Origin of the sequence: Aquabacterium sp. A7-Y (genome assembly GCF_026153205.1) — a bacterium.
Classification (GTDB): domain Bacteria; phylum Pseudomonadota; class Gammaproteobacteria; order Burkholderiales; family Burkholderiaceae_C; genus Caldimonas.
The window spans coordinates 1-109900 of sequence record NZ_JAPFBW010000009.1 but is presented as its reverse complement, the minus strand read 5'-3'; the positions used below and the strand labels follow the sequence as shown (position 1 = coordinate 109900).

Below are 109900 nucleotides of genomic sequence, written 5' to 3'. Positions count from 1 at the left end.
ACAGGTCACGCAGCCCTTGTGAATACATCACCTGGTCGGGGGGCAGCGCCGGCAGCACCCGGGCCAGGTTGTCCAAGCTCAGTGCAGGGTGCCCGAGCAGCTGGTGCTGGAAACTGAAGGGCCGGCGGTCCAGCAAGCCGGCGTCGATCGCGCCGCTGAAGCAATTGAACATCTTGTTGTCTCCATCGTCGTGATCGTCGTCGCAGCGGGCAGGGCGGGCCTGCGGGCACTGCTGCCGCGGCATTCTCGATGCGAAAGTAACGGTTTCACACACACCGCTTCCCCCTGGCTTGAGGGGAGTGTGGTAGCGGCCGTGAGGCAGTTCACGGAAACCGCCGGTCGGCGACGGTTTCTGCAGCCGTCTGCCGCGAGGAGCGGCGAGCGCATTCGCGCCACTTCGGCTACAACCGCAGGCATGCAGACCTTGGTGGCGGCCCGCGCGGCCGTGATGCTGTCGACGGGGACGCGGCGCTGGCGCCGTGTGGCGGGGCCGGCTGCCTGGGCCGTGATCCTCTGCCTGCTACTGCTTTCCGGGTGCGCAGGGCTGCCGCCGCGCGGCGACCCGCCGGCGACCCGGGCGCTGGCCGAGGTGGGGGACACGAGGGTGGGTCGGGTGGTGGCGGCGAGTTCGCCGCATCCGCGGCTGTCGGGCTTCCGGCTGCTGGTCGCCGGCGAGGACGCGCTGGGGGCCCTGATCGATCTGGCCGACCATGCCGACAAGACGCTGGACCTGCAGTACTACCTGATCCACAACGACCCCTCGACGCGGGCCATCCTGCAGCGCGTGCAGGCGGCGGCCGACCGCGGCGTGCGCGTGCGTTTCCTGCTCGACGACGTGCACACCGCCGGCGAGGACCACAACCTGCTGGAGTTCTCGCGCCACCCCAACATCGAGGTGCGGCTGTTCAACCCCTTCCCGTCGGGGCGGCTCTCGATGGTCACCCGCATCGCCGGCGCGTTGACGGACATCGGGCGCATCAACCACCGCATGCACAGCAAGATGTTCGTCGCCGACAACACACTGGCCGTGACAGGCGGGCGCAACCTCGGCGACCCGTATTTCGTGCGCAGTCCCACCAGCAACTTCCTCGACCTCGACGTGGTGGCCGCCGGCCCGGTGGTGCGCCAGCTCTCGGCGGCCTTCGACGCTTTCTGGAACAGCGCACTGGCCTATCCCGTGGAAACGCTGGCCGACGCCAAGGCGCCGGCCCCCCCGGACTCGCCGCCGCTGATGGGCGGCGCCGACGCCGTCTCGCCGCGCCGCAACAGCCTGCTGGCGGACGAGTTGCGCCAGGGGCGGCTGAAGCTGGCCTGGGTGCCGGCCACGGTGCTGGCCGACCAGCCGGCCAAGATCGTCAGCGAGGGCAACCCGGAGCTGGAGGAGACCATCGCCGACGACGTCGTCGCGCTGATGGCTGGCGCGCAGCGGGAGGTGCTGGTGATCTCGCCCTACTACGTGCCCGGCCCGCGTGGGCTGGCCCTGACACGGGCGCTGCGCGAGCGCGGCGTGCGGGTGCGGGTGCTGACCAACTCGCTGGCGGCGACCGATGCCCCCGTGGTGCACATCGGCTATGCGCGCTACCGCAAGCCCTTGCTGGAGGCGGGCGTCGAGCTGCACGAGCTGCAGCCCAAGTTGAAGCTGGCGCGCACCCGGCTGGGCCCCTTCGGGTCCTCGCGGGCCAGCCTGCATGTCAAAGCCATGGTGATCGACCGGCGCACCGTGCTGGTCGGTTCGATGAACATGGACCCGCGCTCGGCGCGCCTGAACAGCGAGATAGGCATGGTGCTGCGCGCGCCGGCGCTGGCCGAGCAGCTGGTGCGGCTCTACGAGGACGTGACCTTGCACAGCAGTTACCGGCTGGGCCTCACGCCCGAGCAGGCGCTGCAATGGACCAAGGACGCGCCGGAGGACCGGGAGGTGCACTTCGGCGAGCCCGAGGCGAGCGCCTGGCTGCGGCTGACGCTGCTGCTGCTGACTCCCTTCGCGCCGGAGGAGTTGCTGTAGGGCACGGTGGTCCGGGGGCGGCCGCGCGCCCGCAGCTCAGTAGCGCTGCTTCGGCAGACCCGCCGGCAGCGGAGGCAGCGGCTGGCCCTGCAACCACGCCTGTGCGACGGCTTCGCTGTCGCGGTGTTGCGAGGCCTGCCACACCACCTCGGGCGCGACCACGCGGGTGCCCGGCGGCGATCCGGGCAGGCCGCGCGCGAGCCGCACCACGAAGTCGGCCACCCGCGCCCCGCGCACCGGCTGGTCCTGGCGTGGCAGCATCAGGTGCAACTGGCGCAGCATCCAGTGGGCCAGGCCCTGCAGCCCGCTGCTGCCGCGCGGCGGCGCACCGGCCTGCGCCGAACGCACGAACACCGCGTGCTCGAAGCCCAGCGCCGCGACGGCCTGCTCGTCGAGCGAGGCCAGGCCTTGCCGCAAGGCCTGGGGCAGCAGGGCCGGGGCATGCGGCAGCACCACGATCAGGTGCCGCACACCGGCCGCGTGCAGCGCCTGCGCCAGGGGCAGCAGCTGTTGCGGTTCGGGACGCAGGAAGGCGGCGTCGCGGCCGTTGGCATGGCGCTCGCGGTCGAAGACGATGAAGGCCGTATCGGCGAGCGGGCCGGAGGGGCCGGCCCGCAGCCGCTCCAGCGGCAGCGACTCGAAGCCGCGCAGAGCGGGCGCGACCGGCGCCACGGTGAGCGCCACCACGCGGGCAAAAGCGCCGCCGCCCAGCGCTTGCTCCAGCACGCTGGAGCCGAGGCTGCCGGCGGCACCGGCAATCAGCGCGGTGCGCCGCAACGCCGTGGCGGACGGGGCGGGACCTTGGCCGGCGCTCAGCGCCTGGTGCAGCAGGGACATGCGTCCAGTATGCCGGGGCCCGGCGCACCGGCCATGACCTGGGACGTCATGGACCGACGCCGCGGCCGCAGCGACGATGCTCCTGCGGCAAGAACGCCGTGACACAGGAGCCCTCCATGAGCAGCATCGACCTTCTTCCCCTCGCCGTCTGCCTGCTGATCGGCATGGCCGCGCTCGGCTCGTGCATCGGCGTCGCGATGTCGGCGATGAAGCTGCTGGAATCCTCGGCGCGCCAGCCCGAGCTGATGGATCAGCTGCAGACCAAGTTTTTCCTCGCAGCCGGCTTGACCGACGGCGCCTTCATCATCGCCACCGGGATCGGCATGTGGTTCGCGGTGGGCAATCCCTTCAAGGGGTGATGACCCGACGCGGCTCGCCCGGCCGCCGTAGCGTGTGCACGGCGCCGCGCCGGGTCAAGCGTCGCGGCCCAGCGCTATCTGCTCGCGCAACCAGGCCTGCAACTGCGGGTCGACGATCTCGTAGACGCCGCGCGAGGGCTTGGCCAGGGTGTCGGAGGGCAGGCTCGCCAGCGCCTTGCGGATGCCGGCGTCGCTGACGCGGGTGCCCAGCCGCTCGGCCACCGCGTCCACGGTTGCCATCGAGGTCAGCCGGGTGGCGCCGCCGGCGATGAGCTGGAGCAGGACCTGCTGCAGCGGGGTGAGCCGCTCGAAGCGCTCGCGTACCGCTTCCACCGGGTAACGCCGGGCCAGGAAGGCCGGCACCTGGCCGACGATGTCCCGCGTGGGGTGCATCACCAACTCGGCCACGTAGGCGACAAAGTCGGCCGGGCGGTGGCCCAGCAGGGCGAAGGCTTCGCCGAGCACGGCCGGGTCGAGCGGCTCGCGCAGCTGGCGGTTGACCGGTTCGACGACAAAGTCGACGAACTCGCGACCCATCACCTGGAAATCCTCGTGGTCAGCCAGTCCGAAGCTGGCCCGGTGATGCTCGCCGAACAGGCGCAGCAGGCCTTCGCGCGAGGAGCCGGTGATCAGCAGCAGGATGTCGGGGCGGTAGGTGTTGAAAAGCGCCCGAATCGCTTTCATGGCTCGCTCGCCGTCCTTCTTGCGCACCAGCTCCTGGGCCTCGTCCAGCATCAGGAGCAGCCGGGTGCCCGGTTCCAGCCGTTTCATCGCCGCCATGCAGTGCTGCATCTGCACGCCGGCATCGGCGCTGCGGGCGGACGGGGGCGGCGGCGCCAGTCCGAGACCGAAACCCGCGGCCGAGACGCGGGTGACGGCGGTGCGGCCGGGACGGCTGTTCATGTCGAGGAGCCGGTCTTCCAGTCGCCCGAGCAGGACCAGCAGCGGATCTTCGGACGCCATGAAGTCGACATAGATCGGTGTCAGCCCATGGCGGCGCGCGAGTTCGGCCAGGTCGTAGCTGAGCAAGGTGGTCTTGCCAATCTGGCGTGGCCCGAAGATGGACAACGCACGGTCCGGCAGACTCAGCAGCCGGTCCAGGTAGCGCTGGGCGAGAGCAGTGCGGGGAAAGTGGCGGTTGTCCATCGGGCGCTTCGCTGCCGGGAATCGAACTGAATCGTACCATCTTGGTTCGATTCGAACTGGAGTGGTTCGAAGTGGTGCGAAAGCGCCCTCCGGGATCTTGTCGTGGCCTTGCCTACTTGTTGAGGTCTCCGAGGCAGAGGTACTTCATCTCGACATAGTCCTCCATGCCGTGCCGCGAGCCTTCGCGGCCCAGGCCGGACTGCTTGACGCCGCCGAAGGGCACCTCGGCCACCGCGATGAGCCCGGTGTTGACGCCCACCATGCCGTATTCGAGCGCTTCGCCGACGCGGAAGATGCGGCCCACGTCGCGGCTGTAGAAATAGCTGGCGAGGCCGTACTCGGTCGCATTGGCGAGCTCGATCGCCTCCTGCTCGGTCTTGAAGCGGAACACCGGCGCCACCGGGCCGAAGGTCTCCTCGCGGGCGCACAGCATGTCCGAGGTGACGTCGGCCAGCACGGTCGGCTGGAAGAAGCGGCCCTGGAGGCGCTGCCCGCCGGTCAGCACCCGCGCGCCCTTGCCGACCGCGTCGGCCACGTGCTGCTCGACCTTGGCGACGGCCTTGTCGTCGATCAGCGGCCCCTGGGCGATGCCGTTCTCGAAGCCGTTGCCGACCTTGAGGGCGGCCGCCTTGGCCGCCAGCTTCTCGACAAAGGTGTCGTAGATGCCGTCCTGGGCATAGATGCGGTTGGCGCACACGCAGGTCTGGCCGGCGTTGCGGTACTTGCTCTGCATCGCGCCCTCGACCGCGCTGTCGAGGTCGGCGTCGTCGAAGACGATGAAGGGCGCGTTGCCGCCCAGCTCCAGCGAGAGTTTCTTGATGGTGGGCGCGCATTGCCGCATCAGGATGCGGCCGACCTCGGTGGAGCCGGTGAAGGACAGGTGGCGCACCGTGTCGCTCTCGCACAGCACCTTGCCGATCTCGATCGACGCGTCGGCGTCCGCGGTGAGCACGTTCAGCACTCCGGGCGGCATGCCGGCGCGCAGGGCCAGCTCGGCCGTCGCCAGCGCCGACAGCGGGGTCTGCTCGGCCGGCTTGATCACCACCGGGCAGCCGGCCGCCAGCGCCGGCGCCACCTTGCGCGTGATCATCGCGATGGGGAAGTTCCAGGGCGTGATGGCGGCGCAGACGCCAATGGGCTGCTTGAAAACCAGGTAGCGCTTGTTCGGGTCGGTGGTAGGGATGGTTTCGCCATAGACGCGCTTGGCCTCCTCGGCGAACCACTCGACGAAGCTGGCGGCATAGACCACCTCGCCGCGCGCCTCCGCATACGGCTTGCCCTGTTCGGCGGTCATGATGCGGGCCAGGTCGTCGGCGTGCTGCTGCAGCAGCTGGAACCATTTCATCAGCACCGCCGCGCGCGCCTTGGCGGTGGTGGCCCGCCAGGCACCCCAGGCCGCGTCGGCCGCCGCGACCGCTTGCCGGGCCTCGGCGGGGCCGAGCTTGGCGACCTCGGCGAGCTTCTGGCCGGTGGCCGGGTCGTGCACCTCGAAACGGGTCCCGCCCCCGATCCATGCGCCGTCGATCAGCGCGTCGGTCTTGAGCAGGCTGGGGTCCTTGAGGGCGGCGAGGGGGGAGGCTTTCATGTCCATGGTGTGCGGTTCGTGCATGGAGGGGCTGGGCGCGCGGCGCGTCCTTGGAGGGGTTCGGAGGATCATATGACGGAGGCGTGTGCGCTGCAGACTTGCGCCCCAGTCGACGGGGATGCCGGGAGGGCTTCGGCAGGCCTCGTTTGCTAGGATGGCTTCGACGGAGGTCACGGAGGTGCGACGGATGGCCGATCTGCTGGTTTGCGGGCTGGATGACGCGCTGGTCGAATCGCTCAGGAAGCGTGCTGCTGCCAGTGGGCGGAGCGTGGAGGCCGAGCACCGGTCCATCCTGTCGGCAGCACTGGCGCATCCCGCCAGGCGTAGTTTCATCGAGCTCCTTCTCGCGATGCCGGACGTGGGACGCGACGAGGATTTCGAGAGAGGGGCCCATGGGGCGTGACGAAGCTTGCAGGGGGGCAGGCTTCTGCCGCCCGCGGCTACAGCCTGCGCAGCAGCCCCCCTGCCTATAATCGAAAGCTTCGCCAGATCAAGCATTTATGCGCCATGCAGCGCCGACGGGAGTCCCGACGGCACTGCCGGCGCCAGCCAGAAAGACCCCGGATGAAAGCCGCCGAGATCCGCTCCAAGTTCCTGAAGTTCTTCGAATCGAAGGGCCACCAGATCGTGGCCTCGAGCCCGGTGGTGCCCGGCGACGACCCGACCTTGCTGTTCACCAATGCCGGGATGAACCAGTTCAAGGACGTTTTCCTCGGCTTCGACAAGCGGCCCTACACGCGTGCGACCACCGCGCAGAAGTGCATCCGCGCCGGCGGCAAGCACAACGACCTCGAGAACGTCGGCTACACCGCGCGGCACCACACCTTCTTCGAGATGCTGGGCAACTTCAGCTTCGGCGACTACTTCAAGAAGGATGCGATCCACTACGCCTGGGAACTGCTGACCCAGCACTTCAACCTGCCGCCCGAGAAGCTGTGGGTGACGGTCTATGCCGAGGACGACGAGGCCTACGACATCTGGCACCGGCAAGTGGGCGTGCCCGCCGAGCGCATCGTGCGCATCGGCGACAACAAGGGCGGCCGCTACCAGTCCGACAACTTCTGGATGATGGGCGACACCGGCCCCTGCGGTCCCTGCACCGAGATCTTCTACGACCACGGCCCCGAGATCGCGGGCGGCCCCCCGGGCTCTCCCGAGGAGGACGGTGACCGCTACATCGAGATCTGGAACAACGTGTTCATGCAGTTCAACCGCGACGAAGCGGGCGTGATGCACAAGCTGCCCAAACCCAGCGTCGACACCGGCATGGGCCTGGAGCGGGTCACCGCGGTGCTGCAGGGCGTGCATGCGAACTACGAGATCGACCTGTTCGTGAACCTGCTGGCGGCGGCGAAGCAGGCGGTCGACGCCGCCGGCGCGGCCGGCTACGAGGCCGACAGCCCCTCGCTGAAGGTCATCGCCGACCACATCCGCGCCTGCGCCTTCACGGTGACCGACGGCGTCATCCCCGGCAACGAGGGCCGCGGCTATGTGCTGCGCCGCATCACGCGCCGCGCCATCCGCCACGGCTACAAGCTGGGCGCACGCACCCCCTTCTTCCACAAGCTGGTGCCGGCCCTGGTCAAGGAGATGGGCGAGGCCTACCCCGAGCTGCGCCAGAACGAGGCCCGCGTGACCGAGGTGCTGAAGCAGGAAGAAGAGCGCTTTTTCCAGACGATTGCCAACGGCATGGAGATCCTGGAATCGGCGCTGGCGTCGCTCGCGAAGGACGGCAAGACCGAGCTGGACGGCGAGACCGCCTTCAAGCTGCACGACACCTACGGCTTCCCGCTCGACCTGACCGCCGACGTCTGCCGCGAGCGCGGTGTGACGGTGGACGGCGCGGGCTTCGATGCAGCGATGAAACGCCAGCGCGAAAAGGCCCAGGCAGCCGGCAAGTTCAAGGCCGCGCAAGGCCTGCAGTACAGCGGCACGGCGACCACCTTCCACGGCTACGAGGCCCTGCTGCACGAGACCGCGACGGTCACGGCCGTTTATGTCGACGGCACCCCGGTTGACTCGGCCGCGGCCGGCGACGATGCCGTGGTCGTGCTCGATCACACCCCGTTTTACGCCGAGTCGGGCGGCCAGGTCGGCGACCGTGGTGAACTGCGCAGCAACACCAGCCGCTTTATCGTCGAGGACACGCTGAAGATCCAGGCCGATGTCTACGGCCACCACGGCCGTGTGGTCGAGGGCGGCGTCAAGGTGGGCGACGTGCTCAACGCCCGCGTCGATGCCGAGCAGCGCGCCCGCACGGTGCGCAACCACAGCGCCACCCACCTGATGCACAAGGCGCTGCGCGAAGTGCTGGGCAGCCACGTGCAGCAGAAGGGCTCCCTGGTCAATGCCGAGCGCACCCGCTTCGACTTCGCGCACAACGCGCCGATGACCGACGAGCAGATCCGCAAGGTCGAAGCCCTGGTCAACGCCGAGATCCTCGCCAACCATTCCACCGAGGCACGCGTGATGCCCATCGACGAGGCCCAGAAGCTGGGCGCGATGATGTTGTTCGGCGAGAAGTACGGCGAGCAGGTGCGCGTGCTGGACATCGGCAGCAGCCGCGAGCTGTGCGGCGGCACCCACGTCGCGCGCACCGGTGACATCGGCCTGTTCAAGATCGTCGCCGAGAGCGGTGTCGCGGCCGGCGTGCGCCGCGTCGAGGCGGTCACCGGGGACAACGCGCTGGCCTACCTGCAGTCGCTCGAGTCCACCGTCAACCAGGCCGCCGGCGCGCTGAAGTCGGCGCCCACCGAAGTGACCCAGCGCATCTCGCTGGTGCTGGAGCAGCTGCGCAGCCTCGAGAAGGAAGTGGCCGCGCTCAAGGGCAAGCTGGCGTCCTCGCAAGGCGACGAGCTGCTGAGCAAGGCGGTCGAGGTCAAGGGCCTCAAGGTGCTGGCCGCGACGCTGGAAGGCGCCGACGCCCGTGCCCTGCGCGAGACCATGGACAAGCTGAAGGACAAGCTCAAGAGCGCCGCCATCGTGCTGGCCGCCGTCGACGGCGGCAAGGTGCAGCTGGCGGCCGGCGTGACGAGCGACAGCACGGCCAAGGTCAAGGCCGGCGAGCTGGTCAACTTCGTGGCCCAGCAGGTGGGCGGCAAGGGCGGCGGCAAGCCCGACCTGGCGATGGCCGGGGGTACGGACCCGTCGGCCCTGGGGGCCGCGCTGGCCTCGGTGCAGGCTTGGGTGGCGGAACGGCTCTGAGCCGCCGCGTCGTGTAATGACCGCAAACGCCCGCAGCGGCCATGCCGTGGCGGGCGTTGTTCCATCGGTGCGCCCCAGGCGGCCGGGACATCCGAAAGGAGAGGGAGCATGGCTTTGACATCGAACATCGGGGCACCGCAGAGGCCTTCCGGCCCGCGCGGCGGGTGGCGCTCGGTCTGGCCGGCGGCGCTGGTGGCCGGCGTGCTGGCGGGCATCCCGGGTTGGGCGGGGGCCCAGGCCGAAACCTCGCCGGTGGCGCCCGCCCGGGTGGAGGGCGTACCGCTCGAACCCGGCGTCGTGACGCTGGTTCCGGGCGGCGCCACGCAGCTGCTGGCGGCCGAAAAAGTCGCGCGCACCTTCGTCGACGGCTGTGTCCTGACCGAGGGCGAGATGACCGGCGCCACCGACTGGGCGCTGTCGGCCGGCTTCGAGCCGCGCGACGCGATGGCGCCCGAGGCCCACACGCTGCTGGACGGTCGTTCCGGCTCGGTTTTCGCGATGCCCGAGGCCGGCTACAAGCTCTACCTGGTGGCGCTGACCGACGGCAGCTGCACGGTCTGGGCCGAAGGCGTGGCGGGCCCGGCGACACACCAGGAATTCCAGCGTGCGATGGGCGAGCTCAGCAGCAAGGGCGCCAAGGTCCAGAAGGGCGTGGAGCGCAACATCGACCGCGGCGGCGCCTGGCGCCGCCAGTTGCAGCTGCGCTACCGGCGCGCCGGCGGCAGCCAGGACCTCGGCCTCAATGCCGTCACCACGCTCGACGAGCATCCCGGCGTGCAGGCCTTCCACCTGGCGCGCGTGCCGGCGGCGCCGGCCTCGGAGCCCGACGGCATGGCGCCGCGCTGACATCGTTCACGAAGGCGGGCAGATGGTAGGACGCCGCGCACTTCGGGGGGCCATGCCGTTCGGCAGCGTCGAGGAACCCGTGCCGCCTTGCCCGCTGTGCGGGCGGGAGATCGTGCCGGGCCCGAGCGCCGACGAGCACCACCTGGTGCCCAAGAGCGAAGGCGGGCGCGACAAGACCCTGGTGCACCGCATCTGCCATCGCAAGATCCACGCGACCTTCTCGGAGAAGGAGCTGGCGCGCGACTACGCCAATTGGGAGGCGCTGCGCGAGCACCCCGAGATCGCCAGCTTCGTGAGGTGGGTGCGCAAGAAGCCGCCGGAGTTTTACGACGGCAGCGTGCGCCCGCGCCGACGGCGTTGACCGCGCCCGGCGCTGCTTGCACCTTTCTACGACGGTTAACGGATTTTCACGCCATTCCTGTCGACAGTGAGCGACTACTTCACCGATTCAAAGGAGAGGTGGCTTGCTACAAATCAACGACAAGGGGCAGTTGCAGGACCCGCGGGTCAGGCCGGCGATCAGCCCCGCGATCGAGCGCGGACGCCTGGAGCGCGTCCAGGGCATAGTCGTGCACCAGACCGGCGGCCCTACCGCCGAGGCAACGTTGCGGGCCTACCGGAGGGGCGGCAACGGGGCGCATTTCCTGATCGAGAAGGACGGCACGCTCTACCAGACCGCCTCGGTGCACAAGCGCACCCAGCACGTCGGCAAACTGAGGGCGCGCTGTCTGGCGGAGAACCGCTGTGCGCCCGGCGAAGCCGAGGCGCTGCGCGAGATGACGCCGACCGAGCGCAATCGGCACGAAATGCGCAAGCCGGTGCCCGAGCGTTATCCGTCCAACGGCGACAGCGTGGGCATCGAGCTGGTGGGGCAGGCCTTGCCGCTCGACGAGCCCGATCCCGACAGGCGCACCTACGAGCGCGTGACCGAGGCGCAGAACGCGACCTTGAAGTGGCTGGTGCAGGGGCTGCTCTTGCACTTCGGGGTCCCGCGCAGCGAGGTGTTCCGCCATCCGGTGGTGTCCCAGAAAAACGTCACCGAGGCCGAGACGGCGCAATGGTGAAGGTCCGGCTGCTGCCGGCCGTCGTGCTGATCGCCACGACGCTGGCTGGTGCTGCGGGCGCGGGCGAGCCGCACCCGCAGCACCGGCTGCCGCCGGTCGCCGAGGTGGAGGTGCTGCACAACGGCGCCCGCAGCGAAGCGATCAGCAGCGACTTGAAGCCCGCGGCCTGCGCCGACTTCGCGCTGGCTCCGGATGACGTGCGCGCGTACTTCCGGCAGGCGCGGCGGACCACTGAGCGCCAGTTCACCCACGACCTGGAGATGTCGCCCTGCCATGCGCACGGCAGGCTCGTGCTCGCAGACGGGCAGCGCGGGGACTGGTTCATCGACCGCGAACGCCGAGGCCGCCTGGGCCTGGGCGACGGGCGCACGCTGTTTTTCCACTGCCCGGCCTGCCGCGCGCCCGCCTTCGATCCGCCCTGAGGCGGCAGGGCAGGAGAAGACCGGGTGGCGCGCTCAGGTATGCGGGGCAGCCTGGCGACGCCCGGCGGCCTCTGGCGCTGCGCGGGATAATCCCGCTCCCATGCTCTTGTTGTCCTTATTGCCACGGCCCTGGCGTCTCGGCCGCTGCTGGTGCGCCGCGCTGGTGCTGCTGGGCCTGGCCGGCACAGCGACCGCGCAGGCCCTGGTGCGGCCCTGGCCCGACGACCGCGTGACGCCGGCGCTGACCTTGCGCGACCTCGATGGCAAGCCGCGCACCCTGGCTGAACTGCGCGGCAAGGTCGTGGTGATCAACTTCTGGGCCAGCTGGTGCGAGCCCTGCGTCGCCGAGCTGCCCAGCCTGCTGCGCCTGGCCGAACGTCATGCGGGCGACGGTCTGGTGGTGCTGGCGCCGAACTACCAGGAGGGCGAGGCCAAGGTGCGCGCCTTTTTCGACACCCTGTTCGGCGAGCTGCCCGAGAGCCTGCCGGTGCTGCTGGACCGCGACGGCGCGGCGGCGCGCGCCTGGACCCGGCGGGTGTTCCCGAGCACGGTGCTGGTCGACCGCAGCGGCCAGGCCCGCTGGAGCGTGATCGGCGAACTCGACTGGAGCGGCGGCCAGGCGCAGGCGCTGCTGGGTCCGCTGCTGCAGGCGCGCCGGCCCTGAGGGCCGGGCCGCAACGATAATCACACCCCTCACCGTCTCCCAATTGCTGTCCGAGTACCGCACGATGAATGCCTTTTCTCGCCGCACCCTGCTGAAGGCCGCCGGCCTCGGTGCTGCCGCCACCGCCTTTGCCCGGGTGGCGCAGGCGCACGCTCCCGAGCGACGTTTCGAGCCGGCGCCCGGCCGCTGGCGCAGCTTCGAGGTCACCACCCGGGTCGAGCTGCTGGCGCCGAAAGGCGCCACCCGCGTGTGGCTGCCGGTGCCGTCGATCGACTCCGACTACCAGCGCTCGGTGGGCAACGATTGGAGCGGCAATGCGCGCAGCGTGCAGCTGGTGTCCGACCGCAAGTACGGCGCGCGCCTGTTGCATGCCGAGTTCGATGCCGCCACCGCGACGCCGGTGCTGCAGCTGACCAGCCGAGTCCAGACGCGTGACCGCCGTACCGACTGGGAGCGCGCCGGCCGCGTCGTCGAAGACCGCGCCGTGCTGCGCGCCTGGACCGAGGCCACCGACCTGATGCCCACCGACGGCATCGTCTTGCGCACCGCGAGCGAGATCACCCAGGGCGCACGCGGCGACCTCGACAAGGTGCGCCGCATCTTCGACTGGGTGGTGCACACCACCTACCGCGAGCCGACGGTGCGCGGCTGCGGCGTCGGCGACATCGAATCCATGCTGGAGACCGGCAACTTCGGCGGCAAGTGCGGAGACATCAATGCGCTGTTCGTCGGCCTGTGCCGCGCGGTCGGCGTGCCGGCGCGCGATGTCTACGGCCTGAGGCTGGCGCCATCGGCGTTCGGCTACCGGGAGCTGAGTGGCAACCCCGCGAGCCTCAAAGGCGCGCAGCATTGTCGTGCCGAGGTTTTCCTGAAGCAGTACGGCTGGGTCGCGATGGACCCGGCCGACGTCGGCAAGGTGATGCGCCTGGAGACCGGCGAGTGGATCAAGGACACCTCGCATCCCGTGGTGGCGCCGGTCAACCGTGCCCTGTTCGGCGGCTGGGAAGGCAACTGGCTGGGCTACAACATGGCGCATGACGTGCGCCTGCCGGGCTCCGAAGGGCCGGCCTTGGGCTTCCTGATGTACCCGCAGGCCGAAAACGCGGACGGGCGCTACGACCCGCTGGATCCGGACCGCTTCAAGTACACCATCACCGCCCGTGAAATCTGAAAGGCCGAGGCCATGAGTGCTCCCCTGGAACTGGATGGCAAGCGGGTGCTGCTGGGCCTGACGGGCGGCATCGCCTGCTACAAGAGCGCCGAGTTGGTCCGGCTGCTGACCAAGGCCGGCGCCGAGGTCCAGGTGGTGATGAGCGAGGCGGCGCAGGAGTTCATCACTGCGGTGACGATGCAGGCGCTGTCGGGGCGCCCCGTGGTGACCAGCGCCTGGGATGACCGCGAGCCGAACAACATGGCTCATATCAACCTGACCCGCGGCACCGATGCCATCGTGATCGCCCCGGCGAGCGCCGACTGCATCGCCCGGCTGGCGCAGGGGCGGGCCGATGACCTGTTGAGCCTGCTGTGCCTGGCGCGGCCCTGGACCGCTGGCGAGGCGCGTTGCCCACTGCTGGTGGCCCCCGCGATGAACCGCGAGATGTGGGCGCACCCGGCGACACAGCGCAACGTCGCGCAGATCGTCGCCGACGGCGCGGTGCTGTTGGGCCCCGGGCACGGCGACCAGGCCTGCGGCGAAATCGGCGACGGCCGCATGCTGGAGCCGGCCGAGCTGCTGGACGACCTGATTGCGTTTTTCCAGCCCAAGCTGCTGCTGGGACGCACGGTGCTGGTCACCGCGGGGCCGACCTTCGAAGCGATCGACCCGGTGCGCGGCATCACCAACCTGTCGAGCGGCAAGATGGGCTTCGCGATCGCGCGCGCGGCCCGTGAGGCCGGCGCCGAGGTGACCCTGGTGGCGGGGCCGGTGGATCTGCCGACGCCACGCGGCGTGCGGCGCATCGACGTGCGCAGCGCGCGCCAGATGCACGACGCGGTGCTGCCGCTGGCGAGCGGACACGACGTTTTTGTCGCCACCGCCGCGGTGGCCGACTGGCGCCCGGCCACGCTGGCCGAGCACAAGATCAAGAAGGACGGCAAGAAGCTGGCGCCGACCTTCGAGCTGACCGAGAACCCCGACATCCTGGCCGCCGTTGCGGCCCTGCCACTGCGGCCCTACTGCGTTGGCTTCGCGGCCGAAAGCGAACAGCTGCTCGTGCATGCGCGGGCCAAGCTGGAGCGCAAGGGCATCCCGCTGATCGTCGGCAACCTGGGCCCAGCCACCTTCGGCCGCGACGACAATGCGCTGCTGCTGGTGGATGCCCAGACCCACCGTGAACTCCCCGAGGGCGGCGGCACCGCCGACAAGCTGAGCCTCGCACGCCTGCTGGTGCGTGAAATCGCGCTGCGCATCGTTCCCCACTCCGTATGACCATCATCGATCTGAAAGTGCTCGACGCCCGCGTGGCCGGGCAATTGCCCGCCTACGCCACCAGCGGCAGTGCCGGGCTGGACCTGCGCGCCTGCCTCGACCAGGCCCTGGTGCTGGAGCCCGGCCAGACCCGGCTGATCCCCACCGGGCTGGCCCTCCACATCGCCGACCCGGGGCTGGCTGCGCTGGTGCTGCCGCGCTCGGGCCTCGGGCACAAGCACGGCATCGTGCTGGGTAACCTGGTGGGACTGATCGACTCGGACTACCAGGGGCAGCTGATGGTGAGCTGCTGGAACCGCGGCGATACGCCCTTCACGATCGAACCGCTGGAGCGCATCGCCCAGCTCGTGATCGTGCCGGTGGTGCAGGCCCGCTTCAAGGTGGTGGAGGAGTTCGCCTCCTCGCAGCGTGGCGAGGGCGGCTTCGGATCGACGGGGAAGGGCTGAGGCCCGCTCCCCTCAGTGGAGCTGCGAGCCGGCCGGCGCGGGGTTCATCACCGTGAAGGCCGGCTGGCCGACCGAGCCCTGCTCGATCTCTTCACCGCTGGCGGCACGCACGTCGGTGACCTTCAGGCTCAGGCGCAGCGCGATGCCGGCGAGCGGGTGGTTGCCGTCCAGCACCACGTGGGTCTCGTAGATCTCGGTGATGGTGTAGATCACGTTGTTCGGCATGCCCTGGGTGGTGGCGCCCTCGGGCAGGCCGTCGAACTGCATGCCGGGCTCGATGTGCTCGGGGAAGATGCCGCGTTCCTCGAAGAACACCAGCTCGGGGTTGTAGTCGCCGAAGGCGTGTTCGGGCTCGAGCTGGAGCTGGGTTTCGAAGCCGGCCTGCTGGCCGTCTATGACTTCTTCGACCTTGGCCAGCAGGTCGTCGCCGCCGTAGAAAAACTCGACCGGCTCGGCCAGCTCGTCGATCAGATGGCCCAGGGTGTCTTGGAGGCGCCAGGTGAGGCTGACCACGCAGGGAGAGGAAATCAACATCAGGCAATCATCGCACAATGCCCGCCATGGAAATCACCCAAAAGCTCTCTCTGCTCGGGGGTCTGAGCCCCGAGCAGTTCATGCGCCGCCACTGGCACAAGAAGCCCCTGCTGATCCGCCAGGCCCTGCCCGCACCCCAAGGCCTGCCCTCGCGCGCCGAGCTGTTCGAGCTGGCCGCGCGCGAGGAGGTCGAGTCGCGCCTCATCATGCGCGAGGACCAGTCCTGGAGCCTCAAGCGCGGCCCGCTGCCGCGGCGCGCACTGCCGGCGCTGTCGCGCCCGAACTGGACCGTGCTCGTGCAGGGCGTGGACCTGCACCTCGATGCCGCGCACGACTTGCTGCAGCAGTTCCGCTTCGTTCCCGACGCACGGCTGGACGACTTGATGATCTCCTGGGCCTCGGACGGTGGCGGGGTGGGGCCGCATTTCGATTCCTATGACGTGTTCCTGCTGCAATTGCAGGGGCGCCGGCGCTGGCGCATTGGCCGGCTGCAGGACCCGCAGCTGCAAGCGGACATGCCGCTGAAGATCCTGAGCAACTTCGTGCCCGAGGAGGAATGGGTGCTGGAGCCCGGCGACATGCTCTACCTGCCACCACGCTGGGCCCACGACGGAGTCGCTGAAGGCGAGTGCGTGACGGCCTCGATCGGCTTCCGGGCGCCGGCGCGCCACGAGCTGGCGCGCGAGGTGCTCGTGCGGATGCTCGAGGCGGCCGAGAGCGACGCGGAGCCGATGCTTTATCGCGACCCGCAGCAGGCTGCGACGGCCACACCCGGAGCCTTGCCGGAGGGGCTGGGGGACTATGCCCGTGCCGCCGTCGCGGCGCTCCTCGAAGACGAGGCCTCGCTGCAATGCGCACTGGGCGAGTACCTCACGGAGCCCAAGCCGCAGGTGTGGTTCGACGTCGGTGAAGCGGCGGACCTGTCCGCCGGCGTGCGCCTGGACCGGCGCTCGCGCATGATGTACGACGAGCAGCATGTGTTTTTCAACGGCGAGTCCTATCGGGCCGGCGGCCGCGACGCTCGGCTGATGCGGACCCTGGCCGATCGGCGCCGCCTCGATGGACGCGAGGTCGCGCAGCTGAGCGCCGATGCCCGCGAGTTGCTGGAGCGCTGGGCCGACGACGGCTGGCTGCACCCGCTGTAGACCAGGAGGTGAGGAGAGCGTGATGACGACCGATGCCCGCAACGATCACTTCGACTCGCGCAGCGGCTTCCGCGAGGCCCTGCTCGACGCCTTCGCGCAGGCGGCCCAGCAAGGCTGGAGCGAAATCTGGCTGTGCGACCTCGACTTCGCCGACTGGCCGCTGGGCGAAAGGACGGTGGTGGAGACCCTGACGCAGTGGGCCTATGCGCACCGTCGGCTGCGCGTGTTGGCCTGCCACTACGACGACGTGGTGCGACGCCACGCCCGCTGGGTCGCCTGGCGGCGCGACTGGGCGCACATCGTCGAGTGCCGCGCCATCGAGCATCTGTCGCCGGAAACCGTGCCGCGAGCATGGCTTGCACCCCGCCACCGTGGGCTGCGCGTGCTGGACCCTGTACGCTTGCGCGGTGTGGTGGAGAAAACCTCCGCGGATTTGATCCGCCTGCACGAAAACCTCGACGAAGTGTGGCAACGAAGCGTCTCTGCCTTCCCTTCTACCACCTTGGGGCTATGAATGGTGGTTTACCCTAGGCTATAATTTTTGGTTAGGCGTGGAAAAGCATCACAGATGCTGAAATCGACGCCTGCGTTGGGACTCAGCAATCGAGGAGGGGTTCCGACAATTACCGGTGATTGGTCGAAACTTTTTGAGGAATAAGGAATGAAAAAGTCGCTTCTGTTGGCTTCTGTGATTGCTGCTCTGGCCCTGGCTGCTTGCGGCAAGAAGGAAGAGCCGGCTCCCGTCGCGGAAACCACCGCTCCGGCTCCCGCGCCGGCTGACGCTGCTTCTGAAGCCCCCGCCGCAACTGCTCCCGCTCCCGCCGACGCTGCTTCCCCGGCTGCTGACGCCGCTTCTCCGGCTGCTGCCGCTGACGCTGCTTCCGCTGCCGCTTCGCAGTGAGCCAGGCACAGATGTGACGAAAAAGCCGCCTTCGGGCGGCTTTTTCGTTTCTGGCGGTAAGGTCTGTTGTCGGGCTGTCTCGGTTCGCTTCAGCCGGGCCGTGGTTTGCTGCGGCCTGGTTCCGCACCCGCCTATTCAGGCGTCGAGCCAGTGGAAGCCGGTATCGGGCTTCGCCACGACGATGTCCTCGCTGCTGCAGCCCAGCGCATCGGCAAAAGCCAGTGCCGCATGCTGCGGTGTGTTGTTCTGCTGGCTCAAATGAGCCGCTACAACGTGCTTGAGTGCGAGATGCGCACTGAACCGCAGAATCTCCGCAGCGGCGTCATTGGCCAGGTGCCCGTGCCGCCCTGCGATGCGGGCTTTCAGGAACGCCGGGTAGCGTGATCGCTGCAGCATCTCGGGGTCGTGGTTGGCTTCCAGCAGCAAGGCGCTGCAAGCCTGCAACTGCGTCAGCAGGTGCGACGTGGAGCTGCCGGCGTCGGTGAGGATGCCGAGCTTGGCATGCCCATCGCTGCAGGTCAGCTGCAGCGGCTCGAGGGCGTCGTGGGGCACGGCATAGGGCGTGATGCAGAGGTCGCCGAGGTCGATCGCGACGCCGTCGCGCGCCCGGTGCAGCAGCGGCCCGAGCTCCGGTTCGCCCATCGCCTTCCAGGTGCCGGCACTGGTCCAGACCGGGATGGCGCGGCGCTTGGCCAGGGCGAGCGCGCAGCCGACGTGGTCGCTGTGCTCGTGCGTGATGAAAACGGCGTCGAGATCGTCGCTGCCCAGACCGACACGCGCCAAGCGACGCTCGAGCTCGCGCAGCGAAAAACCGCAATCGACCAGCACGCGGGTCTGCGTGATGCCCCCGCTTGCCTCGATCAGCGTGGCATTGCCGGTGCTGCCGCTGCCCAGGCTGCAGAAGCGGATCATGGGCAGGCGCGGGTGATGGGGAGGGGGCCGGCCGGTGGCTGAATTACTTCAGGTCCTCGGCGAGCAGCTTGACGATGCGCTGTGCGGCGTCGCTGGTTTCCGGTCCGCCCTGGGCATTGAGCACCGAGACCAGCGAGCGCTGCTCCCCTTCGCCCTTGACCATCACGCGGTAGCGCGTCGGGTTGGCGTCCTTGCCCGAATCGCTGCCGAACCAGCGGCTCAGCAAGCCCGGTTCGCGGCGGTCCTTGTCCGCGTTGGGCGCGACAAAACGGACGAAGTAGAGGCCTTGCGCGCGATCGCGGTCTTCCACCGTGAAGCCGCTGCGGTCCAGCGACAGTCCGACGCGACGCCAGGCGCGGTCGAATCCTTCGTCGAGCTGCACGGCGGGGGCGCTGCCCGCGTTGACGACCTGGGCACGCGGCGGCGTGGCCGGCGTGTTGGCCACCACCTGCTGGGCCTGTTCGGGCTTCACGCCCAGCTTGACCATCAGCTTGCCGAGCATCTGCGCTTCCAGCTCCGGGTCCGCGGCGCGGGGCTGCCACTTGGTCTGGTCCTGCTGCTGGGTGGTGTAGGTCTCCACCATGCCGCGATGGCTGATGTAGATCTCGCTGCCGCCGCTCGGCGTGCGCTCGACGCGGGTGCGGAAGCGGTCCAGCTCCCCGGTCGAGTACAGCCCGTCGAGCACCCGGCCCACGGTGCGGCGGATGATGTCCATCGGCAGCTTCGCCCGGTTCTCGGCCCAGTCGGTCTCCAGCACGCCCGTCTGCGGCGAGTCGGTGCTGAGGTTGAAGCCGGCTTCCTGCCAGAACTGCTTGAGCTGCGGCCAGAGCTGTTCCGGCGTCTGGTTGACCACCAGCCAGCGCTGGCTGCCGGCGCGCTCCATGCGCAGGTCGCCGAGGCTGGTCGGTGCGACCGGGGTGGCGGCGGCAGCCGTGCCCGTCCCCGCAGGCGTCGCGGCCTGGTAGGCGGCGGCGCTCACGCTGCTGCCGGTGGGTACCTGGTAGCGCGGGTCGGCCGAGAGCTGCGTGAGGTCGGGCGGGACCTCGAGCCGGGCCGACTTCGATCCGCTCGAGCGGTAGTCGACCTTGTCGCCTTCCAGCATGGAGCCAATCGAGGAGCAGCCGGCCAGGGCGCTCAGGGCGAGGGCGGCGGCGACAGCCACACGGAGGGGGCGGGCGGTGGAATCGGCGGGCCGGTTCGAGGGCGCATTCACAGAAGACATCTCCGGTTCGGGGTGCTTGGCAGGGCGGGAGCAGGCGCACGGCACCGGCGGCCCGCGCCGCTGCCGAGGCGGCGCAAGGGGGGGCATCCGGGCCGCGGCCTCAGATGAGATCCGCCTCCCGCAGGGCTTGTTCCAGCACGGCATGGTGACCGGCCGACAGGGGCACGAGCGGCAGGCGCAGCGTGCCACCGATCCGCCCCATGCGGGCCAGCGCCCACTTGACGGGAATCGGGTTGGATTCGACGAACAGCAGCTTGTGCAGTGACAGCAGCTTGAGGTGGATCGCAGCGGCCCGGCGCGCGTCGCCGGCGAGCGCGGCCTTGCACAGCTCGTGCATCGCCCGTGGTGCGACGTTGGCGGTCACACTCACGTTGCCGTGGCCACCCAGCAGCATCAGCGCGATGGCGGTCGGATCGTCGCCCGAGTAGATCGAGAAGCCCTTGGGGGCCTGCTTGATCAGCCAGGCGGCGCGGTCGATGTTGCCAGTCGCTTCCTTGATGCCGACGATGCCCGGCACTTCGGCGAGGCGCAGCACGGTCTCGTGCTGCATGTCGCCAACGGTGCGGCCGGGCACGTTGTAGAGCACCACCGGGATGTCCACCGCTTCCGCGATGCTGCGGAAGTGCTGGTACATGCCTTCCTGCGTCGGCTTGTTGTAGTAGGGCACGACCTGCAGGGTGCAGTCGGCGCCGACCTGCTTCGCATACTTGGACAGCTCCACCGCCTCGCGGGTGGAGTTGGCGCCGGCGCCGGCCATGATGGGCACCCGGCCTTTGGCATGCTCGACCGCGATGCGGATCACCTCGGCCTGTTCCTCGACGGTCACGGTCGGCGATTCGCCGGTGGTGCCGACGACGCCGATGCAGTCGGTGCCTTCGGCGATGTGCCAGTCGATCAGTGTGCGCAGCGTGTCGAAGTCCACGCTGCCGTCTTCGTGCATCGGCGTCACGAGCGCGACGATGCTGCCAACAATCGGGGTCATGGGGAGTTCCTCAGAATCCGGCGATTTTACCCACTGGGGAAGGGGGGCTGTCGGGCACTCAGCCGGGCAAGGCGTGGCGGGGTGCAATTTCACCCCCGGCTTCGCGGATCGCAGCCAGGCGCTGCAGGTAGCGCGGCGGATGGTCGAGGAAGCCGTCTTCGTAACCCAGCACCCGCAGGCCGCCCTGCGCCGCGACCTCGATCAGTTCGCCGGGGCGCAGCAGGAAGTCGGGATTGGATGGCTTGCCGACGCTCTCGTTGCCGCGTGCAAACGTCTCGTAGATCAGCACGCCGCCCGGCGCCAGACTGTCCAGGAGCCGTGGTACCAGGGGGCGCCACAGGTAGTTGGTCACCACCACGGCAGCGAAGCGCCGCCCGGCCAGCGGCCACGGGCCGGCCTCGATATCGGCGACGAGGGTCTCGGCCAGGTCCCGCAGCGCTGCGAGGGCGGCGCCGTCCCGGTCCACGCCGGTGACGCGGCAACCGCGCGCCGCGAACCAGCGCACATGCCGCCCGCTGCCGCAGGCGACGTCGAGCACCGTCGTGCCAGGCGCGACCAGGTGGGACCAGCGCTGCACCCACGGCGAAGCAGGCGCGGCGGCAAGGCCGGGCCCTGGCGCGGGATGGCCGGAGCCGGCGGCGTCTGCGCTCACGGCTGCGGCCCTTCCTTGTTCAGCGCGGCGAGCGCGAGACGGTCCACGACACCGGGCAGCAGCAGCTTCAGCCAGCGGCCGAGCTTGCCCTTGGTGCTCATCACGATGTCGCGCCGGCGGCGCTCGGCGCCTTCGAGGATCAGGCGGGCGCAGGTCTCCACGCTCATCGCGCCGGTTTCGTCGAGCCCGCTGCGGCCGGCCGGCTGCCCGGCGGCATTGAAGCCGCGGTAGCGAATGTCGGTGGCCACCACACCGGGATAGGCCAGCGTCACCGAGACGCCGGTGCCGGCCAGCTCGACACGCAGGGCCTCGAAAAACCCGGTCTGCGCGAACTTGGTGCTGCAGTAGGCGGTGCGGCCCGGCACGCCGACCAGTCCGGCCAGGCTGCTCACTGCCACGATGCGCCCCTGGCTGGCCACCAGGTGCGGCAGCGCGGCATGCGTGCACCAGACGCTGCCCCAGTGGTTGATGCGCATCAGCTGCTCATACCAGCCGAGGTCGGCGACGTCGCGCAGTAGCGCATGCGCGGACATGCCGGCGTTGTTGATCAGCATGTCGATGCGGCCACAGGCCGCGGCCGCCATCGCAATCAGCGCCCGGCAGTCGGCTTCCACGCTGACGTCGGTGCGTTGCACCAGCACCCCGGGGCGCCGAGCTGCCGGCAGGACTGGGCGACGTTTTCGAGCTTGTCGAGGCTGCGCGCAGCCAACACCAAGGTGACGCCGCCGCTGTGGTGCTCGGCCAACTGGCGCGCGAGTTCGGCGCCGATCCCGTCGGAGGCGCCGGTGATCACGACGGTTTTCATCAGAAGCAACCCCGCAGCGGGTAGGTGGTCCGGGCCCGCATGGCGGGCTGTCGGTCCCAGGCGAACACGAGCAGCAACTGGCTCAGCGGGACGGCCGGGACGAGCAGGCGCAGCGAGCAAGCGGGGCGGCGGTGGGTGAACATCCCGCCATCATGCCGCCTGGGGGGCGACACGCGCAACCGCGCGCGCTCTTACCACCAGGGCACGAGGGCGGCGGGTATGCGCAGCGCCACCGTGGTCGTGCCCGAAGGCAAGCCGGTGCAACTACTGGCCTTCTTTGCGTCGAACGTAGGACGTCTGCCTGGCATCCTCAGGGTAGTAGTACTCGATCAGGCCCTTCCGCCAAACCCCCAGCCACAGCATGTTGAGCGTCATCGCGTCGTGGTCATTGGGCGCGAAAGGCCGGGTATAGGTGGTCACCACGCCGCGATACGGACGCTGCAGGTTCTCCAGCGCCTGTTTGAGAGCATCTCCAGACACATCGCCCTTGGTTTGGAACAGGGCCCATAGCATCAGGTGCACGGCGTCATAGGTCTGCGCGGCCGCCATCAGCGAGCCGATGCGTTTTTCCCGGGAAAGCCTGAAGTAGCGTGCCAGGAAGGAGGCGCGCCGCTCGTTGAAGGTATCGTGCACGATGGTTTGGACCATCATCGTGCCCTCCAGCGCGGCCGGGCCTGCAATCTCGAGCACGTTCCGGCCCGATAGCGGCCAAGGCGCAAAAAGCGGTGCCTTCATGCCTACCGACCGCCGGTCCTTGACGGCCGCTGCCTGCAGTGGTCCGGCGGTATACACGACGACCGCATCCGCGCCCGCATCGCGCGCCGCGCGCATCTCGTCAGTGAGCGAGACCGCGCTCATCGGGAATCGTGCGACATAGGCCGGCTTCAGACCGCGCTGAGCCAGTTCGGCACTCAGGTCCTGCAGCCCACCTTCCCCATAGCCGGTCGTGTCGGCAAAGATCGCCAACTTTGACAGCTTGCGCCGGTCCACGATTTCCGCAACCAGAAACTTCGCATTGAGTAGATCGTGCGGCGCGAGACGAAAGATATAGCTCTGCTCAGGCGGGTAATGGCGAGTGACCCTGGTTCCCTGGGAGCAGGGAATCATCAGCAGGTGTTTGTTGTTCTGGAAGACATCGATGGCCTTCATCACGACGCCGGTGTTGCAAAAGCCGATTGTGAACGCCACCTTTTCCTTGAGCACCAGATCTTCTGCGCCTGCCCGGCCCACCTCGGGCGTGCTTTGGTCGTCGCGAACCACCAGTTCGAACGGACGCCCCATGAATCCGCCTACCGCATTGATCTCCTTGACAGCCAGCTCCGCTCCGAAACGGAGACTGTTACCGAAGTCGCTGGTGCCGCCCGAAAAGGGTCCGATCAGGCCGATGCGCAGAGGCTGCGCGCTCGCCTCGAAAACCAGGCAGCACAAGACGGTGCCGATCCAGTTCAAGGCTTTCATTCTGCAGGTCATTGTTTTCTCTCCCTGTTTGCCCGCTGGCCTGTTGGCCTCGTCGCGATTGGCATGCACCAGCGCTGCTCTGCTTTTGCCGCGGCGTCGTGTGACTTCGGTCCCTCTGGGGTTGACACAACTTGCACCGTGCAGAGAAACGACATCTGGGGCACGTTTTTCTCGGTCGCGGTCAACCAGAGGTCGGGAGGCGCTCACGCGAGCGGGCACAACTGCCTCGAGCACCCTCCCAATCTGGGGGGGGCGGGCGTTCCGCACGGCGGCTTTGTGCCTCCCTTTGCAGTGATGTTGTCAGCGTGCGCATCCTATGCGCAGCGCGGTAGAAATACACCTAGGGCCTGTTAACACTACGGGGGCTGAAACAAGGCCGTGTCCACCCCGAAGCGACCGATCTTGGCACTGCTCGAAATCGGCCGACAACTGATCGATCGCACTGTTCAAGCGAGAGCTTTCATCGCGCAACCGCAGCGCCTCCTCCACCATCTGGGTGGGCACTGACGCGGCATGCTGGCTTCGCATGCTCTCTCGCCTCACGTGGCTGTTGGAGGCGATGGCCGTCACATAAGGCCGCGTGTGCTGCTCCAGCCGCACACGCGGGCTGCGGTCATTGCTGTAGACCCCGTCGCCTGCCACTCACGTGAAGGGTAGGCCCGCCTCGATGGCGCGCCAGCTCAAGCTCGAACAGCGTTGGCTTGAAGGGTGCTGCGGCTAACCTCGCTGGCTCCGGATATCGTCGAGGCAGTACTTGAAGGAATGCAGCTGCGGCACACCGTCCTCCATCTACTGCGGGAAGGCCGCATATCTGCCCTCCGGTTCGAGGCGACAGTGGGAGTTTCCGAGGTTCACGCCCGCATCTCGGACACGGTGGTGCTGTGTAAGCTGGTCCGCATCAAGGCACTATGCGCGACACCGTGCTCAACACGCGGGTCAGGTGAGCCGTTTCCAAGGGTTTGGTCCAGAACTCATCGAAGCCCGCCTCGAGACAGCGGGTTCGGTCCCGAGGGCCACCTCCCCCAGTCAGGCAAACGGAGAATGGAGGCGACGCCTCTCTTTGCGCCTTCAATCGCCTCAGGACCTCACACCCGTCGAAGCCTGGTAGATCGAGATCGACGATGACAAGGTGGGGATTCGACGAGAGGCCGACCTGCACTGCTCCAGGCCCGTCGTAGGCCACGGCAGCCTTGCAGCCCAACAAGCCCAGCAAACAGCACAACGACTCGGCTGCGTCGACGTTATCGTCGACAACCAGCACGACGAGTTGGTCGGGCGGGACTTCTTCATCTCGCACTGGAAGCATTGACGACTCCCCTGTTGTTCGGGTCGTGGAAAGCCCGGTTGCCACACGAACGGTGATAGATGAGCGGGCCGCTCAAGGGCGGGATCGCCCTTCCTGCATGCACTCCTCGTAGCCGCACACACCACCATTCCCTGCAGGCCCGCCGCGCTGGCGCTGCTGTCGTGGATCGATCTTGGGGCCGGACCAAGCCCGAGCGCGTGCCAGGACGTCGGGATCGTTCTGGTCACGACCCGCTCCCCGACGCCAGTCGGCCCCAAACCTGAGTGAAGATCGATCCAGAGGAGACGACTGCAGCGCCGACCACCCTGCTCCTGAAGCAGAAGTCGTGGAAGTTGCAATTGCGATCCACGTTCTCATGGGTTGTGCGACGTCCCGATGAGAAGCCATATGGATTGAGCGCGTGGAGGTACAGCACGGCGACCCCGGCTTCGTCGGCTCCGAAGCGCGCCGCGTCCATCACCTGCGTCTCGCCGGCGCGTCCTCGCTGGGGATGGATTTGGCTCTGCGCCTCCAGTCCCGCCGATTTGACTGCGCTGAGAAACTTCTCGCGTACCTCCACATGGCTTTGCGAGAGCACGACGTTGCCGCTCTCAGTTCCGGGTTCACTGATCATCGTGGACCTTTCGCGATTCAGCCGTGAATCACAACCACCATGCCGGGCCGACAGGGGCCGAGGCAGTTGCAGGGTCGAGGCGTGCGGACAGCCTGGGACTGGGGTGGTGTCCCGCAGAGCCGTGGCAGAAGTTCTGCCGAGAAACGGCCGCATGCGTTGTTGCAGTGCTCATCGGGCGACCCCGCCCGATTCCGCGCCGCGCCTAGCCTGCGACTGTTTTCGCCAGAACTTCGCAGCGCGTTCTCTTCGGCACCCAGTGGTGCCGCGTCTGTGCAGGACACCACACGAGCTGCCTCGAAGCAGTTACTTCAGAACGGCCTTAGGCTAACGCATGTTAGCCGCACGCGTCAATCCGGCGCGCCAAGAAGGGAGCGGGCGAGTAGGACGTAGTGGCCGATCAGCACATCTCTTGCCTTGGGGCCGCTCTCGCGGTACCAGCGATGGATGTCCGTGAGCATCGCAAGCAGGCTGTAGGTGGTGACCTTGATGTCCGGGGTGTGGAAGACGCCTGCATGGCGCCCTGCCGCGACGATCGCTTCGACACGCGCCTGATAGGCGTCGCGGAGTTTCACGAAGGCGCGCTGGTTGGCGTGCTCGAGGCTTCGGTACTCGTTGAAGCAGACAAAGGTTTTGTCCCGATGTTCAATGTGGAAGGCGACGTGGAACTGCACGAAGGCATCGAGACGGGCCAGCGGATCAGGATCCACGCCAGACAGGGCGAGATCCAGACCCTCGCCCATGGCATGGCACATCTCGAGCAGGATGCTGGTGAGCAGCGCTTGCTTGGAGTCGAAGTGTTTGTAGAGTGACGGCGCTCTGATGCCGACCGCCCCGGCCAAGTCGCGCATCGTCATCGCTGCGTAGCCGCGCTCTCGCATCAACTTCACGCCATGGAGGCGAATGACATCGGACGTGGAAGGGGGCGGTAGTGTTTCGGGCACGGGACGAATGATGGCGCTGTGGTTGACTGACACGTTAGCACGATGAGGTGTTGTGTCTGTTCTTCGGACAGCGAGGCCCAGTTCGTGTCCTGCAAGCCGCAAACAACGGGAAGTGGGCAGGGCTGCGGTTTGTATCGTCTTGCAACTATGGCGAATGGCAAGAAATCCTGCTGGACGCGGCCGGGTTGGCAGGTGGGGCGGAAATTTTTCACGCCGGCAGGCGCCTAGAATGCGCCGCCATGGCTACCAAACCCAGCAGTTCGAAACCCGACGGCTCGTATGGCGAGGCGTCCATCCGTGTCCTCAAGGGCCTCGAGCCCGTCAAGCAGCGCCCGGGCATGTACACCCGGACCGACAACCCGCTGCACATCGTCCAGGAAGTCATCGACAACGCGGCCGACGAGGCACTCGCTGGTCACGGCAAGCTGATTGCCGTGACCGTGCACACCGACGGCTCGGTGAGCGTGCACGACGAGGGCCGCGGCATTCCCTTCGGCCTGCACCCGGAAGAGAAGGTGCCGGTGGTCGAGATCGTGTTCACCCGGCTGCACGCCGGCGGCAAGTTCGACAAGGGCTCGGGCGGCGCCTACAGCTTTTCGGGCGGCCTGCACGGCGTGGGCGTCAGCGTGACCAATGCGCTGGCCAAGCGCCTGGAGGTCTCGGTGTGGCGCGACGGCCAGGCGGCCAGCCTGACCTTCAGCGGCGGCGACGTGATCGAGCCGCTGAAAAAGCGCAAGGCCGACAGCGGCGACCGCAAGAGCGGCACCAGCGTGCGCGTCTGGCCCGACGCCAAGTACTTCGAGAGCGCCGAGCTGCCCAAGGGTGAACTGGTTCACCTGCTGCGCAGCAAGGCGGTGCTGATGCCGGGCGTCACCGTGACGCTGACCTACGAGAAGTCCGGCGAGACCCAGACCTGGCTCTACAAGGGCGGCCTGCGCGACTACCTGATGCAGACGCTCAACGCCGACCCGGTGATCCCGCTCTTTGAGGGCGAGCACTACGCCGGCTCGGGCGAGACCGAAAACTTCGCCGAAGGCGAGGGCGCCGTCTGGTGCGTCGCCTTCACCGAAGACGGCACGCCGATGCGCGAGAGTTATGTCAATCTGATCCCGACGGTGGCCGGCGGCACGCACGAGGCAGGGCTCAAGGACGGCATGTTCAATGCCGTCAAGGGTTTCATCGAGCTGCACTCGCTGCTGCCCAAGGGGGTCAAGCTGATGCCCGACGATGTGTTCTCGCGTGCCAGCTTCGTGCTCTCGGCCAAGGTGCTGGACCCGCAGTTCCAGGGCCAGACCAAGGAGCGCCTGAACAGCCGCGACGCGCTGCGCCTGGTGTCCACCTATGTCAAGCCGGCGATGGAGCTGTGGCTCAACCAGCACGTCGACTACGGCAAGAAGCTCGCCGAGCTGGTGATCCGGCAGGCCCAGGCACGCCAGCGCGCCGGCCAGAAGGTCGAGAAGAAAAAGGGCTCGGGCGTGGCCGTGCTGCCCGGCAAGCTGACCGACTGCGAAAGCCGCGACCTGTCGCTCAACGAGGTGTTTCTGGTGGAGGGCGATTCCGCCGGCGGCAGCGCCAAGATGGGCCGCAACAAGGAGACCCAGGCCATCCTGCCGCTGCGCGGCAAGGTGCTCAATGCCTGGGAGGTCGAGCGCGACCGCCTGTTCGCCAACAACGAGATCCACGACATCTCGGTGGCCATCGGGGTTGATCCGCACGGGCCCAACGACACACCGGACATGAGCGGGCTGCGCTACGGCAAGATCTGCATCCTCAGCGATGCGGACGTCGACGGCTCGCACATCCAGGTGCTGCTGCTGACCCTGTTCTTCCGCCACTTTCCCAAGCTGATCGAGCACGGCCACCTCTACATCGCCAAGCCGCCGCTATTCCGCGTCGATGCGCCGGCGCGCGGCAAGAAGCCGGCGGCCAAGATCTACGCGCTCGACGAAGGCGAGCTGAGCGCGACGCTGGACAAGCTGCGCAAGGAAGGCTGCCGCGAGAACACCTGGCGCATCGGCCGCTTCAAAGGGCTGGGCGAGATGAACGCGGAGCAATTGTGGGAGACGACGCTGAACCCCGACACCCGCCGCCTGCTGCAGGTGGCTTACGGAACGCTGGACTTCTCCAGCACCCAGAGCTCGATCAACAAGCTGATGGGCAAGGGCGAGGCCCAGTCGCGCCGCGAGCTGATGGAGCTGCACGGAGACGCCGTGGAAGTGGACGTCTGAGGTGCTGGGCAACGCGCGCATCCGGCTGCGGCCGACCCTGATCGACGATCTGGACTACGTGATCTCGGTCGAGACCGACCCGGTCAACCTGCCCAGCATCACGCCTTGGGACCGCACCCAACACGAGGCCGCGGTGCGCTTCCCCGACTTCCGCCACTTCCTCGTGGAGGCGGGCGACCGCGGGCAGCCGGTGGGCTTCGTGATCCTGTCGGGCTGCCGCAACCGGCACAAGTCCATCGAGCTCAAGCGCATGGTGATCCAGACCAAGGGCCAGGGGTTGGGCCGGGCCTGCCTGCGGCTGCTGAAGCAGGTCGCTTTCGAGGACCTCGGCGCGCACCGCTTCTGGCTCGACGTCAAGAGCCACAACACGCGCGCCAAGGCGCTCTACGACAGCGAAGGGTATGTCGAGGAGGGGCGGCTGCGCGAATGCGTGCGCGGCCCCGACGGCTACGAGTCGCTGGTGGTGATGTCCATGCTCCATCCCGAATACGTCGCCCGCCGCGAAGCGGGCCTGGAAGCCGCGGCCTGAGCCCGGCGTGAAGACGAGTGAACGATGACCCAAGAGACGATCGATCTTTTCAGCGGCACCACCGGCGGCGGCTCGGGCGACGAGCTCACCCTGGCTCATTACGCCGAGCGGGCCTACCTCGAATACGCGCTGTCGGTGGTCAAGGGCCGCGCCCTGCCGGACGTGACCGACGGCCAGAAGCCGGTGCAGCGGCGCATCCTCTACGCGATGGCCCGCATGGGGCTGGCCTTCACGGGCACGAGCGGCGCCAAACCCGTCAAATGTGCCAAGGTGGTTGGCGACGTGCTCGGCTCCTACCATCCCCACGGGGACCAGGCGGCCTACGACGCGCTGGTGCGCATGGCTCAGGATTTCGCGCAACGTTATCCACTGGTCGACGGGCAGGGCAATTTCGGCTCGCGCGATGGCGACGGCGCGGCGGCCATGCGCTACACCGAGTCGCGGCTGGCGCCGATCGCCCGGCTGCTGCTCGACGAGCTCGACGAAGGCACGGTGGACTTCGGGCCCAACTACGACGGCACGACCGTCGAGCCGCGCCAGCTGCCGGCGCGCTTGCCCTTCGTGCTGCTCAACGGCGCAAGCGGCATTGCCGTGGGTCTCGCCACGGAGGTGCCCTCGCACAATCTGCGTGAGGTGGCTGCCGCGACCGTCGCGCTGATCAGGAACGAGAAGCTGTCCGACGATGAGCTTTACGCGCTGCTGCCCGGCCCGGACTACCCCGGCGGCGGCCAGATCATCAGCTCGGCCGCGGACATCCGCGACGCTTATGTCAGCGGCCGTGGCAGCCTGAAGGTGCGCGCGCGCTGGAAGATCGAGGACCTGGCGCGCGGCCAGTGGCAGCTGGTGGTCACCGAGCTGCCGCACGGCACCAGCAGCCAGAAGGTGCTGGAGGAGATCGAGGAGCTGACCAATCCCAAGGTCAAGGCCGGCAAGAAGGCCCTCACCGCCGAGCAGCAGCAGCTCAAGGTGACGCTGCTGAGTGTCCTTGATGTGGTACGCGACGAGTCCAGCAAGGACGCGCCGGTGCGGCTGGTGTTCGAGCCCAAGACCAGCCGCATCGAGCAGCAGGACCTGATCCGCACCCTGCTCGCTCACACCAGCCTGGAGACTTCGGCGTCGGTCAACCTGACCATGATCGGCGGCGATGGCCGGCCCACGCAGAAGTCGATGCGCCAGGTGCTGGGTGAATGGATTGCCTTCCGCCTCGCCACCGTGCAGCGGCGCACGCGCCACCGCCTGGACAAGGTGCTGGAGCGTATCCATGTGCTGGAAGGCCGGCAACTGGTGCTGCTGAACATCGACGAAGTGATCCGCATCATCCGGCACTCGGACGAGCCCAAGGCCGCGCTGATCGAGCACTTCAAACTCAGCGAGCGGCAGGCCGAGGACATCCTCGAACTGCGTCTGCGCCAGTTGGCCCGGCTGGAGGCCATCAAGATCGAGCAGGAGCTCAAGGAACTGCGCACCGAGCAGGGCAAGCTGGAGGACATCCTCAACAGCCCCGCCTCGCTGCGGCGCACCGTCATCAAGGAGATCGAGGCCGATGCGAAGAGCTTCGGCGACGAGCGCCGCACCCTGATCCAGGAAGAAAAGCGCGCCGTTGCCGAGGTCAAGGTGGTCGACGAGCCGGTCACCGTCGTGGTGAGCCAGAAGGGCTGGGTGCGGGCGCGCCAAGGGCACGGGCACGACGCCGGAAGCTTTGCCTTCAAGGCCGGCGACGGGCTCTATGGCACCTTCGAATGCCGCACGGTGGACACCTTGCTCGTGTTCGGCAGCAACGGGCGCATCTACACGGTGCCGGTGAGCGGTCTGCCCGGCGCCCGCGGCGACGGGCAGCCGGTCACGACCATGATCGAGCTGGAATCGGGCACTCAGCTCGCGCACTATTACGCCGGCCCTGCCGACACCACGCTGCTGCTCGCCAGCACGGCCGGCTACGGGCTGCTCGCCAAGCTGGGCGACATGATGTCGCGCCAGAAGGGCGGCAAGAGCTTCCTCGACCTGGACCCGGGCGCGGTGCTGCTGCCGCCGGCGCCGGCCGACGCGGCGACGCGCGCCGCCTGCCTGTCGCTGACCGGCCGCCTGCTGGTGTTCGGGCTGGACGAGCTCAAGCTGCAGCCCAAGGGCGGACGCGGGCTGACCTTGATGGACGTGGACAGCAAGGACCCGCTCGTCTCGGTGGCGGCCTTCTCCAGCAGCCTGCGGGTGCTGGGTACCGGCCGCGGCGGCAAGGCCAAGGACGAGACGCTCAAGGGCGCGGCCTTGACGAGCTATGTCGGCAAGCGTGCTCGCAAGGGCAAGGCGGCCGACCTCGGGATGAAGCCGCAGCGGGTGCTGGCCGACGGTTGAGCCTGGGCGCTCCCGGCGAAGCCGGGAGCGCGGTTCACCTCGCCTTGCCCAGCCGCTTTACATTCGCATTGACGGTGCTGCTGTAGGGTAGCATCGCCCGGTTGGCCGTGCGGACCCAGTGCTGCGTGTTGCGCGCGCTGGGCCGCCACAGCTTGTCAGGCGCCTGCATCAGGTGGGGCCACATCGCCAGCCAGGTGCTCCACCAGGCCTGGCTGGCCGCCAGCGTCTTCTCCCAGACCATGCGCTGCGATTCGAGCACCGTGGCCGCCGGCCAGGGCCAGGGGGCGTTCATCATCGTCAGGCGCTTCGTGATCACCTGGGGCGCGCCCCAGGCGATGTCCATCGAGCGGGTCCAGAAGGTGTACCAGGGAGCCATGAAAAACCTCCGCTGCCGTTGCGGCAGTTCGGGCGAGCTTAGTCGCCCGGGCAGGGCGCTGCCAGCAGCGCCCTGCCTGCGGTAGGGCCGTTGTTCCCGGGGAGCGGGCAGCAGCCCGCGGCCCCCGAGGCTCAGCGCCCCGCGGCGTTCGGATGCCAGACCAGCAGGCGGCGCTCGATCACCGAGACCGCCGCATCCAGCGCGAGCGCGAACACGGTCAGCAGCACGATGCCGGCGAACACGGTGTTGATGTCGAACACGCCCTCGGCCTGGTGGATCAGATAGCCGACCCCGCTGGACGAGCCCAGGTACTCGCCCACCACCGCGCCCACGAAAGCCATCCCGATCGAGGTGTGCAGGCTGGAGAACACCCAGCTCGTCGCCGCCGGCAGGTAGACGTGTCTGAGCATCGCCGCCTTCGGCACGCCCAGCATGCGCACGTTGGCCAGCACGGTGGTGCTGACCTCGCGGGTGCCCTGGTAGACGTTGAAGAACACGATGAAAAACACCAGTGTCGTGCCGAAAAACACCTTGGACCAGATCCCCAGCCCGAACCAGACCGCGAAGATCGGTGCCAGGATGACGCGCGGCATCGCGTTGAGGGCCTTCAGGAAGGGATCGGCCACCGCCGACGCCAGCGGGTTGAGCGCCAGCCACAGGCCCACCGCCAGGCCGGCGCCGGTGCCGATCACGAAGGCCAGCATCGTCTCCACCAAGGTGATGCCGAGGTGGGGCAGGATCTCGCCGCTGGCGATCCAGGCCCACAGGGTTTGCAGCACCCGCAGTGGCTGCCCGAAGAAAAAGGCGGCCTGCGTGTCCGAGGTGAAAAAGAAGGGCGGCAGCAGTCCCGGTTCCGTCATCACGAACCACAGCAGCAGCAGGATCAGCGTGAGGCCGAGCCGCAGCCCGAGGGTGAGGAGAGCACGCGAGGGGGGGGTCATGCCGCCCTCCGCGTCTGTTCATAACCCTTGAGCACTTCCGACTTCATCGCGTCCCAGATCTCGGCATGCAGGCGCTGAAACTCCGGCCGCAGGCGGATCTCGTTGACGTCACGCGGGCGGGCCAGCGGGATGTCGAACTCGGCGATCGGCCGCGTGCCGGGGCCGGCCGACAGCACCACCACCCGGTCCGACATCGCGATCGCCTCCTCCAGGTCGTGGGTGACGAAAAGCACCGAGCAGCGCTCGCCGGCCCAGATGTCCAGCAGCTCGTTTTCCATCAGCTGGCGGGTCTGCACGTCGAGCGCCGAGAAGGGCTCGTCCATCAGGATGATGCGCGGGCTGAGGGCCAGCATCTGCGCCAGCGCGACGCGCTTGCGCATGCCGCCGGAGAGCTGGTGCGGGTAGCGGTCCTCGAAACCCTGCAGCCCCACGCGCGCCAGCCAGCTGCGGCTGATCTGCGCGGCCCGGCGTGGCTCCTCCTTGCGACACACCAGGCCCAGCATGACGTTCTCCAGCGCTGTCTTCCACGGCAGCAGCGACTCGCCCTGGAACATGTAGCCGGCCTTGGCGTTGGTGCCATGCAGCGGCTCGCCGAAGACGCCAACGCGGCCGCTGGTCGGGGTCAGCAGGCCGGCCGCGACGTTCAGCAAGGTGGATTTGCCGCAGCCGGTGGGTCCGACGATGGAGACGAACTCGCCGTCGCGCACGTCCAGCGAGGCGCGGTCCACCGCGCAGTAGGTCGTGCCGTCGCGGTGGTTGGACGGGAACTCGCAGCTCACATCCTCCATGTGCAGTGCCAGCGCATGGGGGGTGGGCAGGAAGGTGACGGGGCTGGGGCTCGGGCTCGGCAAGCTGCTCATGGCGCGCTCCTGGCAGTGCGGGTGTCGACGAAACGGTTGCTGTAGGTCTTGCCGAGGTCGACGCGCGCGGCGGCCACCAGGGGATCGAACTGCTGCAGCACCTTGAGGACGTTGGCGGCCACCTCGGGTGTCATCGCCATGTTGGGCGCGAAGCTGGGCAGGTTCTGGCGCAGCGCGGCAATGTAGTCGTCCTTGTTGGTGTAGTAGGTCGACGGCACGGTGTCGGCGATCGCCTCCGGCGTCGCTTGCTGCATCCAGACGACGGCGCGCCTCACCGCCTTGACCAGGCGCTCCACCGACTCGGCGTGCTGCTCGATGTACTCCGGCTTGCCGAACAGCGCGGCGGCGGCATAGGGGCTGCCGTAGGCGGCTTGCATGCCGGCGTCGGTGCGGCCGTCGACGATCACCTTGATGGCCTGCTCGCGCTGCAGCAGCGTCATCACCGGATCCAGGTTGGCGATCGCGTCGACCTGCTTCGACCGGATCGCGGCGACCGCAGCGGCGCCCGATCCGACCCCGACGATGGACACCGACTTGGGATCGACCCCGTTGCGTGTCATCCAGCTGTTGAGGAACATATGGGTGCCCGAGCCCGGTGCCGTCACGCCGATGCGTGCGCCGGCCAGGTCCTTGGGGCTGCGGTAAGTGGCGGCGCGCTCGGGGCTCAGCGCCAGCACCACGCCGGCATGGCGGCCGAGCACCATGGCCGACTGGATGGGCTGGCCCTTGGCCGCCATCGCCACGACATGTTCGAAGGAACCGGCGGCCATGTCGGCGCTGCCGCCGACCAGGGCCTGCAAGGCCTTGGAGCCGCCGTTGAAGTCGGTGACCTCGACGTTCAGGCCTTCGTCCTTGAAGAAGCCCTTGCGCTCGGCGATCGTGAGCGGCAGGTAGTAGATCGTGGCCTTGCCGCCGACGGCCAGCTTCAGCGTCGGCGGGTCGGCTGCATGCGCTGACAGGCAGGCGAACAGGGCCGCGAGGCAGCCCAGCACGCGCGCTAGCAGCCCGGTGGTCGCGAGGCGGTGGGTCATGGTGCTTACTCCTGAGGTTGATGGACGGGGACGGGTGGGGCGGAAGGGGTCGGACGGGCCCGCAAGGTTTCGAGCACCGCGACGGCGCCCAGCAGCCCGGCGACGATGAAACCGAAGCCGGCCTCCAGCGAGACTTGCTCGACCAGCGGTCCGGCCACCAGCAGCAGCCCGGCGCAGAGGTAGCCGAACAAGCGCTCCATGGCGGCGAAGACCGCGACGCGTTGCGGCGGCGGCACGCTGCTGAGGTCGAGCCGGGCCATCACGACCGGCCGGATCGCGCCGGCGGACACGCCCAGCAGCGCGATGCCGATCAGGCCGCTGGCGAAATACGAGAGGCCCAGGCCGTCGAGCCGGACCGACAGCGCGAAACACAGCAGCGAGGCCAGCAGGCCCGCCAGCAGCACCGAATAGGCGGTGCGCGCCTGCTCGGCATCGATCTTGTTGAGCCCCGACAGCGCGACGCCGAAGCCGCCCAGCGTGAACAGCCCGAGCACCGCGCCGAAGAGATAGGGGTCGACCTGCTGCAAGGTGAAGTACAGCGGGATCAAGCCGAGGAAGGGCGCCATCGCAAAGGCCCGCGTGACGGCGTAGAAGCGCACCCAGTAGAGCTGGTCGGCGTCCAGCCGCAGCGGCGCGGGAGCGGTCGGCGCGCTGCTGGCCGTCGCAGGCGGCGGCGCGTCGGAGATCGTCAGCACCAGCACGATGGACGCGAGCGAGGCGGCAATGCCGGCATACAGCGGGTAATGCGCCTCGTGGTCGAACAGCACGCTGCCCAGCGAACCGGCCACCAGGGTGGCGACGAACATCGCACTCTGCGTGCGCGCCTGCAGCGCCGCGAAGGCCTTGGGATCGGCGCTGTTCGAGAGGCTGCGCAGCAGCGCGTTATCGGCGCTCAAGGAGATCGCGAAGCCGGCGCCACCGACCACCTGGGACAGCAGCAGCAGCTCGAAGGACACGGCGCCGGGCAGGGTGCCGACGATCAGCCCGGCCAGCCCGACGGACTTCAGCAGCTCCCCGGCGGCCACCACGCGCGAGCCTCGAAAGCGCCGGCTCAGGCGCGGCGCGAGGTCCGAGGTGAAGGTGGAGGCGGCGCTGTAGCTGGCCACCAGCACCATCACGACCGGGAAGCGCAGCTGCAGCGACCAGAACAGGAGGAACAGGATGGGCAGGTGGAAATAGAGGCGCGAGACCACCCGGTAGGCCACGAAAAGCAGGACGTCGCGCCCCATCTACAGCTCCTCAGGCGATCACCAGGTCGCCCTGGCGCACCACGTCCAGCCCCTGGGCACCCAGGCGCACGATGGTGCTGGAGCGGGTGGTCTGCGGCTCGGCGGGCGCGGGCGGGGCGATCGCGTCGACCTGGCTGCCGAACAGCTCGACCGCCTGCTGTGGCGTGATCAGGCCCTCGACCTGCACCCCCGAGAGGTTGGCCGAGGTCAGCGCCAGCGGGTGGCCGCAGGCCTTCAGCACCGCCTGCAGCGAGGCGTTGGCGTTGCAGACGATGGAGATGCTGTCGCGGTCGAAGTAGCGGTGTTTGGGCGCCCGGGGGGAGGCCGGCACGATCAGGTTGAGCGGCCCGGGCCAAAAGCTGCGCGCCAGTTTCTGGAAGCGCTCCAGCTCGTGGCCCGACAGAGAGGTGTAGGGGATCGCATCGTCGGGCCCGGCGACGAACAGGGTCAGCGGCTTCTCGGGCGGGCGCTTCTTGATCTCGTAGAGCCGTGCGCAGGCCTTTTCGTCCCAGGGGTCGCAGGCCAGCGCGTAGTTGGTGTCGGTGGGCAGCAGCGCGACGCCGCCGCGCGCGATGGCCTCGGCCACCGCCATGAATTCGGTTGCTTGCATGAATCTCTCGCGTTCGGAATGACGGGGGGAGCCGGCCCTCCCAGAGGGGCGCCGGCTCGCAAGGCGCTTCACGGCCCGTTCAGGCGGCCTTCTTCTCCAGCAGGGCTTCCGGTGCGTCCTGCACCAGGCCCGGGCAATGGGAAGGGAACCAGTCGGCGAACTTCTCCATGTGTGCCTGGCTGCGGAAGCTGTAGGTCTTGAGCAGCCAGCGCTTCTTGGCCTGCTCGGCATCCGCCACCTCGACCAGCTCGCGGTTGTGCAGGCCGGCCTGGTTGGCCACGCACAGCAGGTCGCCGATGTCGAGCACGATGCGGTGCTTGCGCGCCTTGACGATCGCGTCCTTGAGCGCGATCAGCGCGTCACGCGCCTCGGGCGGTGCGTCGCGGTGCGGCTTGGTGCGGGTGTCGTAATAGCGGAAGCACTGCGTCTCCTCGAGGATGAGGTGCGGCTCCGAATCGACTTGGGCCGCATTGGAGTCGCGCGAGTACTCGTCGTAGGGGGTCTGGTAGTAGGGCTGGCGCAGCAGGGCCTGCTCGCGCTCGCTCAGATGGTCAAGCAGCCACTGGCCGTCGATGAAGCCGGTGTAGATGCGGTTGCCGGCATAACAACGCATGCCCAGCAGAGCCAGATAGTCGGCGCGCACCGGGTGGGCGGTGCGGTCGTTGTGGAAGTAGAGTTCGCCGTCGGTCTTCTGCGTCTGCGTCCCGGAATATCGCGTGTGGGCGTAGACGTCGTGAAAGAAGTCACCGTTGTTTCGCGTATCATAGGCCAGCAACGGCGTTCCGGTCAGTTGTCCGAACAACTCCAGAATGCCTTCGCCGACATAGGTCGTCTTGGTGCGGTACTTGTCCTGGACCGGGTCGTTCTGGTCGAAGACCGGAACCATCGGGTCGATGGGGCAGTTGCGGATCAGGTGGGCGTGGCTCTTGCGCTGTTCGCGTTCTTCGCGAATCCGGTCGCAGGTCCTGAGCAATCGCTCCGGGACTTCCTTGTCTTCGATCAGCGCACTGATGGCGCGTTTGAAATGCGGGTAGTCGCGGTAGGGGTTGGCATTGAGCGCCCATAGTCGTTCGCGCAGCCCGTTGCGCTCGTCAGCGTTGAGGGCAAGGATCGGTTCCATGTTCACTGGCTCCTGTTGTTCTGTACACGAGGGGGCGATGCAAATCCTCCGGCCGCTGCTACGGCTGGATCTCACCCCCGCTTGAGTTTCAGACGCGCAGGCGAGAGAGGCCGACCCGCTGCTACGGGTTCGGTGTTCAAAGGCCTCGCGGGCGCGTCGCTTTTCTTGCTGCCGTCTGGGGAAAACCTCCTGTCGGTGAGTGGTGGATGGGGATGGTTCGGTCGCTTGTCCGGCCTCGCCTCAGCCGGCCCGGTGCACGGACACGCTGGAGCCCGCGCCGCAGAAGTCCTTGACCGGCAAGGCCGTGGTCCAGTTGACGCGGATGCGTGCCGTCGCGACACGCACCGGCAACTGGCGCCGCATCACTTCCGGGGGCGGGTCGACCACGTACTGCCCCACCGACACCCGGCCGGTGCCGGCCCGCACGGTTTCGACCACACCCGACCATTGCGCGCCGGACTGGAGCGAACGCACCCGCACCGCTTGGCCCGGGCGCAGCTGCTCCACTTCGGACTCCTTCAGAAAGGCCTCCACCCAGGGGGCCCTGCAATCGATCAGGCGCAGCACCGCGCCGTTGTGGTCCACGCTGTCTCCCGTGTTGGATTCGACCCCCCAGACGGCCCCGTGTACCGGCGAGGCGAGCCGGGCCTCGCGCTGCTGCTGCAGCTCGGCCTCGATCACTCCGGCCTCCGTGCGGTTGGCCGCCAGTTCGGACTGGGCCTGCTGCAGGCGGGCGCGCAGGTCGACCAGTTCCTGGCCCAGTTCTCGGGCGCGCGTCTGCACGTAAGGCAGGCTGCGCGGACCGTCGAGCTGCAGGCCGCTTTGCGCGGCCCTCAGGGCCGCTTCGGCACGCAGCAGGCGGGCCCGCTCGACCGCCGTCGCAGCTGCCGCCACGCGCTGTTCGCGCAGCATCTTTTCGTAGCCTTCCTGGCTGATGAACCCAGCCTGCAGCAGCGCGACCGCACGCGTGGCGCCCTGCTGCGCCTGCTCCTGCTCGGCGCTGGCGCGGGCGATCTCCGAGCTGCTGACGGTCAGTTCGGCGCGGGCGCCGGCCAGCTCGACCGACTTTTGCAGCTGCACGTCAACGCGCAGCTGCTGCAGCTCGGTCTGCCGGCTCTGAATGCGTGCCTCGAGCGCTGCCTGCTCGGTCTCCAGCGTGCGGGCCCGCGTCTGCAGGTCGGCCAGCAGGGTCCTGAGGCCCGAGACGCGCGCGTTTTCGGTGTCGGCCAGCACCACACCGAGGGTGTCGCCGGGGCGCACCGCCGTGCCGACCTGCAGCCGTGGTGCGAGTTGCGTGCGTCCGGGAATGGGCGAGCGCAGCACGACGATGGGCGCGTTGATGAAGGCCTGCGAGGTGATCTCGCGGCTGCCCCAGCCGAACACATAGGCCGCGGGAACCAGTGCGAAGACCGCCACCGCGGCAGCCTTGCCCCAGAGGCCGGTCTTGCGGAAAGCTTCTTGCAGGCGGGTGGTTTTCATACGAAAGGCCATGCAGGTCGGAGACGGCGTAGCGATGCGGCGGCCCGGCTCAGCGCCCGTAGAGGGCGATCACCTGGGCGCTGGCCAGGGAACGGCTGTGGACCAGGTAGCGCACGATGGCGTTGGGCGTCTCGGCGTCCACGCCCAGCCGTTCGGTGTCGAGCGCGTGCAGCGTGAACTGGTAGCGGTGCGGCTGCGCGCCCACCGGCGGGCAGGGGCCGCCGTAACCGTGGTGGCCGAAGTCGTTGCGGGCCTGCAGGCCACCGCTCTCCAGCGTCGCGACCGAGGGCGAGCCTGCGGCGACCGGCAGCCCGTCCAGCGTCGGCGGCAGGTCGAAGGCCACCCAGTGCCAGAAGCCGCTGCCGGTCGGTGCGTCGGGATCGAACAGGGTCAGCGCCAGGCTGCGGGTGCCCTCGGGCAGGCCCTGCCACTGCAGCTGCGGTGAGGTGTTGCCGCCCCTGCCGTCGAAGCGGTCGTATTCGTGTTGCAGCGAGAGCCACTGCGAAGGCCGTAGCTCCGGTAGCGCAAGTTCGAGGCTGCTCATGGTTCCTCCTCAGGCCGCCGCGCGGGCGGGGATCTTGCCGTGGGCCCGTCCGTAGGCGAACAGGCCGCCCGCCTCGACGATGTGCGCCAGCTCGCCGATCGGCTCGGTCGCGACCTGGATGTCCCGCGACGCGCAGAGGATGCGGCGTTCCTCGACGTCGATCTCGACCAGGTCGCCGGTGCGGATGCGGTCGCTCAGGCGCACCTTGGAGCTGACCGGCAGCAGCTGGCCTGTCGAGACGCAGTTGCGGAAGAAGATGCGGGCATAGCTCTGCGCGACGACCGCCTGGACGCCCGCCGCACCGAGCGCGATGACGGCATGCTCGCGTGAGGAGCCGCAGCCGAAGTTCTCGCCTGCGACCACGATCTGGTAAGGCGAGGTGCCGGTGGCCGGGTCGACGAAGGCCGGCAGGCCCTCGGGCAGACCGCACATCGCGAGCCGGCCAAGCTCGCGGAAGCCTTCCTCGGTGGACGGATTGATTTTCAGGTACTCGGCCGTCAGGATCTGGTCGGTGTCGATGTGGTCGCCGAGGACATAAGCCCGGCCGGCGATGATCTTTCTGTTGCTGCTCATGGGGCTGTGCTCCTGCTGGTTGGCACCGTTCAGAAATAGTCCCGCGCGCTGACCACCGAGCCCTTGAGGGCACTGGCGGCGACGGTGTAGGGCGAGGCCAGGTAGATCTGCGCGCTCTTGTGGCCCATGCGGCCGACGAAGTTGCGGTTGGTGGTCGAGATGACACGCTGCGGCTGGTCGACCCGGCCGAAGGTGTCCACCGGGCCGCCGCAGCACGCGGCGCAGCCGGGCGAGGTCGAGACCGCGACGCCCGCATCCTGGAAGATCTCGAACACCGAGGGCCCGTCGATGCGGGTGCGGATCATGCCGTCCAGCACCTCGCGGGTGGCTGGGACCGCGAAGGTGGGGATGCGCACCTTGTTGCCGCGCAGCACGCGTGCAGCGGCCACGAAGTCCTCCAGCTTGCCGCCGGTGCAGGAGCCGATGTAGGCGCGGTCGAGCACGGTGTCGAGCAGGCTGCCGGCGTCGGCGATGTTGTCCGGCGAGTGGGGCTTGGCGACCACCGAGTCCATGCGGCTGACGTCGATCGTGAGGTGGCGCGAGTACTCGGCGCCGGTGTCAGGCCGCAGCACCTCGAAGGGCAGGTCGCTGCGGGCGTGCACATACTCCAGGGTCGCCTGATTGGGCACCATGATGCCGTTCTTGCCGCCGCACTCGACCACCATGTTGCAGATGGTCATGCGCTCCTCGACCGACAGGGCATCGATCACCTCGCCGCCGAACTCCAGTGCCTGGTAGGTCGCGCCGTCGAGGCCGAGCTGGCCGATCACGGCGAGGATCAGGTCCTTGGCGAGCAGGTGGCGCGGCATCTCGCCGACCAGGTCCACGCGGATCGTCGCGGGCACCTTCAGCGGCACCTGGCCGGCGCCCAGGGCGAAGGCCGCGTCGGTGTTGCCCACGCCGATGGCGAAGGTGCCGAAGGCGCCCGAGGTGACGGTGTGCGAGTCGGTGCCGAGCAGCACCTCGCCGGGCCGGTTGTGGCCGCCCTCGGCCAGGGCGACGTGGCACACGCCCTTGTAGGCGGGCGAGCCGACGTCGTAGAAGTAGCGGATCTGCTGCTCGGCGGCGAACTTGCGCATGGTGCGCACGTTGGCGTTGGCGAGCGGGTCGGCCGAGAAGACGAAGTGGTCCGGGATCATGATGAAACGCTCGCGGTCGAAGACCCGGGCCTCCTCGCCGAACTCGCGCTTGAAGATGCCGATGACCCCCGGCGAGCACGGATCGTGGGACATCAGGATGTCGACTTTCGCCCACACCACATCGCCGGTTTCGACGGCGGTCGAGCCGCTGGCCTTGGCCAGGATTTTCTGCGTCAGGGTCTGTTTCATCGTCTTTTCTTGATAAAGGCGTGTCCACATAAAGCGAATACGCCCGGGTCACGGAGAAAAGGCGTCACAAGGCGCACCGAATCGATATCGGTGCATCCGTTTTTCAAGTAATCGCCCGGTTCCTCCCGGTTCACGTGCGCAAGGCACTCCGATGGTGCGAAGCGAGGCAGACTGAAAGCTTCACTAGTGAAGTAAACTTGTATCTGCTTCAGCGAGTGCTGTAGATCTTGCTGGAATTCACTGTAAGGGGAGAGGTCGATCATGATCAACTCAGGCGAGCGAAACGCACTGTTTCCCGGCGGAGACAATAGAGAGACGAATCCCGCGCGCATGGCTCTGCTGATGGTGATATTCGCCCGTGTCGCCGAATACGGAAGTTTCACGCGCGCCGCCGAGCGGCTGAGCCTGTCCAAGGCGGCAGTCAGCAAGGAGATTCAGTTCCTCGAGGCGAATCTCGGGGTGAAGCTGCTGTTCAGAACCACGCGCAGCGTGCGCCTAACAGAAGCCGGCCAAGCGTTTTATGAATCTTGCGTCAAACTGTTAGAAATAACGGCTGCGGGCACGAATGCGGCAGCCGCGTTTCAATTAACGCCCCGCGGTCTGCTGCGGGTCGTGGCGCCGGTGACTTTCGGTTCGCTCTATGTCTATCCGGTGGTCGACGCGATCATGCGGGACCATCCGGAATTGAAAGTGGACCTGCACCTGAACGAACAGGCAGGTGATCTCAAATATGACGCCGCCGACGTCCACATCGCCATCCTTGACGCGCCGCCCGAGGAATACGTCGCACGCAGCATCGCGAAGATGCATTGGGTGCTGTGCGCCACACCGGCCTACCTGGGCCGGCAGGGCTGGCCGATGACGCCGGCCGACCTGGAGCAGCACGAATGCCTGATATTCCGGGGCCAGGGCACCACCGTGCGGGTGCCGATCAGCCGCGCCGGCGAAGCCGGCGAACTGCTGTTGCGGGGCAAGCTGCGCACCAACAACAGCATGGCGATCCTGCGGGGCACCGAGGACTCGCTGGGGGTGGGTTTGCTGCCGTCCTATGTGGCCGAGGCGGCTGTCGCCGAAGGCCGGCTGGTGCAGTTGCTGCCGCAGTGGACGATACGCGAGAAGGAGGTTTTCGCGCTGCACGCCTCGGGCCGCTCGCTGCAGCCCAAGGTGCGGCTGTTCATGGAGCGGCTGATGAGCGCGACCGCCCACATGCGGGCGGGATGAGGCGCGCAGGCCAGGGCAAGGCTGAGGCGCCGCAGCGCCTCAGCCGCGCGGCTTGCGCAGCACCATCAGGGTGGCCAGCAGCAGCAGCGCATAGAGCCCCAGGCTCCAGTACTCGTAGGGCAGGCCCAGCAGGCTCACGGCCGCGTCGGCGCAGGAGGCCTTGATGCGGAACACGAAAGGCAGGGCCTGCTCCAGGTGCAGCGCGCCGATGATCTTGTCGGCCAGCGTCAGGTTGCACGAGAAGGACTGCGCTGCCACCGTGTGCTGGTAGACCGCCGCGGCGATGCCGCAGCCCGCCGCCAGCACCGCGAGGCCGGCGAGCAGCCGGCGTACTCCCGGCGCCCGGATCGCCCAGGCCAGCCCGGCGAGCAAGGCGATGACCAGGAAGATCAGGCGCTGCAGGATGCACCAGGGGCAGGGCGACATGCCGAAGGCGTATTGCGACACGAGGGCCGCGCCGACGGCGGCCAGGCTGGCGAGGCAGCTCAAGCCCAGCAGGGCGGAGGAAGACGTCAGACGCAAGGCGGGCTCCGGGGCGTCGTTGAAGAAGACCTTGGTTATTCGACTTCCGCGATAAGTTCAATCTCGACGCAGGCACCCAGCGGGATCTGGGCCACGCCGAAGGCGCTGCGTGCGTGGGCCCCCCGATCGCCGAAGACCTCGCCGATCAAGTCGGAGGCGCCGTTGGTCACCAGGTGCTGCTCGATGTAGTCCGGCGTGCTGTTGACCAGGCTCATCAGCTTGACGATGCGCTTGACCTTGTTGAGGTCGCCCACCGCGGCGTGCAGGGTGCCCAGCAGGTCGATGGCGACGGCGCGTGCCGCGGCCTTGCCCTGCTCGGTGGCCATGTCCTTGCCGAGCTGGCCGACCCAGGGCTTGCCGTCCTTCTTCGCGATGTGCCCGGAGAGGAACACCAGCGAGCCGGTGCGCAGGTAGGGCACGTAGGCGGCGGCCGGCACCGCCACCGGTGGCAGTTCGATCTGAAGGGTCTTGAGGCGGTCATAGACGGACATGGGGTCGTGCTCCTGGTTGGCAGAGCGGCAATCCTACACTTGCGGCACACGAGGGGAGGGGTGGGGTGCGCGCGCAAGCGGGGTCCACGCTGTTTGTCTGGCTGCTGCCGCTGGCCGGGCTGCTCGGTGCCGTGCTGCAACTGCAGCAGCGCGCCCTGTGGCCGCTCGCGGTTTATGCGGGCCTGGCGGCGGGCGCACTGGCCGCTGCCGCCGCCGGCCGGCGCAGCGTCGCGCTGGCCGCGACCGCCGCCATCGTGGTTGGCTTCGGCCTCACCGGTGCCCACGCGGTGCTGCGCCTGGCGGATCGGCTGCCGCCACAGCTCGAAGGGCAGGACCTGAGCGTGACCGGCCTGATCGCCGGCCTGCCGCAGCGCCTTTCCGCCGGCCAGCGCTTTCGCTTCGAGGTGGAGCAGGCCGAACTGGCCGCTCGCCCGGTCGCGCTGCCCCGCACGCTGCTGCTGTCCTGGTATGCAAGCCGCTTCGCCGACGGCACCCGCGAGCCGGTGCCGTCCGAGGCGCAGCCCCCGCTCAAGGCCGGTCAGCGCTGGCGCCTGACGGTGCGGCTCAAGCAGCCGCACGGCAGCTTCAATCCCGAGGGTTTCGACCACGAGCTGTGGCTGTTCGAGCAGGGTGTCGGTGCGACCGGCCATGTGCGCGAGGCGCGGCCCGCGCCCGAGCTGCTCGATGCGGCGGCAGCGCTGCCGCTGCAGCGGGCCCGGCAGCGGGTGCGCGACCGCATCGAGGCCGAGGTCGACGAGCCGCGTGCAGCGGGCGTGCTCGCAGCCCTGGTGGTGGGCGACCAGGCGGCCATCGCGCGCGAGGACTGGCAGGTCTTCCGCAGCACCGGCGTGGCCCACCTGATGGCGATCAGCGGCCTGCACGTGACGATGTTCGCCTGGCTCGCCTCGGCCGCGGTGCAGCGCGCCTGGCGCTGGGGCGGGCAGCTGATGCTGTGGCTGCCGGCGCCCCACGCGGCACGCTGGAGCGGTCTGCTGCTGGCGGCGGCGTATGCCTTGTTCTCGGGCTGGGGCGTGCCGGCGCAGCGCACGGTCTGGATGCTCGCCGTGGTGCAGCTGGTGGCCGCCTCGGGGCGGCGCTGGCCCTGGCCGCTGGTGCTGCTGTGGGCGGCCGCGGTGGTCGCGTTGTTCGATCCCTGGGCCTTGCTGCAGCCAGGCTTCTGGTTGTCCTTCTCGGCGGTCGCCTTGCTGATGGCGTCCGAGCGGCGCGGCATGCCCGGCCGGGCCTGGGCGCCGGGGCGCTGGTCGGTGCGGCGCCTGGCGCGCGGGCTGTGGTCCCTGGCTTCCGGGGGACTGCGCACGCAGGTCCTGGCGACCCTTGGGCTGGCGCCGCTGAGCCTCTTGTTTTTCCAGCAGCTGTCGGTGGTCGGCCTGCTGGCCAATCTGGTGGCGATCCCGGTCCTGACCCTGGTGGTGACCCCGCTCGCGATGCTGGCCGTGCTGTGCGCGCCGCTCTGGGGCGCGGCCGCCTGGTCGCTGCACCGCTTGTTCGGCTTCCTGGAGGCGCTGGCGGGCTGGCCGCAGGCGGTGTGGGCGGTGGCGGCGGCGCCCGCCTGGGCCGCGGTGGCAGGGCTGGTCGGCGCCTTGGTGCTGGTGCTGCCGCTGCCGCAGCGGCTCAGGCTGCTGGGCCTGCCGCTGCTGCTGCCGCTGCTGATGCCCGGCATTCCCCGGCCCGCGCCCGGCAGCTTCGACCTCATCGTGCCGGACGTGGGGCAGGGCGGCGCGGTGATCGTGCGCACCGCCCACCGCACCCTGCTGTACGACGCGGGTCCGCACTATGGCGGCGAGGCCGACGCCGGCGAACGGGTGTTGCTGCCGCTGCTGCAGGCGCTCGGCGAGCGGGCGCCTGATCGGCTGGTGCTCTCGCACCGCGACAACGATCATGCCGGCGGCCTGCCGGCCCTGCTCCGGGCCTACCCGGGCATGGAGCTGTGGAGCTCGCTCGAGCCGGATCACCCGATGCGCGAGCAGGCGGCGCGTCATGTCGATTGCCAGGCCGGGCAGCACTGGGAGTGGGACGGCGTGCGCTTTGAGATGCTGCACCCGCAGCCCGGCGATCGGGCGCCGCCGCTGCAGCCCAACCAGGTGTCCTGCGTGCTGAAGATCAGCGGCGCCGGGTACAGCGCCTTGCTGACCGGTGACATCGAGCGCGGCCAGGAGACCTTGCTGGTGGCCTGGCAGCGCGAGGCCCTGCGGGCCGATCTGCTGCTGGCGCCCCACCATGGCAGCAAGACGTCCAGCACGGCCGCCTTTCTCGACGCCGTGCAGCCCCGCACGGCGGTGTTCCAGGCCGGCTACCGCAATCGTTTCGGCCACCCGGCTGCGGCGGTGCTGGCGCGCTACCAGGTGCGCGGCATCGAGCGCATCACCAGCGCCCAGTGCGGCGCCTACCGCTGGGCCGAGGGCCGCGGCCAGTGCGAGCGTGACCGCCGGCGCCGTTACTGGCACCATCGGGGCAGCAGTGGCGATGTGGAATGAAGCAGGGCGCGGGCCGGCCCGCTGCCCTTGTCGGCCCCCGGGTGCAAGGCCTGCTTCTTGCATGACGGCCGTCCGGAGAGTGAAACGATGAGACCCAGCTTCAACGAGATGCATGCCGGCGACGGTGCCGTGCGCGACCATTACCGCACCTATGACCGCTGGCTGGCGCGCCAGAGCGACGACACCATGCGGTCGCGGCGCGAGGAAGCCGAGATGATCTTCCGCCGCGTCGGCATCACCTTCGCGGTCTACGGTGCCAAGGACGAGGACGGCTCCGGCACCGAACGGCTGATCCCCTTCGACCTGATTCCCCGCATCATCCCGGCCCAGGAATGGCGCGAGATGGAGCGCGGCCTGACCCAGCGCGTGACGGCACTGAACCGCTTCATCCACGACATCTACCACGACCAGGAGATCATCAAGGCCGGGCTGATCCCGCCCGACCAGGTGTTCGGCAATGCGCAGTTCCGCCCCGAGATGCTGGGCGTGGACGTGCCCTGCAAGGTCTACGCGCACATTGCCGGCATCGACATCGTGCGCGCCGGCAACACCGACGGCAGTGGCACGTATTACGTGCTGGAGGACAACCTGCGCGTGCCCAGCGGCGTCAGCTACATGCTGGAGAACCGCAAGATGACGATGCGGCTGTTCCCCGAGCTGTTCAGCGAGCACCGCATCGCCCCGGTCGACCACTACCCCGACCTGCTGCTCGACAGCCTGAGGGCGGTCGCGCCGGCCGGCGTCAACGAGCCCACGGTGGTGGTCTTGACGCCCGGCATGTACAACTCGGCCTATTTCGAACACGCCTTTCTGGCGCAGCAGATGGGGGTCGAGCTGGTCGAGGGCCAGGACCTGTTCGTCAAGGACAACTTCATCTACATGCGCACCACGCAGGGACCGAAGCGGGTGGACGTGATCTACCGCCGGGTCGACGACGACTTCCTCGACCCGCTGGCCTTCCGGCCCGACTCCTCGCTCGGCTGCGCGGGGCTGCTGAGTGTCTACCGGGCCGGCAACGTGACCCTGTCCAACGCGATCGGCACCGGCATTGCGGACGACAAGTCCATCTATCCCTATGTGCCGAAGATGATCGAGTTCTACCTCGGCGAGCAGCCGGTGCTCAACAACGTGCCCACCTACCTCTGTCGGGAGCCGCAGGACCTCGCCTATGTGCTGGACCACCTGAGCGAGCTGGTGGTCAAGGAGGTGCACGGCGCGGGCGGCTACGGCATGCTGGTCGGCCCGGCCGCCACGCGCCAGGAGATCGAGGACTTCCGCGCCCGGCTGGTGGCCGATCCGTCGCGCTACATTGCCCAGCCGACCCTCGCGCTCTCCAGTTGCCCCACGTATGTGGAAAGCGGCATCGCGCCGCGCCACATCGACCTGCGCCCCTTCGTGCTGAGCAGCCAGAGCGTGCAGATGGTGCCCGGCGGGCTGACCCGGGTGGCGCTCAAGGAAGGCTCGCTGGTCGTCAACAGCAGCCAGGGCGGCGGGACCAAGGACACCTGGGTGCTAGAGGCTTGAAGAGATGCTGTCGAGGACTGCCGACCACTTGTTCTGGATGGCGCGCTACATGGAGCGCGCCGAAAACACCGCGCGCATGCTGGACGTCAACTACCAGACCAGCCTGCTGCCGCAATCCGCCGGCGTGGCCGAGCTGGGCTGGAAGGGCCTGCTGAGCATCTCGGAGCTGAGCCTGGACTTCGCGCGCCGCTACGACACCGTCTCGGCCCGCAATGTGATGGACTACATGGTGCGCGACGGCAGCAACCCGTCGAGCATCGCCGCCTGCCTGCGCGCCGCGCGCGAGAACGCGCGGGCCGTGCGCGGCACGCTGACCACCGAGGTCTGGGAGACCCAGAACCAGACCTGGCTGGAGTTCAATCGTCTGCTCGGCACAGGCCGGCTGCAGCGCGACCCGGCTCAGTTTTTCGAGTGGGTCAAGTTCCGCTCGCACCTCTCGCGCGGTGTCACCCTGGGCACGATGCTGCAGGACGAGGCCTTCCACTTCCTGCGCATCGGCACCTTCCTGGAACGTGCCGACAACACCGCCCGGCTGCTGGACGTGAAGTTCCATGCCGTGCAGAGCGAGTTTTTCGGTGCCGCCAGCCAGAAGGACCTCGAGTACGACTTCTATCACTGGTCGGCCATCCTGCGCTCGGTCTCGGGCTTCGAGGTCTACCGCAAGGTCTACCGCAACGTGATCCGTCCCGAGAAGGTGGCCGAGCTGCTGATCCTGCGGCCCGACATGCCGCGCTCGCTCGCCGCCTGCCTCAACGAGGTGGTGCTGAACCTGCGTGATGTCGCCAACGAGCAGTCGCACGAGACCTTGCGCCGCGCCGGGCGGCTGCGGGCCGACCTGCAGTACGGCAGCATCGAGGAGATCCTGGCGACCGGTCTGCACGCCTTCCTGACCCAGTTCCTCGATCGCGTGAACGATCTGGGCGCCGGCATCAGCCGCGACTTCCTGGTCCCGGTGAGCGGCTGAAGGCGAGGGCTTTGCGACGATGCGCCTGCAGATCCAGCACGCCACCCACTACGAATACGCCACGGAGATCCAGCATGGCGTGCAGGCCTACTGCCTGACCCCGGCCTCCTCGCCGCACCAGACGGTGGTGCACTGGCAGGTGCATGCGCCGGCGCCCGTGTTCGCCTCGGTGGACGGCTACGGCAACCACACCCACACCTGCAGCTTGCCGCCGCGACTGCGCAAGGGCACGGTGCGGGCGCAGGGCGTGGTCGAGACGTTTGCCTGCGCCGAGCTGGCCGATCTGCCGGGCCAGCCCTCACCCTGGCTCTACCTGCGCCCGACCCCGCTGGCCGAGCCGCACCGGCGGGTCGCCGCCTTTGCAGCACCCCACCTCGACGCCGGCCTCGCGCCCGACAACCTGATCGCGCTGGCGCGTGCGGTGTGCGAGCAGGTGAGCTACCGGCCGGGCCACACCGACGTGCAGACCACCGCCCTGGAAGCCTTCGACTGGGGCAAGGGCGTCTGCCAGGACCAGGCGCATGTTTTTATCGCCGCTTGCCGCGCCCACCGCGTGCCGGCCCGTTATGTCAGCGGCTACTTCCACGCCCCGGATGCGCCCGAACTCGCCAGCCATGCCTGGGTTGACGTCTGCGTGGACATTGAGGCGCGCCGCTGGCTGAGCGTGGACGTGACACACGCCTGCCTGATGGACGAGCGCCACGTGCGCCTGGCGGCGGGGCCGGACTACGCCGCCTGCCCGCCCGTCAAGGGCATACGCCATGGCGGCGGCGAGGAGACCATGCAGGTGCATATCGACATCCAGCGGCTGTGAGCGCCGCAGCGCTCCCGCTCAGGCCTTCAGCGCGCCCTGAGCGCCGGTAACCGCGAGCCGGTACAGTGCCGCGACCAGGTCGGAGGGCGTGACGATGCCCTGCAGGCGGCCCTCGTCGTCGACCACCGGCAGGGGGTGCAAGCCGCCCTCGGTCATGGCTTCCACCACCTCGGGCAGCGGCGCTTCCGGCCCGACCGTCAGCGGCGATGTGCGCATCAGCCGCCGCACGGTGACCGGGCCGCCGTCGACGCCCTCGGCGGTGCCGACACGGCGCAGGAAACGTCGCCAGTTGGCGCCGGCGCTGTCCTGCTCGCGCCAGTCGACGCCGGTGAAAAAGTCGCCCCCGGACAACAGGCCGACCACCCGGCGTTCGGCGTCGACGACCGGCAGGGCGCGCACCTGGTGGTGCCGCAGCAGCGCCCAGGCCTGGGCCGGCGATGTGTCCGGTCCGATGGCGACCACATCGCGCGACATCAGCTCGGCACAGGTCGGCACCCCGGGGTGCCGCAGCAAGGCCTGCTGTTCGACACCGGCGATCAGTGCCTGCAGATCGTCCTCGGCAATGTCGACCAGTTCGGGGCGCCGGCGCAGTGCCTCGCGCACGTCCTCCTCGCGGATGCCGACGCGCTCGCTCGGCGTGGGGTCCGCCGTGTGGTGGGGCGACTCCGCGGCAGGCGTGCGCGCGGGGTGCGGGTAGCGGTGTCCGGTGAGCCGGTGGTAGAGCAGGGCCGCCAGCACCAGCAGCAGCGAGCTCAGCCCCACTGGCCACCACACGAAAGCATAACCCTGCGCCTTGATGGCCGGCGCCCCGACCACCGACAGCAGGGCCACGGCGCCGCCGGGCGGGTGCAGGCAGCGCGCCAGGAACATCAGACCGATGGCGCAGCCGACCGCCAGGGGCGCCGCGAACAGCGGGTCGCCGACCCAGCGGGCGCAGCTCACACCGACCAGCGCTGACATCGTGTTGCCGCCGAACACGGACCAGGGCTGGGCCAGCGGACTCGAAGGCACCGCGAACAAAAGCACCGCCGAGGCGCCCAGAGGGGCGATCAGCAGCGGGAGTTGTGCCGATGGGTCGACCGTGGCGCGTGCGATCAGGCCGGTCAGCAGCAGACCGAGCAAGGCGCCAAAGCAGGCGCGCAGGCGTTCCACCGGGCTGGCGTGGAAGGGAGGAGGCAGAAGGGCATGGAGAGACTGGAGCCAGTGCAAGGTCAACGTCCCGTCTTGGGGCAAAAAGCACCAATTATTCGCATTGCACCAGCGTGAGGCGCTGTCTCTGTGCATATTGGTGCCTAATGCGGGCCCTCCCGCCGCGGTTTGACGGGCAAGGCCCACGCCCCGGGGGGACCGGAAGCTGGCGAAAGACCGGCGTTTTCGCCCGTGGCCGGGCTGCCTTCAGGGCAGGGCCGGGGCCAGGCTGCGTGCCTGTTGCAGCGCCGCGACCGAGCGGCCCAGCTCGATGACGGCCATTGCGTAGTAACTCGACCAGTTGTAGCGCGTGATGGCGTAGAAGTTGGCGGTGCCGGCGACGAAGCTGGGCGCGGCTTCGCCGTTCTGCAGCTCGACCAGCGCCAGCTTGCCGGTGTAGGCGCGGCCCTCGGGCGAGAGGCCCGCGCCCTGGGCGGCGAACTGCTCGGCCGTGAAGCTGGGCAGGATGTCGGGCGCGAGCAGCACGGCGCGGTCACGCAGGTCGACCGGCGCGGCCACCTCGAAGTGGGTGGGCTGGCCGCGCTGCCAGCCGAACTCCGACAGATAGTGGGCCACGCTGCCGATCACGTCGGGCGCGCTGGCGTGCAGGTCGATACGTCCGTCGCCGTCGAAGTCCACGGCGTAGCGGTTCCAGCTGCTGGGCATGAACTGGGGCATGCCCATGGCGCCGGCATAGGAGCCACGCGGCGCGACCGGGTCCAGCCCCTCGCTGCGGCACAACACCAGGAACTGCTCCAGCTCCTCTCGGAAAAAGGCGCTGCGGTCGCGGCGGCCGGCGGGGAAGTCGAAGCTCAGGGTCGCCAGTGCGTCCAGCACCCGGAAGTTGCCCATGTGCTGACCGTAGATGGTCTCGACGCCGACGATGCCGACCACGACATCGGCCGGCACGCCGTACATCTCCTCCGCTTGTCGCAGCCAGCGCTCGTTGGCTTGCCAGAAGGCGAGGCCCGCGCGGATGCGCCGCGGCTCGACGAAACGCGAGCGGTAGGCGGTCCAGTTTTTCGCGCTGCCGGCCGCCGACGGCATGATGAAACGCGCCACCGCAGGGATGTAGCGCGACCGCGACAAGGTGTCGCGCACCCAGCCGGCGTCGAGCCCTCGGCGCTGCGCCATCTCGTCGGCCAGCGTCATCACGTCGGCCCGGCCGCCGTAGGTCACGACGTCGGGTGCCTCGGCGGCGGCCGGTGCCGGCGGGGGGGTGGTGTTTTGAGCCGGTGCGGGCCGGGCGGCCAGTGCCAGCGCAGTGGCGAGCAGGGCAGCCGGCAGGCCGGGGCGCGCGCGGCGCAGGAAGGGCAGCAAGGTCGGTTCAGGCATGGTCCAGTCGTGCAAGGGCACGCTTCAGATCGCGCGCCAGGGAGCGCGAGAGTGTAGAGCCGGAAGCCGCAGCGCCGCCCGATGCCCGGCCATAGCGCTCGGCCTCCATGCCGAGCAGCAGCTCGGCCACCGCCCGGGCCGGCTCACCCCAGCGCTGCAGCGCCAGTCCTGCCAGCTCGCGCGGCGGGACATGGCCGGCCGAGGGCAGGCCGGCGGCGGCGAGTTGCTGCTGCACGCGGTGGTAGGCGCGCAGCCAGGGGTCCTGCCGACTGCGCTCCCAGCGTGTCCAGCCGGCGCCAAGCACCGAGGCCAGGACCAGCAGCCCGAGCAGCAGCTTGGCCAGGTCGCTCCAGTCGGGCGACTCGAAGCCGGCACGCCTGAGCAGGTCCAGCTGCTCGCTGCGCGAATAGTTGAGCACCCGCTGGTTCCAGGCGTTGTTGAGGGCATCCAGGCGGTGCTGCAGGCCACGCCAGAAGGTTGAATCCTCGGTGCCCAGCACACTGGCGACAAAACCGGGCGGCGCGCGCAGACGGGTCGAACGCTGTACCCGTTCCGGGGCCACCGCCGCGGTCGGGTCGGCGCGTATCCAGCCCGCGCCCTCCTGCCAGTACTCGACCCAGGCATGGGCCTGGCTGTTGGTGACAAGAAAGTAGCCGTCCACCGGGTTGAGCTCGCCACCCTGGTAGCCGGTGACGATACGTGCCGGCACGTCGAGGGCCCGCATCACCACCGTGAAGGCGGCCGCGAAATGCTCGCAGAAGCCCTGCCGGCGGTCGAGCCAGAACTCGTCGACCGCGTGGCGGCCTTGTTCGTCGCCGTAGGCGCCCGGTGCCAGGGTGTAGACGTAGTTCTCGCGCCGCACATGCTGCAGCACCGCGTCGGCCAAGCGGCGGGCGTCTGCCTGGGCGAGGCCCGGCTCGCGGCGCAGCGCGGCGGCCCAGGCCAGGGTGCGGGGGTTGTAGCCGGGTGGCAGCCGCAGGTAGTCGTGCAGCCCCTGCACCGCGCGCTGCGGGCCGTGCCGGAAGGCCGGATAGGCGGTCGCGCGGAAACGCTCGCGCTCCACGAGCGGGCGGCCCAGGGACCATTCCAGACTCGCCGCCATGCGCGGGCGGGGGCCCGGGTCCGGCTCCACCTCGGCGGTGGCTTCGAGCGCGGGCAGCACCGGGACGCGGGTGGGCTCCACGGTCATTTCGTAGCCTATGCCCGGGCCTTGCACCTGCAGCTCCGCGCTGATCTGCTGCGACGGGCTCCGGTAGACGTCCCTGAGCGGCCGCCACTCCAGCCCGTCGAAGGCCGCCAGCACCGGGCCCCGGAAGTAGAGCTGCTCGGCAGGCGGCACCGGTCCGTCGAAGCGGATCCGCAGCGCCACGCTGTCGTCGAGCGCCAGTTCGGCCAGGGCGCCCATGCGCATCTGCTGGGACAGGCCAGTGCCTGCGCTGTCGGCGTCCTGGGGCAGCTTCCACAAGGGCCCGAAGCGGGGAAACAACACGAACAGCGCCACCATCACCGGCGCGCCGAACAGGCACATGCGGGCCGACAGGCGGCCGGCGCTCGCCAGGCTTGGCTGGCCGACCGGCATGTGGGCCAGCACCAGGGCGCTCAGGAGACCCCAGACCGCGACCACCATGGCCAACGCGATCAGGATGGACTGCGAGTACAGGAAGTGCGTCAGCACCAGGAAAAAGCCGAGGAAAAACACCACGAAGGCGTCGCGCCGCGCGCGCAGCTCGAGGGTCTTGAGCACCATCAGCACGACCACCATCGTGACGCCGGCCTCCTTGCCCAGCAGGGTGCGGTAGCTCATCAGCGTCGCGCCCACCGAGACGGCCAGCAAGGCGCCGACCACCCAGCGGCCGGGCAGGGCCCGGGCGCCGAGGGCCAGCCAGCCCCGCCACAGCAGCACCGCGGCCGCCAGCATCGAGCACCACCCCGGCAGGCGCGGCAGGTGAGGCGCGATGACCCAGCCGATGACAGCCAGCAGGAACAGGGTGTCGCGCGTCTCGCGCGGCAGGTGCCTGAGATTGGACCAGCGCTCGTGCAGCGCTGCCCGGGGGGCGGCGGGGGCGGTGCGTGGGGCGGGCATGGGTCTTTCGGGGCGTGTCGGGGGCAGTGGTGGGCGGGTAACGGGGCAGGGCGGCAGGCAGGTTTCGGCGGCCCCGGCGCTCAGGCGTACAAGGCCAGCTGTTCGAGGCAGCGGCGCCGGTGCGCCTCGCCATGGTCGGGCGCGATGTCGTGACCGGGCAGGCGCAGTCCGTAGGCCATGCCCAGCCGGTCGGCGCTCAGCACCCAGGCCGTCAGGCGCGACAGGCGCCGTTCCAGGTCGGCGCCGCCGGTGAGCTGGTAGTCGATCCAGAGTTCCTGGCGGGCTGCGGCCGAGGTGTCGCGGCTGACCATCTCGTCGCTCTTGGCGACCTTCTTCCAGACCACCAGCTTCAAGGGATCGCCGCGCCGGTAGGCCCGCACACCCTCGGTCTCGCCGCCCTGGCTGTGCCGTGCGTTGACCGGTCCGCCCGGCATGGGCTGAGCGCCGGGCAGCGGGGGCGCCTGCATCTCGGGGGCGGGGTAGACGAGCAGTTCGGCGGCCGGCCGCCAGATGGCCCAGACGCGGAAGATGCCGAGCGGAAAGCGCGTTTCGGCCGTCAGCGACGGGACCCGGTGGCGACCGCGCCGCTGGGGCTGGAAGGCCACATGGGCCAGCGCCTGTGACTCGGGCGGTACGTCGGTCCAGCTCCATCCGGATGCGGCGCTGCGGCGGTCCTCGCGCAGCACCCGCAGGCCGATGCCGTAACGCGGGCGGCGCGCGGCGCTGGTGAGGGTCACCTCGAGCATCGCGGCATCCCCGCAGAACACCGGTGCGGGCTGCTTCAGATGCAGCGTGAGGCCGCGCAGGGTACCGTGGGTCAGGTACATGCCGGCGATGCCCGCGCCGGCCAGCAGGAAGGTCAGCAGGTACCCCAGGTTGAGCCGGTAGTTGATCGAAGCGAGCAGCAGCACCAGCAAGGTCAGTGCGAACATCAGGCCCGGCCGGGTGGGCAGGATATAGACGTTGCCCTGGGTCAGCAGCAAGGTGTCGGAGACTGGCAGCCGGCCTTGCAGCCAGGCGCGCAGGCGCGAGCGCAGCCGCTGCAGCGGACCGGGCCGGAATGCCCCGGTCGCTGGCTGTCTGGCCGCCGCAGTGGCTTTCATCGCGGTGTGCTCAGGGCAGGGGTACCGCCTCGATCATCGCGCGCACCTGCTCCAGCCGCCCGCGGCCGCTGCTGGCGACCGGCACCAGACGGTGCGCCACCGCCTGCGGCAGGATGGCCTGGATGTCGTCGGGGGCGACGTAGTTGCGCTGGGCCAGCAAGGCGCGCGCCTTGGCCGCACGCAGCAGTGCGATACCGGCACGCGGGCTGAGTCCCTCGACGAACCAGCGTCCGGACCGGGTGGCGGCGATGAGGTCCTGCAGGTAATCGAGCAGCGCGTCGGCCGCGTGCACCTGCAGCACCGCCTGCTGCGCCGCGAGCAGCTCGGCCGGGCTCATCACCGCGCCCAGCTGCTCGATGGTTTTGCGGCGGTCGGTGCCCGACAGCAGCTGGCGCTCGGATGCACGGTCGGGGTAGCCCAGCGTGATGCAGATCAGGAAGCGGTCGAGCTGGGACTCGGGCAGCGGATAGGTGCCCAGCTGGTCGCTGGGATTCTGTGTCGCGATCACGAAAAACGGTGTCGGCAGAGGGCGGGTCTCACCCTCGGTCGTGACCTGGTGTTCTTCCATTGCTTCGAGCAGCGCGCTCTGCGTCTTCGGGCCAGCGCGGTTGATCTCGTCGGCCAGCAGGACCTGGGCGAACACCGGGCCGGGGTGGAAGACGAAGGCCTCGCGGCCGCGCTCGTAGATGCTCACGCCGACCAGGTCGGAGGGCATCAGGTCGGCGGTGAACTGCACCCGCGAGAAGCGCAGCCCGAGCGACACGGCCAGGGCGTGGGCCAGCGTGGTCTTGCCCACGCCGGGCACGTCCTCGATCAGCAGGTGGCCGCCCGCGAGCAGGCAGGCGACGCTGTCTTCCACTTGCTGCTGTTTGCCAACGATGATCGTGTTAATCTGGCCCAACAGCCGTCGAAGCTGCTCATGCAAGGTGCTGCTCATGGACCGCACCATACCTGAAATCACAATCGGAACACGGGGACAAGTTCACAATGGCGACCGGCTATTTCAGCCATCCCGATTGCCACCGTCATCACATGGGGGCAGGCCACCCCGAGTGCCCGGAACGGCTGGACGCGATCGACGATTTCCTGCTGGCCAGCGGCCTGGACGTGGCCCTCGAGAAGCGCGAGGCGCCCCAGGTCTCGCTGCGTGACGTCGAGCTGGCGCATCACACCCGCTATGTGGCTCACCTGAGGGACATGGCCGAGCAGGTGAAGGCCACCGGCGAGCGCCGTGCCCTGGACCCCGACACCGTGCTGTGCGAGCACACCTGGGCCGCGGCGCTGCGCTCGGCCGGCGCGGCGGTGGCCGCCACCGATGCGGTGCTCGACCGCCGCCTCGAGAACGCCTTTTGCGCGGTGCGCCCGCCGGGCCACCATGCGACACGCGACCAGGCGATGGGCTTCTGCTTTTTCAACAACGTCGCCATCGCGGCCCGGCATGCCCTGGACGTGCGCGGCCTGCGCCGCGTGGCGGTGGTCGACTTCGACGTGCACCACGGCAACGGCACCGAGGACATCCTCGCCGGCGACGACCGGGTGCTGATGGTCAGCTTCTTCCAGCACCCGCTCTATCCCTACAGCGGCACCGAGCCGGCCGGCGACAACATGGTGAACCTGCCAGTGCCGCCCTACACCAAGGGCATGGAGATCCGCGAGCTGATCGAGGCGATCTGGATGCCTCGGCTGGAGCGCTTCAAGCCCGAGATGATTTTCGTCTCGGCCGGCTTCGATGCGCACCGGGAAGACGATCTGGGCCAGCTGGGGCTGGTCGAGGCCGACTACGAATGGATCACCCGCCGCATCAAGGACGTGGCCGACCGCCATGCCAAGGGCCGTATCGTCTCCTGCCTCGAAGGCGGCTACAGTTTGAGTGCCCTGGCGCGCAGCGTCGCGGCCCACGTGCGGGTGCTGGCGGGAGTGTGAGCCGGCGTCCGTGAACTCGAACGCCCGACTTTCCTGTTCATGTCCACACCTCTGCTTGCGTCCCTGTCGGCCGCCCTGCCGGCCTCCGCTGTCCCGCCCTCGGCTTCCACCACGGCCGAGCTCAAGCGCCTGATTCTGTCGCTCACGCATGCCACCGCCTTGCTGGAACTGGCTGTGCTGGCGGCCTGCCTGTCGCTGGCCTTCGGCCTGACGCGCGGGCTGCGTGCCCGACTGGGCGCCGGCCGCCTGCCGGTCTGGCTGGGCGAGCGCGGCTGGGACGGCGTGCTGTTCCCGGTGCTTGCGCTGGTGCTCGCGCTGGTGGCGCGGCCGGCACTCGCGCTCTGGATGCCGATCGCGGTGTTCCGGCTGGCGGTCCCGGTGCTGGTGTCGCTCGTGGTGATCCGGGTCAGCGTGCGTGTGCTGCGCGTGGCCTTCCCTCAGTCCACCCTGGTGGGCGTGGTCGAGCGCTCGATCTCCTGGGTGGCCTGGGCCGGCATGGTGCTGTGGGTGACCGGTCTGCTGCCGCTGCTGATGCAGGAGCTCGATCAGATCGGCTGGAAGATCGGCTCGGCGCGCGTGTCCCTGCGCAACCTGATCGAAGGTGTGCTGAGCGCGGTGGTCGTGATGGTGGTGGCTTTGTGGGTGTCCTCGGCGATCGAAGGCCGGCTGCTCAAGGGCGCGACCCACAACCTCTCCCTGCGCAAGATTGCCGCCAACGCGACCCGTGCCCTGTTGCTGCTGGTCGGCCTGCTGCTGGCCCTGTCGGCCGCCGGGATCGACCTGACGGTGTTGTCGGTCTTCGGCGGTGCCATCGGCGTCGGCCTGGGTTTCGGCTTGCAAAAGCTGGCCTCCAACTATGTCAGTGGTTTCGTGATCCTGGCCGAGCGCAGCCTGCGCATCGGCGACCTCGTCAAGGTCGACAACTTCGAGGGCCGCATCGTCGACATCAACACCCGCTTCACCGTGATCCGCAATGGCAACGGCCGCGAGGCGCTGGTGCCCAACGAAGTGCTGATCACGCAGCGGGTCGAAAACGCCTCGCGTGTGGATCCGACCTTGCAATTGACCAGCGTCTTCCAGATCGCCTACGGCAGCGACTTCGCGCTGCTGCGCGAGCGCCTGGCGGCCGCCCTCGCGCGGGTGCCCCGCGTGATGGCGACGCCGGCGCCCACGATAGAGCTGAGCAACTTCACGCCCGACGGCTTGGAGGTCACGGTGCAGTTCTGGGTGGGTGACCCTGGCAATGGGCAGTCCAATGTTCGGTCGGCCGTGAACGAGACCGTCCTCGCGGTGCTTGCGGAGACCGGGGTGGAGATGGCTTGCCCACGGCGGCTGGTGCAGGGTCTGCCGCTCGGCGCCGGGCCCCGCTACGACGGCACGCCCCAGGACCTGGCGCGGGCCGCCTGAGCGGGCCCTGCCAGCACGGTCCCGGGCACGCGGCCCGCCTCAGACCCCGGAGGCGAACAGCTGCGCCGCGCGCCGGCTGATCTCTTCCGGGCTCACGTCCTCGATGTGGGTGGCGATGCTCCACTTGTGGCCGTAGGGGTCGGTGATCTTGCCGCAGCGGTCACCGTAGAACTGGTTGGCGGCCGGCATCGTGACGGTGGCGCCAGCGTCCACCGCGCGCTGCATGACGACATCGACATCGTCGACGTAGAGCATCAGCGTGGTGCCTGAATCGCCGATCGTCGTCGGACTGCGCGCGGGCCACTGGTCGGTCTCGTCGTGCAGCATCACGATCGCGCCGTTGATCGTGATCTCGGCATGCGAGATCAGCCCGTCGGGCGAGGGCATGCGCAGGGTCTCGACCGCGCCGAAGGCCTTCTTGTAGAACTCGATGGCGCCGGCGGCGCCGCGGATGGTGAGGTAGGGCGTGACGGCGGTGTAGCCGTCAGGGATGGGTTTGACGGGTTGCGACATGGAAGCTCCCTCCGGGCGAAGGCAAAGGAAGAGCGAACCACCGGCCCGGGACAGCGGCTGCGCCTTGCGAATACTGTATGGATGTACAGCATATTCAGTCGCCCGGCAGCCGGCAAGAAGAACTTTCAGGGGCCGCGCCCGAACCGACGAACGGCATCCCGTGCGTCGTCTGCCGCCCCCGTTCCCGCCTGAAGAGGCCAAAAGAAAACGGAGGCCCGCGGCCTCCGTTCTCGGCCCCGGTGCCGGCCCAAGCCGCCCGGGTCAGGTTGCGTCGCCTCAGGCGGTCGCGACCGGGATCTTGCCGATCCGGGCCTGCCACTCCTTGGGCCCCGTGATGTGGGCCGAGGTGCCGCCGGCGTCGACGGCCACGGTGACCGGCATGTCCTGGACTTCGAACTCGTAGATCGCTTCCATGCCGAGGTCTTCGAAACCCACCACCTTCGCGCCCTTGATGGCCTTGGAGACCAGGTAGGCGGCCCCGCCCACGGCCATCAGGTAGGCACTCTTGTGCTTCTGGATCGCCTCGATCGCGACCGGGCCGCGCTCGGCCTTGCCGATCATCGCGATCAGACCGGTCTTCGCCAGCATCATCTCGGTGAACTTGTCCATCCGGGTGGCGGTGGTCGGACCGGCAGGGCCCATCACCTCGTCGCGCACCGGATCGACCGGGCCGACGTAGTAGATGACGCGGTTGGTGAAGTCCACCGGCAGCGACTCGCCCTTGGCCAGCATGTCCTGGATGCGCTTGTGCGCGGCATCGCGGCCGGTCAGCATCTTGCCGCTCAGCAGCAGGGTGTCCCCGGGCTTCCAGCTCGCCACGTCCTCGCGGGTCAGGCTGTCGAGGTTGACCTTGCGCGACTTGTTGTAGTCGGGCGCCCAGGACACGTCGGGCCACAGGTCGAGGCTGGGCGGCTCGAGGTAGGCCGGGCCCGAGCCATCGAGCACGAAGTGGGCGTGGCGGGTGGCTGCGCAGTTGGGAATCATCGCGACCGGCTTGGACGCGGCGTGCGTCGGGTAGGTCTTGATCTTGATGTCGAGCACGGTGGTGAGGCCGCCCAGGCCTTGCGCGCCGATGCCCAGTGCATTGACCTTCTCGTAGAGTTCCAGGCGCAGTTCCTCGAGCTTGTTCTGTGGGCCGCGCTGCTGGAGCTCGTACATGTCGATGTCTTCCATCAGCGACTCCTTGGCCAGCAGCATCGCCTTCTCGGCGGTGCCGCCGATGCCGATGCCCAGCATGCCGGGCGGGCACCAGCCGGCGCCCATCGTCGGCACCGTCTTGAGCACCCAGTCGACCAGCGAATCGCTCGGGTTCATCATCACGAACTTGGACTTGTTCTCCGAACCGCCGCCCTTGGCCGCGACGGTGACGTCCACCGTATGGCCGGGCACCACTTCCATGTGGATGACCGCGGGCGTGTTGTCCTTGGTGTTCTTGCGCTCGAAGTGCGGGTCGGCCAGCACCGAGGCGCGCAGCTTGTTGTCGGGGTTCAGGTAGCCGCGCCGCACGCCCTCGTTGACCGCGTCGGCGATCGAGCCCGAGAAGCCCTCGAAGCGCACGTCCATGCCGATCTTCAGGAACACGTTGACGATGCCCGTGTCCTGGCAGATCGGGCGGCGCCCCTCGGCGCTCATCTTCGAGTTGGTCAGGATCTGCGCGATCGCGTCCTTGGCCGCCGGCGACTCCTCGCGCTCGTAGGCGCGCGCCAGATGCTGGATGTAGTCGGCCGGGTGGTAGTAGCTGATGTACTGGAGCGAGGCGGCGACGCTCTCGACCAGGTCGTCGTATTGGATCGTGGTGGTCATGGTGTCAGAGGGTCTCGGGCAAGCCCCGGATTATCTCTCGGGCTTGACAAGGCCACCGGCGCGGGATCCACGTACTTTTGCACGTCCGCGTGCGGAAGCGGGCCCTCGCCAGGCTGTGCGCGGTTTTCCGGACGCCTTGGCCCGCCGGTTCGACCTGGCTTTCCCTCAAGCGGGCGAGCTACGCTCCGAGGCGTTCCAGCAGCACGACGGCCGCGGCAAAGACGGGCGGCCCCAGCCCGGCAATGCCGAACAGAACCGCCTCGACGGTCCTGGCCCTGCGGCGCGGGGCAGGCGCCAGCCGGAAGGCGAGCAGGTTGAGCACGGCGGCCAGCAGCAGCAAGGCCGCAAGCCCTCCGATCCAGAGTATCGCCGCACCCAGCCCTGAAGCGATGCTGGCCATCGTTCGACCCCCGCCCTTGAACAGGTAGACCTCCGCATACCAGGTCCAAGCAGCGAGTGCCGCGATGCAGGCCCAGGACAGCAGGCGAAGCAGGGTGCTGGGGTTCATACCCTGGCGAGGCTCGAATGGACTTGTTTCAGTGCACGACCTGGGCGCCCACAACGCCATGCGCGGCGGCCGTACCGTCGGCGGCAAACGCCGGGAAAAAGGTCTTGGTTCTGTTGTCTTTACCATGTAAAAAGTGTAGACGGGTCCTTGAGTCCGACCGCTTTCCCCGTTAGAAAGTCCAAACCGCACCAAAAGACAGCAGGTGTGCGCCGGCTCGCGTGACCGCGGGTCGAAGCGCACTCCGCGGCCTATGGCGGGTTGCCGCGCCAGCCTGGCGCAAGGAGTGACGATGATTCTGAATCTCGGTTGTGGAGCACAGGTCTACGACAAGTGGACCAATGTTGACTACGCACTCGGTGCCCGGCTGGCCAAGCTGCCGCTGTTTCGTACCGTCAATGCGCGACTGAAGCTGTTCCGGGCCGACTGGGACGAGCGCATCGTGCTGCACGACCTGACCAAACCCTTCCCCTGGGCCGACAACAGCGCCGACGGCATCTACACCTCGCACACGCTGGAGCATCTCGCGCGCGAGGACGGACGGCGTTTCCTGCGGGAATGCCATCGTGTGCTGCGCCCGGGCGGCCTGATCCGGGTCCTGGTGCCCGACCTCCGGCTGCACGTCATGGCCTACCTCGACGGCAAGGTGCGCGCCGACGACTTCGTCGAGCGCCTGGACGTGCTGTACGACGACTACGGCGATCGCGGCCTCAAGCGCAAGCTCGCGCCCTTCGTCCAGTTTCCCCACAAATGCATGTACGACACCGAGTGCCTGGTCGGCGTCCTGCAGGACATCGGCTTCGACGCCTCGCCGCGCGCTCCCTTCGACAGCGGCATCCCTGACGTGCGTGAGGTCGAGCTGGAAGACCGCACCCGCGGCGCCGTGATCGTCGAAGGCGTCAAGCACTGAACGCCGGCTCTGCCAGCCCTGCCCGCGACGCTGCTCCGTCGCCCCTCCGCCGCCGCGCGACCTCGACGCGGCGGTGTGTGTCTTTCTGCCCGGCGGCATGGGGCTGACCCCACGATTGCGTCAGAATCGGGCCGAAGCCGTCGGCGCCCACCGGGCGTTGCCGCTCGCCGCTGCGTGGCAAGAAAGAGTAAGCCGATCGTAAGAGCGGGCCACTAAGGTGGCCGCCGCAAAACACGAGCCCCGTGGCAGGCCCGGCCAGCGTCTCTTCGAGGCGCTGGCGCGACAGACGTGTGCAGATTCATCCATTGCCCCGAAAGGAGACGGTCATGTCGACCCAAGAGCACGAGACCCGGATCTACCCGCCCCCTGAGCAGCTGGCCCGGACGGCGCACATCGCCGGGATGGACGCCTACCGCCGCTTGTGCGACGAGGCCGAGCGGGACTACGAAGGCTACTGGGCACGGCTGGCGCGCGAGTTCGTGGTCTGGAAGACGCCCTTCACCCAGGTGCTCGACCAGAGCCAGGCCCCCTTCTTCAGGTGGTTCGACGACGGCCGCCTCAACGTCTCCTACAACTGCCTGGACGTCAACGTCGAGAAGGGACTGGGCGACAAGACCGCCATCATCTTCGAGACCGACGACGGCCAGGTCAGCCGCATCAGCTACCAGAGCCTGTTGGAGCGTACCTGCCAGATGGCCAACGCGCTGCGCGAGATCGGCGTGAAGAAGGGCGACCGGGTGGTCATCTACATGCCGATGTCGGTCGAGGGGGTGGTGGCGATGCAAGCCTGTGCTCGCATCGGCGCTACCCACTCGGTGGTTTTCGGCGGCTTCTCGGCGCAAAGCCTGCGCGACCGTATCCAGGATGCCGGCGCCGTCGCCGTGATCACGGCCGACGAGCAGCTGCGCGGCGGCAAGCAGCTGCCGCTCAAGGCCATCGTCGACGAAGCGCTCGCCTCGAGTGGCTGCGACACCATCCGCAAGGTCATCGTCTACCGCCGCACCGGCGGACAAATAGCCTTCGATGCCTCTCGCGACGTCTGGATGCACGAGCTGACGGCGCGCCAGGCGACTCGCTGCGAGCCCGAGTGGGTCGAGGCGGAGCACCCGCTGTTCCTGCTCTACACCTCCGGGTCCACCGGCAAGCCCAAGGGCGTGCAGCACGCCAGCGGCGGCTACCTGCTGCATGCGGCGCTGACGACCAAGTGGACCTTCGACCTGAGGCCCGAGGACGTGTTCTGGTGCACCGCCGATATCGGCTGGGTCACCGGCCACACCTACATCGCCTATGGGCCGCTGGCCAACGGCGGCACCCAGGTGATGTTCGAGGGGGTGCCCACCTACCCGGACGCGGGCCGCTTCTGGAAGATGATCCAGGACCACAAGGTCAGCATCTTCTACACCGCCCCGACGGCGATCCGCTCGCTGATCAAGGCGGCCGAGGCGACCCCGAGCGTGCACCCGAGAAACTACGATCTGGCTTCACTGCGTCTGCTCGGATCGGTGGGTGAACCGATCAACCCGGCGGCCTGGGAGTGGTATCACCAACACGTCGGCGGCGGCCGCTGCCCCATCGTCGACACTTTCTGGCAGACCGAGACCGGCGGTCACATGATCACGCCTCTGCCCGGCGCGACGCCGCTGGTGCCCGGCTCCTGCGCGCTCCCTTTTCCCGGCATCGATGCCGCGGTGGTCGACGAGACCGGCAAGGACGTGCCCTGGGGGCAGGGTGGCATCCTGGTCGTGAAAAAACCCTGGCCCTCGATGATCCGCACCATCTACGGTGACCCGGAGCGCTTCAAGAAGAGCTACTACCCGGCTGACTTCCAGGGCAAGTACTACCTCGCCGGCGACGGCGCGGTACGCGACGCCAAGACCGGCTACTTCACCATCACCGGCCGCATCGACGACGTGCTCAACGTCTCGGGGCATCGCATGGGCACGATGGAGATCGAGTCGGCCCTGGTGTCCCACACCGAGCTGGTGGCCGAAGCCGCCGTGGTGGGCCGGCCCGACGACACCACCGGCGAGGCGGTCTGCGCCTTCGTCGTCCTCAAGCGGCCACGCCCTACGGGCGAGGAGGCCAAGCGCATCGCCAAGGAGCTGCGCGACTGGGTCGGCAAGGAGATCGGCCCGATCGCCAAGCCCAAGGACATCCGCTTCGGCGACAACCTGCCCAAGACCCGCTCCGGCAAGATCATGCGCCGGCTGCTGCGTTCCATCGCCAAAGGCGAGCAGATCACGCAGGACACTTCCACGCTGGAGAACCCGGCCATTCTCGAGCAGCTGTCCCAGGCCAACTGAGCCTGGAGCGCCAGGCCCCTACGCTGCTGCAGCGCAGGCGGGGCCCGGTGGCCCGGGCGGCCACCGGGGCTGACAGGTTTAGACTTCGCCGCCTGACTCTGCAGCAGGCGATGTCTTCCTTGCCCTCCCCCCCTTCGGCCCTGATCGATTTCACGAACCCGCATGGCGGCGCAGCCCTGCGCGGCTGTTTCGAGCAGCCGCGCGAGGTGCTCGTGGCCCGGCAGCCCGGGGAGGTGGTGCCGGTCGTCGACGCCGCCTGGCAGCAATCATTGGCCGGGCGCTGGTGTGTCGGCTACCTGCGCTACGAGGCGGCGCCGGCCTTCGAGCCGCGCGCCGAGGTGCACCCGGCGGCCGGACCGCTCGCCTGGTTCGCGGTGTTCGACAGGATGCTGCCGTGGCCGGCCCTCGCCGACAGCGACCCCGGCTACGCGCCGATGGACTGGCGCGCCACCATCGATGCGGCGCGTTTCGCGCAGGACATTGAACGCATCCACGCGGCGATCGCTGCCGGCGAGGTCTACCAGGTCAACCACACCACCCGCCTGCACAGCCGCTTCGAAGGCTCGCCCCGGGCGCTGTTCGAGGCCTTGCGGCGCGCGCAGCCTCAGGGTTACCTCGGCTGGATCGACACCGGCGAGGGGCAGTTGCTGTCGCTGTCGCCCGAGCTGTTTTTCGACTGGCGGGACGGCCGCATCCTGTCGCGCCCGATGAAGGGCACCGCACCGCGCGGCCGCACGCCGGGCGAGGACGAGGCGGCCTCACGGCACCTGCTCAGTTCGGAAAAGGAGCGCGCCGAGAACCTGATGATCGTCGACCTGATCCGCAACGACCTGTCGCGCATCGCCGAGCCTTTCAGCGTGCGGGTGCCGCGGCTCTTCCACACCGAGGCCTGGCCCACGGTCTGGCAGATGACCTCGGATGTCGAGGCCCGCACCCGAGCGGGCGTCGGGCTGTCCGAGGTGTTCCGTGCACTGTTTCCCTGCGGCTCGGTCACGGGCGCTCCCAAGCTGCGCGCGATGCACTGGATCCGCGCGCTCGAGGACGAGCCGCGCGGCGTCTACTGTGGAGCGGTCGGCGTGCTGAGTCCGGGCGGTGCCGCGACCTTCAACGTGGCGATCCGCACGCTGGAGCTGAGCCCGGGCGGCGCGGCCGTGTGCGGCGTCGGCAGCGGCATCACGGCCGACGCGACGGCCGAGGCCGAGCACCGCGAGTGGCGGGTCAAGCAGCGTTTCCTCGACCGTGCGGCACGGCCCTTCGAATTGCTGGAGACGCTCAGGCTGGAGCAGGGGCAATGGCAGCGGCTGGAGCGCCATGCGGCCCGCCTGCAGCGGGCCGCCCGGCATTTCGGCTACCGCTTCGACCCCGTGGCGCTGCACCAGGCAACCGACGACCTGCAGCGTGTCCATCCGGAGGGCGTCTGGCGCGTGCGCCTGTTGCTCGGCCCCGAGGGCCGCGTGCAGGCCGAGGCCTGGCCTCTGGCGGCCACGCCCGGCAGGCAGCGCGTGCGGCTGGCCGGGCGCGCCATCGATGCCGGCAGCGAGTTCGTGCGCTTCAAGACCACCCGCCGCGAGGCCTACGAGGCACTGGCGTCGAGCGAGCCGGGCGTGTTCGACACCCTGCTGTGGAACGAGCAGGGCCAGCTGACCGAGTTCACCCGCGGCAACGTGGCGCTGCGCCTGGACGGCCGCTGGCTTACGCCGGCGCTGTCCTGCGGGCTGCTGGACGGCATCGTGCGCGAGGAACTGATCGAGCAGGGGCGGATCACCGAGGCCGTGTTGACGCCGGACGACCTGGAGCGTGCCGAGGGCCTGGCCTTTTTCAACAGCCTGCGCGGCTGGATCGAGGTGGAACTGCAGTGAGGCCCGCCTCGGGCCCATGAAGCAAAAACCCGCCGCGGCAGCCGGGCCAGGGCGGGTCGTGCAGGGACCTCAGGCGCGCCCGGCTCCCGAGGAGCCGGCGCGCGGCAGCTTCACTTCTGCGTCAGGATCCACTTCACCAGCGTCTTGGCGTCGGCGTCGCTGACCTGCGCATTGGCCGGCATCGGCACCGGGCCCCAGACGCCGGCGCCACCCTTGATGACCTTCTGCGCCAGCTTGTCCACCGCGTCTTTCTGGCCGGCGTACTTGGCCGCCACGTCCTTGAAGGACGGCCCGACCAGCTTCTTGTCGACGGCATGGCAGGCCATGCAGTTTTTCTGCTGGGCCAGTTGCTGGCTGGCGTAGGCCGGGGCGGCGAGGGTCGCGCTCAATGCGGCAACGAGAGCGAGGGTGTGTTTCATTGCTTCCTTTCGATGCGACGTGGGGAATCGCGGCAAGGTGGTTTACATTTTGTTCAACGCATTCTATTCGGCGCGGTTGACTGGTTCGTGCAGCGAAAACAGTCCTCACCCTGAGGAAAAAGTCATGTGGTTTGTGGTTCTGGGCCTGTTCCTGATCCTGATGAAGTGGGCTGAGTTCGGCCCGGTCGGCGCCTGGTCGTGGTGGATCGTGCTGGCGCCGTTCGTCTGCGCCATCGCGTGGTGGCTGTGGGCCGACTTGACTGGCTACACCAAGCGGCGCGAGGTGGACAAGATGGAAGCGCGCAAGCAGGAGCGCCGCCGCAAGAACCTCGAAGCGTTGGGCATGGGGCCTCGCAAGCGCCGTTGAACCCGGGCATGCCGTTCAGCGCCGCGAGAGGCCGGCGCATCTGCGTGTCTCTGCGGGGACGACCATGAGCGAGAGGCGCATCTTCGTCATCGGCGGCTACGGATTTTTCGGGCGGCGGCTGGTGGCTACTGCCGCCGGGCTTGCTGCCACTGGAGGACTTCAAGCAGCAGGCGCGCGGCCTGAATATCACGATGAAAGAGGTGAGGGCATGAAGACTGCCGTCTCCCTGTATGCCGCCGTGCTGGGGCCCGGCTTCAACCGGCTGGCCCCGGCGCTGCGCGATTTCCACGCGCTGCAGGGGCGCGTGAGCCTGAGCGGCGAAGTGGTGGTGCGGCCGCCGGCGGGGCGGATGGCGGGCTGGCTGGCACGGTGCCTGGGCGCGCCGCGACGCCCGGCGAGCGGGCCGATTCGCTTCCTGCTGGAGGCCGGGCCGTCGGCCGAGGTGTGGACGCGCCACTTCCCCGGTCGCACGATGTCCTCGCGCCTGCGGCTCCAGGACGGTGCGCTGGTCGAGCGCCTGGGCGCGGCCGAGTTGCGCTTCGGCCTGGTCGAGCGGGACGGGCGGCTCGAGATGGAACTGCAGCGGATGCGCTTTTTCGGACTGCCCTGCCCGCGCTGGCTGAGGCCCCGGGTGCGCGCGATCGAGACCGGCGACGCGCGCCGCCTGCATTTCGACGTCTCGGCCTCGGTGCCCGGCCTCGGCCTGGTGGCGAGCTACCAGGGTTACCTGGACCTCGATTCCTGCCGGATGGAGCCCGCATGATCGTCGTTTTCGATGCGCACTGTCTGCTGTGCAGCGGCTGGGTGCAGTTCCTGGTGAAACACGACCGTGCCGGCCGGCTGCGTTTCGCATCGATGCAGGGCGACACCGGCCGGGCGCTGCTGCAGGCGGCCGGCCTGAGGGTGGACGCCGGGTTGGACACGCTGCTGGTGCTGGACGGCCAGCGCTCCTGGCAGCACACGGCCGCCATCCTGCGGGTGCTGCATGCGCTGGGCTGGCCGTGGCGGCTGGCCTGGGCCGGCTGGATCGTGCCGGCACCACTGCGCGACGCGCTCTACCGGGCCATCGCGCGGCGCCGCTACCGGCTGTTCGGGTGCAGCGATCGCTGCATGATGCCGCCGCCCGGGCAGGCGGGGCGTTTCCTGGACTAGGGCCCCGGGCGGCCGTGCCACCCGGGGTCCGCGCTCACTCGAACTTGTCGAGCACCGCACCCGAGCTGGCGCTCGAGGCGTTGCGCGCGAACTTGGCGAGCACGCCGCGGGTGTAGCGCGGTGCCGGCGCCTTCCATTCGCTGTGGCGGCGCGCCAGCTCTTGGTCGGACACGTTGAGCTGCAGGATCAGCTGGTGCGCGTCGATGGTGATGGAGTCGCCCTCCTTCACCAGCGCGATGGTGCCGCCCACCGCTGCTTCCGGCGCCACATGGCCGACCACCATGCCCCAGGTGCCGCCCGAGAAGCGGCCGTCGGTGATCAGGCCGACCGACTCGCCCAGGCCCTGGCCGATCAGCGCGCCGGTGGGCGCAAGCATCTCCGGCATGCCGGGGCCGCCCTTGGGGCCGAGGTAGCGCAGCACCATCACGTCGCCGGCCTTGATCTTGCCGGCCATGATCGCGGCCAGCGCCGACTGCTCGTCGTCGAACACGCGCGCCGGACCGGTGATGACGGGGTTCTTTAGGCCGGTGATCTTCGCCACGCAGCCCTCGGTGGCGAGGTTGCCGCGCAGGATTGCGAGGTGGCCTTCCTTGTAGAGCGCCTGCTCGATCGGACGGATCACATCCTGGTCGGCGCGCGGCGTGTCCGGCACGTCGGCGAGGTTCTCGGCCACGGTCTTGCCGGTGATGGTGATGCAGTCGCCGTGCAGCAGGCCGGCATTGAGCAGGATCTTCATGACCTGCGGGATGCCGCCGGCACGGTGCAGGTCCACCGCCAGGTACTTGCCCGAGGGCTTGAGGTCGCACAGCACCGGCACCTTCTTGCGCATGCGCTCGAAGTCGTCGATGGTCCATTCCACCTCGGCGGCGTGCGCGATCGCCAGGAAGTGCAGCACCGCGTTGGTGGAGCCGCCGGTGGCGAGGATCACCGCCACCGCGTTCTCGATCGCCTTGCGCGTGACGATGTCGCGCGGCTTCAGGTCCTGCTTGACCGCCTCGACCAGCACGCGGGCCGATTCCCTGGCCGACTCGAGCTTCTCGTCATGCGGGTTGGCCATGGTCGAGGAGTAGGGCAGGCTGATGCCCAGCGCCTCGAAGGCCGAGCTCATCGTGTTGGCCGTGTACATGCCGCCGCAGGAGCCGCTGCCCGGGATGGCGCGGCGCTCGATCTGGCAGAAGTCCTCCTCGCTCATCTTGCCGGCGGAGAACTGGCCCACCGCCTCGAACACGCTGACGATGTTGAGGTCCTGGCCCTTGTAGTGGCCCGGCAGGATGGTGCCGCCGTAGACGTAGATGGCCGGCACGTTGGCGCGCAGCATGCCCATCAGGCCGCCGGGCATGTTCTTGTCGCAGCCGCCGACCACCAGCACGCCGTCCATCCACTGGCCTTGCACGCAGGTTTCGACGCAGTCGGAGATCACCTCGCGCGAGACCAGCGAGAACTTCATGCCCTCGGTGCCCATCGCCATGCCGTCGCTGATGGTCGGGGTGCCGAAGATCTGCGCGTTGCCGCCCGCCTCGCGGATGCCCTCGACCGCGGCGTCGGCCAGCCGCTGCAGGCCGGAGTTGCAGGGCGTGATGGTCGAATGGCCGTTGGCCACGCCGATCATCGGCTTGCTGAAGTCCTCGCTCTGGTAGCCCAGCGCGTAGTACATCGAGCGGTTCGGCGCGCGCGCGACGCCTTCGGTGATGTTCTTGGAACGGCGGTTGAAGCTCATGTCGTCCTCGTCGGTGATGGGTCGTCGGCCCTGGGTCTTGGTCGTGGGGTGCGAAACCCGCAGTATGCGGCGGGCAGAGTCTCTGTTCCAATATATCTTTCAGCTGTTATTGATACATCAGACATATGAGAGTGCCGCCATGGAGCTGAGGCAGCTGCGCCAGTTCGTCGCCGTGGCCGAGGAGTTGCACTTCGGCCGCGCGGCCAAGCGCCTGCACATGACCCAGCCGCCGCTGACGATGGCGATCCGCCAGCTCGAGCTGTCCCTGGGTGTCGAGCTGTTCCGCCGCACCCGCCGCTCGGTCGCGCTGAGCCCGGCGGGTGCGGCGCTGCTGCCGGAGGCCCGCCGCCTGCTGGCCGAGGTGGAGCGCCTGGTCGAGCTGGCGCGCTCCGCCGACCAGGGCGGTCTGGGCCGGCTGCGGCTGGGTTTCGTCTCCTCGGTGGGCTACGGGCCGCTGCCGGCCTGGCTCAAGAGCTTCCGGGAGGTCTGGCCCGGGGTCGAGCTGGCGCTGCAGGAGGCGACGCTGGACGTGCAGCTGGCGGCCTTCGCGGCCGGGGAGATGGACGCCGGCTTCGTGCTGCATGCGCCGGGCGCCGGGCGGCTCGCCGGCTTCGAGTCGGAGGTGGTGCTGCGGGAGCCGCTGGTGCTGGCGCTGCCCAGCGACCACGTGTTGGCCGCGCAGCAGGCGCCGCCGCTGGCGGCCGTGCTGGCCGAGCCGCTGGTGATCTTCCCGCGCGGCATCGCGCCCTCGCTTTATGATGCGGTCCTTTCCTTGTACAGCGCGCACCAGTGCGCGCCGCACATCGGCCAGGAAGCCATCCAGATGCAGACCATCGTCAACCTGGTGTCGGCCGGCATGGGGGTGGCGTGGGTGCCCGAGTCGGTCACCCGGCTGCAGCGGCCCGGGGTTGTCTACCGGGCGCTTGAGGCCAGCGGGCTGGCCTGCGAGACCAGCCTGCTCTGGAGCCCCCGGCGCCAGCCGGTGGTGGACCGCTTCGTCGACCATGTGCGGGCGCGCGTGGGCTCGCTGACGGGCGGCCTGCCTGCCTACCCATCGATCCACAACAAGAAGGAAGCCTGATGCTGGTGCATCCCCAGTTCGACCCGGTCGCGATCCAGTTGGGCCCGGTGGCCATCCACTGGTACGGCCTGACCTACCTGGTGGCCTTCGGGCTGTTCCTCTGGCTGGGCTCGCTGCGCGTGCGCCAGCCGCAGCACGCGGCTGCCGGCTGGACCCGGCGGGATATCGAGGACCTGCTGTTCTACGGCGTGCTGGGGGTGGTGATCGGCGGGCGGCTCGGTTATGTGCTGTTCTACAAGCCCGGCCACTACCTGGCCCATCCGCTGGAGGCCTTCATGGTGTGGAAGGGCGGCATGGCCTTCCACGGCGGCCTGCTCGGCGTGCTGGTCGCGATGGCAGTGTTCGCCCGCCTGCGCGGGCGGCGCTTTTTCGAGGTCACCGACCTGATCGCCCCTTGCGTGCCGACCGGACTGGCCTCCGGGCGCATCGGCAACTTCATCAACGGCGAGCTGTGGGGGCGGCCGGCCGACCCCGGCCTGCCCTGGGCGATGGTCTTCCCGCAGTCCGGCAGCGACGTGCCGCGCCATCCTTCACCGCTCTATCAGTTCGCGCTGGAAGGCCTGCTGCTGTTCGTGCTGCTGTGGCTCTACGCCCGCAAGCCACGCCGGACGGGCCAAGTGTCGGGTGCCTTCCTGTTCGGCTACGGCCTGTTCCGCTTCATCGCCGAATACTTCCGCCAGCCCGACGACTTCCTCAACCTGTTGGCACTGGGATTGAGCATGGGCCAGTGGCTGAGCCTGCCGATGATGCTTGCCGGTGCACTGATCTGGGGGTGGTCCGGCCGCCGGCCCGCCTGAACGCCCCGTGTCGGGGCAGCGAAGGCCCAAAAAAATCGGTCTTTGCGACGTACAGACGCAAAGACCGGGAAGGGGCCAGGAGCCCTGAGGAGATAAGGAGCAATCGCCCAACAACAGGCAGGCGATTTGAAGCAAAAGCCGGGCCAGCGTCCTCAGGCGGCCAGCGCCTCCCCCTGGCCGTGACGGGTGTAGAGGAAATCGATCACGGCCTTGCGACAGGCGATGTACTCGGGGTTCTCGGCCAGCGCGACCCGGTCGCGCGGCCGGGGCAGCGACACCGGCAGGATCTCGCCTATCGTTGCCGCCGGGCCGTTGGTCATCATCACAATGCGGTCGGACAGCAGCACGGCTTCGTCGACATCGTGCGTCACCATCACGACCGTGCTGCGCGTGCGGTCGACAATTTTCAGCAGCTCGTCCTGCAGCCGCGCGCGCGTCAGCGCGTCGAGCGCGCCGAAGGGCTCGTCCATCAGCAGCACCTTGGGCTCCATCGCGAGCGCCCGGGCGATGCCCACGCGCTGTTTCATGCCGCCCGAGATTTCATGCGGCCGCTTGTGCGTCGCATGCGCCATGCCGACCAGTTCGAGCGCGGCCTGGGTGCGCTGCCGCAGCTGAGCCTTGCTTTCGCGCGAAGCGAACACCCGCTCCACCGCCAGGTGGACGTTGTCGAAGCAGGTCAGCCAGGGCAGCAGCGAGTGGTTCTGGAACACCACGGCGCGCTCCGGCCCCGGCGCGGCGATCTCGCGGTTGTCGCACAGCAGGGCGCCCGCGGTGGGGCGCAGCAGCCCGGCGATCAGGTTGAGCAGGGTGGACTTGCCGCAGCCCGAGTGGCCGATCAGCGTGACGAACTCGCCGCGTGCGACCGACAGGTCGATGCTGCGCAGCGCATGGAAACGGCCCTTGCGGGTGTGGAAGACCATCTCGGCGTTCTGCACCTGGATGAAGCGGGCGTGGGTGCTGGGGGGGGTGTTCATGACAGTGCTCCTCATTCCTCGAAGCTGAAGCGGCGGGCGATGGAGATCAGTGCCTGTTCGAGCACCAGGCCGACGACGCCGATGACGAAGATGGCGATCAGGATGTGGTGGACATTGAGGTTGTTCCACTCGTCCCAGACCCAGAAGCCGATGCCCACGCCGCCGGTCAGCATCTCGGCCGCGACGATCACCAGCCAGGCGGTGCCCACCGACAGGCGCACGCCGGTCAGCATGTAGGGCAGCACGGCCGGCAGCAGGATGCGCGTGATGACCTTCCACTCGCTGAGATTCAGCACCCGCGCGACGTTGAGGTAGTCCTCCGGCACCCGCTGCACGCCGACGGCGGTGTTGATGATCATGGGCCAGATCGAGCAGATGAAGATGGTCCAGATCGCCGCCGGGTTGGCCGACTTGAACACCAGCAGCCCGATGGGCAGCCAGGCCAGCGGTGACACCGGCCGCAACAGGTTCACCAGCGGCGAGACCATGCGGTTGAGCACCGTGAAGCGCCCGATCATGAAGCCCAGCGGGATGCCGACCAGCGCCGCCAGCCCGAAGCCGAGTGCGACCCGCTGCAGCGAGAACAGCACGTTCCAGCCTATGCCCTGGTCGTTGGGCCCGTTGCTGTAGAAGGGATCGCTGAAGATCTTCAGGGCTTCCGCAAAGGTGGCGGCTGGTGTCGGAAAGCTGCTGCTGCCGGCGGTCGCGAGGGCCCAGACGCCCACCAGCAGCGCCATGCCGGCCAGCGGCGGCAGGACCTTGAGGGCCAGGCCGCGCCAGTCGGTGCCAGGCCGCCGTGCCGTGGCGGCGGGCGATTCGGCAAGCGATGCGGCTGCCGGGGCGGCAGACGTCGACGTCACGCCGGGCGCCGGGCGTGCCGGTTCGGCGGGCGGCACGGCGACGTCGTTCACGGAAGGGTGGAAGACTGCACTGACCATGTCACATCTCCTGGAGGGCGGGGGGCCGGGGCCTCAGACCTTGACCTTGAAGCCGTCGGCGTAGCGGGCCGCGTCCTTGCCGTCCCACACCGTGCCGTCGATCAACTTGCTGCTGCGCGTCAGCTCCTTGGGCACGCTGGCCTTGGCCAGGCTGGCGGCCTGCTTGTAGAGCTCGACCTGGTTGACCTGCTGGGCCACGCCCAGGTAGTCGGGGTGGCTCTTGAGCAGGCCCCAGCGCTTGTGCTGGGTGAGGAACCACATGCCGTCGCTCAGGTAGGGGAAGTTGACCGCTCCATCGCTGAAAAACTTCATGTGGTGGGGGTCGTCCCAGGTCTTGCCCAGGCCGTTCTGGTAGCGGCCCAGGATGCGCTGGTTGATCGCATCCACGCTGGTGTTGACATAGGCCTTGTCGGCCACCGTCTCGGCCATCTTCAGCTTGTTCTGCAGGCTCGCGTCTATCCACTTGCCCGCTTCGAGGATGGCCGCCATCACGGCGCGGCAGGTGTTGGGGTGCTTCTTCACGAAGTCGGCGCTGGTGCCCAGCGTCTTTTCAGGATGGTCGCGCCAGATGTCCTGGGTGGTCACGGCGGTGATGCCGATGCCGTCCATGATGGCGCGGTGGCCCCAGGGCTCGCCGACGCAGAAGCCGTCCATGTTGCCGACCCGCATGTTGGCGACCATCTGCGGCGGTGGCACCGTGATGACCTTGGCGTCCTTGAAGGGGTTCACCCCGTAGGCCGCCAGCCAGTAGTACAGCCACATCGCATGGGTGCCGGTCGGGAAGGTCTGGGCGAAGGTGTACTCGCGCTTCTCGGCGGCCATCACTTTGGCCAGCGAGGCGCCGTCCACCGCGCCCTTGTCGGCGAGCTTCTTGGACAGCGTGATGGCCTGGCCGTTGTGGTTCAGGTTCATCAGCACCGCCATGTCCTTCTTGGGGCCGCTGACGCCCAGGTGCACGCCGTAGATCAGGCCGTACAGCACGTGCGCCATGTCGAGTTCGCCGTTGACCAGCTTGTCGCGCACGCCGGCCCAGGAGGCCTCCTTGGTCGGGACGATCTTCACGCCGTACTTCTTGTCGAAGCCCAGCACCGAGGCCATCACGACCGAGGCGCAGTCCGTCAGCGGGATGAAACCGATGCGCACCTCTTCCTTCTCGGGCTTGTCGGAGCCTTGCGCCCACACCGCGGTCCGCAGGCCGGGCAGCATGCCGGAGGCGCCGGCGGCGGCAGCGGCTTTGAGCAGGGAGCGCCGACCCAGGCGGCTCTTCTGCGACTCGTTTGTTTTCATGCGTCTCGACCTCATGTTCATCACGGGCACCAACAAAAAAGGCGTCCTCACACGTTCGTCGTTCGACGCAACGGTGGGGACGCCTTCGTCCTGATGTCGCGCGGTCTCGACCTTGAGCCCGCCGCATCGATAGGGAGATCGCCGTTGACCTCCGCAGGGGGTTAAGCAAACGCTGTGCCAGGCGGCCTGACGGTGTTTGCAGAGGGCTGTGCTGTTCGAAGCCCTGTACCGGTGCGGCAACCGCTTCCGTCGCACAAAGGGTGTGCGGGGGGCTGTCGCGCGGTGCGCCGGACCCCGGTCCGGCGACGTCGGCTCAGCCCAGCATGTCGGCGACGTCGAGCACGCGCTGCGCCACCTCCGCCAGCCGCAGGCCCTTGTCCATCGCGGTCTTGCGCAAGCGCTCGTAAGCCTCGGGCTCGGTCCAGGCGTGGCGGCGCATCAGCAGACCCTTGGCGCGTTCTATCGTCTTGCGTTCGTGCAGCTGGGTGCGCGCGTCGGCGAGCTCGCGCCGCAGGCCTTCCTCGTGCTGGAAGCGCGCCATCGCCACTTCCAGCACGGGCTTGACCCGCTCCGGCGCCAGGCCGGCGACGACGTAAGCGGTCACGCCGGCGGCGATCGCGTCGCGCACGTGACTGGTGTTGTGATCGTCGGTGAACAGCACGATGGGGCGGCGCGCCTCGCGGCTGGAGAACACCACGTGCTCCAGCGTGTCGCGCGCGCCGCTTTCGGCGTCGACGATGATCAGGTCGGGCTGGATCTGCGCCAGCCGCTCGGGCAGATAGAGGTCGGGCGGCAGCACCGCCACGATGTTGTAGCCGCTCTCCAGCAGGCCGATGCGCAGGCTGCGCGAACGCTCGGCCTCCCACCACGCCTGCGCGTCCGCGGGATCGGGCGCGAGCGTTTCAGGAGCGACGATGACGATGCGCAGGGCTTGCGGAGCGGACATGCGCGGACCGCGAGCAACATCCAGGCCAGCCGGGGCGCGGCCGGAAGGCAGGCCGGCCCGCCGCAGGGGAGCGGGTCAGCCACCTCGCGGCGCCTGGCGGCCCAGGGTGCGTTTGAGCCAGGCCAGCGAGCGGCTTGCCATCATCAGTGCCGCAGGTGCCACCGCACGGTCCCGCTCGATCAGCACCCCGCGGGTGCCCAGCTGCGCGAGAAACGACTTGACGGCGTCGCGGCCCAAGCCACTGGCGCGCACCAGCTGACCCAGGGGTACGTAGCCGTGCGACATCTGGTGCAGCATGCGCTGGTAGGCCGTGCGCTGGAAGGCGCTCGGCAACTCGGGCCAGCCGGACAGCTTGTATTCCTTCATGGGCCAGGATTTCCTGTAGGCCCTCGCGGTGGGTGCACCGGTCTAGGGTGCAAACCGCCCGAGCGGGCAAGGGGAGTGCAGGGGGGCGAGACTACCGTGATGTTTTCGCCCGGCCAGTGAGATTCCGCACATCAAACGCGCATTGCGAGTGTCAATGCGTGACAAATAGATCCCAAAGGCTGGCCGCGCGGGACCGGGGAAGGACTTTGTCGCTGCCGCTACACTTTGTCCCATGTTGGTGATCGGTATCGAATCCTCCTGTGACGAAACCGGCGTCGCGCTGGTGCGCGACGAAGGCGGCCGCGTGCCGCGCCTGCTGGCGCATGCCCTGCACAGCCAGGTCGAGATGCACCAGGCCTACGGCGGTGTGGTGCCCGAGCTGGCGTCGCGCGACCACATCCGCCGGGTGCTGCCGCTGGCTCGCCAGGTGCTGCAGGACAGCGGCGCGAGTCTCGCGGAGATCGACGTGGTGGCCTACACGCGCGGCCCGGGTCTGGCCGGGGCCTTGCTGGTGGGCGCCGGTGCCGCCTGTGCGCTGGCGGCGGCGCTCGGCAAGCCGGTGCTGGGCGTGCACCACCTCGAGGGGCATCTGCTGTCGCCCTTTCTGTCGGCCGACCCGCCGGAGTTCCCCTTCGTGGCCCTGCTGGTCTCGGGCGGCCACACGCAACTGATGCGAGTCGATGCCGTGGGGCACTACGAACTGCTGGGAGAGACCATCGACGACGCCGCCGGCGAAGCCTTCGACAAATCGGCCAAGCTGCTCGGCCTCGGGTATCCGGGCGGGCCGCAACTGGCCCGGCTCGCCGAGTTCGGCAATGAGACGGCCTTCGAGCTGCCGCGCCCGCTGTTGCACAGCGGCAACCTGGACTTCTCCTTCGCCGGCCTCAAGACGGCGGTATGGACCCAGGCGCGCAAGCTCGGCACCGACGTCTGCGAGCAGGAGCGCGCTGATCTCGCGGCCTCGACCCAGGCCGCCATCGTCGAGGTGCTCTTGAAAAAATCGCTCAAGGCGCTCAAGCAGACCGGGCTCAAGCGCCTGGTCGTGGCCGGCGGCGTGGGGGCCAACCGCTCGCTGCGGGATCAGCTCGACGCGGCCTGCGCGAAGCGGGGCGTGCGGGTGCACTATCCCGAGCTGTCGCTGTGCACCGACAACGGCGCCATGATCGCGCTCGCCGCCGCGATGCGGCTGCAGGCGGGCAGGGCGACGGCCCGGCGCGACTATGCCTTCGACGTGAAACCGCGCTGGGAGCTGGCGGCGGTTGAAGCGCCACCGCAGGCCCCGAAAAAAAGGTCGCCCGGGCGACCGTTTTTTTTTGCTTTGGCCCGGCCTCAGTTGACCTGGATCTTGATCGGTTGTGCGGCGGCAAGCTTGGGCAGGGTCAGCGTCAGCACGCCGTGCTCCAGCGTCGCCTGGGCCTTGGACTGGTCGACATCGGCCGGCAGCGTGAAGCTGCGGGCATAACGGGCCTCGGGGCGTTCACGGTGAAGCACGCGCGCGGCCGGCTCGCCCTCGGTGGCCGGCGCGGGACGGGCTTCGGCCTGCAGCTCGACACGCCGGCCTTCCACCGAGATCTTGATGTCCTCCCGGGCGACGCCCGGCAGGTCCACGGTCGCCACATAGGCCGTCGCGGTTTCGGCAATGTCCAGCACCGCGCTGCGGCGGGTCGCCTTGGCCGGGGGCGAGAACAGGCCGTCGTCCAGCAGGCGGTCGAAGGCACGCAGCAGGTCCGGACGGGCAGCGGTGGTGCGGGTCATCGGCAATACGAACATGGGGGCTCCTACAATCGTTGCAGTTGCTGCGCTGTTTGCAGCTCCATGCCGCAGGACTTGAGTGCGGCTTTTTTCTTTTCAAGATGCGCCTCGAACCCCGTACCCATTCCGTCACGATCGCGGCTGCCGCCTTGCTGGCCGCGCTGCCCCTCGGTGCCCGGGCCGAGCCCGCGCCCATCCGGCTGGCGCTGATCGAAGGCCTGTCGGGCAGCTTTGCCAATGCCGGCGAGGCGGTCCACCGCAACATCGCCTGGGCGGTGGAGCGCGTCAATGCACGCGGCGGCGTCAAGCTGCCGGGCGGCGCTCGCCGGCTCGAGCTGCTGCGCCTGGACAGCAAGGGCGCCAGCGAGGAAGCCTTGTCGATGTTCCGCGCCGCTGTCGACCAGGGCGTGGGTTTCGTGCTGCAGGGCAACAGCTCGGCGACCGCCGCTGCGCTGCTCGACGCGGTCAACAAGCACAATGCGCGCGAGCCGGGTCGCCAGGCGCTGTTCCTCAACTACTCGGCGGTCGACCCGGTGCTGACCAACGAGAAGTGCAGCTTCTGGCACTTCCGCTTCGATGCCCATGCCGACATGCGCCTGGCCGCCTTGATGGACGTGCTGGCCGCCGACCGCGGCGTCAAGCGGGTCTACCTGATCGGCCAGGACTACAGCTTCGGCCAGCACGTGGTGCGCAAGAGCCGCGAGATGTTGGCCGCGCGCCGCCCGGACATCGAGGTGGTGGGCGAGGAGCTGCACCCGCTGGGCCGCATCAAGGACTTCCTGCCCTATGCCAGCAAGATCAAGTTGTCCGGGGCCCAGGCGGTGGTCACCGGCAACTGGGGGAACGACCTGACCCTGCTGATCCGCTCGGCCCGCGAAGCCGGGCTGGATGCGAAGTTCTACACCTTCTACGGCAATGCGCTGGGCGCCCCGGCCGCGATCGGCGAGGCGGGTGTCGGCAAGGTGCTGGCGGTGGCCGAGTGGCATCCGAACGCCGGCACCGCCAGCTCGGACGCCTTTTACGCCTCGTTCCGCCAGCGCTTCCCCCAGCCGGCCGACGACTACGTGCACGCCCGCATGCAGGCCATGGTCGAGTTGCTGGTGCAGTCCATGGAGAAGGCCGGCAGCGCCGAGCCGGCCCGGGTGGCGCGGGCGATGGAGGGCGCGAGCTACGACGGTCGCACGCTGGGCGGGTTCCATTCCGGCCGCATGCGCGCCTCGGATCACCAGTTCATCCAGCCGCTCTACGTGAGCCAGATGCAACGCGCCGGCGGTGATGGCACCCGATTCGACAACGAAGGTTCGGGCTACGGCTTCAAGACCGTGAGATATCTCACGGCCCAGGCGACGGAGCAGCCCACCAACTGCCGCATGCAGCGCCCCTGAACCGCCCCGGGCGGCGCGCCGGGTTCGTGACGTATAATCCGGGATTCCTGCTTGTCAAGGCGCCTCCAGGGGCGGCTGATCGCGCAGGAAACAAGCACGGCGCGAGTTGGTTTCACCCGCGACCGCAAGTGAAAACGAAACCGACGGCTCTGTCACGGGCTGCGGTTTCCATTCAAGGAATCGAGAATGTCCGTTGCAGAAATGAACAAGGCCGAGATCATCAAGGCCAACGCCCGCGGCGCCGCCGACACCGGCTCGCCTGAAGTGCAGGTCGCCCTGCTGACCGCCCGCATCAACGAGCTGACCCCCCACTTCAAGCAGCACGCCAAGGACCACCACGGTCGCCGTGGCCTGCTGAAGATGGTCAACCGCCGCAAGCGCCTGCTGGCTTATCTGAAGGACAAGGACGCCGACCGCTACACCGCGCTGATCCAGAAGCTGGGCCTGCGCAAGTAATCCGCCGGCGATGAAAGAGAGCCTGTCTGGGATCGCCAGTACAGGCTCTTTGTTTTTGGAGCCCGTGCCGACGTAAAGCGTTGCTGTGTCATTCCAGGGGGGTTGGGCTGCAGCCCCGCTGGAATGGCATCCGCGCTACGGCGCACGGACTCCGGGCCAAATGCGCCGCCCGAAGGCGCACTTACTCTCTGGAGACACCAACATGAGTCTGTTCAATAAAGTCACCAAGACCTTCCAGTGGGGCCAGAACACGGTCCGCATGGAAACCGGCGAGATCGCTCGCCAAGCCACCGGCGCCGTGCTGGTCGACATCGATGACACCGTGGTGCTGGCCACCGTGGTGGCCGCCAAGAATCCCAAACCCGGCCAGGACTTCTTCCCGCTGACCGTCGACTACATCGAGAAGACCTATGCCGCCGGCAAGATCCCCGGCAGCTTCTTCAAGCGTGAAGGCCGCCCCAGCGAGCTCGAGACCCTGACCTCGCGCCTGATCGACCGTCCGCTGCGCCCGCTGTTCCCCGAAGGCTTCTACAACGAAGTCCAGATCGTCATCCACGTCCTGTCGCTGAACCCCGAGGTGGACGCCGACATCGCCGCGATGATCGCGAGCAGCGCCGCGGTGGCGATCTCCGGCATCCCGTTCAACGGCCCGATCGGTGCCGCGCGTGTCGGCTACATCAACGGCGAATACGTGCTCAACCCGGGCAAGACCCAGCAGACCACCTCGCGCCTCGACCTGGTGGTCGCCGGCACCGAGGCGGCCGTGCTGATGGTCGAGTCCGAGGCCGACCAACTGCCCGAGGACGTGATGCTGGGCGCCGTGGTGTTCGGCCACGAGCAGGGCAAGATCGCCATCAACGCCATCCACGAGCTGGTGCGCGAGGCCGGCAAGCCCGAGTGGGACTGGCAGGCCCCGGCCAAGGACGAGGCCTTCATCGCCAAGATCAACGGCCTGGCCGAAGAGAAGCTGCGCGCCGCCTACCAGATCCGCTCCAAGCAGGCCCGCACCCAGGCCACCCGCGAAGCCTATGCCTCCGTGAAGGAAGCCCTGAAGGCCGAAGGCGCCGAGTTCGACGAAGTGAAGGTCGAGAGCCTGCTGTTCGAGATCGAGGCCCGCATCGTGCGCAGCCAGATCCTGGCCGGCGAGCCGCGCATCGACGGCCGCGACACCCGCACCGTGCGCCCCATCGAGATCCGCACCGGTCTGCTGCCGCGCACCCACGGCTCGGCCCTGTTCACCCGCGGAGAGACCCAGGCCATCGTGGTCTCGACCTTGGGCACCGAGCGTGACGCGCAGATCATCGACGCGCTGAGCGGCGAGTTCACCGACCGCTTCATGATGCACTACAACTTCCCCCCGTTCGCCACGGGCGAGACGGGCCGCGTGGGCAGCCCGAAGCGGCGCGAGATCGGCCACGGCCGGCTCGCCAAGCGGGCGCTGATCCCGGTGCTGCCGGCCAAGGACGAGTTCGCCTATGCGATCCGCGTCGTGTCCGAGATCACCGAATCGAACGGCTCCTCGTCGATGGCCTCGGTCTGCGGCGGCTGCCTGGCGCTGCTGGATGCCGGCGTGCCGCTGAAGGCGCACGTGGCCGGTATCGCGATGGGCCTGATCAAGGAAGGCAACCGCTTCGCGGTGCTGACCGACATCCTGGGCGACGAGGATCACCTCGGCGACATGGACTTCAAGGTGGCCGGCTCGACCACCGGCGTGACCGCCCTGCAGATGGACATCAAGATCCAGGGCATCACGAAGGAGATCATGCAGGTCGCGCTGGCCCAGGCCAAGGAAGCCCGCCTGCACATCCTCGGCAAGATGGTCGAGGCCGTCGGCGGTGCCAAGACCGAGGTGTCGCAGTTCGCGCCGCGCCTGTACACGATGAAGATCAACCCCGAGAAGATCCGCGACGTGATCGGCAAGGGCGGTGCCACCATCCGTGCGCTGACCGAGGAGACCGGCACGCAGATCGACATCGCGGAAGACGGCACCATCACCATCGCGTCGACCGACACCGCGATGGCCGACCTGGCAAAGAAGAAGATCGAGGAGATCACCGCCGAGGTCGAAGTGGGCAAGGTCTACGAAGGCCCGGTCACCAAGATCCTCGACGGCATCGGTGCCCTGGTCAACCTGCTGCCCGGCAAGGACGGCCTGGTGCACATCAGCCAGATCGCCAACGAGCGCGTCAACAAGGTGCAGGACTACCTTGAGGTCGGCCAGGTCGTGAAGGTCAAGGTGCTCGAGACCGACGAGAAGGGCCGCGTCAAGCTGTCGATCAAGGCCCTGCTGGACCGCAGCGTCGGCGCGGCCGACCAGCAGCAGCAACAGCAGCAATAAGCCGCTGGCGGGAAGAGGGCGCGCCTGCCACCGTGCAGGCGCGCTTTTTCCCGTCCGGCGCCGACCGCTTCTCTTCTTTTCTCCCACCTTCCGAGCACCGTCCATGCAAGCCATCGAGATTGCCGAATACGGCGCGCCCGAAGTGCTGCGCCCGTGCCAGCGGCCGGACCCCGTCCCGGGCGCCGGCGAGTTGCTGATCCGCGTCCGTGCCTCGGGCATCAACCGCCCCGATGTGCTGCAGCGCAAGGGACACTATCCGGTGCCGCCGGGCGCCTCGGACCTGCCGGGCCTCGAAGTCGCCGGCGAGATCGTCTCGGGTGATGCCGATGCAATGGCCGCGGCCGGCTTCAAGCCGGGCGACCGGGTCTGTGCGCTGGTGCAGGGCGGCGGCTATGCCGAGCTGTGTGTGGCGCCGGTGGCCCAGTGCCTGCCGGTGCCCGAGGGCTGGAGCGACGTCGAGGCGGCCGGCTTGCCGGAGACCTTCTTCACCGTCTGGTCCAATGTTTTCATGCGCGGCCGTCTGGCCGCGGGCGAGACCCTGCTGGTGCAGGGCGGCACCAGCGGCATCGGCGTGACGGCCATTCAGCTGGGCAAGGCCTTCGGTGCCACGGTGCTGGCCACCGCCGGCAGCGACGAGAAGTGCGCGGCCTGCCTGAAGCTGGGCGCCGACCACGCCATCAACTACCGCAGCCAGGACTTTGCCGCCGAGACCCAGCGCCTCACGGGCGGCCGCGGCGCCGACGTGATCCTCGACATGGTCGCGGGCGACTACGTGCCTCGCGAGCTGTCCTGCCTGGCCGAAGACGGCCGGCTCGTGATCATCGCGCTGCAGGGCGGCACGCGGGCCGAGGTGGATCTGGCGAGCCTGATGCGGCGCCGTCTCACCATCACCGGCTCGACCTTGCGTCCGAGGCCGGTGGCCTTCAAGGCCGGGGTCGCGCGCGAGCTGCGCGAGCGGGTGTGGCCGCTGCTGGCCGAGCGCCGCATCGCGCCGGTGGTATTCCGCACCTTCACACCCCAGGACGCGGCTGCCGCCCATGCCCTGATGGAGTCCAATCAACACATCGGCAAGCTTGCGCTGGCCTGGTGAGCGGGCGCGAGCCCCTAAAATACTGCCCTTTTTGAGCGCGAACGGAGCGAATCAATGCGTCGGAAACTGGTCGTAGGCAACTGGAAGATGCACGGCAACCTGGCGGCCAATGCCGAGCTGCTGGGCGGGCTGCGCGCCGCCGAGCCTTTTGTCTGCGAGGCCGCCGTGTGCCCGCCGTTCCCCTACCTGGCGTCCTGCGTGCTGGCACTGCAGGGCAGCCACATCGGCCTCGGCGCCCAGGACTGCTCGGTGCACGAGCAGGGCGCCTACACCGGCGAGGTCTCGGCCGCGATGCTGGCCGACGTCGGCTGCCGCTATGTCATCGTCGGCCATTCCGAGCGCCGCGCCTACCATGGCGAGAGCGACCAGCTGGTGGCCGACAAGGCCAAGGTCGTGGTCAGCAAAGGCCTGGTGCCCATCGTCTGCGTCGGCGAGACGCTGGCCGAGCGCGAGGCGGTACAGACCGAGGCCGTGGTCAAGCGCCAGCTCTCCGCGGTGATCCACACGCTGGGCCACTGCGTGCCGCAGATCGTGGTCGCCTACGAGCCGGTCTGGGCCATCGGCACGGGCAAGACCGCCAGCCCCGAGCAGGCCCAGGAAGTGCACGCCCTGCTGCGGGCGCAGCTGCGCGCGGCGACGCCGCATGCCGACCAAATGAAGCTGCTCTACGGCGGCAGCGTCAAGGCGGACAACGCGGCAGCCCTGTTCACCCAAGCCGACATCGACGGCGGACTGATCGGCGGCGCGTCGCTGAAGGCCGCCGACTTCACCGCCATCTGCCGCGCCGCCCTTTGACGGGTGCCGGCGGGCCGCACCTTCCCTGGAGAATCTAGATGCAGTTTCTGACCACCTTCATCCTCGTCGTGCAGTTGCTGTCGGCGCTGACCATGATCGGCCTCGTGCTGGTGCAGCACGGCAAGGGCGCCGACATGGGTGCGTCCTTCGGCAGCGGCGCTTCGGGCAGCCTGTTCGGTGCCACCGGCAGCGCCAACTTCCTGTCGCGCACGACGGCCGTCTGCGCGACGCTGTTTTTCGTCTGCACGCTGGGCCTGGCCTACCTGTCGAACGCCCGGCCGACGACCGAGGCCGAGACCGTGCTGGACCGCGCCGTTCCGATCGCGCCGGCTGCCTCCGGCGCCGGCGCTTCCCAGATCCCCGGCGCCGCCCCGGCGGTGACGCCCGGTGTCGCGCCCGCCGCCTCTGAAGCGGCCCCCGCGGCAAGCGCCGCTACCGCTCCGGCCTCCGGTGCCGCGGAGATTCCGGCGAAATAATGTGACTGAAGCAGCAGCGTTCTTGAGAACGCACTGCTTTGGGGTTAGAATGCGAGGCTGTTCGGGGAGCTACTCCTCATGCAAACCGAACATCCCGTGACCGGGGTGGCCAGTACGCATACCTCCGAAGTTCTTGCTTGCGATGCTTGCGATCTTCAGGAAACTACAATGCGGGGCGCCTCAGGAGTCGCAGGCCGACGTGGTGAAATTGGTAGACACGCTATCTTGAGGGGGTAGTGGCGAAAGCTGTGCGAGTTCGAGTCTCGCCGTCGGCACCAAAATATTCAACGGTGCGGTTCTCATCCGGTGCCGCACCGGGCGCCCTGGAAGTTGTCTGCAATGGGGCAAGTCAGGGAAAAGTGGGCGTGCTGGACAGCGGTGTTGCCGCTGGGAACAGCGCGCCTTCTTTTTGCCGGGACTTCACTGCAAGCCGGATCTCTGAAGACTTTTCGCGCAGCCAACCTCTGATACCTACGAGCCACGCGTCCAAGAGCATCATGAGCCTCGACCAGTACCTCCCTGTCATCCTGTTCATTCTGGTCGGCGTCGCGGTCGGCGTGGCACCCCAGGTGCTCGGCTTCGTGCTCGGTCCGCGCCGTCCCGATCCGGCCAAGAACTCCCCCTACGAATGCGGCTTCGAGGCCTTCGAAGACGCCCGCATGAAGTTCGACGTGCGCTACTACCTGGTGGCGATCCTGTTCATCCTGTTCGACCTCGAGATCGCCTTCCTGTTTCCGTGGGCGGTGTCACTGCGCGAAATCGGCCCCGCCGGCTTCTGGGCCATCATGATTTTCCTGGGCATCCTCGTCGTGGGTTTCGTCTACGAGTGGAAGAAGGGTGCCCTGGACTGGGAATGACGCGAGGACTATCGCTATGAGTATCGAAGGCGTTCTGAAGGAAGGTTTCATCACCACGACGGCCGACAAGCTGATCAACTGGTCCAAGACCGGATCGCTTTGGCCCATGACCTTCGGCCTGGCCTGCTGCGCGGTCGAGATGATTCACGCGGGCGCGGCCCGCTACGACATCGACCGCTTCGGCATGCTGTTCCGCCCCAGCCCGCGCCAGTCCGATCTGATGATCGTGGCCGGCACGCTGTGCAACAAGATGGCCCCGGCCCTGCGCAAGGTCTACGACCAGATGGCCGAGCCGCGCTGGGTGCTCTCGATGGGCTCTTGCGCCAATGGCGGCGGCTACTACCACTACAGCTACTCGGTGGTGCGCGGCTGCGACCGCATCGTGCCGGTCGACGTCTACGTGCCAGGCTGTCCGCCGACCGCCGAAGCGCTGCTGTACGGCATCCTGCAGCTGCAGAGCAAGATCCGCCGCGAAAACACGATTGCCCGCTGAGCCCCGCGCATCATGAAGATCCAAACACTCCAGGAGCGCCTGCAGGCCGTGTTCGGCGACAAGCTCAAGCGTGTCGAGCAGGACTTGGGCGAGCTGACCATCACCGTGAGCCCGGCCGACTACGTTGCCGTGGCGCAGACCCTGCGCGACGATGCCCAGTTGCGCTTCGAGCAGCTGATCGACCTCTGCGGCCTGGACTACTCCAGCTACGCGGATGGTCGCTACGAGGGCCCGCGCTACTGTGTGGTCACCCACCTGCTCTCGCTCACGCACAACTGGCGCCTGCGTCTGAAGGTTTATGCCGCCGACGACGACCTGCCGGTGGTGCCTTCGGTCAACGAGGTCTGGAACGCCGCCAACTGGTTCGAGCGCGAAGCCTTCGACCTGTTCGGCATCGTCTTCGACGGCCATCTCGACCTGCGCCGCCTGCTGACGGATTACGGTTTCATCGGCCACCCCTTCCGCAAGGACTTCCCGGTCACGGGCCACGTGGAGATGCGCTACGACGCCGAGCAGAAGCGCGTGATCTACCAGCCGGTGACGATCGAGCCGCGCGAGATCACGCCGCGGGTGATCCGCGAAGAGAACTACGGCGGCCTGTCGCACTGAGCCAGAGGTAGATCGTGGCAGACATCAAGAACTACACCCTCAACTTCGGTCCACAGCACCCCGCGGCACACGGCGTGCTGCGTCTGGTGCTGGAGCTCGACGGAGAGGTGATCCAGCGCGCCGACCCCCACATCGGCCTGCTGCACCGCGCCACCGAGAAGCTGGCCGAGAGCAAGACCTTCATCCAGTCGCTGCCCTACATGGACCGTCTCGACTACGTGTCCATGATGTGCAACGAGCACGCCTACTGCCTCGCCATCGAGCGCATGATGGGCATCGAGGTGCCGATCCGCGCGCAGTACATCCGCGTCATGTTCGCCGAGATCACCCGGCTGCTGAACCACCTGCTGTGGCTCGGCGCGCACGGGCTGGACTGCGGCGCGATGAACATGCTCATCTACTGCTTCCGCGAGCGCGAGGACCTGTTCGACATGTACGAGGCGGTCTCGGGCGCGCGCATGCACGCGGCCTACTTCCGTCCGGGCGGCGTCTACCGCGACCTGCCGGACAGCATGCCGCAGTACAAGGTTTCGAAGCTCAAGAACCAGAAGGTCATCGACAAGCTCAACGAGAACCGCCGCGGCTCGCTGCTCGACTTCATCGAGGACTTCACCCGCCGTTTCCCCAAGCACGTCGACGAGTACGAGACGCTGCTGACCGACAACCGCATCTGGAAGCAGCGCACCGTCGGCATCGGTGTGGTCTCGCCGGAGCGCGCGCTCAACCTGGGCTTCACCGGTCCGATGCTGCGCGGCTCGGGCATCGCCTGGGACCTGCGCAAGAAGCAGCCCTACGACGTCTACGACCGGCTCGACTTCGACATCCCCCTCGGCACCAACGGCGACTGCTACGACCGTTATGTCGTGCGCGTCGAGGAGATGCGCCAGTCCAACCGCATCATCCAGCAGTGCATCGATTGGCTGCGCAAGAACGAAGGCCCGGTGATCACCGACAACCACAAGGTGGCGCCGCCTTCGCGGGTCGAGATGAAGTCCAGCATGGAGCAGCTGATCCACCACTTCAAGCTGTTCACCGAAGGCTTCCACGTGCCCGAGGGCGAGGCCTATGCCGCCGTCGAGCATCCGAAGGGCGAGTTCGGCATCTACCTCGTCAGCGACGGCGCCAACAAGCCCTATCGCCTGAAGATCCGGGCCCCCGGTTTTGCCCACCTGGCCGCGATGGACGAAATGTCGCGCGGCCACATGATCGCCGACGCCGTGGCCGTGATCGGCACCATGGACATCGTGTTCGGAGAGATTGATCGATGATCTCTGAAGCCACCAAGGCGCGTTTCGCGCGCGAGGTCGCCAAGTACCCGGCGGACCAGAAACAATCGGCCGTGATGGCCTGCCTGTCCATCGTGCAGCAGGAGCAGGGCTGGGTCTCGCCCGAGGCCGAGAAGGACGTTGCCGAGTATCTCGGCATGCCCGCGATCGCGGTGCACGAGGTCACGACCTTCTACAACATGTACAACCAGCAGCCGGTGGGCAAGTTCAAGCTCAACGTCTGCACCAACCTGCCTTGCCTGCTGCGCGACGGCAAAAACGCCGCCGAGTACCTGAGCAAGAAGCTGAACGTCGAGCTCGGCGGCACCACCGCCGACGGCCTGTTCTCGCTGCAGGAATGCGAATGCCTGGGCGCCTGCGCCGACGCGCCGGTGATGCTGGTGAACGACCGCCAGATGTGCAGCTTCATGACGCCCGAGCGCCTCGACGCGCTGGTCGAAGAGCTGACCGCGGCCGCCAAGCAAGGGGTGAAGTGATGTTGGACCTCTCCAAGTTCCAGGCCACCGGCCGCGAGACCTGCTTCCACGACCGCCACATCCAGCCCCAGATCTATGCGGGTCTGGACGGCAGCAACTGGCGCCTCAAGGACTACGAGGCGCGCGGCGGCTACCAGGCCCTGCGCAAGATCCTCACCGAGGGGCTGACGCCCGACCAGGTGATCGCCGAGGTCAAGGCCTCCGGCCTGCGCGGCCGCGGCGGCGCGGGCTTCCCGACCGGGCTGAAGTGGAGCTTCATGCCGCGCCAGTTCCCGGGGCAGAAGTACCTGGTGTGCAACTCCGACGAAGGCGAGCCGGGCACCTGCAAGGACCGCGACATCCTGCGCTACAACCCGCACATCGTCATCGAAGGCATGATCATCGCGGCCTACGCGATGGGCATCGCCGTGGGCTACAACTACATCCACGGCGAGATCTTCGAGGTCTACGAGCGCTTCGAAGCGGCGCTCGAAGAGGCGAGGGCGGCCGGCTACCTGGGCCATGCCATCCTCGGCAGCGGCTTCAGCTTCCAGCTGCATGCCCACCACGGCTTCGGCGCCTACATCTGCGGCGAGGAAACCGCGCTGCTCGAGTCGCTCGAGGGCAAGAAGGGCCAGCCGCGCTTCAAGCCGCCGTTCCCGGCCAGCTTCGGCCTCTACGGCAAGCCGACCACGATCAACAACACCGAGACCTTCGCGGCGGTGCCCTGGATCATCCGCAACGGCGGTGACGCGTACCTCAAGATCGGCAAGCCCAACAACGGCGGCACCAAGATCTTCTCGGTGGTCGGCGACGTCGCGCGGCCCGGCAACTTCGAGATCCCGCTGGGCACGCCCTTCTCGACGCTGCTGGAAATGGCCGGCGGCGTGCACAAGGGTCGCAAGCTCAAGGCCGTGATCCCCGGCGGCTCGTCCGCGCCGGTGCTGCCGGCCCACATCATGATGGACCTGACGATGGACTACGACGCCATCTCCAAGGCCGGCTCCATGCTGGGCTCGGGCGCGGTCATCGTGATGGACGACAGCCGCTGCATGGTCAAGTCGCTGCTGCGGCTGAGCTACTTCTACATGCACGAGTCCTGCGGCCAGTGCACGCCCTGCCGCGAAGGCACCGGCTGGCTCTGGCGCATGGTGGAGCGGGTCGAGAACGGCAAGGGCCGCCCCGAGGACCTGGACTTGCTGAACTCGGTGGCCGACAACATCCAGGGCCGCACGATCTGTGCGCTGGGCGACGCGGCCGCGATGCCGGTGCGCGCGATGTTGAAGCATTTCCGCGACGAGTTCGCCTACCACGTAGAGCACAAGACCTGCCAGGTCCCAGCCTACGTCTGACTGACATGGACATGGCGTCCCGGTCCCGCCTGAGCACGCTGCCCCGCCCTGGGGCAGGTGCCGTTTCGGGGGACGCCCTGCGAAAGACACACCATGGTTGAAATCGAACTGGACGGCAAGAAGGTCGAGGTGCCCGAGGGCAGCATGGTCATGCATGCGGCCGAGAAGGCGGGCACCTACGTCCCCCATTTCTGCTACCACAAGAAGCTCTCGATCGCCGCCAACTGCCGCATGTGCCTGGTCGACGTCGAGAAGGCGCCCAAGCCCATGCCCGCCTGCGCGACGCCGGTCACGCAGGGCATGATCGTGCGCACCAAGAGCGACAAGGCGGTCAAGGCGCAGCAGGGCGTGATGGAGTTCCTGCTGATCAACCACCCGCTGGACTGCCCGATCTGCGACCAGGGCGGCGAGTGCCAGCTGCAGGACCTGGCCGTGGGTTATGGCGGCTCGTCCTCACGCTACACCGAGGAAAAGCGTGTCGTGCTGGCCAAGGAGGTCAGCCCCATCGTCTCGCTGGCCGAGATGTCGCGCTGCATCCACTGCACCCGCTGCGTGCGTTTCGGCCAGGAAGTGGCCGGCGTGATGGAGCTGGGCATGATCCACCGGGGCGAGCACTCCGAGATCACCACCTTCGTCGGCGCGACCATCGACTCCGAGCTGTCGGGCAACATGATCGACCTTTGCCCGGTCGGCGCCATCACCAGCAAGCCGTTCCGCTACACCGCCCGCACCTGGGAGCTGTCGCGCCGCAAGTCGGTCAGCCCGCACGATTCGACCGGCTCCAACCTGGTGGTCCAGGTCAAGGGCGCCAAGGTGATGCGCGTGCTGCCGCTGGAGAACGAGGACGTCAACGAGTGCTGGATCGCCGACCGTGACCGCTTCTCCTATGAAGCCCTCAACAGCGACGAACGCCTGACCACCCCGATGCTCAAGCAGGGCGGCCAGTGGAAGGCGGTCGACTGGCCGACCGCGCTGGAATACGTGGCCAACGGCTTGAAACTCATCAAGGCCGAGCACGGGCCGCAGGCCATTGGCGCGCTGGGCACCGCCCACAGCACGGTCGAGGAACTGCACCTGCTCGCCAAGCTGGTGCGCGGCCTCGGCAGCGAGAACGTCGACCACCGCATCCGCCACGCCGACTTCGCCACGACCGGCAGCGCCCGCTGGCTCGGCATGCCGATCGCAGGGCTGTCCAAGCTGCAACGCGCGCTGGTGATCGGCTCTTTCCTGCGCAAGGATCATCCGTTGTTCGCGCAGCGCCTGCGCCAGGCGGTGCGGCAGGGCGCCCAGGTGCACAGCCTGCACGCGGTGCAGGACGACTGGCTGATGAAGCTGGCCAGCCAGACCACCGTCGCGCCGAGCGCCTGGCCGCAGGCCCTGGCCGACATCGCCGCCGCGATCGCCGCCGAACGCGGTGTGAACGCGCCGGCGCAAGGCGAGGCGACCGAAGCCGCCAAGGCCGTTGCCGCCTCGCTGCTCAGCGGCGAGCGCAAGGCGGTGCTGCTGGGCAATGCCGCAGCCCAACATCCGCAAGCCAGCACGCTGCTGGCGCTGGCGAACTGGATCGGCGAGCAGACCGGCGCCAGCGTCGGCTACTTCGGCGAAGCCGCCAACAGCGTCGGTGCCCAGCTGGCCGGTGCGCTGCCGGGTGCCGGGGGCCTGAACGCCGCCCAGATGCTCGCGCAGCCGCTCAAGGCTTACCTGCTGCTCAATGTCGAGCCCGAGCTGGATGCGGCCGACGCCGCCCAGGCCGCCGCGGCGGTGCAGGGTGCCGAGATGGTCGTCGCGATGAGCGCGTTCCGCACCGCGGCGGTCGAGTACGCCGACGTGCTGCTGCCGATCGCGCCGTTCTCCGAAACCTCGGGCACCTTCGTCAATGCCGAAGGCCGCGCGCAGAGCTTCTACGGTGTCGTCAAGCCCACCGGCGAGACGCGTCCCGCCTGGAAGGTGCTGCGGGTGCTGGGCAACATGCTGGGCCTGCCCGGCTTCGAGTTCGAAACCTCGGAAGAGGTCCGCACCCTCGCGCTGGGCGACACGGCGCAGCTGGCGTCGCGCCTGGGCAACCAGGCCGCGGCCGCCCCCGCGCCGGCAGCCCGCAGCGCCGGCGGCCTGGAGCGTGTCGCCGAAGTGCCGATCTACTCGAGCGACGCGCTGGTGCGCCGGGCCCCCTCGCTGCACCTGACGCGCGACGCCGCGCCGCCGGTCGCCGGCCTGAACGCCGCGCTGTTCGCGCAGCTGGGCCTGAAGGACGGCGACGTGGTGCGCGTGAGCCAGGGTGCGGCCTCGGCCGTGCTGCCGGCGCGGCTCGAAGCGGGCCTCGCCGAGGGCTGCGTGCGGGTGCCGGTCGGCCACCCGGCCACCGCCACGCTGGGCGCGATGTTCGGCGCCGTTTCGGTCGCCAAGGCGTGATGCCGGAGTTGAAGCATGCTTGACACCCTCACCACCTTCGGCCAGTCCACTCTCGGCGGCCTTTGGCCGGTCGTCTGGACCCTGGTCAAGATCGTCGCCGTGGTGCTGCCGCTGATGATCTGCGTCGCCTACCTGACGCTCTGGGAGCGCAAGGCCATCGGCTGGACGCAGATCCGCCCTGGCCCCAACCGGGTCGGCCCCTTCGGCCTGCTGCAGCCCATCGCCGACGCGGTGAAGCTGATCTTCAAGGAGATCATCCAGCCGACCGCCGCCAACAAGGGCCTGTTTTTCCTGGCCCCCATCATGACCATCATGCCGGCGCTCGCCGCCTGGGCCGTGATTCCCTTCGGTCCGGACGTGGCGCTGGCGAACATCAACGCCGGCCTGCTGTTCCTGATGGCGATCACCTCGCTGGAGGTCTATGGCGTGATCATCGCCGGCTGGGCCTCGAACTCGAAGTACGCCTTCCTGGGCGCGCTGCGCGCCTCGGCCCAGATGGTGTCCTACGAGATCGCGATGGGCTTCGCCTTTGTCATCGTGCTGATGGTCTCCGGCAGCCTCAACATCACCGACATCGTGATGGGCCAGGGCCAGGGCAGCTTCGCCGACAAGGGCCTGACCTTCCTGTCGTGGAACTGGCTGCCGCTGCTGCCCATCTTCGTGGTCTACGTGATCTCGGGCATCGCCGAGACCAACCGCCACCCCTTCGACGTCGTCGAAGGCGAGTCGGAGATCGTCGCCGGCCACATGATCGAGTACTCGGGCATGTCCTTCGCCATGTTTTTCCTGGCGGAGTACGCGAACATGATCCTGGTGTCCGTCATCGCGGTGCTGATGTTCCTGGGCGGCTGGCTGCCCCCGCTCGACATCGCCCCGCTGAACTGGATCCCCGGCTGGATCTGGCTGGGCCTGAAAACCTTCGTGGTCGTGACCCTGTTTCTCTGGGTGCGCGCCACCTTCCCCCGCTTCCGCTACGACCAGATCATGCGTCTGGGCTGGAAGATCTTCATCCCCGTCACGCTGGTCTGGCTGGTGCTGGTGGGTTTGTGGATCCAGTCGCCCTGGAACATCTGGACCTGGCAACCCGGCGTTTGACGAGGTAAAGACACCATGTCCGCAGTCGCTTCCATCAAGAGCTTCTTCAACAGCTTCCTGTTGACCGAACTCTTCAAGGGCCTGGCCCTGACCGGCCGCCACTTCCTGTCGCCGCACATCACCGTGCAGTTCCCGGAAGAAAAAACGCCGGCCAGCCCGCGCTTCCGCGGCCTGCACGCGCTGCGTCGTTATGAAAACGGCGAGGAGCGCTGCATCGCCTGCAAGCTGTGCGAGGCCGTGTGTCCGGCCCTGGCCATCACCATCGAGTCCGACGTGCGCGCTGACGGCACCCGCCGCACCAAACGTTACGACATCGATCTGACCAAGTGCATCTTCTGCGGCTTCTGCGAGGAGAGCTGCCCGGTCGATTCCATCGTCGAGACCAACATCCTCGAATACCACGGCGAAAAGCGCGGCGATCTCTACTTCACCAAAGAGATGCTGCTGGCCGTCGGCGACCGCTACGAAAAAGAAATCGCGGCCAGCAAGGAGGCGGACGCCAAATACCGATAAGCCCTCGGCTTGTCGCGGGGCCGCGCTCGTGCCGAGGCACGAGCAGCGGCCCTTAACCCGAGAAAGACATGGATACCAAGACCGCGCTTTTCTATGTGTTCTCCGCGATCCTGCTGTTTGCGGCGTTTCGCGTGATCACTGCCCGCAGCACCGTGCACTCGGCGCTTTTCCTCGTGCTTGCCTTCTTCAACGCGGCCGGCGTGTGGATGCTGCTGCAGGCCGAGTTCCTGGCCATCTCGCTGGTGCTCGTCTACGTGGGCGCCGTGATGGTGCTGTTCCTGTTCGTCGTGATGATGCTGGACATCAACGTCGACCAGATGCGGCAGGACTTCTGGAAGCACTTTCCGATTGCGGGGCTGATCGGCGCCGTGATCGCGCTGGAGATGGCCGCGGTGCTGATGGTCGGCTTCAACGTGGCCGAGGCGCCGGCGCTGAGCGCCGAGGAACTGCGCCTGGGCAACACCAAGCTGCTGGGCATCGAGATCTACACCCGCTACCTCTACCCGCTGCAGGTCGCCGCGGTCATCCTGCTGGTGGCCATCGTTGCGGCCATCGCGCTGACCATGCGCCGCCGCAAGGACTCGCGTTATGTCGATCCGGGCGAGCAGATCAAGGTCAAGAAGGCGGACCGCCTGAAGGTGGTCTCGATGAAGCCGGAGGTCGAGGTGGCGGCGCCGCCCGCCGCACCGAACGAAGTTTCCACGGGGAGCAAGGCATGACCCTCACTCTCGGGCATTACCTGTCGCTGGGCGCGATCCTGTTCGCCATGTCGGTGATCGGGATCTTCATGAACCGCCGCAACCTGATCGTGCTGCTGATGGCGATCGAGCTGATGCTGCTGGCGGTCAACATGAACTTCGTGGCTTTCTCGCACTACCTCGGCGACATGTCGGGCCAGGTGTTCGTGTTTTTCATCCTGACGGTGGCGGCGGCCGAATCGGCCATCGGTCTCGCGATCCTGGTCGTGCTGTTCCGCAACCGCTCGACCATCGACGTCGACGAACTCGACAGCCTCAAGGGTTGAGGCGGGGGCAGACAACAACATGACGCAGCTCTCTCAGAACATGCTCCTGGCGGTGCCGCTGGCACCCCTGGCCGGCGCGGTGCTCGCCGGCCTGTTCGGACGCCAGATCGGCCGAAAAGGCGCGCACACCGTCACCATCCTCGGCGTTTTCATCGCCTTCGTGCTGTCGGCGATCACGCTGCAGGCGGTGGTGGTCGACGGCGCCCGCTTCAACGCTACCGTTTACGAATGGCTCTCGGTCGGCTACTTGAAGATGGAAGTTGGCTTCCTGGTCGACGGCCTGACCGCGATGATGATGTGCGTGGTGACCTTCGTGTCGCTGATGGTGCACATCTACACCATCGGCTACATGGAGGAGGATCCGGGCTACCAGCGTTTCTTCTCCTACATCTCGCTGTTCACCTTCTCGATGTTGATGCTCGTGATGAGCAACAACTTCCTGCAGCTGTTTTTCGGCTGGGAGGCGGTGGGCCTGGTGTCCTACCTGCTGATCGGCTTCTGGTTCAAGAAGCCTTCGGCGGTGTTCGCCAACATGAAGGCCTTCCTGGTCAACCGGGTCGGCGACTTCGGCTTCATCCTGGGCATCGGCCTGGTGCTGGCGTATGCCGGGACGCTGAACTACACCGAGACCTTCGCCTTCGCCGAGGCGGGCAACTTCAACACGCTGACCTTCCCCGGCACCGACTGGTCGCTGATCACGGTGGCCTGCATCTGCCTGTTCATCGGCGCGATGGGCAAGTCGGCCCAGGTGCCGCTGCACGTCTGGCTGCCCGACTCGATGGAAGGCCCGACCCCGATCTCGGCGCTGATCCACGCGGCGACCATGGTGACCGCCGGCATCTTCATGGTGGCGCGCATGTCGCCGCTGTTCGAGCTGTCGGACACCGCGCTCAATGTCGTGCTGGTCATCGGCGCGATCACGGCGCTGTTCATGGGTTTCCTCGGCATCATCCAGAACGACATCAAGCGTGTGGTGGCCTACTCGACGCTGTCGCAGCTGGGCTACATGACGGTGGCGCTCGGCGTCTCGGCCTACTCGGTCGCGGTGTTCCACCTGATGACGCACGCCTTCTTCAAGGCGCTGCTGTTCCTCGGTGCCGGCTCGGTGATCATCGGCATGCACCATGACCAGGACATCCGCAACATGGGCGGCCTGGCCAAGTACATGAAGATCACCTGGATCACCTCGCTGATCGGCTCGCTGGCTCTCATCGGCACGCCGCTGTTCTCGGGCTTCTATTCCAAGGACAGCATCATCGAGGCGGTGCACGCCAGCCACCTGCCGGGGGCCGCTTTCGCCTACTTCGCGGTGGTCGCCGGCGTGTTCGTCACGGCCTTCTACTCATTCCGGATGTACTTCCTGGTCTTCCACGGCCCGGAGCGCTTCCGCAACAAGCCCTATCCGGCCGAGGACGATGAGCCGCATGTCGACGACCACGGACACGACGACCATGGTCATGGCCATCATGCGCACGAGCCGCACGAGTCGCCCTGGGTCGTGACGCTGCCGCTGATCATGCTGGCCATCCCGTCGCTCGCGATCGGCTACTTCACGATCGAGCCGATGCTCTACGGGGACTTCTTCAAGGATGCGATCTTCGTCGACGCGACCAGGCACCCGGCCATGGACGAGATGTCCGAGCATTTCCACGGCGCGATGGCGATGGCCCTGCACGGCCTGTCGACCCTGCCGTTCTGGCTCGCGCTGGCCGGCGTCGTGACCGCCTATGTGTTCTACATCCTGAAGCCGGCCATTCCGGCGATGCTGCATCGCCGGCTTGGCTTCCTGGTCCGCATCCTGGAAAACAAGTACTACATGGACTGGTTCAACGAGAAGGTGCTGGCGGCCGGTGCCCGCGGCCTCGGTATCGGCCTCTGGAAGGGCGGCGACGTCGCCCTGATCGACGGCCTGATGATCAACGGCTCGGCCAAGGTGGTGGGCTGGACGGCGTCGCTGGTGCGCCTGTTCCAGTCGGGCTACATCTACCACTACGCGCTGGTGATGTTGGTGGGCGTGTTCGCCCTCATCACCTGGCAGCTGTGGCCCTACCTGCAGTCTTTCCTGGTCCGTTGAGCGAGGGTTCCACAACATGAGTCTTCTGAGCCTCGCAATCTGGGTTCCCATCGCCTTCGGCGCGCTGCTGCTGGCCTTGGGCCGTGAACAGCAGACCGGCATGGTGCGCTGGCTGGCCCTCATCGGCGCCCTCATCGGTTTCGTCATCACCGTGCCGCTCGTGACCGACTTCGACAGCACCACCTCGGCGATGCAATTCGTCGAGAACCTGGCGTGGATCGAGCGCTTCAATGTGCGCTACCACCTGGGGGTGGACGGCCTGTCGGTCTGGTTCGTGCTGCTGACCGCCTTCATCACCGTGATCGTCGTGATCGCCGGCTGGGAGGTCATCACCGAGCGCGTCAACCAGTACATGGGCGCCTTCCTGATCCTCTCCGGCCTCATGGTCGGGGTCTTCTCGGCGCTCGATGGCCTGCTGTTCTACGTCTTTTTCGAAGCCACGCTGATCCCGATGTACATCATCATCGGCATCTGGGGCGGCCCGCGCCGTGTCTACGCGGCCTTCAAGTTTTTCCTCTACACGCTGCTCGGCTCGCTGCTGATGCTGGTGGCTCTGGTCTACCTGTACACCAAGTCCAACGGCAGCTTCGACATCCAGACCTGGCACCGCCTGCAGATCGACCTGGGTCCGCAGAAGCTGTTGTTCGGTGCCTTTTTCCTGGCTTTCGCGGTCAAGGTGCCGATGTGGCCCGTGCACACCTGGCTGCCCGATGCCCACGTCGAGGCACCGACTGGCGGTTCGGTGGTCCTGGCGGCCATCATGCTGAAGCTGGGGGCTTATGGCTTCCTGCGCTTCTCGCTGCCGATCGCGCCCGACGCGAGCCGCGAACTGGCCGTCTTCATGGTCGCGCTGTCGCTGGTCGCGGTGGTCTACATCGGCCTGGTCGCGCTGGTGCAGCAGGACATGAAGAAGCTGGTGGCCTACTCGTCCATCGCGCACATGGGTTTCGTGACGCTGGGCTTTTTCATGTTCGAGCCGCTGGGCGTGACCGGCGCCGTGGTGCAGATGATCGCCCACGGTTTCGTCTCGGGCGCGATGTTCCTGTGCATCGGCGTGCTCTATGACCGCGTGCACTCGCGCGAGATCGCTTCCTACGGCGGCGTCGCCAACACCATGCCGACCTTCGCCGCCTTCGCGGTGCTGTTCGCGATGGCCAATGCCGGCTTGCCCGGCACCGCCGGCTTCGTCGGCGAATGGCTGGTGATCCTGGGCACCGTCAAGGTCAACTTCTGGCTCGGCGCTCTCGCCGCCACGACGCTGATCTTCGGCGCGTCCTACACGCTGTGGATGGTCAAGCGGGTCTACTTCGGGCCGGTCGCCAACGAGGACGTGCGCGCCCTCAAGGACCTCAATGCGCGCGAATTCGTGATGCTCGCGGTGCTGGCGGTCGCGGTGCTGTGGATGGGCCTCTACCCCAAGCCCTTCACCGACGTGATGCAGCAATCGGTGGCCGACCTGCTGCAGCATGTGCAGCAGTCCAAGCTGCCGGCACGCCCCGCCATCTGACGAGGCCACAGAGATGAATCCTATGAACTGGCACGCCATCTACCCCGAAGTCCTGCTGCTGGTGCTGACCTGCGTCATCGCGCTGGTGGACCTGTTCGTCACCGATCCTCGCCGCACGCTGACCTATCTGCTGACCCTGGGTTCCCTGGTGGCTCTGGGCGCGCTGCAGCTCGGCTCGATCGGCGACCCCACCACCGTCTATGCGATGCAGGGCATGGTGGTGAGCGACCCGCTGGGCAATGTGCTGGAGTTTTTCGCGACCGTCGCGACCTTCGTGTCGCTGGTCTATGCACGGCCTTATGCCGCCGAGCGCGGCATGCTCAAGGGTGAGCTGTTCACCTTGAGCCTGTTCTCGCTGCTGGGCATCATGCTGCTGATCTCGGCCAGCAACTTCCTGACCATCTACCTCGGCCTGGAGCTGATGTCGCTGTCGCTCTACGCCCTGGTGGCGCTGCGGCGCGACCATGCCGGCTCGACCGAGGCGGCCATGAAGTACTTCGTGCTGGGCGCCTTGGCGAGCGGCTTCCTGCTCTACGGCCTGTCGATGATGTACGGGGCCACCGGCTCGCTGGACATCCCGACCGTGTTCCAGCGCCTGGGCGCCGGCGACATGAGCGACGAGGTGCTGGTGTTCGGCATCGTGTTCGTGGTCGCGGGCCTGGCCTTCAAGCTGGCGGCGGTGCCCTTCCACATGTGGGTGCCCGACGTCTACCAGGGCGCGCCGACCGCGGTGACGCTGCTGATCTCGGGCGCGCCGCAGCTGGCCGGCTTCGCGATGGCGATCCGGCTGCTGGTGGACGGCATGTTCGGCCTGGCGGTGCAATGGCAGCAGATGCTGATCGTGCTGGCGGTCGCCTCGCTGGTGATCGGTAACCTCGCCGCCATCGCGCAGACCAACCTGAAGCGCATGCTGGCCTACTCGACCATCGGTCAGATGGGCTTCATGCTGCTGGGTCTGTCCTGCGGCGTGGTGGCGGGCAACACCGCCTCGGCCGGCAACGCGTACAGCTCGGCGATGTTCTATGCCGTCACCTACGTGCTGACCACGCTGGGCACCTTCGGCATGGTCGCGCTGCTGGCGCGCGCCGGTTTCGAGGCCGAGGAGATCGACGACCTGAAGGGCCTCAACCAGCGCAGCCCCTGGTACGCCGCGATGATGGCGATCTTCATGTTCTCGCTCGCCGGCATCCCGCCCACCGTCGGCTTCTACGCCAAACTGGCGGTGCTGCAGGCCCTGGTCGCCACCAGTGTCCCGCTGCACCTGGGGCTCGCAGTGGTCGCGGTGCTGCTGTCGCTGGTCGCCGCCTTCTACTACCTGCGGGTCATCAAGGTCATGTACTTCGACGAGGCCAGCGACCGCGCGCCCATCGCCTCCAGTGGCGAGGCCCGCGTGCTGATGTCGGTCAACGGCCTGGCGGTGCTGGCCTTCGGCATCCTGCCCGGCGGCCTGATGACGCTCTGCGCCAACGCGATTCGCGACGCGCTGGCGCGCTGAGCCCGGGGCTGGGATTGGACACCGCGGCCTCGGTATGGCTGGTGCTGGCGGCGGCTGCGGTCGCCGCCAACCTGCCTTTCGTGAACGAGCGGCTGTTTGCCGTCGCGCCGCTGAGGGGGCCTAAACACCTCGGCTGGCGGGTGCTGGAGCTGCTGGTGCTGTTCGGCGGGGTGATCGGGCTGGGCGTCCTGCTCGAATCGCGCATCGGACAGCGTCACGAGCAGGGCTGGGAGTTTTATGCTGTGTTCTTCTGCCTGTTCCTGACCCTGGCCTTCCCGGGTTTCGTCTGGCGCTACCTGCGCCGCCACCGTCACAGCTGAAAGCCTTGCCACCATGACCCGTCCGAGCCAGGACCCGCACCTGTCCGAACACTGCCTGGAGACCACCCAGGTCTACCGCGGCCACATGCTGGACGTGCGCCGCGACCGCATCGGCCTGCCCGACGGCGGCACCGCGCACCGCGAGTACATCGTGCATCCCGGCGCGGTGATGATCGTGCCCATCCTCGACGACGGCCGGCTGGTGCTGGAGCGCCAGTTCCGCTATCCGCTGGGGCGGGTGATGATCGAATTCCCGGCCGGCAAGCTCGACGCCGGCGAGCCGGGCCGCCGCTGCGCGGAGCGCGAGCTGCTCGAAGAGACCGGCTACCGCGCCCGTGAATGGGCCTATGCCGGGGTGCTGCACAACGCCATCGCCTACTCGACCGAAGGCATCGAGATCTGGTTTGCACGCGGCCTGAGCGCTGGTGCCAGCCAGCTCGACGAAGGTGAGTTCCTGGAGGTCTTCTCCGCCAGCGCGGAGGAGCTCGACGGCTGGATCCGGGACGGCAAGGTCACGGACGCCAAGACCATGATCGCCCTGCTGTGGCTGCAGCGCTGGCGTGCCGGCGACTGGGCCCTGGAGTGGTCGAACGAGCCGGCCGGGGCTTGCGCCCCGGCCTGAGTGCTGCGATGAAGGTGCTGAACCTGCAGTGCCGCCACGGGCACGGCTTCGAGGGCTGGTTCTCGTCGGAGGACGACTACCACTCGCAGCAGGAGCGGGGGCTGCTGACCTGCCCCTTCTGCGAGGACACCGAGATCAGCCGCCTGCCCAGCGCGCCGCGCTTGAATCTCTCGGGCGCCCGGGAGCCGCAGGCGGCGCCGGCCGCTGCGCCGCCCTCGGCACCCGCCCCCGGCGCCTCCATGCAAGTGCAGGAACTGCAGGCGGTCTGGCTCAAGGCCGTGCGCGAGGTGCTGAAAAACACCGAGGACGTGGGCGACCGTTTCGCCGAGGAGGCCCGCCGCATCCACTACGGCGAGGCCGAGGCCCGCGCGATCCGCGGCAGCGCGACGCGCGAGGACACCCAGGCGCTGGTGGAGGAGGGCATCGAAGTGCTGCCCCTGCCGATCCCGGCGGCCGCGAAGGACCGGCTGCAGTAGCGCGAGAGGCCGCGCCGCGGCCCCGCCCCTTCAGCTCGCGCTGCCGCGTTGCCGGCGCCGCGCCTGAAAGCCGAGCAGGCCCAGCCCGCCGGCCAGCAGAGCGTAGGTCGAGGGCTCGGGCACCGGCGGAGGAGGAAGCCCATGGCCCGCTTCCACGTAGCTGAAGCCCTGCAGTGACAAACTGCCAGCCAGGCCCTGGCTGCCGCTGTCGAAGCTGATGGACAGGTGCCGGTTCAGTGCAAGGAAGTCCTGCGGCGAGAACAGCTGCTCCGAGAGCTTGTCTTCATATTCCGCGGCGCCTTCCAGGAAGCTGAGGATCACGTACCCGCCCAGGTCGCGCTTGGCCGTCGCGAGGGCACGGTCGTCTTCCAGTCGAAGGGAAGCGTCCACGGAGACTTCCAACCGTGTGTTGGCGCGCAGCTCAAGGTTGAAGTACTGCGAGACGGCACCGTTGCCATCGCCGAAGTCGTGCGCCTGGCTCGTCGACCGGGCGTCCCGGGCCGCGTCGCCCATCGTCACGCCGACAGAGATACCGCCGTCTTCAGCGCTTGCCGACGCTGTCCCGGCCGCCTCGCCGCTCCAGGACTTGATGTCGGTGACGGGAGGGTGGAAGGCTTCCCCCGGCCTCCTCGAGTAGGCCTGCGCGAAGGTGCTGCCGCCAGCTCCGAGGAGGGTGTAGCCGGCTTCGATGCCGTCGTCGAGATCGAGGTCGATCACCGTGAAGCTCAGGTTGCTCCAGCTCGACTCGGCATGGAGACCGGCGTGGGCAGGGGCTGCGAAAGCGCCGGCGAGCGTCAAGGACAGGACCGCCAGCGGCGCCGCCCAGGCACGCCGGGACGGTGCGCGGGTATTGCAAAGGTGCATGACTTCTTCCTGAGGTGTAGTTGTACAACGGCACCGGCGGCGTGGCCGACGGCGCGAGCAAGTATAGGAAGAAGCAGTGCCGGGCGTAAGTGCTCACGCAGGGCGTTTCAAGCCTTACCACGCGGGCCGGCGTGCGGGGGCGCGGCGCCGCTCAGGCCAGGATGGTCCGACCCGGGTTCAAGCGCATCTCGGGATCCAGCGCCCGCTTGATCGAGCGCATCAGTTCCAAAGCCACGGGTGACTTGCGACGGCCGAGCTCCTCGCGCTTGAGGGCACCGATGCCGTGCTCGGCGGAGATCGAACCGCCGTAGGCGACGACGGCGTCGTAGACCACCGTGTTCACCGTCGCCTCGTGCTCGCGCAGGAAGTCGGCCGCGCCGGCACCGGCCGGGGCCTGCACGTTGTAGTGCAGGTTGCCGTCGCCCAGGTGGCCGAAGTTCACCAGCCGGGCACCGGGGAAACGCTCGGCGATCAGTGCGTCGGCCTGCGCGACGAAGGCCGGGATGCGCGACACCGGCACCGAGATGTCGTGCTTGATGTTGAGCCCTTCCTCGGCCTGCGCCAGCGGGATGGACTCGCGCAGGTGCCACAGCGCGCGCGACTGCTCGATGCTCTCGGCGATCACCGCGTCGCTGATCAGCTCCCGCTCCAGGGCGGTCTCCAGCATGCCCTCGAACAGCCCTCGCGCGTGCGCCTCGCTTTCGGTGTCGGACTGCTCCAGCAGCACGGTCCAGGGCGAGGCGCCGAGCGGACGCGGGAGCTGCGGGAAGTGCGTGGCGACCAGCTGCAGCGCGAACTCGCCCATCACCTCGAAGCCGGTCAGCCCCGACCCCAGCCGTGCCTGGGCCAGCTGCAGGAGGGCCACCGCGTCTTCGAGCGAGGCCAGTGCGGCCAGCGCCGTGACGCGCCCGGCCGGCTGCGGGTAGAGCTTGAGCGTCGCGGCGGTGATGATGCCCAGGGTGCCTTCGCTGCCGATGAAGAGGTCGCGCAGGTCATAGCCGGTGTTGTCCTTGCGCAGACCCGAGAGCCCGTCCCAGACCTCGCCGGCGGCCGTGACCACCTCCAGCCCCAGGCACAGTTCGCGCGCATTGCCGTAACGCAGCACCTGCGTGCCGCCGGCGTTGGTCGCGAGGTTGCCGCCTATCGTGCAGCTGCCTTCGGCGGCCAGGCTGAGCGGAAACAGCAGGCCCTGGGCGGCCGCCGCCTCCTGCACGCTCTGCAGCACGCAGCCGGCGTCCACCGTCATGGTCAGGTTGGCGGGATCGATCTCGCGGATGCGGTTCAGACGCTGCAGGCTCAGCAGCACCTGGGTGCCGCTCTGATCGGGCACCGAGCCGCCCACCAGGCCGGTGTTGCCGCCCTGCGGCACCAGGCTGGCGCCGTGCGCGGCGCAGGCCCGCACCACCGCGGCCACTTCGGCAGTGCTGCCGGGGCGCACCACCGCCAGGGCCTTGCCCCGGTAGCGCTTGCGCCAGTCGAGCTCCCACGCGGCCAGGTCGCCGTCGACCAGCAGGTTGTGGGGGCCGACGGCCGCACGCAGCGCGTCGAGCAGGGCAGGGGAGGCAGCAGCAGTCATGGCGTTTCCGTGGAGGCCGGGGAGGGGGACGGGGACAGGATGCCGGCGAGCTTGGCCTGGCGCAGCCGCGAGCGCACGTGCAGCGCGCACGCTGTGAACAGCACCAGGCACAGCAGCACCTCGATGGCGGCGAATAGGGCGCTCGGGCCGCGGTCGCTGGTGGCGCGCACCACGCCCTCGGCGAAGTAGATCCAGACCAGCAGGCTGACCCAGCGGTAGGTGTACATGCGGCGCTTGAGCAGGCCGGCCAGCGGCAGCGTGAGCGGCAGCACCTTGAGCGCCAGCAGCGTGCCGCCCGGGCGCAGCGGCGCCCACCACAACTCCCAGCCCAGCCCGAGCAGGATGAGGCCCAGCAGGCTGCCGACCGCCAGCGCGCGGGTCGTCTCGGTCACGGTCGATTGATGCATCGATGGCATCATACCGGCCATGAACTTCCCCCTGGGACTGCGCCATTCCTGGCGCGAGCAGTTGCGCAGGCTGGTGCAGACGCTGCACGACTGGCCCTGGATGGACACGCTGAAAACGCTGCGCCAGCGTTTTCGCGAAGACCGCCTGGGGCTGACGGCCAGCAGCCTCACCTTCACGACCACCATCGCCCTGGTGCCGTTTTTCACGGTGACCCTGGCGGTCTTCACGGCCTTTCCCATCTTCTCGCGCTTCCAGATCTCGGTCGAGAAGTACTTTGTCCAGAGCCTGATCCCCGACACCATCGCCAAGCCCGTGCTGAAGGCGCTGACTCAGTTCGCCGCCAACAGCAACCGGCTCGGCACGCTGGGCCTGATCATCCTGATGTTCACGGCGCTGGCCCTGCTGCTGACGATAGACCGCACGCTCAACTCGATCTGGCGCGTGCGCAAGGCGCGCCCCATCGCGCAGCGCGTGCTGGTCTACTGGGCCGCGGCCACGCTCGGGCCGCTCTTGCTGGGCGTGAGCCTGAGCATGACCTCCTATGCGCTGAGCACCTCCCGCGGGCTGGTCGACGCGCTGCCCGGCGGCGTGAGCTTTTTGCTCAACGTGCTGGAGTTCACCCTCTTCGCGGGCGCGATCGCGGCCCTGTTCCACTTCGTGCCCAACACCCACGTGCGCTGGTCGCATGCCTGGGCCGGCGGGCTGTTCGTCGCGGTGGGTTTCGAGGTGGCCAAGAGCCTGCTGGCCTGGTATGTGCGCCGGGTGCCGACCTACTCGGCGGTCTACGGCACCTTCGCGACCGTGCCCATCTTCCTGGTCTGGGTCTATTTCGGCTGGGTCATCGTGTTGCTCGGCGCGGTCGTGGCGGCCTATGCGCCCAGCCTGCAGATGCGTGTGGTGCGGCGGCCGTCCACGCCGGGCCACCGCTTCCACCTGGCAGTGACGGTGCTGCGCGAGCTGCTGCAGGCCCGCAGTCAGAACTACCATGGCTTGTCGATCGCGACCCTGGCCGAGATGCTGCGCACCGATCCCCTGCAGATCGAACCGGTGCTCGAGACGCTGATGTCGCTCGACTGGGTCGCCCGGCTGGAGGAGCAGAGCGGGGCCGGCGCCCGCTACGTGCTGCTGGCCGACCCCGGGCGCACCACGGCGCAGCCGCTGCTGGCCCAGCTGCTGCTGGACCCCTCACCCACCTTGCGCGGCTTCTGGGAGCGTGCCGGCTTCGCCCGCATGACGCTGGACGACCTGCTGAAAGCTTGAGGCCGGCCTGCGCACAGGCTCTAACATGTGCACCTGTTGCCAACCACCCGACCGAGCCGATGGCCCACTCCCCACCCCCTGATCCCGCGGGCCAGCCCGTCACCGACAACAAGGCCTTTCTGCTGGTGCTGGCGGCGGTGACGCTGGCCTTCTTCTGGATCCTGCGGCCTTTCTACGGCGCCGTGCTGTGGGGCGCGATCATCGCCATCCTGTTCGCGCCGGTCCACCGGCGCCTGCTGCCGCACCTGCGACAGCGGCCCACGCTGGCGGCGCTGGCGACCTTGTCGCTGGTGGTGGTGATCGTGATCCTGCCGCTGTTCGTGCTGTCAGCCTCGATGGCGCAGGAAGGCGCGGCGATCTACGCCCGCATCCAGTCCGGCGAACTCAACTTCGCAGCTTACTTCGAGCGCATCTTCGCCTCGCTGCCGAGCTGGATCACCGAGCTGCTCAACCGCTTCAACCTGGGGGACCTCGGGGCGCTGCAGCGGCGCATCACGGCGGCACTCGCGCAGGGCAGCCAGGTGATCGCGACCCGCATCTTCAGCATCGGGCAGGACACCTTCGACGTGGTGGTGAGTTTTTTCATCACGCTCTACCTGGCCTTTTTTCTGATCCGCGACGGCGGCTGGCTGTCCCGGCGCATCGGCCGGGCCATTCCGCTGGAGGCAGAGCACAAGCAGCAGCTGTTCACCAAGTTCGCCACCGTGATCCGCGCCACGGTGAAGGGCAACGTCGTGGTGGCTGCGACGCAGGGCGCGCTGGGCGGCCTGGCCTTTGCCTTCCTGGACATCAGCGGCGCGATCTTCTGGGCCGTACTGATGGCCTTCCTGTCGCTGCTGCCCGCCGTCGGCGCGGCGCTGGTCTGGCTGCCGGTGGCGATCTACTTCCTGGCCACCGGGGCGGTCTGGCAGGGTGTCGCGCTGATCGTCTACGGCGTCATCGTGATCGGGCTGGTCGACAACGTGCTGCGCCCAGTGCTGGTGGGCAAGGACACCAAGATGCCCGACTACGTCGTGATGATCACCACCCTGGGCGGCATGGTGATCTTCGGCATCAACGGCTTCGTCATCGGCCCCGTGATCGCGGCCATGTTCATCGCCGTCTGGGACATCTTCGTCACCGACGGCTCGGTGCAGCAGGCCAGCGCGCCCCACATCGACCCGCCGTCGGCGCCCGGCGAACCCGCCGTCCCGCCGTCGCCTCCCGAGGGCCGCTGAGCCCGCGCCCGGTGGCCGCGGCCGTCCCTTCTAAAGGGGACGCGGCCGCGCGCGACCCCTTCCTATACTGGCCCGGCCTCTCTGCCGGGACCGCCTGCCCGGCAGCTTCAAGCAAGGGCGTGGGCGGCCGTCGACCAGGAAGGACAAGAAACATGCTGTTCGTGAACATGTCGCTGCAGAAGGGCAGGGACGAGTCCCTCAACACCTTGGGCAAGCTGCGCGACGGGCTGCCCGACCCGATCAAAAACGACGAGGGCAGGATCACGAACGAGTTCAAGCCCTTCTCGGACCCGCAGGACATCCGCCGCCTCAAGGCGGCGATCGAGTACATCGAGAAAAGGATCCTGCACCTCGGCGAGCCGGCGGCCAAGGATTCGATCGCCTCGACCTGCAACGCCTACTTCCTGAGGCTGCCCCGGCGGCGCTCGCTGGAGCAGCTGGTGACCGACCCGGGCGAGAAGATCTGGATCCACTACGACCCGATCGGCACGGACGCCGGGGCCGCCCGCGGCAAGGACATCACGCTGGGCCGCAAGGCGTTGGGCGGCAATGTGCAGGTGCTCGCGGCCACCCTGATCCATGAGCTGGCCCACGTGGTCGGCGCCCGGGACGACGACGGCACCGCGGAAGACGCGCTGCTGCACTGCGGGCTGAGCAAGCAGCACGTGGCGAACAACATCATCGGCAAATCCAAGGCGGACGCTGCGGCCAAGCGCCAGAGCACCAAGCTGCCGGCGAAGCCGCCGGGCCGGCCGAGGATTGCACCGAACGCGGTCCCGCGCGTGGCACCGCAGCACTGAGGCGCGCTTCGAGGAGGGGGGACGCAGCGCCCGCTGCGTCCGAGGCTCACGCCGCGGGCGGCAGGAAGGCCTTGAGGGCGTCCAGCACGCCGTCGGGTGCCTCGGCCATCAACGCGTGGCCGGCGTCCAGTTGCAGCACCGTCGCCTGCGCCAGCTGGGCGAGGGTGGCGGTGGCGCGCGGCGGCGTCATCTGATCCCTGCGGCCCAGCACCAGCTGCACCGGGCAGCGCAGGCGAGCCGCGGCCGCCTCGGCGCCGGCATAGCGGTCGCACACCGTGAAGTCGTGGTGGAACAGGTTGGCGCCCTCGTGGCGCGCCGCATAGCCGGCCTGCAGGCGCCGCATCAGCGCGCGGCTCACGCCGTGCAGCCAGCTGCCGGGCCCCGGCGCCGAGGGTTTGGCCGCCAGCGTCGAGTGCGAAAGAGCCGTCACCTGGTCGATGGCGCGCTGTGGCGACTGCAAGGCGGTGTCGAGCATCGCGGCCGACACCTTCATCGGGTAGGCGGTGCCGACCAGGGACAGCGCGGTCGCGCGCTCGCCGAGCGCCGCGGCGGCTTCCAGCGCGATCAGCGAGCCCATGCTGTGGCCCACCAGCGCGGCGCGCGCCACCCCGGCAGCGTCGAGCAGGGCGACGATCCAGCCTGCCAGCGATTCGACGTCCGGCAGCGCCGGTCCTGCGCTGCGGCCGTGGCCGGGCAGGTCCACCGCCAGCACCGCGTGGCCGTGGTGCGCCAGGTAGCGGCTCTGCAGCGCCCAGACGCTGTGGTCGTTGAGGGCGCCGTGGATCATCACGACGCAGGGGCGGGCGGCGTCGAAAGGCCGGCCGCCGGTGTAGGCATAGGCCTCGCGGCCTTGTACCTCCAGCTTCATCGCGCACCTCCCGCCTGGCCGGCTTTTTCGGCGGCCCGCAGCCCGCGCGACAGGTCGTCGAGCAGGTCGTCCGGGTCTTCCAGGCCAATGGACAGCCGCACCGTGCCTTCGGCGATGCCGGCGCGCGCCAGCGCCTCGGCGTCCATGCGGGAATGGGTGGTCGAGGCGGGGTGGATGACCAGCGAGCGGCAGTCGCCGACATTGGCGAGGTGGGAGAACAGCTTCAGTGTTTCGATGAAGGCGCGTCCCTGGGCCCGGGTGCCTTTGAGGGTGAAGCTGAGCACCGAGCCGCAGCCGCGCGGCAGCAGCCGCTGCGCGAGGGCCTGGCCGGGGTGGCCGGGTGCCTCGGGGTAGGCCACACGCTCGACCAGGGCGTGGCTGGCCAGGAAGTCGACCACACGCCGCGTGTTGGCGACATGGCGCTCCATGCGCAACGGCAGCGTCTCCACGCCCTGCAGCACCAGCCAGGCGGTGTGCGGGCTCATGCAGGCGCCGAAGTCGCGCAGGCCCTCGCGCCGGGCCCGCAGCAGAAAGGCGCCGACCGTGCTTTCCTCGCTGAAGACCATGTCGTGGAAACCCGCATAGGGCGCGCTCAGCTCGGGGAAACGGCCCGAGGCCTCCCAGTCGAAGTGGCCGCTGTCCACCAGCAGGCCGCCCACCACGGTGCCGTGGCCGGAGAGGAACTTGGTTGCCGAGTGCACGACCAGGTCGGCGCCGTGCTCGAAGGGGCGCATCAGGTAGGGGGTCGTGAAGGTCGAATCGACCAGCAGCGGCAGGCCGTGCTCGTGGGCGAGCGCGGCCACGGCCGGGATGTCGAGCACGTCCAGCCCCGGGTTGCCCAGCGTCTCGCCGAACAGCAGCCGGGTCTCGGGGCGCAGCGCGGCGCGCCAGGCGTCGAGGTCGCCGGGCGGCACGAAGGTGGTCTCGATGCCGAAGCGCCGCAGCGTGTAGTGCAGCAGGTTGTGCGAGCCGCCGTAGAGCGCGGTGCTGGCGACGATGTGTCCGCCGGCGCCCATCAGCGTGGCGATGGCCAGGTGCAGCGCCGCCTGGCCGCTGGCGGTGGCGATCGCGCCGATGCCGCCTTCGAGCGCCGCGATGCGCTCCTCCAGCACTGCGGTGGTGGGGTTGGACAGGCGCGAGTAGACATGCCCGGCGCGTTCCATGTTGAACAGCGCCGCGGCGTGGTCGCTGTCCTCGAAGACGAAGGAGGTGCTGAGATAAAGCGGCACCGCGCGGGCGCCGGTGGCGGGGTCGGGCGCGTGGCCCGCGTGCAGGGCGAGGGTGTCGAAGCCGGGGGTGGTGGGTCCGGGCATGGCGTCTCCTGATCTGGCGCCTTGTGGGCGTGTA

108 protein-coding genes, 1 tRNA gene and 2 pseudogenes (1 of these 111 cut by a window edge) are annotated in these 109900 nt (G+C 68.4%); 61 read left to right on the top strand and 50 right to left on the bottom strand.

The genetic code is table 11. The features are described 5' to 3' along the window. A protein-coding gene (locus tag OOT46_RS10280; protein WP_265403509.1) for a cupin-like domain-containing protein crosses the window boundary here: on the bottom strand, positions 1–172 show its 5' portion. 710 nt of this gene lie to the left of the window's left edge; the window shows 172 of its 882 coding nt (coding positions 1–172); the start codon lies at positions 170–172; its stop codon lies off the left edge, out of view. Between the two features lie 243 nt (positions 173–415). Between OOT46_RS10280 and OOT46_RS10275 the strand changes: the two genes are divergently transcribed. Beyond that, positions 416–2005: a phospholipase D-like domain-containing protein gene (locus OOT46_RS10275; protein WP_265403508.1), complete on the top strand. Its 1590-nt coding sequence runs from the start codon at positions 416–418 to the stop codon at positions 2003–2005. A 36-nt stretch (positions 2006–2041) separates the two neighbouring features. Here the strand turns inward: OOT46_RS10275 and OOT46_RS10270 are convergent, their stop codons facing one another. After that, the gene (locus tag OOT46_RS10270) at positions 2042–2842 is read right to left on the bottom strand and encodes a hypothetical protein (protein WP_265403507.1); all 801 of its coding nucleotides are present in this window, start codon (positions 2840–2842) and stop codon (positions 2042–2044) included. Between the two features lie 116 nt (positions 2843–2958). Here OOT46_RS10270 and atpE point away from each other — a divergent pair, with 116 nt between their 5' ends. After that, positions 2959–3201 carry a F0F1 ATP synthase subunit C gene (gene atpE, locus OOT46_RS10265; protein ID WP_265403506.1) on the top strand — a complete coding sequence of 81 codons (243 nt, stop codon included), beginning with the start codon at positions 2959–2961 and terminating at the stop codon, positions 3199–3201. Positions 3202–3255: 54 nt separating this feature from the next. On the opposite strand, the gene OOT46_RS10260 is transcribed toward atpE, so the two are convergent. Next, positions 3256–4347: an AAA family ATPase gene (locus OOT46_RS10260; protein ID WP_265403505.1), complete on the bottom strand. Its 1092-nt coding sequence runs from the start codon at positions 4345–4347 to the stop codon at positions 3256–3258. 112 nt (positions 4348–4459) lie between these two features. Next, entirely contained in the window at positions 4460–5938 is a 1479-nt protein-coding gene (locus OOT46_RS10255) for an NAD-dependent succinate-semialdehyde dehydrogenase (RefSeq protein ID WP_322114249.1), read from the bottom strand. Between the two features lie 181 nt (positions 5939–6119). On the opposite strand from OOT46_RS10255, the gene OOT46_RS10250 reads away from it, so the two are divergent. The 10 genes from OOT46_RS10250 (at position 6120) to dut (ending at position 15006) form a co-directional block, all read left to right on the top strand. Then, on the top strand, positions 6120–6335 hold the full coding sequence (locus tag OOT46_RS10250; protein WP_265403503.1) for a FitA-like ribbon-helix-helix domain-containing protein: 216 nt from the start codon (positions 6120–6122) through the stop codon (positions 6333–6335). A 161-nt stretch (positions 6336–6496) separates the two neighbouring features. After that, complete coding sequence (gene alaS, locus OOT46_RS10245; RefSeq protein ID WP_265403502.1) at positions 6497–9136, top strand: alanine--tRNA ligase; 2640 nt, start codon at positions 6497–6499, stop codon at positions 9134–9136. A gap of 108 nt (positions 9137–9244) precedes the next feature. Then, entirely contained in the window at positions 9245–9982 is a 738-nt protein-coding gene (locus tag OOT46_RS10240) for an NMCC_0638 family (lipo)protein (RefSeq protein WP_265403501.1), read from the top strand. A gap of 52 nt (positions 9983–10034) precedes the next feature. Then, complete coding sequence (locus OOT46_RS10235; RefSeq protein ID WP_265403500.1) at positions 10035–10343, top strand: HNH endonuclease signature motif containing protein; 309 nt, start codon at positions 10035–10037, stop codon at positions 10341–10343. 103 nt (positions 10344–10446) lie between these two features. Continuing rightward, positions 10447–11046: a peptidoglycan recognition family protein gene (locus tag OOT46_RS10230; protein ID WP_265403499.1), complete on the top strand. Its 600-nt coding sequence runs from the start codon at positions 10447–10449 to the stop codon at positions 11044–11046. Then, the gene (locus OOT46_RS10225; protein ID WP_265403498.1) at positions 11040–11468 is read left to right on the top strand and encodes a hypothetical protein; all 429 of its coding nucleotides are present in this window, start codon (positions 11040–11042) and stop codon (positions 11466–11468) included. The genes OOT46_RS10230 and OOT46_RS10225 overlap by 7 nt, the downstream gene beginning before the upstream one ends. A gap of 100 nt (positions 11469–11568) precedes the next feature. Then, complete coding sequence (locus OOT46_RS10220; protein WP_265403497.1) at positions 11569–12132, top strand: TlpA disulfide reductase family protein; 564 nt, start codon at positions 11569–11571, stop codon at positions 12130–12132. Positions 12133–12196: 64 nt separating this feature from the next. Beyond that, positions 12197–13303, top strand: a complete 1107-nt coding sequence (locus OOT46_RS10215) for a transglutaminase-like domain-containing protein (protein ID WP_265403496.1) — start codon at positions 12197–12199, stop codon at positions 13301–13303. A 12-nt stretch (positions 13304–13315) separates the two neighbouring features. Next, a complete protein-coding gene (coaBC, locus tag OOT46_RS10210) occupies positions 13316–14560 on the top strand; it encodes a bifunctional phosphopantothenoylcysteine decarboxylase/phosphopantothenate--cysteine ligase CoaBC (RefSeq protein WP_265403495.1) in 1245 nt (414 codons plus the stop codon). Next, entirely contained in the window at positions 14557–15006 is a 450-nt protein-coding gene (gene dut / locus OOT46_RS10205; protein WP_265403494.1) for a dUTP diphosphatase, read from the top strand. Before coaBC ends, dut begins: the two co-directional genes overlap by 4 nt. Before the next feature lie 12 nt (positions 15007–15018). On the opposite strand, the gene OOT46_RS10200 is transcribed toward dut, so the two are convergent. After that, a complete protein-coding gene (locus OOT46_RS10200) occupies positions 15019–15540 on the bottom strand; it encodes an FKBP-type peptidyl-prolyl cis-trans isomerase (RefSeq protein ID WP_265403493.1) in 522 nt (173 codons plus the stop codon). A 26-nt stretch (positions 15541–15566) separates the two neighbouring features. Here OOT46_RS10200 and OOT46_RS10195 point away from each other — a divergent pair, with 26 nt between their 5' ends. From OOT46_RS10195 to OOT46_RS10185, 3 genes are all read left to right on the top strand, one after another. Beyond that, entirely contained in the window at positions 15567–16685 is a 1119-nt protein-coding gene (locus OOT46_RS10195) for a cupin domain-containing protein (RefSeq protein WP_265403492.1), read from the top strand. A gap of 22 nt (positions 16686–16707) precedes the next feature. Next, a complete protein-coding gene (locus tag OOT46_RS10190; RefSeq protein WP_265403491.1) occupies positions 16708–17199 on the top strand; it encodes a hypothetical protein in 492 nt (163 codons plus the stop codon). A 147-nt stretch (positions 17200–17346) separates the two neighbouring features. Then, on the top strand, positions 17347–17586 hold the full coding sequence (locus OOT46_RS10185; protein WP_265403490.1) for a hypothetical protein: 240 nt from the start codon (positions 17347–17349) through the stop codon (positions 17584–17586). A gap of 135 nt (positions 17587–17721) precedes the next feature. Here the strand turns inward: OOT46_RS10185 and OOT46_RS10180 are convergent, their stop codons facing one another. The 10 genes and pseudogenes from OOT46_RS10180 to OOT46_RS10140 form a co-directional block, all read right to left on the bottom strand. Continuing rightward, complete coding sequence (locus tag OOT46_RS10180; protein ID WP_265403585.1) at positions 17722–18495, bottom strand: MBL fold metallo-hydrolase; 774 nt, start codon at positions 18493–18495, stop codon at positions 17722–17724. A gap of 46 nt (positions 18496–18541) precedes the next feature. Next, complete coding sequence (bamC, locus tag OOT46_RS10175; RefSeq protein ID WP_265403489.1) at positions 18542–19720, bottom strand: outer membrane protein assembly factor BamC; 1179 nt, start codon at positions 19718–19720, stop codon at positions 18542–18544. A gap of 100 nt (positions 19721–19820) precedes the next feature. After that, a complete protein-coding gene (dapA, locus tag OOT46_RS10170) occupies positions 19821–20702 on the bottom strand; it encodes a 4-hydroxy-tetrahydrodipicolinate synthase (protein WP_265403488.1) in 882 nt (293 codons plus the stop codon). 58 nt (positions 20703–20760) lie between these two features. Continuing rightward, the gene (locus OOT46_RS10165; protein WP_416136174.1) at positions 20761–21354 is read right to left on the bottom strand and encodes a class I SAM-dependent methyltransferase; all 594 of its coding nucleotides are present in this window, start codon (positions 21352–21354) and stop codon (positions 20761–20763) included. Continuing rightward, positions 21351–22159: pseudogene (locus OOT46_RS10160) on the bottom strand (SDR family oxidoreductase). The gene OOT46_RS10165 and the pseudogene OOT46_RS10160 overlap by 4 nt, the downstream one beginning before the upstream one ends. After that, positions 22159–22302, bottom strand: coding sequence for a hypothetical protein (locus OOT46_RS10155; protein WP_265403487.1), 144 nt, complete (start codon positions 22300–22302; stop codon positions 22159–22161). Before OOT46_RS10155 ends, OOT46_RS10160 begins: the two are co-directional and overlap by 1 nt. Positions 22303–22423: 121 nt before the next feature. Beyond that, positions 22424–23617, bottom strand: a complete 1194-nt coding sequence (locus OOT46_RS10150) for an ABC transporter substrate-binding protein (protein ID WP_265403486.1) — start codon at positions 23615–23617, stop codon at positions 22424–22426. Positions 23618–24515: 898 nt separating this feature from the next. Then, positions 24516–24923: a response regulator gene (locus OOT46_RS30930; RefSeq protein ID WP_416136173.1), complete on the bottom strand. Its 408-nt coding sequence runs from the start codon at positions 24921–24923 to the stop codon at positions 24516–24518. A gap of 223 nt (positions 24924–25146) precedes the next feature. Beyond that, positions 25147–25536 carry a DUF2817 domain-containing protein gene (locus OOT46_RS10145; protein ID WP_265403485.1) on the bottom strand — a complete coding sequence of 130 codons (390 nt, stop codon included), beginning with the start codon at positions 25534–25536 and terminating at the stop codon, positions 25147–25149. 347 nt (positions 25537–25883) lie between these two features. Next, positions 25884–26414 (bottom strand): TetR/AcrR family transcriptional regulator, encoded by a 531-nt coding sequence (locus tag OOT46_RS10140; protein ID WP_265403583.1) that lies wholly within the window; start codon positions 26412–26414, stop codon positions 25884–25886. A gap of 302 nt (positions 26415–26716) precedes the next feature. Between OOT46_RS10140 and OOT46_RS10135 the strand changes: the two genes are divergently transcribed. The 3 genes from OOT46_RS10135 to parC are packed head-to-tail and all read left to right on the top strand — an operon-like array spanning position 26717 to position 31583. Further along, positions 26717–28705, top strand: coding sequence for a DNA topoisomerase IV subunit B (locus OOT46_RS10135; RefSeq protein ID WP_265403484.1), 1989 nt, complete (start codon positions 26717–26719; stop codon positions 28703–28705). Position 28706: 1 nt separating this feature from the next. Beyond that, positions 28707–29234 carry a GNAT family N-acetyltransferase gene (locus OOT46_RS10130; RefSeq protein WP_265403483.1) on the top strand — a complete coding sequence of 176 codons (528 nt, stop codon included), beginning with the start codon at positions 28707–28709 and terminating at the stop codon, positions 29232–29234. Positions 29235–29258: 24 nt separating this feature from the next. Then, entirely contained in the window at positions 29259–31583 is a 2325-nt protein-coding gene (parC, locus tag OOT46_RS10125; RefSeq protein ID WP_265403482.1) for a DNA topoisomerase IV subunit A, read from the top strand. A 34-nt stretch (positions 31584–31617) separates the two neighbouring features. Here the strand turns inward: parC and OOT46_RS10120 are convergent, their stop codons facing one another. The 12 genes from OOT46_RS10120 to OOT46_RS10065 form a co-directional block, all read right to left on the bottom strand. Beyond that, positions 31618–31959, bottom strand: a complete 342-nt coding sequence (locus tag OOT46_RS10120) for a hypothetical protein (RefSeq protein ID WP_265403481.1) — start codon at positions 31957–31959, stop codon at positions 31618–31620. 131 nt (positions 31960–32090) lie between these two features. Beyond that, positions 32091–32900, bottom strand: a complete 810-nt coding sequence (locus OOT46_RS10115; protein ID WP_265403480.1) for an ABC transporter permease — start codon at positions 32898–32900, stop codon at positions 32091–32093. Further along, positions 32897–33718, bottom strand: a complete 822-nt coding sequence (locus OOT46_RS10110; RefSeq protein WP_416136178.1) for an ABC transporter ATP-binding protein — start codon at positions 33716–33718, stop codon at positions 32897–32899. The genes OOT46_RS10115 and OOT46_RS10110 overlap by 4 nt, the downstream gene beginning before the upstream one ends. 38 nt (positions 33719–33756) lie before the next feature. Next, entirely contained in the window at positions 33757–34791 is a 1035-nt protein-coding gene (locus OOT46_RS10105) for an ABC transporter substrate-binding protein (RefSeq protein WP_265403478.1), read from the bottom strand. A gap of 5 nt (positions 34792–34796) precedes the next feature. Next, on the bottom strand, positions 34797–36020 hold the full coding sequence (locus OOT46_RS10100; protein WP_265403477.1) for an MFS transporter: 1224 nt from the start codon (positions 36018–36020) through the stop codon (positions 34797–34799). Positions 36021–36030: 10 nt separating this feature from the next. Next, positions 36031–36630 carry an L-threonylcarbamoyladenylate synthase gene (locus tag OOT46_RS10095; RefSeq protein WP_265403476.1) on the bottom strand — a complete coding sequence of 200 codons (600 nt, stop codon included), beginning with the start codon at positions 36628–36630 and terminating at the stop codon, positions 36031–36033. Between the two features lie 79 nt (positions 36631–36709). Then, positions 36710–37750, bottom strand: a complete 1041-nt coding sequence (locus OOT46_RS10090; RefSeq protein ID WP_265403475.1) for a TauD/TfdA family dioxygenase — start codon at positions 37748–37750, stop codon at positions 36710–36712. A 240-nt stretch (positions 37751–37990) separates the two neighbouring features. Then, positions 37991–39229 carry an HlyD family secretion protein gene (locus tag OOT46_RS10085; protein WP_265403474.1) on the bottom strand — a complete coding sequence of 413 codons (1239 nt, stop codon included), beginning with the start codon at positions 39227–39229 and terminating at the stop codon, positions 37991–37993. A gap of 49 nt (positions 39230–39278) precedes the next feature. Then, complete coding sequence (locus OOT46_RS10080) at positions 39279–39773, bottom strand: YbhB/YbcL family Raf kinase inhibitor-like protein (protein WP_265403473.1); 495 nt, start codon at positions 39771–39773, stop codon at positions 39279–39281. 9 nt (positions 39774–39782) lie between these two features. After that, positions 39783–40346: a 3-isopropylmalate dehydratase gene (locus tag OOT46_RS10075; RefSeq protein WP_265403472.1), complete on the bottom strand. Its 564-nt coding sequence runs from the start codon at positions 40344–40346 to the stop codon at positions 39783–39785. Between the two features lie 29 nt (positions 40347–40375). Beyond that, complete coding sequence (locus OOT46_RS10070) at positions 40376–41674, bottom strand: 3-isopropylmalate dehydratase large subunit (protein WP_265403471.1); 1299 nt, start codon at positions 41672–41674, stop codon at positions 40376–40378. Next, positions 41671–41937, bottom strand: a complete 267-nt coding sequence (locus OOT46_RS10065) for a hypothetical protein (RefSeq protein ID WP_265403470.1) — start codon at positions 41935–41937, stop codon at positions 41671–41673. The genes OOT46_RS10070 and OOT46_RS10065 overlap by 4 nt, the downstream gene beginning before the upstream one ends. A gap of 67 nt (positions 41938–42004) precedes the next feature. On the opposite strand from OOT46_RS10065, the gene OOT46_RS10060 reads away from it, so the two are divergent. Further along, positions 42005–42895, top strand: a complete 891-nt coding sequence (locus OOT46_RS10060) for a LysR family transcriptional regulator (RefSeq protein ID WP_265403469.1) — start codon at positions 42005–42007, stop codon at positions 42893–42895. A 39-nt stretch (positions 42896–42934) separates the two neighbouring features. Here the strand turns inward: OOT46_RS10060 and OOT46_RS10055 are convergent, their stop codons facing one another. Together OOT46_RS10055 and OOT46_RS10050 are read right to left on the bottom strand one after the other, a co-directional pair. Beyond that, positions 42935–43417 carry a disulfide bond formation protein B gene (locus OOT46_RS10055; RefSeq protein WP_322114246.1) on the bottom strand — a complete coding sequence of 161 codons (483 nt, stop codon included), beginning with the start codon at positions 43415–43417 and terminating at the stop codon, positions 42935–42937. A gap of 35 nt (positions 43418–43452) precedes the next feature. Beyond that, positions 43453–43908 (bottom strand): RidA family protein, encoded by a 456-nt coding sequence (locus tag OOT46_RS10050; protein ID WP_265403468.1) that lies wholly within the window; start codon positions 43906–43908, stop codon positions 43453–43455. A 65-nt stretch (positions 43909–43973) separates the two neighbouring features. On the opposite strand from OOT46_RS10050, the gene OOT46_RS10045 reads away from it, so the two are divergent. The 4 genes from OOT46_RS10045 to OOT46_RS10030 all read left to right on the top strand — a co-directional run bounded on the left by OOT46_RS10045 (position 43974) and on the right by OOT46_RS10030 (position 49705). Then, entirely contained in the window at positions 43974–46403 is a 2430-nt protein-coding gene (locus OOT46_RS10045) for a DNA internalization-related competence protein ComEC/Rec2 (RefSeq protein WP_265403467.1), read from the top strand. A gap of 87 nt (positions 46404–46490) precedes the next feature. Continuing rightward, entirely contained in the window at positions 46491–47927 is a 1437-nt protein-coding gene (locus tag OOT46_RS10040; RefSeq protein ID WP_265403466.1) for a circularly permuted type 2 ATP-grasp protein, read from the top strand. Between the two features lie 4 nt (positions 47928–47931). Next, entirely contained in the window at positions 47932–48891 is a 960-nt protein-coding gene (locus tag OOT46_RS10035) for an alpha-E domain-containing protein (RefSeq protein WP_265403465.1), read from the top strand. A 19-nt stretch (positions 48892–48910) separates the two neighbouring features. Beyond that, entirely contained in the window at positions 48911–49705 is a 795-nt protein-coding gene (locus OOT46_RS10030) for a transglutaminase family protein (RefSeq protein ID WP_265403464.1), read from the top strand. A gap of 18 nt (positions 49706–49723) precedes the next feature. Here the strand turns inward: OOT46_RS10030 and OOT46_RS10025 are convergent, their stop codons facing one another. The 5 genes from OOT46_RS10025 to OOT46_RS10005 all read right to left on the bottom strand — a co-directional run bounded on the left by OOT46_RS10025 (position 49724) and on the right by OOT46_RS10005 (position 56351). Continuing rightward, positions 49724–50914: an HPP family protein gene (locus OOT46_RS10025; RefSeq protein WP_265403463.1), complete on the bottom strand. Its 1191-nt coding sequence runs from the start codon at positions 50912–50914 to the stop codon at positions 49724–49726. A gap of 186 nt (positions 50915–51100) precedes the next feature. After that, a complete protein-coding gene (mltB, locus tag OOT46_RS10020; RefSeq protein ID WP_265403462.1) occupies positions 51101–52228 on the bottom strand; it encodes a lytic murein transglycosylase B in 1128 nt (375 codons plus the stop codon). Beyond that, on the bottom strand, positions 52221–54311 hold the full coding sequence (locus OOT46_RS10015) for a DUF3488 and transglutaminase-like domain-containing protein (protein ID WP_265403461.1): 2091 nt from the start codon (positions 54309–54311) through the stop codon (positions 52221–52223). The genes mltB and OOT46_RS10015 overlap by 8 nt, the downstream gene beginning before the upstream one ends. A gap of 80 nt (positions 54312–54391) precedes the next feature. Then, on the bottom strand, positions 54392–55414 hold the full coding sequence (locus OOT46_RS10010; protein ID WP_265403460.1) for a DUF58 domain-containing protein: 1023 nt from the start codon (positions 55412–55414) through the stop codon (positions 54392–54394). A gap of 10 nt (positions 55415–55424) precedes the next feature. Next, entirely contained in the window at positions 55425–56351 is a 927-nt protein-coding gene (locus tag OOT46_RS10005; RefSeq protein WP_265403459.1) for an AAA family ATPase, read from the bottom strand. A 50-nt stretch (positions 56352–56401) separates the two neighbouring features. On the opposite strand from OOT46_RS10005, the gene OOT46_RS10000 reads away from it, so the two are divergent. Further along, on the top strand, positions 56402–57337 hold the full coding sequence (locus OOT46_RS10000) for a histone deacetylase family protein (RefSeq protein WP_265403458.1): 936 nt from the start codon (positions 56402–56404) through the stop codon (positions 57335–57337). Between the two features lie 39 nt (positions 57338–57376). Beyond that, entirely contained in the window at positions 57377–58744 is a 1368-nt protein-coding gene (locus tag OOT46_RS09995; protein ID WP_265403457.1) for a mechanosensitive ion channel family protein, read from the top strand. A 39-nt stretch (positions 58745–58783) separates the two neighbouring features. On the opposite strand, the gene OOT46_RS09990 is transcribed toward OOT46_RS09995, so the two are convergent. From OOT46_RS09990 to OOT46_RS09980, 3 genes are all read right to left on the bottom strand, one after another. Then, positions 58784–59257, bottom strand: coding sequence for a VOC family protein (locus tag OOT46_RS09990; RefSeq protein WP_265403456.1), 474 nt, complete (start codon positions 59255–59257; stop codon positions 58784–58786). Positions 59258–59533: 276 nt separating this feature from the next. Further along, positions 59534–61060, bottom strand: a complete 1527-nt coding sequence (locus tag OOT46_RS09985; RefSeq protein ID WP_265403455.1) for a fumarate hydratase — start codon at positions 61058–61060, stop codon at positions 59534–59536. Between the two features lie 178 nt (positions 61061–61238). Beyond that, positions 61239–61568 (bottom strand): hypothetical protein, encoded by a 330-nt coding sequence (locus tag OOT46_RS09980; protein WP_265403454.1) that lies wholly within the window; start codon positions 61566–61568, stop codon positions 61239–61241. Positions 61569–61857: 289 nt separating this feature from the next. Here OOT46_RS09980 and OOT46_RS09975 point away from each other — a divergent pair, with 289 nt between their 5' ends. From OOT46_RS09975 to pabB, 3 genes are all read left to right on the top strand, one after another. Continuing rightward, complete coding sequence (locus OOT46_RS09975) at positions 61858–62475, top strand: class I SAM-dependent methyltransferase (protein WP_265403453.1); 618 nt, start codon at positions 61858–61860, stop codon at positions 62473–62475. Positions 62476–62801: 326 nt separating this feature from the next. Further along, complete coding sequence (gene acs, locus OOT46_RS09970) at positions 62802–64778, top strand: acetate--CoA ligase (RefSeq protein WP_265403452.1); 1977 nt, start codon at positions 62802–62804, stop codon at positions 64776–64778. A gap of 110 nt (positions 64779–64888) precedes the next feature. Further along, the gene (pabB, locus tag OOT46_RS09965; RefSeq protein ID WP_265403451.1) at positions 64889–66637 is read left to right on the top strand and encodes an aminodeoxychorismate synthase component I; all 1749 of its coding nucleotides are present in this window, start codon (positions 64889–64891) and stop codon (positions 66635–66637) included. A 110-nt stretch (positions 66638–66747) separates the two neighbouring features. Here the strand turns inward: pabB and OOT46_RS09960 are convergent, their stop codons facing one another. Further along, complete coding sequence (locus OOT46_RS09960) at positions 66748–67056, bottom strand: c-type cytochrome (RefSeq protein ID WP_265403450.1); 309 nt, start codon at positions 67054–67056, stop codon at positions 66748–66750. 124 nt (positions 67057–67180) lie between these two features. Here OOT46_RS09960 and OOT46_RS09955 point away from each other — a divergent pair, with 124 nt between their 5' ends. From OOT46_RS09955 to OOT46_RS09945, 3 genes are all read left to right on the top strand, one after another. Beyond that, entirely contained in the window at positions 67181–67423 is a 243-nt protein-coding gene (locus tag OOT46_RS09955) for a TIGR04438 family Trp-rich protein (protein WP_265403449.1), read from the top strand. Positions 67424–67631: 208 nt separating this feature from the next. Continuing rightward, positions 67632–68186: a DUF4166 domain-containing protein gene (locus OOT46_RS09950; RefSeq protein ID WP_265403448.1), complete on the top strand. Its 555-nt coding sequence runs from the start codon at positions 67632–67634 to the stop codon at positions 68184–68186. Beyond that, on the top strand, positions 68183–68575 hold the full coding sequence (locus OOT46_RS09945; protein ID WP_265403447.1) for a thiol-disulfide oxidoreductase DCC family protein: 393 nt from the start codon (positions 68183–68185) through the stop codon (positions 68573–68575). Before OOT46_RS09950 ends, OOT46_RS09945 begins: the two co-directional genes overlap by 4 nt. Before the next feature lie 34 nt (positions 68576–68609). On the opposite strand, the gene ilvD is transcribed toward OOT46_RS09945, so the two are convergent. Next, positions 68610–70292 (bottom strand): dihydroxy-acid dehydratase, encoded by a 1683-nt coding sequence (ilvD, locus tag OOT46_RS09940; RefSeq protein ID WP_265403446.1) that lies wholly within the window; start codon positions 70290–70292, stop codon positions 68610–68612. A gap of 139 nt (positions 70293–70431) precedes the next feature. Here ilvD and OOT46_RS09935 point away from each other — a divergent pair, with 139 nt between their 5' ends. Both OOT46_RS09935 and lgt read left to right on the top strand, forming a co-directional pair. After that, the gene (locus OOT46_RS09935) at positions 70432–71373 is read left to right on the top strand and encodes a LysR substrate-binding domain-containing protein (RefSeq protein ID WP_265403445.1); all 942 of its coding nucleotides are present in this window, start codon (positions 70432–70434) and stop codon (positions 71371–71373) included. Next, a complete protein-coding gene (lgt, locus tag OOT46_RS09930; protein ID WP_265403444.1) occupies positions 71373–72170 on the top strand; it encodes a prolipoprotein diacylglyceryl transferase in 798 nt (265 codons plus the stop codon). The genes OOT46_RS09935 and lgt overlap by 1 nt, the downstream gene beginning before the upstream one ends. A gap of 152 nt (positions 72171–72322) precedes the next feature. Here lgt and OOT46_RS09925 read toward each other — a convergent pair whose 3' ends face one another. The 5 genes from OOT46_RS09925 to OOT46_RS09905 form a co-directional block, all read right to left on the bottom strand. Then, positions 72323–73144, bottom strand: coding sequence for an ABC transporter ATP-binding protein (locus OOT46_RS09925; RefSeq protein WP_265403443.1), 822 nt, complete (start codon positions 73142–73144; stop codon positions 72323–72325). An 11-nt stretch (positions 73145–73155) separates the two neighbouring features. Then, complete coding sequence (gene ntrB / locus OOT46_RS09920) at positions 73156–74082, bottom strand: nitrate ABC transporter permease (RefSeq protein ID WP_265403442.1); 927 nt, start codon at positions 74080–74082, stop codon at positions 73156–73158. Positions 74083–74115: 33 nt separating this feature from the next. Continuing rightward, positions 74116–75369 carry a CmpA/NrtA family ABC transporter substrate-binding protein gene (locus tag OOT46_RS09915; RefSeq protein WP_265403441.1) on the bottom strand — a complete coding sequence of 418 codons (1254 nt, stop codon included), beginning with the start codon at positions 75367–75369 and terminating at the stop codon, positions 74116–74118. Positions 75370–75682: 313 nt separating this feature from the next. After that, positions 75683–76315: an ANTAR domain-containing response regulator gene (locus OOT46_RS09910; protein WP_265403440.1), complete on the bottom strand. Its 633-nt coding sequence runs from the start codon at positions 76313–76315 to the stop codon at positions 75683–75685. A gap of 75 nt (positions 76316–76390) precedes the next feature. Beyond that, a complete protein-coding gene (locus OOT46_RS09905; RefSeq protein ID WP_265403439.1) occupies positions 76391–76681 on the bottom strand; it encodes a hypothetical protein in 291 nt (96 codons plus the stop codon). A 232-nt stretch (positions 76682–76913) separates the two neighbouring features. Here OOT46_RS09905 and tsaD point away from each other — a divergent pair. Further along, positions 76914–77963 (top strand): annotated as a pseudogene (tsaD, locus tag OOT46_RS09900) (tRNA (adenosine(37)-N6)-threonylcarbamoyltransferase complex transferase subunit TsaD); the annotation flags it as partial. Between the two features lie 47 nt (positions 77964–78010). Here the strand turns inward: tsaD and OOT46_RS09895 are convergent. Beyond that, complete coding sequence (locus OOT46_RS09895; RefSeq protein WP_265403438.1) at positions 78011–78451, bottom strand: Hsp20/alpha crystallin family protein; 441 nt, start codon at positions 78449–78451, stop codon at positions 78011–78013. 83 nt (positions 78452–78534) lie between these two features. On the opposite strand from OOT46_RS09895, the gene OOT46_RS09890 reads away from it, so the two are divergent. From OOT46_RS09890 to OOT46_RS09775, 24 genes are all read left to right on the top strand, one after another. Further along, a complete protein-coding gene (locus OOT46_RS09890) occupies positions 78535–79818 on the top strand; it encodes a branched-chain amino acid ABC transporter substrate-binding protein (RefSeq protein WP_265403437.1) in 1284 nt (427 codons plus the stop codon). Positions 79819–80004: 186 nt separating this feature from the next. Next, entirely contained in the window at positions 80005–80274 is a 270-nt protein-coding gene (gene rpsO, locus OOT46_RS09885) for a 30S ribosomal protein S15 (RefSeq protein WP_265403436.1), read from the top strand. Positions 80275–80476: 202 nt separating this feature from the next. Then, a complete protein-coding gene (gene pnp / locus OOT46_RS09880; protein WP_265403435.1) occupies positions 80477–82612 on the top strand; it encodes a polyribonucleotide nucleotidyltransferase in 2136 nt (711 codons plus the stop codon). A 103-nt stretch (positions 82613–82715) separates the two neighbouring features. Beyond that, positions 82716–83702 (top strand): NAD(P)H-quinone oxidoreductase, encoded by a 987-nt coding sequence (locus tag OOT46_RS09875; protein WP_265403434.1) that lies wholly within the window; start codon positions 82716–82718, stop codon positions 83700–83702. A gap of 54 nt (positions 83703–83756) precedes the next feature. Beyond that, on the top strand, positions 83757–84497 hold the full coding sequence (gene tpiA, locus OOT46_RS09870; protein WP_265403433.1) for a triose-phosphate isomerase: 741 nt from the start codon (positions 83757–83759) through the stop codon (positions 84495–84497). A gap of 38 nt (positions 84498–84535) precedes the next feature. Continuing rightward, positions 84536–84973 carry a preprotein translocase subunit SecG gene (secG, locus tag OOT46_RS09865; protein WP_265403432.1) on the top strand — a complete coding sequence of 146 codons (438 nt, stop codon included), beginning with the start codon at positions 84536–84538 and terminating at the stop codon, positions 84971–84973. A gap of 193 nt (positions 84974–85166) precedes the next feature. Continuing rightward, a tRNA-Leu gene (locus OOT46_RS09860) sits at positions 85167–85251 on the top strand. Positions 85252–85470: 219 nt separating this feature from the next. Then, positions 85471–85830, top strand: a complete 360-nt coding sequence (locus OOT46_RS09855) for an NADH-quinone oxidoreductase subunit A (protein ID WP_265403431.1) — start codon at positions 85471–85473, stop codon at positions 85828–85830. Positions 85831–85846: 16 nt separating this feature from the next. Then, a complete protein-coding gene (locus OOT46_RS09850) occupies positions 85847–86323 on the top strand; it encodes a NuoB/complex I 20 kDa subunit family protein (RefSeq protein WP_265403430.1) in 477 nt (158 codons plus the stop codon). 12 nt (positions 86324–86335) lie between these two features. Next, positions 86336–86932: an NADH-quinone oxidoreductase subunit C gene (locus tag OOT46_RS09845; RefSeq protein WP_265403429.1), complete on the top strand. Its 597-nt coding sequence runs from the start codon at positions 86336–86338 to the stop codon at positions 86930–86932. 14 nt (positions 86933–86946) lie between these two features. Continuing rightward, positions 86947–88200 (top strand): NADH-quinone oxidoreductase subunit D, encoded by a 1254-nt coding sequence (locus tag OOT46_RS09840; RefSeq protein ID WP_265403428.1) that lies wholly within the window; start codon positions 86947–86949, stop codon positions 88198–88200. Further along, positions 88197–88694 (top strand): NADH-quinone oxidoreductase subunit NuoE, encoded by a 498-nt coding sequence (gene nuoE, locus OOT46_RS09835; protein WP_265403427.1) that lies wholly within the window; start codon positions 88197–88199, stop codon positions 88692–88694. Before OOT46_RS09840 ends, nuoE begins: the two co-directional genes overlap by 4 nt. Beyond that, positions 88694–90025, top strand: a complete 1332-nt coding sequence (nuoF, locus tag OOT46_RS09830) for an NADH-quinone oxidoreductase subunit NuoF (protein WP_265403426.1) — start codon at positions 88694–88696, stop codon at positions 90023–90025. The genes nuoE and nuoF overlap by 1 nt, the downstream gene beginning before the upstream one ends. Before the next feature lie 93 nt (positions 90026–90118). Continuing rightward, positions 90119–92434 carry an NADH-quinone oxidoreductase subunit NuoG gene (gene nuoG / locus OOT46_RS09825; protein WP_265403425.1) on the top strand — a complete coding sequence of 772 codons (2316 nt, stop codon included), beginning with the start codon at positions 90119–90121 and terminating at the stop codon, positions 92432–92434. A gap of 15 nt (positions 92435–92449) precedes the next feature. After that, positions 92450–93529 carry an NADH-quinone oxidoreductase subunit NuoH gene (gene nuoH, locus OOT46_RS09820; RefSeq protein WP_265403424.1) on the top strand — a complete coding sequence of 360 codons (1080 nt, stop codon included), beginning with the start codon at positions 92450–92452 and terminating at the stop codon, positions 93527–93529. Between the two features lie 15 nt (positions 93530–93544). Next, the gene (gene nuoI / locus OOT46_RS09815) at positions 93545–94042 is read left to right on the top strand and encodes an NADH-quinone oxidoreductase subunit NuoI (protein ID WP_265403423.1); all 498 of its coding nucleotides are present in this window, start codon (positions 93545–93547) and stop codon (positions 94040–94042) included. A 68-nt stretch (positions 94043–94110) separates the two neighbouring features. Beyond that, positions 94111–94761, top strand: a complete 651-nt coding sequence (locus OOT46_RS09810; protein WP_265403422.1) for an NADH-quinone oxidoreductase subunit J — start codon at positions 94111–94113, stop codon at positions 94759–94761. Further along, complete coding sequence (gene nuoK, locus OOT46_RS09805) at positions 94758–95066, top strand: NADH-quinone oxidoreductase subunit NuoK (RefSeq protein ID WP_265403421.1); 309 nt, start codon at positions 94758–94760, stop codon at positions 95064–95066. The genes OOT46_RS09810 and nuoK overlap by 4 nt, the downstream gene beginning before the upstream one ends. 19 nt (positions 95067–95085) lie before the next feature. Continuing rightward, positions 95086–97140, top strand: a complete 2055-nt coding sequence (gene nuoL, locus OOT46_RS09800) for an NADH-quinone oxidoreductase subunit L (protein WP_265403420.1) — start codon at positions 95086–95088, stop codon at positions 97138–97140. Positions 97141–97156: 16 nt separating this feature from the next. After that, positions 97157–98647 (top strand): NADH-quinone oxidoreductase subunit M, encoded by a 1491-nt coding sequence (locus OOT46_RS09795; protein ID WP_265403419.1) that lies wholly within the window; start codon positions 97157–97159, stop codon positions 98645–98647. A 13-nt stretch (positions 98648–98660) separates the two neighbouring features. Then, a complete protein-coding gene (nuoN, locus tag OOT46_RS09790) occupies positions 98661–100142 on the top strand; it encodes an NADH-quinone oxidoreductase subunit NuoN (protein ID WP_265403418.1) in 1482 nt (493 codons plus the stop codon). Between the two features lie 14 nt (positions 100143–100156). Then, positions 100157–100462, top strand: a complete 306-nt coding sequence (locus OOT46_RS09785) for a DUF2818 family protein (RefSeq protein WP_265403417.1) — start codon at positions 100157–100159, stop codon at positions 100460–100462. 13 nt (positions 100463–100475) lie between these two features. Further along, positions 100476–101084 (top strand): NUDIX domain-containing protein, encoded by a 609-nt coding sequence (locus tag OOT46_RS09780; RefSeq protein ID WP_265403416.1) that lies wholly within the window; start codon positions 100476–100478, stop codon positions 101082–101084. A gap of 8 nt (positions 101085–101092) precedes the next feature. Next, positions 101093–101560: a DUF1178 family protein gene (locus OOT46_RS09775; protein WP_265403415.1), complete on the top strand. Its 468-nt coding sequence runs from the start codon at positions 101093–101095 to the stop codon at positions 101558–101560. A gap of 30 nt (positions 101561–101590) precedes the next feature. Here OOT46_RS09775 and OOT46_RS09770 read toward each other — a convergent pair whose 3' ends face one another. The 3 genes from OOT46_RS09770 to OOT46_RS09760 all read right to left on the bottom strand — a co-directional run bounded on the left by OOT46_RS09770 (position 101591) and on the right by OOT46_RS09760 (position 104407). Next, the gene (locus OOT46_RS09770; protein WP_265403414.1) at positions 101591–102424 is read right to left on the bottom strand and encodes a PEP-CTERM sorting domain-containing protein; all 834 of its coding nucleotides are present in this window, start codon (positions 102422–102424) and stop codon (positions 101591–101593) included. Between the two features lie 151 nt (positions 102425–102575). After that, positions 102576–104000, bottom strand: coding sequence for an FAD-binding oxidoreductase (locus OOT46_RS09765; RefSeq protein WP_265403413.1), 1425 nt, complete (start codon positions 103998–104000; stop codon positions 102576–102578). Continuing rightward, positions 103997–104407 carry a DUF2069 domain-containing protein gene (locus OOT46_RS09760; protein WP_265403412.1) on the bottom strand — a complete coding sequence of 137 codons (411 nt, stop codon included), beginning with the start codon at positions 104405–104407 and terminating at the stop codon, positions 103997–103999. Before OOT46_RS09760 ends, OOT46_RS09765 begins: the two co-directional genes overlap by 4 nt. 19 nt (positions 104408–104426) lie before the next feature. On the opposite strand from OOT46_RS09760, the gene OOT46_RS09755 reads away from it, so the two are divergent. The 3 genes from OOT46_RS09755 (at position 104427) to OOT46_RS09745 (ending at position 107685) form a co-directional block, all read left to right on the top strand. Next, positions 104427–105668, top strand: a complete 1242-nt coding sequence (locus OOT46_RS09755; RefSeq protein ID WP_265403411.1) for a YihY family inner membrane protein — start codon at positions 104427–104429, stop codon at positions 105666–105668. Positions 105669–105727: 59 nt separating this feature from the next. Beyond that, on the top strand, positions 105728–106885 hold the full coding sequence (locus OOT46_RS09750; RefSeq protein WP_265403410.1) for an AI-2E family transporter: 1158 nt from the start codon (positions 105728–105730) through the stop codon (positions 106883–106885). 152 nt (positions 106886–107037) lie between these two features. After that, on the top strand, positions 107038–107685 hold the full coding sequence (locus OOT46_RS09745) for a hypothetical protein (protein WP_265403409.1): 648 nt from the start codon (positions 107038–107040) through the stop codon (positions 107683–107685). 46 nt (positions 107686–107731) lie between these two features. Here OOT46_RS09745 and OOT46_RS09740 read toward each other — a convergent pair whose 3' ends face one another. Beyond that, positions 107732–108553 (bottom strand): alpha/beta fold hydrolase, encoded by an 822-nt coding sequence (locus OOT46_RS09740; RefSeq protein WP_265403408.1) that lies wholly within the window; start codon positions 108551–108553, stop codon positions 107732–107734. After that, entirely contained in the window at positions 108550–109866 is a 1317-nt protein-coding gene (locus OOT46_RS09735; RefSeq protein WP_265403407.1) for an O-acetylhomoserine aminocarboxypropyltransferase, read from the bottom strand. Before OOT46_RS09735 ends, OOT46_RS09740 begins: the two co-directional genes overlap by 4 nt. Positions 109867–109900 lie beyond the last annotated feature (34 nt).

Excerpts from the sequence above, each read along its gene's own strand:
- OOT46_RS09850 (WP_265403430.1), top strand. The coding sequence starts at position 85,847 with ATGAGTATCGAAGGCGTTCTGAAGGAAGGTTTCATCACCACGACGGCC.
- nuoN (WP_265403418.1), top strand. The coding sequence starts at position 98,661 with ATGAATCCTATGAACTGGCACGCCATCTACCCCGAAGTCCTGCTGCTG.
- OOT46_RS09740 (WP_265403408.1), bottom strand. The coding sequence starts at position 108,553 with ATGAAGCTGGAGGTACAAGGCCGCGAGGCCTATGCCTACACCGGCGGC.
- OOT46_RS09735 (WP_265403407.1), bottom strand. The coding sequence starts at position 109,866 with ATGCCCGGACCCACCACCCCCGGCTTCGACACCCTCGCCCTGCACGCG.
- rpsO (WP_265403436.1), top strand. The coding sequence starts at position 80,005 with ATGTCCGTTGCAGAAATGAACAAGGCCGAGATCATCAAGGCCAACGCC.
- OOT46_RS09935 (WP_265403445.1), top strand. The coding sequence starts at position 70,432 with ATGGAGCTGAGGCAGCTGCGCCAGTTCGTCGCCGTGGCCGAGGAGTTG.
- nuoI (WP_265403423.1), top strand. The coding sequence starts at position 93,545 with ATGTCCGCAGTCGCTTCCATCAAGAGCTTCTTCAACAGCTTCCTGTTG.
- OOT46_RS09755 (WP_265403411.1), top strand. The coding sequence starts at position 104,427 with ATGAACTTCCCCCTGGGACTGCGCCATTCCTGGCGCGAGCAGTTGCGC.
- lgt (WP_265403444.1), top strand. The coding sequence starts at position 71,373 with ATGCTGGTGCATCCCCAGTTCGACCCGGTCGCGATCCAGTTGGGCCCG.
- alaS (WP_265403502.1), top strand. The coding sequence starts at position 6,497 with ATGAAAGCCGCCGAGATCCGCTCCAAGTTCCTGAAGTTCTTCGAATCG.
- OOT46_RS09765 (WP_265403413.1), bottom strand. The coding sequence starts at position 104,000 with ATGACTGCTGCTGCCTCCCCTGCCCTGCTCGACGCGCTGCGTGCGGCC.
- mltB (WP_265403462.1), bottom strand. The coding sequence starts at position 52,228 with ATGCCTGAACCGACCTTGCTGCCCTTCCTGCGCCGCGCGCGCCCCGGC.
- OOT46_RS30930 (WP_416136173.1), bottom strand. The coding sequence starts at position 24,923 with ATGCTTCCAGTGCGAGATGAAGAAGTCCCGCCCGACCAACTCGTCGTG.
- OOT46_RS10040 (WP_265403466.1), top strand. The coding sequence starts at position 46,491 with ATGAGACCCAGCTTCAACGAGATGCATGCCGGCGACGGTGCCGTGCGC.
- OOT46_RS10120 (WP_265403481.1), bottom strand. The coding sequence starts at position 31,959 with ATGGCTCCCTGGTACACCTTCTGGACCCGCTCGATGGACATCGCCTGG.
- OOT46_RS09975 (WP_265403453.1), top strand. The coding sequence starts at position 61,858 with ATGATTCTGAATCTCGGTTGTGGAGCACAGGTCTACGACAAGTGGACC.
- OOT46_RS09955 (WP_265403449.1), top strand. The coding sequence starts at position 67,181 with ATGTGGTTTGTGGTTCTGGGCCTGTTCCTGATCCTGATGAAGTGGGCT.
- OOT46_RS09760 (WP_265403412.1), bottom strand. The coding sequence starts at position 104,407 with ATGCATCAATCGACCGTGACCGAGACGACCCGCGCGCTGGCGGTCGGC.
- nuoL (WP_265403420.1), top strand. The coding sequence starts at position 95,086 with ATGACGCAGCTCTCTCAGAACATGCTCCTGGCGGTGCCGCTGGCACCC.
- OOT46_RS09890 (WP_265403437.1), top strand. The coding sequence starts at position 78,535 with ATGCGCCTCGAACCCCGTACCCATTCCGTCACGATCGCGGCTGCCGCC.
- OOT46_RS10135 (WP_265403484.1), top strand. The coding sequence starts at position 26,717 with ATGGCTACCAAACCCAGCAGTTCGAAACCCGACGGCTCGTATGGCGAG.
- atpE (WP_265403506.1), top strand. The coding sequence starts at position 2,959 with ATGAGCAGCATCGACCTTCTTCCCCTCGCCGTCTGCCTGCTGATCGGC.
- OOT46_RS10060 (WP_265403469.1), top strand. The coding sequence starts at position 42,005 with ATGGCTCTGCTGATGGTGATATTCGCCCGTGTCGCCGAATACGGAAGT.
- OOT46_RS10145 (WP_265403485.1), bottom strand. The coding sequence starts at position 25,536 with ATGATCAGTGAACCCGGAACTGAGAGCGGCAACGTCGTGCTCTCGCAA.
- OOT46_RS10000 (WP_265403458.1), top strand. The coding sequence starts at position 56,402 with ATGGCGACCGGCTATTTCAGCCATCCCGATTGCCACCGTCATCACATG.
- OOT46_RS10095 (WP_265403476.1), bottom strand. The coding sequence starts at position 36,630 with ATGCAAGCAACCGAATTCATGGCGGTGGCCGAGGCCATCGCGCGCGGC.
- OOT46_RS09990 (WP_265403456.1), bottom strand. The coding sequence starts at position 59,257 with ATGTCGCAACCCGTCAAACCCATCCCTGACGGCTACACCGCCGTCACG.
- OOT46_RS09960 (WP_265403450.1), bottom strand. The coding sequence starts at position 67,056 with ATGAAACACACCCTCGCTCTCGTTGCCGCATTGAGCGCGACCCTCGCC.
- OOT46_RS09910 (WP_265403440.1), bottom strand. The coding sequence starts at position 76,315 with ATGTCCGCTCCGCAAGCCCTGCGCATCGTCATCGTCGCTCCTGAAACG.
- OOT46_RS10010 (WP_265403460.1), bottom strand. The coding sequence starts at position 55,414 with ATGAAAGCCACTGCGGCGGCCAGACAGCCAGCGACCGGGGCATTCCGG.
- OOT46_RS10225 (WP_265403498.1), top strand. The coding sequence starts at position 11,040 with ATGGTGAAGGTCCGGCTGCTGCCGGCCGTCGTGCTGATCGCCACGACG.
- acs (WP_265403452.1), top strand. The coding sequence starts at position 62,802 with ATGTCGACCCAAGAGCACGAGACCCGGATCTACCCGCCCCCTGAGCAG.
- OOT46_RS09950 (WP_265403448.1), top strand. The coding sequence starts at position 67,632 with ATGAAGACTGCCGTCTCCCTGTATGCCGCCGTGCTGGGGCCCGGCTTC.
- OOT46_RS10050 (WP_265403468.1), bottom strand. The coding sequence starts at position 43,908 with ATGTCCGTCTATGACCGCCTCAAGACCCTTCAGATCGAACTGCCACCG.
- dut (WP_265403494.1), top strand. The coding sequence starts at position 14,557 with ATGACCATCATCGATCTGAAAGTGCTCGACGCCCGCGTGGCCGGGCAA.
- OOT46_RS10220 (WP_265403497.1), top strand. The coding sequence starts at position 11,569 with ATGCTCTTGTTGTCCTTATTGCCACGGCCCTGGCGTCTCGGCCGCTGC.
- OOT46_RS10255 (WP_322114249.1), bottom strand. The coding sequence starts at position 5,938 with ATGGACATGAAAGCCTCCCCCCTCGCCGCCCTCAAGGACCCCAGCCTG.
- OOT46_RS10100 (WP_265403477.1), bottom strand. The coding sequence starts at position 36,020 with ATGGGGCGCGACGTCCTGCTTTTCGTGGCCTACCGGGTGGTCTCGCGC.
- OOT46_RS09995 (WP_265403457.1), top strand. The coding sequence starts at position 57,377 with ATGTCCACACCTCTGCTTGCGTCCCTGTCGGCCGCCCTGCCGGCCTCC.
- OOT46_RS09845 (WP_265403429.1), top strand. The coding sequence starts at position 86,336 with ATGAAGATCCAAACACTCCAGGAGCGCCTGCAGGCCGTGTTCGGCGAC.
- pnp (WP_265403435.1), top strand. The coding sequence starts at position 80,477 with ATGAGTCTGTTCAATAAAGTCACCAAGACCTTCCAGTGGGGCCAGAAC.
- OOT46_RS09745 (WP_265403409.1), top strand. The coding sequence starts at position 107,038 with ATGCTGTTCGTGAACATGTCGCTGCAGAAGGGCAGGGACGAGTCCCTC.
- OOT46_RS10190 (WP_265403491.1), top strand. The coding sequence starts at position 16,708 with ATGACGACCGATGCCCGCAACGATCACTTCGACTCGCGCAGCGGCTTC.
- OOT46_RS10085 (WP_265403474.1), bottom strand. The coding sequence starts at position 39,229 with ATGAAAACCACCCGCCTGCAAGAAGCTTTCCGCAAGACCGGCCTCTGG.
- nuoK (WP_265403421.1), top strand. The coding sequence starts at position 94,758 with ATGACCCTCACTCTCGGGCATTACCTGTCGCTGGGCGCGATCCTGTTC.
- OOT46_RS10035 (WP_265403465.1), top strand. The coding sequence starts at position 47,932 with ATGCTGTCGAGGACTGCCGACCACTTGTTCTGGATGGCGCGCTACATG.
- OOT46_RS09985 (WP_265403455.1), bottom strand. The coding sequence starts at position 61,060 with ATGACCACCACGATCCAATACGACGACCTGGTCGAGAGCGTCGCCGCC.
- secG (WP_265403432.1), top strand. The coding sequence starts at position 84,536 with ATGCAGTTTCTGACCACCTTCATCCTCGTCGTGCAGTTGCTGTCGGCG.
- OOT46_RS10200 (WP_265403493.1), bottom strand. The coding sequence starts at position 15,540 with ATGTTGATTTCCTCTCCCTGCGTGGTCAGCCTCACCTGGCGCCTCCAA.
- OOT46_RS10090 (WP_265403475.1), bottom strand. The coding sequence starts at position 37,750 with ATGGAACCGATCCTTGCCCTCAACGCTGACGAGCGCAACGGGCTGCGC.
- nuoG (WP_265403425.1), top strand. The coding sequence starts at position 90,119 with ATGGTTGAAATCGAACTGGACGGCAAGAAGGTCGAGGTGCCCGAGGGC.
- OOT46_RS09855 (WP_265403431.1), top strand. The coding sequence starts at position 85,471 with ATGAGCCTCGACCAGTACCTCCCTGTCATCCTGTTCATTCTGGTCGGC.
- OOT46_RS09810 (WP_265403422.1), top strand. The coding sequence starts at position 94,111 with ATGGATACCAAGACCGCGCTTTTCTATGTGTTCTCCGCGATCCTGCTG.
- OOT46_RS10155 (WP_265403487.1), bottom strand. The coding sequence starts at position 22,302 with ATGTTCACCCACCGCCGCCCCGCTTGCTCGCTGCGCCTGCTCGTCCCG.
- ntrB (WP_265403442.1), bottom strand. The coding sequence starts at position 74,082 with ATGGTCAGTGCAGTCTTCCACCCTTCCGTGAACGACGTCGCCGTGCCG.
- OOT46_RS09905 (WP_265403439.1), bottom strand. The coding sequence starts at position 76,681 with ATGAAGGAATACAAGCTGTCCGGCTGGCCCGAGTTGCCGAGCGCCTTC.
- pabB (WP_265403451.1), top strand. The coding sequence starts at position 64,889 with ATGTCTTCCTTGCCCTCCCCCCCTTCGGCCCTGATCGATTTCACGAAC.
- OOT46_RS10080 (WP_265403473.1), bottom strand. The coding sequence starts at position 39,773 with ATGAGCAGCCTCGAACTTGCGCTACCGGAGCTACGGCCTTCGCAGTGG.
- OOT46_RS10115 (WP_265403480.1), bottom strand. The coding sequence starts at position 32,900 with ATGACCCCCCCCTCGCGTGCTCTCCTCACCCTCGGGCTGCGGCTCGGC.
- OOT46_RS10185 (WP_265403490.1), top strand. The coding sequence starts at position 17,347 with ATGAAAAAGTCGCTTCTGTTGGCTTCTGTGATTGCTGCTCTGGCCCTG.
- OOT46_RS09945 (WP_265403447.1), top strand. The coding sequence starts at position 68,183 with ATGATCGTCGTTTTCGATGCGCACTGTCTGCTGTGCAGCGGCTGGGTG.
- OOT46_RS09770 (WP_265403414.1), bottom strand. The coding sequence starts at position 102,424 with ATGCACCTTTGCAATACCCGCGCACCGTCCCGGCGTGCCTGGGCGGCG.
- OOT46_RS10215 (WP_265403496.1), top strand. The coding sequence starts at position 12,197 with ATGAATGCCTTTTCTCGCCGCACCCTGCTGAAGGCCGCCGGCCTCGGT.
- OOT46_RS09775 (WP_265403415.1), top strand. The coding sequence starts at position 101,093 with ATGAAGGTGCTGAACCTGCAGTGCCGCCACGGGCACGGCTTCGAGGGC.
- OOT46_RS09915 (WP_265403441.1), bottom strand. The coding sequence starts at position 75,369 with ATGAAAACAAACGAGTCGCAGAAGAGCCGCCTGGGTCGGCGCTCCCTG.
- tpiA (WP_265403433.1), top strand. The coding sequence starts at position 83,757 with ATGCGTCGGAAACTGGTCGTAGGCAACTGGAAGATGCACGGCAACCTG.
- OOT46_RS10105 (WP_265403478.1), bottom strand. The coding sequence starts at position 34,791 with ATGACCCACCGCCTCGCGACCACCGGGCTGCTAGCGCGCGTGCTGGGC.
- ilvD (WP_265403446.1), bottom strand. The coding sequence starts at position 70,292 with ATGAGCTTCAACCGCCGTTCCAAGAACATCACCGAAGGCGTCGCGCGC.
- dapA (WP_265403488.1), bottom strand. The coding sequence starts at position 20,702 with ATGACCCCGATTGTTGGCAGCATCGTCGCGCTCGTGACGCCGATGCAC.
- OOT46_RS10065 (WP_265403470.1), bottom strand. The coding sequence starts at position 41,937 with ATGATCGACCTCTCCCCTTACAGTGAATTCCAGCAAGATCTACAGCAC.
- OOT46_RS09875 (WP_265403434.1), top strand. The coding sequence starts at position 82,716 with ATGCAAGCCATCGAGATTGCCGAATACGGCGCGCCCGAAGTGCTGCGC.
- nuoE (WP_265403427.1), top strand. The coding sequence starts at position 88,197 with ATGATCTCTGAAGCCACCAAGGCGCGTTTCGCGCGCGAGGTCGCCAAG.
- nuoH (WP_265403424.1), top strand. The coding sequence starts at position 92,450 with ATGCTTGACACCCTCACCACCTTCGGCCAGTCCACTCTCGGCGGCCTT.
- OOT46_RS10270 (WP_265403507.1), bottom strand. The coding sequence starts at position 2,842 with ATGTCCCTGCTGCACCAGGCGCTGAGCGCCGGCCAAGGTCCCGCCCCG.
- OOT46_RS10075 (WP_265403472.1), bottom strand. The coding sequence starts at position 40,346 with ATGAGCAGCAACAGAAAGATCATCGCCGGCCGGGCTTATGTCCTCGGC.
- bamC (WP_265403489.1), bottom strand. The coding sequence starts at position 19,720 with ATGTCTTCTGTGAATGCGCCCTCGAACCGGCCCGCCGATTCCACCGCC.
- OOT46_RS09780 (WP_265403416.1), top strand. The coding sequence starts at position 100,476 with ATGACCCGTCCGAGCCAGGACCCGCACCTGTCCGAACACTGCCTGGAG.
- coaBC (WP_265403495.1), top strand. The coding sequence starts at position 13,316 with ATGAGTGCTCCCCTGGAACTGGATGGCAAGCGGGTGCTGCTGGGCCTG.
- OOT46_RS09795 (WP_265403419.1), top strand. The coding sequence starts at position 97,157 with ATGAGTCTTCTGAGCCTCGCAATCTGGGTTCCCATCGCCTTCGGCGCG.
- OOT46_RS09750 (WP_265403410.1), top strand. The coding sequence starts at position 105,728 with ATGGCCCACTCCCCACCCCCTGATCCCGCGGGCCAGCCCGTCACCGAC.
- parC (WP_265403482.1), top strand. The coding sequence starts at position 29,259 with ATGACCCAAGAGACGATCGATCTTTTCAGCGGCACCACCGGCGGCGGC.
- OOT46_RS10150 (WP_265403486.1), bottom strand. The coding sequence starts at position 23,617 with ATGAAAGCCTTGAACTGGATCGGCACCGTCTTGTGCTGCCTGGTTTTC.
- OOT46_RS10005 (WP_265403459.1), bottom strand. The coding sequence starts at position 56,351 with ATGAGCAGCACCTTGCATGAGCAGCTTCGACGGCTGTTGGGCCAGATT.
- OOT46_RS10240 (WP_265403501.1), top strand. The coding sequence starts at position 9,245 with ATGGCTTTGACATCGAACATCGGGGCACCGCAGAGGCCTTCCGGCCCG.
- OOT46_RS10235 (WP_265403500.1), top strand. The coding sequence starts at position 10,035 with ATGCCGTTCGGCAGCGTCGAGGAACCCGTGCCGCCTTGCCCGCTGTGC.
- OOT46_RS10260 (WP_265403505.1), bottom strand. The coding sequence starts at position 4,347 with ATGGACAACCGCCACTTTCCCCGCACTGCTCTCGCCCAGCGCTACCTG.
- OOT46_RS10250 (WP_265403503.1), top strand. The coding sequence starts at position 6,120 with ATGGCCGATCTGCTGGTTTGCGGGCTGGATGACGCGCTGGTCGAATCG.
- nuoF (WP_265403426.1), top strand. The coding sequence starts at position 88,694 with ATGTTGGACCTCTCCAAGTTCCAGGCCACCGGCCGCGAGACCTGCTTC.
- OOT46_RS09925 (WP_265403443.1), bottom strand. The coding sequence starts at position 73,144 with ATGAACACCCCCCCCAGCACCCACGCCCGCTTCATCCAGGTGCAGAAC.
- OOT46_RS09895 (WP_265403438.1), bottom strand. The coding sequence starts at position 78,451 with ATGTTCGTATTGCCGATGACCCGCACCACCGCTGCCCGTCCGGACCTG.
- OOT46_RS10195 (WP_265403492.1), top strand. The coding sequence starts at position 15,567 with ATGGAAATCACCCAAAAGCTCTCTCTGCTCGGGGGTCTGAGCCCCGAG.
- OOT46_RS10275 (WP_265403508.1), top strand. The coding sequence starts at position 416 with ATGCAGACCTTGGTGGCGGCCCGCGCGGCCGTGATGCTGTCGACGGGG.
- OOT46_RS09980 (WP_265403454.1), bottom strand. The coding sequence starts at position 61,568 with ATGAACCCCAGCACCCTGCTTCGCCTGCTGTCCTGGGCCTGCATCGCG.
- OOT46_RS10030 (WP_265403464.1), top strand. The coding sequence starts at position 48,911 with ATGCGCCTGCAGATCCAGCACGCCACCCACTACGAATACGCCACGGAG.
- OOT46_RS10140 (WP_265403583.1), bottom strand. The coding sequence starts at position 26,414 with ATGCGAGAGCGCGGCTACGCAGCGATGACGATGCGCGACTTGGCCGGG.
- OOT46_RS10070 (WP_265403471.1), bottom strand. The coding sequence starts at position 41,674 with ATGAAACAGACCCTGACGCAGAAAATCCTGGCCAAGGCCAGCGGCTCG.
- OOT46_RS10015 (WP_265403461.1), bottom strand. The coding sequence starts at position 54,311 with ATGCCCGCCCCACGCACCGCCCCCGCCGCCCCCCGGGCAGCGCTGCAC.